Annotated in this window: 93 protein-coding genes and 3 pseudogenes (2 of these 96 running past the window's edge); 46 read left to right on the plus strand and 50 right to left on the minus strand. The window is 64.8% G+C overall.

Annotation, left to right across the window (positions count from 1 at the left end):
• Window positions 1–548: the 3' portion of a phosphotransferase gene (locus EYS21_RS05015; protein ID WP_131132101.1), read on the plus strand. It extends 202 nt beyond the left edge of the window; only the last 548 of its 750 coding nucleotides appear in the window; its start codon lies beyond the left edge, outside the window; the stop codon is at window positions 546–548.
• A gap of 4 nt (window positions 549–552) precedes the next feature.
• On the opposite strand, the gene EYS21_RS05020 is transcribed toward EYS21_RS05015, so the two are convergent.
• Window positions 553–1143 carry a dihydrofolate reductase family protein gene (locus EYS21_RS05020; RefSeq protein WP_131132102.1) on the minus strand — a complete coding sequence of 197 codons (591 nt, stop codon included), beginning with the start codon at window positions 1141–1143 and terminating at the stop codon, window positions 553–555.
• 48 nt (window positions 1144–1191) lie between these two features.
• On the opposite strand from EYS21_RS05020, the gene EYS21_RS05025 reads away from it, so the two are divergent.
• Window positions 1192–1710: a hypothetical protein gene (locus EYS21_RS05025; RefSeq protein ID WP_131132103.1), complete on the plus strand. Its 519-nt coding sequence runs from the start codon at window positions 1192–1194 to the stop codon at window positions 1708–1710.
• A 56-nt stretch (window positions 1711–1766) separates the two neighbouring features.
• On the opposite strand, the gene EYS21_RS05030 is transcribed toward EYS21_RS05025, so the two are convergent.
• Window positions 1767–2666 carry a helix-turn-helix transcriptional regulator gene (locus EYS21_RS05030; RefSeq protein ID WP_165478257.1) on the minus strand — a complete coding sequence of 300 codons (900 nt, stop codon included), beginning with the start codon at window positions 2664–2666 and terminating at the stop codon, window positions 1767–1769.
• Window positions 2667–2854: 188 nt separating this feature from the next.
• On the opposite strand from EYS21_RS05030, the gene EYS21_RS05035 reads away from it, so the two are divergent.
• The gene (locus tag EYS21_RS05035; protein ID WP_242633314.1) at window positions 2855–4006 is read left to right on the plus strand and encodes a multidrug effflux MFS transporter; all 1152 of its coding nucleotides are present in this window, start codon (window positions 2855–2857) and stop codon (window positions 4004–4006) included.
• Between the two features lie 255 nt (window positions 4007–4261).
• Here EYS21_RS05035 and EYS21_RS05040 read toward each other — a convergent pair whose 3' ends face one another.
• From EYS21_RS05040 to EYS21_RS05065, 6 genes are all read right to left on the minus strand, one after another.
• Window positions 4262–4966, minus strand: coding sequence for an alpha/beta hydrolase (locus EYS21_RS05040; RefSeq protein ID WP_131132105.1), 705 nt, complete (start codon window positions 4964–4966; stop codon window positions 4262–4264).
• A gap of 53 nt (window positions 4967–5019) precedes the next feature.
• Entirely contained in the window at window positions 5020–6663 is a 1644-nt protein-coding gene (locus EYS21_RS05045; RefSeq protein ID WP_131132106.1) for an ABC transporter ATP-binding protein, read from the minus strand.
• The gene (locus tag EYS21_RS05050) at window positions 6660–7520 is read right to left on the minus strand and encodes an ABC transporter permease (protein ID WP_131132107.1); all 861 of its coding nucleotides are present in this window, start codon (window positions 7518–7520) and stop codon (window positions 6660–6662) included. The genes EYS21_RS05045 and EYS21_RS05050 overlap by 4 nt, the downstream gene beginning before the upstream one ends.
• Window positions 7513–8454 (minus strand): ABC transporter permease, encoded by a 942-nt coding sequence (locus EYS21_RS05055; protein ID WP_131132108.1) that lies wholly within the window; start codon window positions 8452–8454, stop codon window positions 7513–7515. Before EYS21_RS05055 ends, EYS21_RS05050 begins: the two co-directional genes overlap by 8 nt.
• 15 nt (window positions 8455–8469) lie before the next feature.
• On the minus strand, window positions 8470–10026 hold the full coding sequence (locus EYS21_RS05060; RefSeq protein ID WP_131132109.1) for an ABC transporter substrate-binding protein: 1557 nt from the start codon (window positions 10024–10026) through the stop codon (window positions 8470–8472).
• 171 nt (window positions 10027–10197) lie between these two features.
• Window positions 10198–11670, minus strand: a complete 1473-nt coding sequence (locus EYS21_RS05065) for a glycoside hydrolase family 43 protein (protein WP_131132110.1) — start codon at window positions 11668–11670, stop codon at window positions 10198–10200.
• Window positions 11671–11979: 309 nt separating this feature from the next.
• On the opposite strand from EYS21_RS05065, the gene EYS21_RS05070 reads away from it, so the two are divergent.
• The 7 genes from EYS21_RS05070 (at window position 11980) to EYS21_RS05100 (ending at window position 20017) form a co-directional block, all read left to right on the plus strand.
• The gene (locus tag EYS21_RS05070) at window positions 11980–13311 is read left to right on the plus strand and encodes a sugar ABC transporter substrate-binding protein (RefSeq protein WP_131132111.1); all 1332 of its coding nucleotides are present in this window, start codon (window positions 11980–11982) and stop codon (window positions 13309–13311) included.
• A gap of 113 nt (window positions 13312–13424) precedes the next feature.
• On the plus strand, window positions 13425–14330 hold the full coding sequence (locus tag EYS21_RS05075) for a sugar ABC transporter permease (protein WP_131132112.1): 906 nt from the start codon (window positions 13425–13427) through the stop codon (window positions 14328–14330).
• 11 nt (window positions 14331–14341) lie between these two features.
• Window positions 14342–15289 (plus strand): carbohydrate ABC transporter permease, encoded by a 948-nt coding sequence (locus EYS21_RS05080; protein WP_131132113.1) that lies wholly within the window; start codon window positions 14342–14344, stop codon window positions 15287–15289.
• A gap of 3 nt (window positions 15290–15292) precedes the next feature.
• Window positions 15293–16639: an arabinan endo-1,5-alpha-L-arabinosidase gene (locus tag EYS21_RS05085; protein ID WP_131132114.1), complete on the plus strand. Its 1347-nt coding sequence runs from the start codon at window positions 15293–15295 to the stop codon at window positions 16637–16639.
• Window positions 16636–17322, plus strand: coding sequence for a DUF624 domain-containing protein (locus EYS21_RS05090; RefSeq protein ID WP_131132115.1), 687 nt, complete (start codon window positions 16636–16638; stop codon window positions 17320–17322). The genes EYS21_RS05085 and EYS21_RS05090 overlap by 4 nt, the downstream gene beginning before the upstream one ends.
• 138 nt (window positions 17323–17460) lie before the next feature.
• Entirely contained in the window at window positions 17461–18966 is a 1506-nt protein-coding gene (locus EYS21_RS05095) for an alpha-N-arabinofuranosidase (RefSeq protein ID WP_131132386.1), read from the plus strand.
• Window positions 18967–19024: 58 nt separating this feature from the next.
• Window positions 19025–20017 carry an arabinan endo-1,5-alpha-L-arabinosidase gene (locus EYS21_RS05100; protein WP_242633315.1) on the plus strand — a complete coding sequence of 331 codons (993 nt, stop codon included), beginning with the start codon at window positions 19025–19027 and terminating at the stop codon, window positions 20015–20017.
• A 137-nt stretch (window positions 20018–20154) separates the two neighbouring features.
• Here EYS21_RS05100 and EYS21_RS05105 read toward each other — a convergent pair whose 3' ends face one another.
• From EYS21_RS05105 to EYS21_RS05130, 6 genes are all read right to left on the minus strand, one after another.
• Window positions 20155–21093 carry a gfo/Idh/MocA family oxidoreductase gene (locus tag EYS21_RS05105; RefSeq protein ID WP_131132117.1) on the minus strand — a complete coding sequence of 313 codons (939 nt, stop codon included), beginning with the start codon at window positions 21091–21093 and terminating at the stop codon, window positions 20155–20157.
• Window positions 21090–21950: a carbohydrate ABC transporter permease gene (locus EYS21_RS05110; protein ID WP_242633296.1), complete on the minus strand. Its 861-nt coding sequence runs from the start codon at window positions 21948–21950 to the stop codon at window positions 21090–21092. Before EYS21_RS05110 ends, EYS21_RS05105 begins: the two co-directional genes overlap by 4 nt.
• Window positions 21947–22891, minus strand: a complete 945-nt coding sequence (locus tag EYS21_RS05115; RefSeq protein WP_131132118.1) for a sugar ABC transporter permease — start codon at window positions 22889–22891, stop codon at window positions 21947–21949. Before EYS21_RS05115 ends, EYS21_RS05110 begins: the two co-directional genes overlap by 4 nt.
• Before the next feature lie 73 nt (window positions 22892–22964).
• Window positions 22965–24251, minus strand: a complete 1287-nt coding sequence (locus EYS21_RS05120; RefSeq protein ID WP_131132119.1) for an extracellular solute-binding protein — start codon at window positions 24249–24251, stop codon at window positions 22965–22967.
• Between the two features lie 5 nt (window positions 24252–24256).
• Window positions 24257–25603, minus strand: a complete 1347-nt coding sequence (locus tag EYS21_RS05125; protein ID WP_131132120.1) for a sulfatase — start codon at window positions 25601–25603, stop codon at window positions 24257–24259.
• A 5-nt stretch (window positions 25604–25608) separates the two neighbouring features.
• Window positions 25609–26652 carry a hydroxyacid dehydrogenase gene (locus EYS21_RS05130; protein WP_131132121.1) on the minus strand — a complete coding sequence of 348 codons (1044 nt, stop codon included), beginning with the start codon at window positions 26650–26652 and terminating at the stop codon, window positions 25609–25611.
• 136 nt (window positions 26653–26788) lie between these two features.
• Here EYS21_RS05130 and EYS21_RS05135 point away from each other — a divergent pair, with 136 nt between their 5' ends.
• The 3 genes from EYS21_RS05135 to EYS21_RS05145 all read left to right on the plus strand — a co-directional run bounded on the left by EYS21_RS05135 (window position 26789) and on the right by EYS21_RS05145 (window position 29344).
• Complete coding sequence (locus EYS21_RS05135; RefSeq protein ID WP_131132122.1) at window positions 26789–27958, plus strand: ROK family protein; 1170 nt, start codon at window positions 26789–26791, stop codon at window positions 27956–27958.
• 80 nt (window positions 27959–28038) lie between these two features.
• Window positions 28039–28503 carry a nuclear transport factor 2 family protein gene (locus EYS21_RS05140; RefSeq protein ID WP_131132123.1) on the plus strand — a complete coding sequence of 155 codons (465 nt, stop codon included), beginning with the start codon at window positions 28039–28041 and terminating at the stop codon, window positions 28501–28503.
• A gap of 94 nt (window positions 28504–28597) precedes the next feature.
• On the plus strand, window positions 28598–29344 hold the full coding sequence (locus EYS21_RS05145; protein WP_131132124.1) for a lytic transglycosylase domain-containing protein: 747 nt from the start codon (window positions 28598–28600) through the stop codon (window positions 29342–29344).
• Window positions 29345–29390: 46 nt separating this feature from the next.
• On the opposite strand, the gene EYS21_RS05150 is transcribed toward EYS21_RS05145, so the two are convergent.
• The 3 genes from EYS21_RS05150 to rsgA form a co-directional block, all read right to left on the minus strand.
• A complete protein-coding gene (locus EYS21_RS05150; RefSeq protein ID WP_131132125.1) occupies window positions 29391–30407 on the minus strand; it encodes a LacI family DNA-binding transcriptional regulator in 1017 nt (338 codons plus the stop codon).
• Window positions 30408–30458: 51 nt separating this feature from the next.
• A complete protein-coding gene (locus tag EYS21_RS05155; RefSeq protein ID WP_131132126.1) occupies window positions 30459–32738 on the minus strand; it encodes a glycoside hydrolase family 127 protein in 2280 nt (759 codons plus the stop codon).
• A 193-nt stretch (window positions 32739–32931) separates the two neighbouring features.
• Window positions 32932–34092: a ribosome small subunit-dependent GTPase A gene (gene rsgA, locus EYS21_RS05160; protein ID WP_131132127.1), complete on the minus strand. Its 1161-nt coding sequence runs from the start codon at window positions 34090–34092 to the stop codon at window positions 32932–32934.
• A gap of 298 nt (window positions 34093–34390) precedes the next feature.
• Here rsgA and EYS21_RS05165 point away from each other — a divergent pair, with 298 nt between their 5' ends.
• A complete protein-coding gene (locus EYS21_RS05165) occupies window positions 34391–35437 on the plus strand; it encodes a D-2-hydroxyacid dehydrogenase (protein WP_131132128.1) in 1047 nt (348 codons plus the stop codon).
• Window positions 35438–35440: 3 nt separating this feature from the next.
• On the plus strand, window positions 35441–36451 hold the full coding sequence (locus tag EYS21_RS05170; protein WP_131132129.1) for a LacI family DNA-binding transcriptional regulator: 1011 nt from the start codon (window positions 35441–35443) through the stop codon (window positions 36449–36451).
• A 40-nt stretch (window positions 36452–36491) separates the two neighbouring features.
• Here the strand turns inward: EYS21_RS05170 and EYS21_RS05175 are convergent, their stop codons facing one another.
• Window positions 36492–39125 (minus strand): glycoside hydrolase family 78 protein, encoded by a 2634-nt coding sequence (locus EYS21_RS05175; RefSeq protein WP_131132130.1) that lies wholly within the window; start codon window positions 39123–39125, stop codon window positions 36492–36494.
• Window positions 39126–39329: 204 nt separating this feature from the next.
• On the opposite strand from EYS21_RS05175, the gene EYS21_RS05180 reads away from it, so the two are divergent.
• Window positions 39330–40865 (plus strand): DUF4038 domain-containing protein, encoded by a 1536-nt coding sequence (locus EYS21_RS05180; RefSeq protein WP_131132131.1) that lies wholly within the window; start codon window positions 39330–39332, stop codon window positions 40863–40865.
• Between the two features lie 12 nt (window positions 40866–40877).
• On the plus strand, window positions 40878–43820 hold the full coding sequence (locus EYS21_RS05185) for a glycoside hydrolase family 2 TIM barrel-domain containing protein (RefSeq protein WP_131132132.1): 2943 nt from the start codon (window positions 40878–40880) through the stop codon (window positions 43818–43820).
• Between the two features lie 63 nt (window positions 43821–43883).
• Here the strand turns inward: EYS21_RS05185 and EYS21_RS05190 are convergent, their stop codons facing one another.
• The 3 genes from EYS21_RS05190 to EYS21_RS05200 are packed head-to-tail and all read right to left on the minus strand — an operon-like array spanning window position 43884 to window position 48488.
• Window positions 43884–45185, minus strand: a complete 1302-nt coding sequence (locus tag EYS21_RS05190; protein ID WP_131132133.1) for a four-carbon acid sugar kinase family protein — start codon at window positions 45183–45185, stop codon at window positions 43884–43886.
• On the minus strand, window positions 45178–46494 hold the full coding sequence (locus tag EYS21_RS05195) for a RuBisCO large subunit C-terminal-like domain-containing protein (RefSeq protein WP_131132134.1): 1317 nt from the start codon (window positions 46492–46494) through the stop codon (window positions 45178–45180). The genes EYS21_RS05190 and EYS21_RS05195 overlap by 8 nt, the downstream gene beginning before the upstream one ends.
• A gap of 5 nt (window positions 46495–46499) precedes the next feature.
• Entirely contained in the window at window positions 46500–48488 is a 1989-nt protein-coding gene (locus EYS21_RS05200; protein ID WP_131132135.1) for a beta-L-arabinofuranosidase domain-containing protein, read from the minus strand.
• Between the two features lie 209 nt (window positions 48489–48697).
• Between EYS21_RS05200 and EYS21_RS05205 the strand changes: the two genes are divergently transcribed.
• From EYS21_RS05205 to EYS21_RS05220, 4 genes are all read left to right on the plus strand, one after another.
• Window positions 48698–50020, plus strand: coding sequence for an ABC transporter substrate-binding protein (locus tag EYS21_RS05205; RefSeq protein ID WP_131132136.1), 1323 nt, complete (start codon window positions 48698–48700; stop codon window positions 50018–50020).
• 63 nt (window positions 50021–50083) lie between these two features.
• A complete protein-coding gene (locus EYS21_RS05210) occupies window positions 50084–50965 on the plus strand; it encodes a sugar ABC transporter permease (protein WP_131132137.1) in 882 nt (293 codons plus the stop codon).
• A 1-nt stretch (window position 50966) separates the two neighbouring features.
• Window positions 50967–51878, plus strand: coding sequence for a carbohydrate ABC transporter permease (locus tag EYS21_RS05215; RefSeq protein WP_131132138.1), 912 nt, complete (start codon window positions 50967–50969; stop codon window positions 51876–51878).
• Between the two features lie 8 nt (window positions 51879–51886).
• Window positions 51887–52558 (plus strand): aspartate/glutamate racemase family protein, encoded by a 672-nt coding sequence (locus tag EYS21_RS05220; protein ID WP_131132139.1) that lies wholly within the window; start codon window positions 51887–51889, stop codon window positions 52556–52558.
• Here EYS21_RS05220 and EYS21_RS05225 read toward each other — a convergent pair.
• The gene (locus EYS21_RS05225) at window positions 52548–53501 is read right to left on the minus strand and encodes a sugar-binding transcriptional regulator (protein ID WP_131132140.1); all 954 of its coding nucleotides are present in this window, start codon (window positions 53499–53501) and stop codon (window positions 52548–52550) included. The two genes, EYS21_RS05220 and EYS21_RS05225, sit on opposite strands and share 11 nt — an antisense overlap.
• A 181-nt stretch (window positions 53502–53682) precedes the next feature.
• Here EYS21_RS05225 and EYS21_RS05230 point away from each other — a divergent pair, with 181 nt between their 5' ends.
• The 3 genes from EYS21_RS05230 to EYS21_RS05240 all read left to right on the plus strand — a co-directional run bounded on the left by EYS21_RS05230 (window position 53683) and on the right by EYS21_RS05240 (window position 57985).
• Window positions 53683–56604 carry an FAD-binding and (Fe-S)-binding domain-containing protein gene (locus EYS21_RS05230; RefSeq protein WP_131132141.1) on the plus strand — a complete coding sequence of 974 codons (2922 nt, stop codon included), beginning with the start codon at window positions 53683–53685 and terminating at the stop codon, window positions 56602–56604.
• A 51-nt stretch (window positions 56605–56655) separates the two neighbouring features.
• On the plus strand, window positions 56656–57516 hold the full coding sequence (locus EYS21_RS05235; protein ID WP_131132142.1) for an NAD(P)-dependent oxidoreductase: 861 nt from the start codon (window positions 56656–56658) through the stop codon (window positions 57514–57516).
• A gap of 130 nt (window positions 57517–57646) precedes the next feature.
• Window positions 57647–57985, plus strand: coding sequence for a hypothetical protein (locus EYS21_RS05240; protein ID WP_131132143.1), 339 nt, complete (start codon window positions 57647–57649; stop codon window positions 57983–57985).
• 43 nt (window positions 57986–58028) lie between these two features.
• Here the strand turns inward: EYS21_RS05240 and EYS21_RS05245 are convergent, their stop codons facing one another.
• Window positions 58029–58259, minus strand: coding sequence for a hypothetical protein (locus tag EYS21_RS05245; protein WP_131132144.1), 231 nt, complete (start codon window positions 58257–58259; stop codon window positions 58029–58031).
• A gap of 18 nt (window positions 58260–58277) precedes the next feature.
• Complete coding sequence (locus EYS21_RS05250; RefSeq protein WP_131132145.1) at window positions 58278–58994, minus strand: DUF2306 domain-containing protein; 717 nt, start codon at window positions 58992–58994, stop codon at window positions 58278–58280.
• Between the two features lie 107 nt (window positions 58995–59101).
• On the opposite strand from EYS21_RS05250, the gene EYS21_RS05255 reads away from it, so the two are divergent.
• The gene (locus EYS21_RS05255) at window positions 59102–59824 is read left to right on the plus strand and encodes a TetR/AcrR family transcriptional regulator C-terminal domain-containing protein (RefSeq protein WP_131132146.1); all 723 of its coding nucleotides are present in this window, start codon (window positions 59102–59104) and stop codon (window positions 59822–59824) included.
• A gap of 69 nt (window positions 59825–59893) precedes the next feature.
• On the opposite strand, the gene EYS21_RS05260 is transcribed toward EYS21_RS05255, so the two are convergent.
• Window positions 59894–61222 carry an extracellular solute-binding protein gene (locus EYS21_RS05260; protein ID WP_131132147.1) on the minus strand — a complete coding sequence of 443 codons (1329 nt, stop codon included), beginning with the start codon at window positions 61220–61222 and terminating at the stop codon, window positions 59894–59896.
• Window positions 61223–61472: 250 nt separating this feature from the next.
• Here EYS21_RS05260 and EYS21_RS05265 point away from each other — a divergent pair, with 250 nt between their 5' ends.
• From EYS21_RS05265 to EYS21_RS05275, 3 genes are read left to right on the plus strand one after another with little or no spacing between them, the layout of a single operon-like run.
• The gene (locus EYS21_RS05265) at window positions 61473–62138 is read left to right on the plus strand and encodes a GntR family transcriptional regulator (RefSeq protein WP_242633297.1); all 666 of its coding nucleotides are present in this window, start codon (window positions 61473–61475) and stop codon (window positions 62136–62138) included.
• Window positions 62135–63085: a dihydrodipicolinate synthase family protein gene (locus EYS21_RS05270; RefSeq protein WP_131132148.1), complete on the plus strand. Its 951-nt coding sequence runs from the start codon at window positions 62135–62137 to the stop codon at window positions 63083–63085. The genes EYS21_RS05265 and EYS21_RS05270 overlap by 4 nt, the downstream gene beginning before the upstream one ends.
• Window positions 63082–64218, plus strand: a complete 1137-nt coding sequence (locus EYS21_RS05275) for a mandelate racemase/muconate lactonizing enzyme family protein (RefSeq protein ID WP_131132149.1) — start codon at window positions 63082–63084, stop codon at window positions 64216–64218. Before EYS21_RS05270 ends, EYS21_RS05275 begins: the two co-directional genes overlap by 4 nt.
• A gap of 37 nt (window positions 64219–64255) precedes the next feature.
• On the opposite strand, the gene EYS21_RS05280 is transcribed toward EYS21_RS05275, so the two are convergent.
• The gene (locus tag EYS21_RS05280) at window positions 64256–65248 is read right to left on the minus strand and encodes a bile acid:sodium symporter family protein (protein WP_131132150.1); all 993 of its coding nucleotides are present in this window, start codon (window positions 65246–65248) and stop codon (window positions 64256–64258) included.
• 156 nt (window positions 65249–65404) lie between these two features.
• On the opposite strand from EYS21_RS05280, the gene EYS21_RS05285 reads away from it, so the two are divergent.
• Window positions 65405–66556: a GGDEF domain-containing protein gene (locus EYS21_RS05285; protein ID WP_131132151.1), complete on the plus strand. Its 1152-nt coding sequence runs from the start codon at window positions 65405–65407 to the stop codon at window positions 66554–66556.
• A 22-nt stretch (window positions 66557–66578) separates the two neighbouring features.
• Here EYS21_RS05285 and EYS21_RS05290 read toward each other — a convergent pair whose 3' ends face one another.
• The 4 genes from EYS21_RS05290 to EYS21_RS05305 all read right to left on the minus strand — a co-directional run bounded on the left by EYS21_RS05290 (window position 66579) and on the right by EYS21_RS05305 (window position 71523).
• The gene (locus EYS21_RS05290) at window positions 66579–68072 is read right to left on the minus strand and encodes a SulP family inorganic anion transporter (protein ID WP_131132152.1); all 1494 of its coding nucleotides are present in this window, start codon (window positions 68070–68072) and stop codon (window positions 66579–66581) included.
• A 6-nt stretch (window positions 68073–68078) separates the two neighbouring features.
• On the minus strand, window positions 68079–69185 hold the full coding sequence (locus EYS21_RS05295; RefSeq protein ID WP_131132153.1) for a (p)ppGpp synthetase: 1107 nt from the start codon (window positions 69183–69185) through the stop codon (window positions 68079–68081).
• A 161-nt stretch (window positions 69186–69346) separates the two neighbouring features.
• Window positions 69347–70342 (minus strand): Gfo/Idh/MocA family oxidoreductase, encoded by a 996-nt coding sequence (locus tag EYS21_RS05300; RefSeq protein WP_131132154.1) that lies wholly within the window; start codon window positions 70340–70342, stop codon window positions 69347–69349.
• Window positions 70343–70344: 2 nt separating this feature from the next.
• On the minus strand, window positions 70345–71523 hold the full coding sequence (locus EYS21_RS05305) for a Gfo/Idh/MocA family oxidoreductase (RefSeq protein WP_131132155.1): 1179 nt from the start codon (window positions 71521–71523) through the stop codon (window positions 70345–70347).
• 110 nt (window positions 71524–71633) lie between these two features.
• On the opposite strand from EYS21_RS05305, the gene EYS21_RS05310 reads away from it, so the two are divergent.
• A complete protein-coding gene (locus EYS21_RS05310; RefSeq protein ID WP_131132156.1) occupies window positions 71634–72671 on the plus strand; it encodes a LacI family DNA-binding transcriptional regulator in 1038 nt (345 codons plus the stop codon).
• A gap of 166 nt (window positions 72672–72837) precedes the next feature.
• A complete protein-coding gene (locus EYS21_RS05315) occupies window positions 72838–73641 on the plus strand; it encodes an alpha/beta hydrolase (RefSeq protein WP_131132389.1) in 804 nt (267 codons plus the stop codon).
• Window positions 73642–73655: 14 nt separating this feature from the next.
• Here EYS21_RS05315 and EYS21_RS05320 read toward each other — a convergent pair whose 3' ends face one another.
• The gene (locus EYS21_RS05320) at window positions 73656–74210 is read right to left on the minus strand and encodes a TetR/AcrR family transcriptional regulator C-terminal ligand-binding domain-containing protein (RefSeq protein ID WP_131132157.1); all 555 of its coding nucleotides are present in this window, start codon (window positions 74208–74210) and stop codon (window positions 73656–73658) included.
• A gap of 89 nt (window positions 74211–74299) precedes the next feature.
• On the opposite strand from EYS21_RS05320, the gene EYS21_RS05325 reads away from it, so the two are divergent.
• Both EYS21_RS05325 and EYS21_RS05330 read left to right on the plus strand, forming a co-directional pair.
• Complete coding sequence (locus EYS21_RS05325; RefSeq protein WP_207307684.1) at window positions 74300–75589, plus strand: MFS transporter; 1290 nt, start codon at window positions 74300–74302, stop codon at window positions 75587–75589.
• Window positions 75590–75624: 35 nt separating this feature from the next.
• Window positions 75625–76356, plus strand: a complete 732-nt coding sequence (locus EYS21_RS05330) for an FCD domain-containing protein (RefSeq protein ID WP_131132158.1) — start codon at window positions 75625–75627, stop codon at window positions 76354–76356.
• A 242-nt stretch (window positions 76357–76598) separates the two neighbouring features.
• Here the strand turns inward: EYS21_RS05330 and EYS21_RS05335 are convergent, their stop codons facing one another.
• On the minus strand, window positions 76599–77246 hold the full coding sequence (locus tag EYS21_RS05335) for a TetR/AcrR family transcriptional regulator (RefSeq protein ID WP_131132159.1): 648 nt from the start codon (window positions 77244–77246) through the stop codon (window positions 76599–76601).
• A gap of 422 nt (window positions 77247–77668) precedes the next feature.
• Here EYS21_RS05335 and EYS21_RS05340 point away from each other — a divergent pair, with 422 nt between their 5' ends.
• Window positions 77669–78172: a flavin reductase family protein gene (locus tag EYS21_RS05340; RefSeq protein ID WP_131132160.1), complete on the plus strand. Its 504-nt coding sequence runs from the start codon at window positions 77669–77671 to the stop codon at window positions 78170–78172.
• A 371-nt stretch (window positions 78173–78543) separates the two neighbouring features.
• Here EYS21_RS05340 and EYS21_RS05345 read toward each other — a convergent pair whose 3' ends face one another.
• The 3 genes from EYS21_RS05345 to EYS21_RS05355 all read right to left on the minus strand — a co-directional run bounded on the left by EYS21_RS05345 (window position 78544) and on the right by EYS21_RS05355 (window position 84639).
• The gene (locus EYS21_RS05345; protein ID WP_131132161.1) at window positions 78544–80703 is read right to left on the minus strand and encodes a glycogen debranching N-terminal domain-containing protein; all 2160 of its coding nucleotides are present in this window, start codon (window positions 80701–80703) and stop codon (window positions 78544–78546) included.
• Window positions 80704–81186: 483 nt separating this feature from the next.
• Window positions 81187–82692, minus strand: coding sequence for an NAD-dependent succinate-semialdehyde dehydrogenase (locus EYS21_RS05350; RefSeq protein ID WP_131132162.1), 1506 nt, complete (start codon window positions 82690–82692; stop codon window positions 81187–81189).
• Between the two features lie 621 nt (window positions 82693–83313).
• Complete coding sequence (locus EYS21_RS05355) at window positions 83314–84639, minus strand: MFS transporter (RefSeq protein WP_207307685.1); 1326 nt, start codon at window positions 84637–84639, stop codon at window positions 83314–83316.
• A gap of 391 nt (window positions 84640–85030) precedes the next feature.
• Between EYS21_RS05355 and EYS21_RS05360 the strand changes: the two genes are divergently transcribed.
• The 6 genes from EYS21_RS05360 (at window position 85031) to EYS21_RS23350 (ending at window position 90712) form a co-directional block, all read left to right on the plus strand.
• Entirely contained in the window at window positions 85031–86416 is a 1386-nt protein-coding gene (locus tag EYS21_RS05360; protein ID WP_131132163.1) for an LLM class flavin-dependent oxidoreductase, read from the plus strand.
• A 94-nt stretch (window positions 86417–86510) separates the two neighbouring features.
• Entirely contained in the window at window positions 86511–87776 is a 1266-nt protein-coding gene (locus EYS21_RS05365) for an MFS transporter (protein ID WP_131132164.1), read from the plus strand.
• The gene (locus EYS21_RS05370) at window positions 87767–88402 is read left to right on the plus strand and encodes a TetR/AcrR family transcriptional regulator (protein ID WP_131132165.1); all 636 of its coding nucleotides are present in this window, start codon (window positions 87767–87769) and stop codon (window positions 88400–88402) included. Before EYS21_RS05365 ends, EYS21_RS05370 begins: the two co-directional genes overlap by 10 nt.
• Window positions 88403–88597: 195 nt before the next feature.
• A complete protein-coding gene (locus EYS21_RS05375; protein WP_131132166.1) occupies window positions 88598–89101 on the plus strand; it encodes a flavin reductase family protein in 504 nt (167 codons plus the stop codon).
• Between the two features lie 86 nt (window positions 89102–89187).
• Window positions 89188–89622: a MaoC family dehydratase gene (locus EYS21_RS05380; protein ID WP_131132167.1), complete on the plus strand. Its 435-nt coding sequence runs from the start codon at window positions 89188–89190 to the stop codon at window positions 89620–89622.
• Window positions 89623–90367: 745 nt separating this feature from the next.
• Window positions 90368–90712: a hypothetical protein gene (locus EYS21_RS23350; RefSeq protein ID WP_165478258.1), complete on the plus strand. Its 345-nt coding sequence runs from the start codon at window positions 90368–90370 to the stop codon at window positions 90710–90712.
• A gap of 248 nt (window positions 90713–90960) precedes the next feature.
• Here the strand turns inward: EYS21_RS23350 and EYS21_RS05385 are convergent, their stop codons facing one another.
• The 11 genes and pseudogenes from EYS21_RS05385 to EYS21_RS05440 all read right to left on the minus strand — a co-directional run bounded on the left by EYS21_RS05385 (window position 90961) and on the right by EYS21_RS05440 (window position 105230).
• Window positions 90961–91584 carry a hypothetical protein gene (locus tag EYS21_RS05385; protein ID WP_165478259.1) on the minus strand — a complete coding sequence of 208 codons (624 nt, stop codon included), beginning with the start codon at window positions 91582–91584 and terminating at the stop codon, window positions 90961–90963.
• Window positions 91585–91943: 359 nt separating this feature from the next.
• Window positions 91944–93305, minus strand: coding sequence for an MFS transporter (locus tag EYS21_RS05390; protein ID WP_131132169.1), 1362 nt, complete (start codon window positions 93303–93305; stop codon window positions 91944–91946).
• Window positions 93306–93484: 179 nt separating this feature from the next.
• The gene (locus EYS21_RS05395) at window positions 93485–94837 is read right to left on the minus strand and encodes an amidase family protein (protein WP_131132170.1); all 1353 of its coding nucleotides are present in this window, start codon (window positions 94835–94837) and stop codon (window positions 93485–93487) included.
• A gap of 215 nt (window positions 94838–95052) precedes the next feature.
• Window positions 95053–96501, minus strand: a complete 1449-nt coding sequence (locus EYS21_RS05400) for an ABC transporter substrate-binding protein (RefSeq protein ID WP_131132171.1) — start codon at window positions 96499–96501, stop codon at window positions 95053–95055.
• A gap of 36 nt (window positions 96502–96537) precedes the next feature.
• Window positions 96538–96855, minus strand: a complete 318-nt coding sequence (locus EYS21_RS05405; protein ID WP_131132172.1) for a metalloregulator ArsR/SmtB family transcription factor — start codon at window positions 96853–96855, stop codon at window positions 96538–96540.
• 707 nt (window positions 96856–97562) lie between these two features.
• Window positions 97563–97683 (minus strand): annotated as a pseudogene (locus EYS21_RS05410) (aldehyde dehydrogenase family protein); the annotation flags it as partial.
• Window positions 97684–98259: 576 nt separating this feature from the next.
• Window positions 98260–98538, minus strand: coding sequence for a hypothetical protein (locus EYS21_RS05415; RefSeq protein ID WP_242633298.1), 279 nt, complete (start codon window positions 98536–98538; stop codon window positions 98260–98262).
• A 925-nt stretch (window positions 98539–99463) separates the two neighbouring features.
• Window positions 99464–100732: an MFS transporter gene (locus EYS21_RS05425; RefSeq protein WP_131132174.1), complete on the minus strand. Its 1269-nt coding sequence runs from the start codon at window positions 100730–100732 to the stop codon at window positions 99464–99466.
• An 82-nt stretch (window positions 100733–100814) separates the two neighbouring features.
• Complete coding sequence (locus EYS21_RS05430) at window positions 100815–101444, minus strand: TetR/AcrR family transcriptional regulator (RefSeq protein WP_131132175.1); 630 nt, start codon at window positions 101442–101444, stop codon at window positions 100815–100817.
• Between the two features lie 4 nt (window positions 101445–101448).
• Window positions 101449–103953 (minus strand): glycoside hydrolase family 3 C-terminal domain-containing protein, encoded by a 2505-nt coding sequence (locus EYS21_RS05435; protein WP_207307686.1) that lies wholly within the window; start codon window positions 103951–103953, stop codon window positions 101449–101451.
• Entirely contained in the window at window positions 103950–105230 is a 1281-nt protein-coding gene (locus EYS21_RS05440) for an MFS transporter (RefSeq protein ID WP_131132176.1), read from the minus strand. Before EYS21_RS05440 ends, EYS21_RS05435 begins: the two co-directional genes overlap by 4 nt.
• 187 nt (window positions 105231–105417) lie before the next feature.
• On the opposite strand from EYS21_RS05440, the pseudogene EYS21_RS23675 reads away from it, so the two are divergent.
• Window positions 105418–105604 (plus strand): annotated as a pseudogene (locus EYS21_RS23675) (TSUP family transporter); the annotation flags it as partial.
• Window positions 105578–106044 (plus strand): annotated as a pseudogene (locus EYS21_RS05445) (rhodanese-like domain-containing protein); the annotation flags it as partial. The pseudogenes EYS21_RS23675 and EYS21_RS05445, both read left to right, overlap by 27 nt.
• A gap of 49 nt (window positions 106045–106093) precedes the next feature.
• On the opposite strand, the gene EYS21_RS23550 reads toward EYS21_RS05445, so the two are convergent.
• Window positions 106094–106351, minus strand: coding sequence for a hypothetical protein (locus tag EYS21_RS23550; protein WP_207307687.1), 258 nt, complete (start codon window positions 106349–106351; stop codon window positions 106094–106096).
• Window positions 106352–106830: 479 nt separating this feature from the next.
• Here EYS21_RS23550 and EYS21_RS05455 point away from each other — a divergent pair, with 479 nt between their 5' ends.
• The gene (locus EYS21_RS05455) at window positions 106831–107898 is read left to right on the plus strand and encodes an LLM class flavin-dependent oxidoreductase (protein ID WP_131132177.1); all 1068 of its coding nucleotides are present in this window, start codon (window positions 106831–106833) and stop codon (window positions 107896–107898) included.
• A 124-nt stretch (window positions 107899–108022) separates the two neighbouring features.
• Here the strand turns inward: EYS21_RS05455 and EYS21_RS05460 are convergent, their stop codons facing one another.
• Window positions 108023–108625, minus strand: coding sequence for a CGNR zinc finger domain-containing protein (locus EYS21_RS05460; protein ID WP_165478260.1), 603 nt, complete (start codon window positions 108623–108625; stop codon window positions 108023–108025).
• A 118-nt stretch (window positions 108626–108743) separates the two neighbouring features.
• Between EYS21_RS05460 and EYS21_RS05465 the strand changes: the two genes are divergently transcribed.
• The gene (locus tag EYS21_RS05465) at window positions 108744–109511 is read left to right on the plus strand and encodes an MBL fold metallo-hydrolase (protein WP_131132179.1); all 768 of its coding nucleotides are present in this window, start codon (window positions 108744–108746) and stop codon (window positions 109509–109511) included.
• Window positions 109511–110791: an MFS transporter gene (locus tag EYS21_RS05470; protein WP_131132180.1), complete on the plus strand. Its 1281-nt coding sequence runs from the start codon at window positions 109511–109513 to the stop codon at window positions 110789–110791. Before EYS21_RS05465 ends, EYS21_RS05470 begins: the two co-directional genes overlap by 1 nt.
• Before the next feature lie 516 nt (window positions 110792–111307).
• Here EYS21_RS05470 and EYS21_RS05475 read toward each other — a convergent pair.
• Together EYS21_RS05475 and EYS21_RS05480 are read right to left on the minus strand one after the other, a co-directional pair.
• Window positions 111308–112651, minus strand: coding sequence for an aminotransferase class III-fold pyridoxal phosphate-dependent enzyme (locus tag EYS21_RS05475; protein WP_131132181.1), 1344 nt, complete (start codon window positions 112649–112651; stop codon window positions 111308–111310).
• A gap of 982 nt (window positions 112652–113633) precedes the next feature.
• Window positions 113634–114581, minus strand: coding sequence for a LysR substrate-binding domain-containing protein (locus tag EYS21_RS05480; protein WP_131132182.1), 948 nt, complete (start codon window positions 114579–114581; stop codon window positions 113634–113636).
• A 587-nt stretch (window positions 114582–115168) separates the two neighbouring features.
• Between EYS21_RS05480 and EYS21_RS05485 the strand changes: the two genes are divergently transcribed.
• On the plus strand, window positions 115169–115343 hold the beginning of the coding sequence (locus EYS21_RS05485) for an APC family permease (RefSeq protein ID WP_131132183.1). Its footprint extends 1304 nt past the window's final position; only the first 175 of its 1479 coding nucleotides appear in the window; the start codon lies at window positions 115169–115171; the stop codon falls past the right edge of the window.

Here is a 115343-nt window from a genome sequence, read left to right on the forward strand (position 1 = left end):
GTGCCCTCGCGATGGATCATTTGCCGCTCGGGCACGACGAGCTGCGACGGGTTGGCCGGATGATCCGGCAAATCCATGATGCGAGCGAAACAGTCCCGATTCCCAACCCCGGCGACTGGAAGATGCTGCTGCCAGCTGAGAATCCGGACCTGATGTGCCATAACGACCTCGCCCCGTGGAACCTCATCATGGACGCCCGGTGGGTGTTCATTGATTGGGATGGCGCCGGGCCCAGCACCCGGCTGTGGGATTTGGCGTACGCCGCGCAGTCGTTCGGCCTGCTGGTCGAGGGGCAGCCAGTGGACGACGCCGCCGCGAGATTGCGTTCAGTTGTTGACGGCTACGAAGCTGGTGACGCGCTGCGTGTGGCATTGCCCGCCGCGATGGCGGACCGGACTGCAGCGATGTTCAATCTCCTGAAGTCCTCGAATGAGACCGGATTCCAGCCGTGGGCAGAGATGTACGTCAACGGACACGGCGAGCACTGGCGTGCAGCAGCTGAATACGTCGCGCGGAATCAAACGGCCTGGGAACGAGCCCTCGCGTAGCTCGTCAGCGGATGACCCGGTAGCGCACGTGGGAGACGAGGCTGGTGCCGCTCGCTTCCGTCGGCTCAAGGTTGAGGTTCGCGACGCCGTCGAACAGCCGTTCACCCGCGCCCAGGAGGATGGGCGCGATGTGGAGCCGCAGCTCGTCGATCAGCCCTGCCGACAGGTATTGGCGGGCGGTCTGCGCTCCTCCGGCAATGGCCACGTCCTTGCTGCCGGCGGCTTTCCGCGCCTGGGCCAGCGCCGATTCGATCCCGTCGGCCACGAAGTTGAACGTGGTGCCGCCCGGCATCTGCAAAGGCGGGCGCGGCTGATGGGTGAGAACGAAAACGGGTGCGTGATACGGCGGATCCTCACCCCACCAACCCCGCCATTCCGCATCCCACGCCCCGGGCCCTGCGAACATGTTCCGCCCCATGATGTACGCCCCGGCTGCCAGGATGCCGTCGAGTGCGGCTGCGTTGTCCTCGGGTTCCTCGAACTGCCACCTGTGCAGGAGCTCCCCGCCGGCGCCCAGGGGGTCGGTCGGGGTTTGGTTCGGGCCGGCGACGAATCCGTCGAGGGAGATAGTCAGATCACACGTGACTCGGCTCATGTGCCCCATCATGCCACCACCCCGCGGTTTAGGCCCTAGACTCGGGGCATGTCAGCTCTATGGGGGACGCAGACTCAGCTCAAGCGGGCACTGCTCATTGCGGCCGCGCTTGTCATTCCGCTGTCGGGCTGTGAGTACGGTGGTCCCGGTGCGGGACCGGTCCAAACATCGCCACAGGCATCAACGGAGCCGACCCGGTCCTTCCCGGACAGCCTCCCGAAGCCTTCCGGCTTCGACGACATGCGTGAATGGTCATCGCAGCAGCTGCAACCACGGCTGCCTGGCCAGTTGGCCGGGTCAGCCAGTTCGAATACCACCATCGGATCCGGGCTGTCGGCCAAGCCCGGAAACTACGAACTGCACTTCATCTGCGACGGACCATCCGAGGCTGAGCTGTCTGTGTCCTCCTGGGCAGGCGTCGAAGTTCTGGCACCCGTCCAGGTCCCTTGCGAGGGCAGCGTCTTCAAGGCGCAGGTGCAGCTGGACACCGAGGGAGTTGACCTCTCGATGAATCCCGGCAACGGACCCCAGGGCCGCTACGCTTTCAGGCTCGTGCCTTCCGCCTAGCCCCGTCCAACCTAGCCCGTCCAACCCAACCCGGCCCGGTACAACGTTGGCGGCGTTCACGGGCGGCGGCTGTCCTGCGGCTCGGCTGCACTGGCCACGTCCTGGATCCGTTCGGTGGCCGCCCAGCTCGCGAGCAGGCGCAGCCTTTCATCCGACGGGGATCCGGGCACCGCCGGATAGACGGTGAGGGTAAATCCCGGGTCCTCAGCCAGCTCCATCGCCTCGTAGGCAAGTTCGAGTTCGCCCACCACCGGGTGGTGGAAAACCTTGGTGCCGGCGTAGTGGCGCCGGACATTGTGGGCGGCCCAGCGCGTCCGGAATTCCTCGCTGCGCACGGACAGTTCTCCCACGAGGTCCGCCAGCCGTTTATCAAAGGGATTGCGACCGGTCTGCGTCCGCAGGATGGCGACGTTGGTGTTGGCTGCCAGATCCCAGTTGGGGTAGAAATCCCGGGCTTTGGGGTCCAGGAAGATGAACCGGGAGTGGTTGGCGGGCCGGGTGGGTCCGCGGTACATCTCCGAGTAGAGGGCAAAGCCAAGCTGGTTGGCGGCCACGACGTCCATGTGATGGTTGCCGATGAAAGCCGGCGCCGTGGTGATGGAGTCGAGCATGAACTGGAGGGTCGGCCGGACCGCGCCGCTCTGGAGGGGCCGCCGTCGCGCCCTCCCGGAAGGACTGGACGCGCGGGCAAGATTGTACAGGTGGTCCCGTTCAGCCTCGTCGAGCTTCAGCGCCCTGGCGATCGCGTCAAGGACGCTTTCGGAGGTGCCGGACAGGTTCCCGCGCTCAAGCTTGGTGTAGTAGTCCACGCTGACACCGGCGAGCATCGCCACCTCTTCGCGGCGCAGGCCGGGGACCCGGCGTCGACCGCCAAAGAGCGTCAGCCCCGCCATTTCCGGCGTGATCCGGGCGCGCCGTGAGGCGAGGAACTCGCGCACTTCCATCCTGTTGTCCACCCGTCCACGCTACCCCCGGTCACCCAAGTTAGGGAGGTTCTGCCAGGACCCGGATAAGCGGAGCCCTCGCTAGGAACGGGCGGACCCTGTTGCATTGAAGACAAGACCCATCCCTGAACGGAGCACGCGTGACAGCCCTCGATACCCCGACACCCGCACGTGAGCAAACGGTCGGCCGCCCGCTCGCGGTGGTGCTCGGCCTGCTGACAATCTTCGGTCCGATCTCCATGGACCTCTACCTGCCCGTCCTGCCTGCCCTCACGGCAGAGCTTCAAAGCACGACGTCGGTCGCCCAGTTGACCATCACCGCCTGCCTGCTGGGCCTCGCCATAGGCCAGCTCGTGGCCGGGCCGCTCTCGGACCGCCTGGGCCGGCGGACGCCGCTGCTGATCGGGGTCGTCGCCTACACGCTGACATCCGCCCTCTGCGCGGTGAGCCCCACGGTCGAGACACTCATCCTGGCACGGTTCGTCCAGGGCCTGGCCGGCGCCGTCGGCATAGTGATCGCGCAGGCGGCAGGCCGCGACGTCTACTCGGGCGGCAAACTGCTCCGCTACTACGGCCGGCTCACCGTGCTCGGAGGCCTGGCCGCCATTATCGGACCCGTCATCGGCGGGCAGCTCGCAACGGTCACCGACTGGCGTGGAGTCTTCCTGTTCCTGGCAGCCGTAGGAATCGCCATCCTTGCGGCTTGCCTGGCGGTCTTCCGGGAGACCCTGCCGGCAGAACGGCGCGTCACCGGGGGCTTCTCCCACACCCTCAACGGCTTCCGCAGACTCCTCGCAGACCGCGTGTTCGTCGGAGCCGTGCTGATCACCGGCTTCAGCTACGCCGCAATCTTCGCCTACCTGAGCGGGGCAACGTACATACTCCAGGGCATGTACGGCCTGTCCCCGCAGGGTTACTCATTGGCGTTCGGGCTGAACTCGTTCGGCTTTATGGTCTTCGGATTCGCCGCCGGCCGCCTGTCTGAACGGTGGTCCGAACGCGGAACCCTCACCTTGGGCCTGGTCATGGCAACCTCGGGAGCCCTCGGGCTGCTTGCCACTGCACTCCTGCACCTGCCGCTGGCCGCCATCATCCTGTCCCTGTTCACCATGGTCAGCGGCGTGGCCGTCACCAGCCCGCCAGCCACTTCACTGGCGCTCAAGGACTATCCCGACATCGCCGGGACGGCCTCTTCACTCCTGGGGCTGGCGCGTTTTGCCTTCGGCGGCCTCGCCGCACCCCTCGTAGGCATCGGCGGCGCCAACGATGCGGTTCCGTTCGGCGTCGTGGCATCTGTCTCTGCAGCAGCGGCAGTAGTTTGCCTTGGACTGGTCAGCCGTCGGCGCGGCTGATGCGGTTCGAACCCTGCAGCCGTTCCGACTCCGGACACGTCAGGGGGCCGGCGGTGGCTGGGGAGCGTGGCCTGGTCTCACCCTGAGGCCATCTCACCGCCGGCCCCGGCATGTTTCCCAAACCCCACCTTGGGAGTGAACCGGCAGCCAAACCGCCGGTTCACTAAGTCGCACTACCAATGTATTCCCTCGGCGCCCGAAGCGCACGGACCACTTTCCGGCGGGTCACTTTTGCAGGACGTACGACGGCGGCCCTCAGGCCGTGCGGTCCATCGCCTTCAGGATCGCCTGGCCCAGTTCGGCCGGCCTGGTGAACTGGGGCCAGTGCCCGGTGGGCAGGTCCACGTACTCCACATCCCGGATCCGGGCGAGCTCCGCAACATACGGATGGCCGGCGTCGATCCACTCGGTCAGCAGCGACGACGGGAACTCGCACGCGATCACCGTGGCCGGGACGTCGTACCGGCGCACATCGTGGAGGTGCTGCTTGTCGTAGGCCACGCCCTTGGGCTGCGGGATGGCCCGGGACCGGAACTGGGTGCGGAGCCCGTCCGTCAGGTCCACCAGGTCGGCGTCCTCGAAACCGTCCCACGGCGGAAGCGGAATGTCGTCGCCGTCGGCCGGAAGTTCATCGTTGATGCAGCCGCCCTCACCTAAGGGTCCGCTGTCCACGAAGATGTTCCGCTCAATACGGTCCGGCCGGGCGTCGGCCACGCCGTGGATGATGGCCCCGCCGCCCGAGTGGCCCACCAGGACCACCTTGCCGTCGAGGGAATCCAGCTTCGCCACGACGGCGTCGATGTGGGTCCGCAGCCCGATGCCGGCGCGCGATGCGTCGGCTGATTCGAGGCCGGGGAGGGTGAGCGGGTGCAGGCGGTGGCCGGCGGTGGCCAGGGGAGGAGTGACCTCATCCCATGACGACGCGTCCAGCCAGAATCCGGGTACCAGGATGATGTCCATGACCGAACCCTACCGGCGCCGCCCCGGCCCCTCAAGGGTCAGGGCAAGGGGGATCAGACGGCGGCAGCCCCGCGCATCAGCGACCGGAGGTGGTCTCCCCGGCAGGGGATGGCAGCGTCCACCAGGGCGCGGCTGTGCTCATGGGACGGGCTCGCGAAGAAGGCCTGCGTTTCGGCGACCTCAATCACCCGCCCGTCCAGCAGCACGGCCACCCGGTCGCACATGTACCGGACCACGTCCATGTCATGGGAGATCACGATCAGCGACAGCCGGTGGTCACGCTGCAGCCGCAGCAGCAGGTTGAGGACCGTCCGCTGGGTCAGGGCATCCAGGGCTGACGTGGCCTCGTCGCAGATCAGCACCCGAGGATCGAGCAGCAGGGCCCTGGCAATCGTGGCGCGCTGAAGCTGCCCTCCCGAGCACTGCCCCGGCCGCCGGTCCAGCATCGATTCATCCAGTTCCACCTCGGCCATGGCGTCAGCAATCCGCCGGGCGCGCGCCGCGGCCGTGAGCCCCCGCCGCCGCAGCAGGGGTGCCTCCATGCTGGCGCGCAGCGTCATCCGCGGATCAAAGGAACTGTGCGGCTCCTGGAACACCAGCTGGACGGCGGTGGCCTCGGGGGCGCTGCCCGCTTCTTCCAGGTGACGGCTGATGGCGCCGCGGGTGACCTTTTCCAGCCCGACGACGGCACGGGCCAGGGTGCTTTTCCCTGAGCCGGACTGGCCCAGGATGCCCAGGATTTCCCCGCCCTTCAGCTCCAGGCTCACGTCCTCGAGGACGGTGTGCCGGCGGCGTCGCGGCCCGAAGGTCTTGTGCACGCCGGCGAGGGTGAGGACGTCCCGTTCGGCGGGCGCCGGCCGGCGGCGGGAGTCCGGCGCCAGCTGCGACGCCGCGAGCAGCTCACGGGTGTAGTCCTGCTGCGGTGCGGCCAGGACCCGGGCCGTGGGACCGCTTTCCACAATGCGGCCCGCATCCATCACCAGCACACGGTCGGCGAACGGGGCTACGGACGCAATGTTGTGCGTGATGTAGAGGACGCCGAGTCCGCGTTCCTGCCGCTCGCGGTCCAGCAGCTGGAGCACCTGCCGTTCCAGCATCTTGTCCAGGGCCGACGTCGGCTCGTCCGCCAGCAGCAGCTGGGGACGGCCGGCGAGGGCGACGGCGGTCATCGCCCGCTGTGCCATCCCTCCGGACAGCTGGTGCGGATAGGCGCGGAAACCCCGGACGGGGTCGTCGAAACCGACCTCGTGAAGCATTTCCACCGCGGCATCCCGGGCCCTAACCCCGCGCAGGCCGCCGTGGATCCGCAGCGGCTCCAGCAGGTGCTGGCCGACGGTCCGGTTAGGGTTGAACATCCGCTTGGGCTGCTGGAACAGCATGCCCACCTGGCCGCCGCGGACCCCCGTCAGCTCCTGCTCGCCCGCGGCCGTCACATCAACGGAACCCAGCCGGATGGAGCCGGACGTGATGCCCAGCTGCGGCGGCAGCAGTCGCAGGCAGGACAAGGCGGTGAGGGTCTTTCCTGATCCGGAGCCGCCCACCAGCGCCACGAATTCGCCGGCACCGACGGACAGCGACAGGTCCCGGACCAGGGGAGCCGCGCCACCCGCGGCCGTGCCGCCGTCGTACGTTCCCGCAGACCCAAGGTTCCGGACCTCCAGGCCGCTGATCTCCAGAACGTTGTTCAGGCCGCTCATTTCGCCTCCGCTGCGGGCAGCAGCAGCGGACCGGCGGCCATGTGGGCCGCGCGCTGCCCCAGCAGGGTCACGCACAGGGCAACCACAAAGATGGCGAGCCCCGGCGCGAGGATCCCCAGCGGGGCGCGTTCGGTGTACGGCTGCGCGGCGGCCATCATGGATCCCCAGTCCGACTGCGGCGGCTGGACCCCGAGCCCCAGGTAGGACAGCGCGCCCACGCTGATCAGCAGCTGGCCGAACCGGAGCGTGGCCTGGCCCAGGATGGGTGCGGCCAGGTGCGGGATGACGTGCCGGAAGATGATGAACGACGGCGGGCAGCCCACCACGCGCGCGGCCTCCACGAAGCCGCGGCTGGAGACGTCGTAGGCGAGGGTCCGTGCCAGCCGCGCGAAAGGCGTCCAGCCGGTGACGGTCAGTGCCAGCAGGAGCGGCCCGAATCCGGTGCCGAGCGTGGCCACGATGAAGAGCGCCACCACCATCTCGGGAACCGCGAGCAGCACATCGTTGGTCCGCGTGAGGAATTCGTCCAGCCAGCCGCGCCGTCGCGCGCTGAGTACCCCGGCGGCCACGCCGAGCACGCACGTCAGCACCGTGGCCAGCGCGGACACGGACATGGAGAACCGGCCGCCTTCGAGGAGCCGGCTCAGGGTGTCGCGGCCCAGGTGGTCGGTTCCCAGCCAGTGTTCGGCGGACGCCGGGGCGAGGCGCGCGGCAAGGTTCTGCTCCGAGGGCGGGTACGGGTAGATCCAGGGCGCAATGAGCACCGCCAGGACCACGACGGCGAGCACGGCACCCGCCGCGACGGTTGCTGCCCCGCGCCTCGTCGTCGGTCGGTTCAGCCCAGTTCGCTTACGCATAGCTGCCTTCCACGGCCGGGCTGAGGAGGCGGTGCACGAGGTCCGCGAGGGTGGTCACGGTGACGGCGAGGGCCACAACCACCACCACCCCGCCCTGGGCGAGCGGTATGTCGCTGTTGATGACGGCGTCGAACAGCAGCCGTCCCATGCCCGGTACAGCGAAGATGACCTCCACGATCACCGAGCCGCCCAGCAGCCCGGCAAACCAGACGGCAAAAAGCGTGGACAGCGGGACCAGCCCGTTGGGCACCACATGGTGAAGGATCGCCTGGGCCTGGCTCAGGCCCCTCGCCCGGGCAGCCGGAACGTGTTCCGCGGCGGCGGCTTCGATCATGCCGGAGCGGACGGCGGACGTGAAATAGCTGATCGGGCGCAGCGCCAACGTGACCGCCGGCAGGACCATCGACGCCGGACCCGCCCAGCCCGCGGAGGGCAGGACGGAGAGCTTAAGCGCAAAGACCAGTACCAGCAGCGGCGCCACCCAATACTCCGGCATGGCGATGAAGGACTGCGTGACGGTGGTGATCACGCGGTCCGTGGCCTTCCCCTGCCGCAGTCCGGCCGCGATCCCCAGCGGCAGGGACACCACGACAGCGAGGCCCAGGGACAGGACCACCAGGCTGAGGGTCACGGCCAGTGCCGGCAGGACCTGGTCCGCCACCGGGGTCCGGCTGACGTGGGACAGGCCCATGTCGCCGGTGGCGATCCGGCCCAGCCAGCGGAAATACTGGAGCGCCAGCGGATCCTGCAGGCCCAGGCTGAGGCTCAGCGACTGCACGGCGGCGTCATCCACCACATCCCCGGACACCCGCGACCTGATGATCTTGCGGACGGGGTCCCCGGGGGTGAAATACGGAATCAGGAACACCGCGAAAGAGGACACCACAACGGCCGCCACCAGGGTGGCTGTTCTCTTGGCGATGAAGGGGAGCATGGCGGAGGAAGGGTGCTAGGAACCTGATTTGGCCGTGTTGGCCGTCAGGACGTAGCGGGACAGCGGGTCCTGGACGTAGCCCAGCACGTTGGTGCGGACGGCATCAGTTGCCTGCTCGTTGACCAGCCACACGTTGACGGCCTGTTCGGCAACGATGTTTCCGGCGTCCGCGTACAGCTTGTAGCGCGCGTCGGCGTCCACGGTCTTGGCTGCTTCGGCCACGATCCGGTCGTACTCCGCGTTGCAGAAGTGGCTGAGGTTGTACGCTCCGGTGCAGGTGTAGTCGGCGGTCAGGAAGCCGATGGGATCGGCGATGTCGATCAGGCGGTTCCGCTGGCTGAGCAGCATGTCGTAGTTGCCCGCCAGGACGGCGGGCTCGGCCGCGGCGTATTCCTTGGCCTGGATGCTGACGGGGATCCCCACGGCCTTCAGGTTTTCCTGGATGACCGCTGCCACGTCGGCGAACTCGGCCCGCTCCACGATGGCGATGATCTCCAGCGGCCGGGCCGCCGTGTAGCCGGCGTCGGCGAGCAGTTTCTTGGCCGCGTCCAGGTCCTGTTTCGGGGCTTCCTGCTTGTCGCCGGCCCAGGGTTCGGACGGCGCGAAGACACCCTTGGCCGGGACTGCTGCACCTTCGTACACGCTGGCGGCCAGCGACTCCAGGTCCAGGGCGTCCCGGATCGCGGTCCGGACGTCCACGTTGTTCAGCGGTTCCCTGCCGTTGTTCAGGTAGAGGGTGGCTGTGCGGGGCGAATCGGCCTTGTTGACCTTCACGCCGTCGGCGGTTTCAAGTGAGGACAGGCTGGCCACGGGAATGGAGAGGGAAATGTCGGCCTCGCCGGTCTGGACCTGCGCGGCGCGGGTGGCGCCGTTGGTGATGAAGCGGACTTCGGCGCCGGCGAGCTGCACGTCTCCGCCCCAGTAGTCCCCGTTCCGCTCCAGGGTCAGGGACTGCTGGGACACCTCGGACACGGGGACGAAGGGTCCGGTGCAGGTCCCGAAGGGATCCAGGTTCTCCCCGGTGTAGGCGGCCGGGGCGAGGATGCCGGCGTTGACACTGGCCAGCCGGTAGGGGACCAGCGGGCTCTCGGTGGGGGTAGTGACCCGGACGGTGTCGGCATCCAGCGCGGTCACCGAGCTGACCATCTTGCTGTTGAACGCGCGGGCCGGGACGGTGGCGGCCAGGACGTGGTTCAGGGCGCCGGCTACCGACTCGGCGGTCAGCGCCGTGCCGTCCTGGAACTTCACTCCTTCGCGGACGGTGAAGTCCCAGTCGAGCGGGCCGGACTGCGTCCATTCGGTGGCCAGCATGGGCACCACCTCACCCTTGGCGGCGTCGTAGCTGGTCAGCGTCTCGAGGCAGCCGGAGAGTGACAGGACGTAGGCAGCGTCGGATTCCAGCGCCCAGTTGGCCACCGGTGCGCGGAAGTTGTCCACCACAATCCGCTGGTTCGTGTCGGCCGTGGGGGTCGCAGTGCCTTCCTGGGCCTGCCCGCCGCTGAAGCCGCAGCCGCTCAGTGTCAGGAGGGCGGCAACGCCCAAAGTGATCCGGGATCGGTGGAGTGGACGCACGAAAAACCGCCTAGCAGGACCCGAGGGGGGACATCGGGTGAAGAATGGGGACTACTTAGGTTAGCCTTGCCTGCTGCGAAAGGGCTAATCCCGTGCCGCGGGCCACCGTCACACTCAAGCTGGCAGTATGACGGTGGCCGCATGTGTCGGGCCGGGGCGGATCCCGGGCGTTTACTGCTTCACGGAAAGTCCGACGGCGTCAGTGGTCACCTTGCCGTGGGCGTTCCGGAACACGGCGCGGACAAGCAGTCCGTCCTGTTCTGCGCCCCCCGTGAACTCCAGCGTGGAGCGGTAGGTGCCCTCATCCGTCCGCCGGGTGGCAGGCTGGGTTTCCGCCGGCTGCCAGGAGGTGCCGCCGTCGGACGATTTTTCCCACACGGCAACCGGCCCGGGTGTTCCCGTGGCGGTGGCACTGAAGGTGGCCTTCTTGCCCGGCTTCACGGCCGAGGCCTTGGGTTGATTCTGGACCGCCGGCAGTTCCACGGTCTGATCGAACTCCGGCCAGCCGTCCACCCAGTTGATCTTCTGCAGGCCGAGCGTGGGGAAGTAGGGGATCTCCTCGTTGGAGCCGTCGTAGTAATGGAACGCCAGGTAGTCGCCGAACACCGACTGGCCGCCGGGACCGGTGATGGCCCCGTGCGAATCGAGGACCACCGACCCGCCGCCGCCGAACATGTCGCGGCCGTCCTTGTCCAGATAGGGACCCTTCACCGAGGCGGAGCGTCCCACCGCAACCTTGTACGTCGAGTCGGCGCCGCGGCAGCAGGAGTCGAAGGAGACAAACAGGTAGTAGTAGCCGTCGTGCTCGGTGATGTACGGGGCCTCGACCGGGTTGCCGGGCATAAAGCGGTCCGCGATGTTCACGGTCTGCGACTGCCAGTTCTCCACCGGCTTGCCCGTGGGCCACTCGATGGGCACCAGGAAGATCCCGTACCAGAACGATCCGATCGCCATGTAGGGGGTGCCGTCGGCATCCTCGATGATCCCGGCGTCGATCGCGTTGAACGTCTTGCCGGGGTTGTCCGGATCCAGGCCCGTGGCCGGGGAGGACACCACCAAGCCCTGGTCCACCCACTCATAGTCAGGATCGCTGGGATCCAGGGTGGTGTTGGTGGCCAGCGCTGTGAGGGAGTTGTTCCCGCCAAAGCGCGACGCCGAGTAGTACAGGTAGTAGGTTCCGTCATGCTCGGTGATTTCCGGCGCCCAGAGATTGCCGGGGAGCTCGCCGTCGGAGAAATGCTCATCGATCCAGGCCGGAATCCGGTCCCAGACGGTGCCGGTGTACTCCCACGTGGTTCCTTCGTCATGGGACGAAAAAATCTGGATGGTGCCGCCGTTCTCCCGGTTCAGGAGTCCGGTGGAGTACACGTACCAGGTGCCGTCGTCGGCGATGATCAGGGCGGGATCGTGGATGGGGGAGGTTGCTCCGACCACGGATTTGCCGCCGGGGAGGTCTGCGGGCAGGTTCTGGCTCGCCTTTTGCTGGGCGGCCGGTGCGTTCCAGGCCGTTGCGACTATGGGGTTCGTTGCTGCCTGGGCGGGGGCCGAAGCTGTGGCTGGTGGCAGTGCCAGGGCCGACAGGGCGAGGCCGGTAATGGCCGCCAATCCTGCGGCGCGCACAGCCCAAGAACGTGACTTCGTCATCACGTGGTCCTTCCGAAGAGTTGTCCGGGAAATGTGTTCACGGGCGTCGGGATGCGCCGAGGCCATCAGTTGTTGCAACGTTGTAAAGAAAAATATTGCACGCGGTGCCGCCACCGTCAAGGGGCGGGCTGTGGGGCGGGAAACTAATTTGGCATCACCCCTTGACGGCGTCCGAGCCACTGTGTGATGGTTTCTTACAACGTTGCAAACGAACCGCCCCGGATGCGGGTCCGCCACAGCGGACTGCGGGGCCGGCTCTCCACCAGCCCATAAACTTGATCGCTCAACCCAACCCGGAAGGACTGCGTGATGATGAAGTCACGTCCCATGGCCGCTACCCTGGCGCTCTTTACCGCCGCCGGCCTGATGCTCGGCGGATGCTCCGCCCCCACCGGTGGGGACACCGGCGAAAAGAAGCTGACCTTCATGTTCCGCGGAGGTGAAGACGAAAAGAAGGCCTACGAAAAAGCCGTTCAGCAGTTTGAAACGGAAAACAACGTGGACGTGGACATCATCGTCACCACCGCAGACCAGTACGCCACCAAGCTGAAGGCCGCCATCGCCGGCAAGCAGGTTCCGGACGTGTTCTACATCGGCCCCGGCGACGTCCAGGCCTACGTGCAGAACGGCATCGTCAAGGACATCACCGAATACGTGGAAGGCTCCGACACGATCGACCTGGACAACATCTGGGAATACGGCGTGGACAGCTACCGCTTCGACGGCAAGCGCGTGGGCGAAGGCGCCATCTACGCCCTGCCCAAGGACGTGGGACCGTTCTCCTTCGGCTACAACAAGACCATGCTGGAAAAGGCCGGCATTCCGCTGCCGGACAAGGACAAGCCCTACACCTTCGACGAGTTCGTGGCTGCGGCCAAGAAGCTCACCGCCGACACCAACGGCGACGGCGCCCTGGACCAGTGGGGCACCGGCCTGAACGTCCAGTGGAACCTGCAGCCGTTCGTCTGGTCCAACGGCGGGGACTGGCTCAATGCTGACCGCACCAAGGTCACCGTGGACACCCCGGAATTCGCCGAGTCCCTGCAGTGGTTCGCCGACCTGCAGAACGTCCACGGCGTGACGCCAGCCGCGGCCGAAGCCCAGACCCTGGACACCTACCAGCGCTGGATGAAGGGCGAGATCGGGTTCTTCCCCATCGCCCCCTGGGACCTCTCCACCTACCAGAAGCTGGGCTTTGAGTGGGATGTGATCCCTTACCCGGCAGGCGAATCCGGCAAGACCGCCAGCTGGATCGGCACCCTCGGCATCGCAGTCTCCGAAAGCACCAAGTACCCGGAGGACGCCGTTAAACTGGTCGAATTCCTGACGGCCAACAAGGAAGCCCAGCAGAGCCTGGTTGACGCCGGGATCCAGATCCCCAACCTGAAGGACATGGCGGAAACCTGGGCCGCAGACACCTCCACCAAGCCGGCCAACAAAGCTGAGTTCCTGGAGATCGTCAAGGACTACGGCCGTGCCCTTCCCGGCGGGAACACCTATAACGCCGAGTGGTACGACGAGCTGTTCACCAACATCCAGCCCGTGCTGGACGGCAAGCAGACCGCCGCGGACTACCTGAAGGAAGCGCAGCCCAGGATGCAGGAATTCCTGGACGCCGCCAACCAGCAGGCCGGCAACTAACCCAGCAGACCAGGTGCCGCGGCCCCGCCCGAGCCGGGCCGCGGCACCTATCCACCAGTCTTTTCCTGGTGCCGCAACCGGCGCCACCATCAAGAATCAAAGAGGATCCAGCGATGACAACCATCACGCGCCCGCGACGCTCGCGGCTTCACCGGAAGGAACACCAGGCCGCGCTGCTCTTTGTTGCCATACCGGTGATCGGGTTCCTCCTCTTCACGCTTTTCCCCCTGCTGTTCTCCGTGTACGCGTCCTTCACTAACTGGAACGGCATTTCCGCCCCGGTGTTCAAGGGCCTGGACAACTACACCAAGATGTTCGGCGACCGCTACTTCCTGAAGTCGCTGTGGAACACGCTGTTCATGATGATCGGCATCCCTGTGGGCCTGGTCATCTCGCTGGCGCTGGCGCTGGCCATGAACCGCAAGATGCGCGGCACCACGTTCTTCCGCACCGTTTACTACCTGCCCGTCATCTCCTCGATCGCCGCTGTGGCCATCCTCTGGCAGTGGGCGTTCAACGGGGACTTCGGTCTGATCAACCAGGGCCTGGGCCTGATCGGCATTGAAGGCCCCAACTGGCTGCAGGACACGTCCACCGTGAAGCCCGCGCTGATCATCATGGCCGTCTGGAAGGGGCTGGGATATTCCATGCTGCTGTACCTGGCCGCGCTGCAGTCCGTGCCGCGGTACCTCTACGAGGCGGCTTCGCTGGACGGCGCCACCGCGTGGCAACAGTTCCGCCACATCACCATCCCCATGGTCCGCCCGGTCACGTTCTTCCTCATCGTCACGTCCATCATCGGCGGCTCGCAGATCTTCGTGGAGATCAACATCATGACCCCCACCGGCGGACCGGAGTTCGAGTCGGCTTCCATTGTTTGGTACATCTGGCAGAAAGCCTTCGACAACCTCCAGATGGGCTACGCCTCGGCCATGTCCGTGGTCCTGGGACTGCTGGTGTTCACCATTACCTTCATCCAGTTCCGGCTCAACCGCCGCAACCAGTTTTCGATCGATTGAGGCAGGCAGCCATGTCCGCACAGAACGTCATCACCACCCCGCCGCTGGAACCCGCCGGCGCCATTCCCGCCGCCGCAGGGCGCGGTCCGTCCGGCCCGTCCCGGGGGAGCGGCCAGCGCTCGGCCAAGGCCGGGCTGAAGCTTGGCAACCTCATCACCACGCTCATCCTGTCCGTGGGCGCCGTGATCATGATCGCCCCGCTGGCCTGGACCTTCTCCACGTCGCTGAAGACCAAGGATGGCGTGTTCGAACTGCCGCCGCAGTGGATTCCGGACCCGTTCGTCTGGGAGAACTACGCCAGGATCTGGACGGCCGGCCCGCTCCTGACCGGCATCCAGAACAGCCTGATTGTGGCCTGCTCGGTGACCATCATCGGCTCGCTCACCTCGGCGCTGGCAGCCTTCGCGTTCGCCAAAATGCGGATGCCGTTCAAGAACGTCCTGTTCCTGGGGCTGCTGTCAGGCCTGATGATCCCGTTCCCCACGCTGATGATCCCGCAGTTCACCATCTTTGCCAGCATCGGCTGGGTGGACACCCTGCTGCCCCTGATCGTGCCCGGACTTTTCGGCAACATCATCATGATCTTCTTCCTGCGCCAGTTCCTGAACAGCATCCCGGACTCCATCGTGGAAGCCGCCAGGATCGACGGCGCGTCCTACCTGCAGATCTTCTGGACGCTGATCATGCCCGCCATCCGGCCCGCCCTCGCAGCGCAGTTCATCCTCTGGTTCATGGCGGTGTGGAACGACTACCTCGCGCCCATCATCTACCTGAACTCGCCCGGCACCCAGACCCTGCAGCTGGTCATTGCCAACTTCAACGCCCAGTACGCCATCCAGACCGACTACCCCCTGATCATGGCTGCCTCGTTCATCGCGCTCCTGCCCGTGCTGATCGTCTTCATCGTCTTCCAGCGCCAGATCATCGAATCCATCGCCCTCTCCGGGTCCAAGGGCTGAACCATGACAACCGCAGACATCACCAGCACTGACCCCGGCACGGTTGATTCCACAGCAGACCCGGCCGCCTGGGGTGCCCGGCACGCCCACGACCCCACCGTGGTCCGCGACGACGACGGCACGTACTTCATGTTCTCCACCGATTCCGTGGCCAACTCGGAATATATTCCCACTGGCGTACATGTCCGCACGTCACCAGACCTGGTCGAGTGGACATATGCCGGAACTGCACTGGAAGGTGTCCCGCGCCCTGCCGCTGAATGGTCCGGCGCGAAGGGGCTGTGGGCACCTGAGGTGGTCCGCTGGGAGTCCGGGGACTGGCATATGTATTACTCCGCCTCTACTTTCGGGTCCAACACGTCGGCCATCGGGCTGGCGGTCGCACCGTCGCCGTCGGGCCCCTGGCGGGACCGCGGCCTGGTGGTGGCCACCCGGGCGGGGCAGCACTCCCAGAACGCCATCGACGCCGCAGTGACGGTTGATGCCGACGGTGCCCCCTGGCTGACGTACGGCTCGTTCTTCTCGGGCATCTACATCCTGCCGCTGGACCGGTCCTCCGGGCTGCCGCTGGTGGAGGGGGACCTCGGGGCGGTCATCGCGCGCCGGCCGAAGTCCGTGGAGGGCGCCGTGGAGGGTGCGTTCATCCTCCGTCGTCCCGAAGACGGACGCTATGTCCTCTTCGCCTCCTACGATTCGCTCTTCAGCTCCTATAACGTGCGGGTGGCCGTGGCGGACGCTATAACCGGCCCGTACCGTGACTTCCACGGCCTCGCCATGACGGACCTGGACGCACCGCCGGCGTCGGTAGGCACCAAGGTGCTGGGCAGCCACCGGTTCGACGGCGGCACGGGCTGGCTCGCCCCCGGCCACAACTCGGTCCTCACCCAGGACGGCCCGGACGGGGCTCCGGAGCACTTTATGGTCCACCACGTCCGGTTCGCGACTGACCCCACCGAACATGTGGTGCAGTTGCGGCGTTTGTTCTTCACCTCCGCCGGCTGGCCCGTGGTCTCACCCCAGCCGTTCGCCGGCCGGGAAACCGAAACGTTGCCGTCGCCCGAGCATGTTGACGGCACGTGGCAGGTGCTCCGGTTCGACCCTGAGTCCACGGACTTGGTTGCCGCCGTCGCCGCCGAACTGGCAAGCGAGGTTCCCATGGTTTCCGACGGGACACCCGCCCCTGCCCGGCTGCGTATCGCCGGGGAGCAGGACGGATCCGGGGAGGCCATTGGGCTTGATGCTGTGGTGTTTGGGTCGTGGGACCCGCTACGCGGCCGCTCCGCACTGTCGTTCAGTGGAATCGACCAGCACGGCGTGGCCTGGAGCGGAACGAAGGGAGCCATCTCATGAGCGACGTTCCGCTGGGCTGGGCCGGGCGGGTGATGCAGTGGCTGGGCTTCGGTACCCGGCTGGTGCTGGTCAACGTGCTTTTTGTGGCCGGAACCCTGGGTGGGCTGGTGCTGTTCGGGCTGTTCCCGGCTGCAGTCGCCGCCACCACCGTCCTCGCCCGCCTGCGTCTTGGCGACGCCGGTGATGACAGCGCCGGCGACCACGTGGTGAGGGACTTCATCAAGGTGTACCGCGCGCAGTTTTGGCACGCTAACCGGGTGGGCAGCATTTTCTGGCTTGCCGGCGTCGTGCTCTTCCTCAATGTCCTGACCGTGGCCGGAACAACGGCACCAGCTTCGCCGGTCCATGCCGTGCTTCTGGTGCTCGCTGCGCTGGCCGGCCTGGGCACTCTTGCCGCGGCCGCGGCGGCCGTTGCCCTGAGCAGCCGCTACCGTGACTCGGTTGTCAGCACCTGGCGGACGGCGTTTGTGCTGCCGCTCGTGTCACCGGTGATGAGTTTGTCGCTGCTGGCCACCCTGGTGGCCGCCGTCGTCGTCTTTTCCGCACTGCCTGTGCTGGTGCCGCTGGTGGGGGCGTCCGTTCCGCTGCTGCTGTCCGGCTGGCTGGTGGGACGCCGGCTGGCCGTGCTCGAAACGGCAGAGCCCGCGTCCAACCATCCAGTCATTTCCCTCCAACCCAACTAGGTAGCGCTAACTGTCGTTCTGCCACCTCATAACGACAGTTGGCGCTACCTAGTTGGGTAATTTCTATAACGTTATACAGAACAGGAAAGAACCGTGACCATCACCTCCGCTGCTGCTGAACAGACCGACTTGGCTGTTGTGGCACCCACCGTCATCACCATCGACCGGTCCGCCGTCGTTGCCCCCGTCAGCCGCCGCATTTTCGGCTCCTTCGTGGAGCACCTGGGCCGCTGCGTCTACGACGGCATCTACGAACCCGGCCACCCCACCGCCAACGAGGACGGCTTCCGGCTGGACGTCATCGAACTCGTCAAGGAGCTCGGCTCCAGCACCATCCGCTACCCCGGCGGCAACTTCGTCTCCGGCTACCGCTGGGAGGACGGTGTCGGACCGCGCGACCAGCGTCCCGTCCGGCGCGATCTCGCCTGGCACTCGCTCGAATCCAACCAGGTGGGCCTGGACGAGTTCGCCCGCTGGTGCGAGCTCACCGGCTCCGAAGTGATGATGGCCGTCAACCTGGGCACCCGCGGCATCGAAGCAGCCCTTGACCTGCTCGAATACACCAACCACCCGTCCGGCACCGCGCTCAGCGAGCAGCGCATCGCCAACGGCGCCAAGGACCCGTACAACATCCGCATGTGGTGCCTGGGCAACGAGATGGACGGCCCCTGGCAGATCGGCCACATGTCCGCTGAGGACTATGGCAAGATCGCTGCCCGCACCGCATCGGCCATGAAAACAGCGGACAAGAACCTCGAGCTGGTGGTGTGCGGCTCGTCCGGATCCTCCATGCCCACGTTCGGTGAATGGGAACGCGTGGTCCTGGAGCACAGCTACGACTACGTGGACTACATCTCCTGCCACGCCTACTACCAGGAGCGCAACGGCGACCTCGGCTCGTACCTCGCGTCCTCGCTGGACATGCAGTACTTCATTGAAACCGTGGTGGCCACCGCGGACCACGTCAAGCACAAGCTGAAGAGCAAAAAGACGATCCAGCTCTCCTTCGATGAGTGGAACATCTGGTACCTGGACGAGCACCAGGCCTCGGACGAGGTCAACGAGGAATGGACGCACGCGCCGCGCCAGCTGGAGGACACCTACTCGGTGGCCGACGCCGTGGTGTTCGGCAACCTGCTGATCACGCTCCTGAAGAACCACGACCGGGTCGCCGCAGCCTCCCTCGCGCAGCTGGTCAACGTCATCGCCCCCATCATGACCGAACCGGGCGGCGACACCTGGCGCCAGACCACGTTCTTCCCGTTCTCCGTCACGTCCCGCCTGGCCAAGGGCGAGGTGCTGCGACCGCGCATCGACGCCGGGACCTACTCGACGGCGGTGTACGGCGAGGCGCCGCTGGTGGACGCCGTGGCAACGGCCGACGCCGCCACCGGCGAGTCGGCCCTCTTCCTGGTGAACCGCAGCCAGACCGAGGCAATCGACGTCACCATCAACGTGTCGGACCTCAACGCGAAGGTGATCACCGAGGCCGTGACCCTGCACGACGCGGACGTCTACGCCAAGAACACCCTCGAGGACCAGAACCGGGTGGGCCTGAAGCAGCTCGACGGCGCCGTCCTCGAGGAGGGCATCCTCACGGTGACCCTGCCGCCCGTGTCCTGGTCCGCCGTCGCGCTCGGCTGACGTGCCCTCCCAGCCGAAAAGCCCCGCCGCCAGCCGCCCTGCTGTTCGATTGACTGCGGTGCGGCTGGCCGCGGTGCTGGCCGCCGTCGTCGTCCTTGTCCTGACCGGCTGCGGCACCTCGCCAGGTGCGGCACCGGCGGAGAAGCCCGCCGGGCTCACCGGCGACTACTTCACGCACGACCCCGCAGTGGTTAAGGGTCAGGATGGCGGGCCCTGGTTCATCTACTCCACGGGCAACGGGCAGGTGGCGGACGGCAACATCCAGGTGCGGCGCTCCGACGACGGCGTGGACTGGGAGTACGCCGGCGAGGTCTGGCAGGACAAGCCGGCCTGGCTTACCGCGGCCGTCCCGGGAGTGGACAACCTTTGGGCGCCGGAACTCTACGAACACGACGGCACCTGGTACCTGTACTACTCGGCGTCCACATTCGGCAAGAACCTGTCCGTGATCGCGCTAGCCACCAACACCACGCTGGACCCGGCCGATCCGGCGTATGAATGGGTGGACCGCGGCGAGGTGATCTCCTCGAAGGGGGAGCGGTTCAACGCGATCGATCCGGGCATCGCCGAGGACCAGAACGGGACGCCGTGGATGTCCTTCGGATCGTTCTGGACGGGCCTCCAGCTCGTGCAGCTCGAATGGCCCACCGGGTTGCGGGCCTCTGCAGGGGAGCCGGTGGCGATCGCGGACCGGAAGGCGCCGCCGAACGCCATCGAGGCGCCTTACCTTGTGCCGCATGACGGCAAGTACTACCTGTTCTTCTCCCGCGACTTCTGCTGCCAGGGTCTGGAGAGCACGTATAACATTGCCGTGGGCCGGGCGGACAGCATCACCGGCCCGTATGTGGATGCGGACGGCAAGGAACTGCTCGACGGCGGCGGCACGCCCGTGCTGGCAACCAACGGCGGGCGCGTGGGACCGGGCGGCCAGTCCGTCTCCGGGAACACCCTCGCGTTCCACTACTACGCCGAGGAGTTGGACGGTGCGTTCCGGCTGGGGCTGGCGGAGCTTGAATGGAAGGACGGGTGGCCCACCGCGCGGTGGGAGTAGCAACTGGGCAGGAGCGCGCGGGGCGTCCATCGGAAGGGTGTCGGGTCAGACGCGCTGCCTTGCCCGGCTGGCGGTGTTTCCCGGCACAGCGCATCTGTTCGGGCTGGCCAGCTTTCCTGGACGCTGCGCCGCCGCCATCAGAGGTCCGGCAAGGAAACGGCAAGCCCGGACTCAAGGCTTTGGTTTGCTGCCTCCACGATGGCGACGATGCTGAGGATTTCCGCGCGTGGCACGTTAGGTGAACCGGTCCGGACGGACTCGACGATCCCTTCCAGGAGGCCGGCCAGCATGGGCGGTCCGGCTTCAATGGAGAACTGGGCGGCGCCGGAAGCGGCCTCGATGCGGCCTGTGGTGAACGGGCTCCACTCCGCCTCACCGCCCAACATCGCGACGCGGCCGTCCGCCCAGCTGACCGTGACCGACGCCGGGCGGGAAGCCGAACCCGGCCTCCCGCCGTCGGCCACCACCACACCCGACGCGGCAGCGCCGGCGGAAAGGGGACCGAGCGCTGCCACGGCGAGGTCCACCAGGTGCACGCCATACCAGGCGAATCCCGGATGCCCGGGCTGCGTCGGCAACGGACCGTTCAGCGAGATCCGGCGGGCAACCCGTGGGGCAGCAGCCGTGCGGAATTCCTGGGTGAAGCGCTTGGGGGATCCGGCCAGCACCAGTGTGCCGCACTCGTCCGCCAGCGCCAGCATGTTCGTTGCCTCCGTGAGGGACAGCGCGAACCGCGTGTCCACATAGACAGGCTTGCCAAACCGCACCACACGCTCGAAGTAGCGCGGGTGCGTGCGGGCATCGGAGGACACGATGAGCAGCGCGTCGCATGCCTCGGCCACCGCCTCCGGTGAATCGCACAGGGTGACCCCGAGCCCGGCCACCTCGTCGGCGAAGCTGTCGGTGCGGTCCCGGCTGAGTGGAAAGTCCGACGCCGGTTCCCCCTTCCAGGCGTGCGTCACCACGCCGCCGGGGACGTCGCCGTCGAACCCGTTCCCGAAGAGGCGGGTGAAGGACGGCGCATGCGGGGAATCGACGCCGATCAGACCGAACCGGATCGGGGCAACAGTGGTCATCCTTTAACCCCGCTGTGCGTAATGCTGGCGACGATGTGCTTCTGCAGCACGGCAAAAATCACCAGGCACGGGATAAAGCTGACCAGGGTGGCGGCCATGACGTTGGAGGTCGAGGCCGTCTCTGTGTTCAGCGTTGCCAGGCCCACGGTCAACGTCCTGGCCGCGTCCGACTGCCCCACCACCAGCGGCCAGAGGAGGTCGTTCCAGTGCCACAAGAAGACGAAGATGGCCAGCGTTGCCAGGACCGGACGGATCAGCGGGAGCACAACCTGCCAGAAGGTCCGCCATTCGCCGGCGCCGTCGATCCGGGCGGCGTCGAACAGTTCCTCCGGCATGTCCCGCACGAACTGGCGGATGAGGAAGATTGCCTGGGCGTTGGCCAGTGTGGGCAGGATCAGCCCCCACAGGGTGTTCACGCCGCCCATCTTGGAGATGAGGATGAACGTGGGGATCAAGGTGGCCTGGACGGGCACCATCATGGTGGCGATGATGGCCCACAGCAGGGCGTTCCGTCCCGGGAACCTCTTCCGGGCAAGTGCGTAGGCGGCCATGGAAGCGGTGAGCAGGACCACCACCACGGACACTGCTGAATACAGGAACGAGTTCCACAGCCAGAGCGGGAATTCGCCCACGTTGAAGATGCGGATGATGTTGTCCAGCGTCAGCGACGGCGGAAGCGCGTACGGCAGCGTGGGCGCGTCCTCGGGGGAGAGCGCCAGCACCGCCACCGCAATGAGGGGTGCCACCGTGAACAGGGAAATCACTGCCAGCACCAGGACCAGTGTGCGCTGGCGGCGCTTTTCGTTGCCGGGCCGGTTGCTGCCCCGGCGGAGGCGGGGCACCTGGATGACGGTCACTTGGAGTCCTTACCTTCGAAGAAGCGCTGCTGGATGAGCGAGAGGATGAGCACGATGACGAACAGCACCACGCCAATGGCCGAGGCGTAGCCGAAGTCGAAGAATTTGAAGCCCTCGTCGAACAGGAAGTAGATCAGGCTGTGGCTGGCCCTGGCGGGCCCGCCGCCGGTCATCACATAGATGGTGTCGAAAACCTGGAAACCGACGATCGTCTCGATGACCAGCACGAAAAAGAGCACAGGTTTCAGGAGCGGCAGCGTCACGTACCAGAACGACTTCCACGCGCCGGCGCCGTCGATCCGGGCAGCCTCGTGGACTTCGGCGGGCTGGGCTTTCAGGCCCGCCAGGAAGATGAGCATGGAATAGCCGAATCCCTTCCACACGGACACCACGGCAAGTGAGACCAGAACCATCAGTTGCGGACCCGAGGTGAACGGGACCGGTCCCAGGCCCAGGCCGCCCAATGCTGCGTTGAGCGGCCCGTCCGTGGAGAAGATCCAGGTCCAGATGATCCCCGCCATGACGAAGGAGCTCAGGTAAGGAATGAACAGCAGGGCCCGGAAGGCGCCGGTGAAGCGAACGAGCTTGTCCAGCAGCACGGCTCCGGCCAGCGAAACGGCAATGATGAACGGAACAAAGATCACCACGTACAGGAACGTCACGCGCAGGCTCTGCCAGAAGTTGGGATCGGCGGCGAGCCGGGTGTAGTTGTCCGCACCCAGGAACTCGAAGTCTCCGTTGAGGCTGTACTCCGTCATGCTCATGGCTCCGGCGCCAAGGATGGGGAGGAATTTGAAGAGGCCAAAGATGACCAGGGTGGGCAGGATGAACAGGATGCCGGCGAGGGCTTCACGGCGTCGTGCCTGCCGTGGCTTGGGCGGTGGAACAGCCGCGGCGGGTTTGCGGGCCGGTGCCGTTCTGGGGCTGGTGCTTACGGACATGGGAACCAATCAGGTGGTGGCGGGTAGGGAGGTGCGCGGCCCGGGGCGGAGGTCCCGGGCCGCGCAGTCCGGGTCAGGAAGCTGAGCGCTGCAGGATGCCCCGGGCTTCTTTGGCGGCGGTTTCCAGGGCCTGTTTGGCCGTGACGTCGCCGCGGAGGGCGGCCTGGATGTTCGGGGCGAGGGCACCCATCACCTGGCGTGCGGCAGGGGACGGCTCGCCGGGGTTGGCCGATTCCAGGGCCTCAACCATCGCGAGCGAATCGGCGTCCTGGCCGGGTGCCGCGGCGTCCGTCCGGGTGGGCAGGTTGCCTGCGGCGGCGTTCAGGGCCTTTTGGGACTCGGCCGAGCTGAGGTAGCCCATCACCTTGTAGGCCGCCTCCCGGTTTTCCTTCTTGTTGATGGAGGTCAGTGCCAGCAATCCAGGGTTGCCGTATGTCGCCTGGACCTTGCCTTCCAGGGGAGCGCCGAGTGCTACGTTTTCGGCCCCGAGGGCGGCACGCATCTGCTTCAGTTCCGGCAGTGAGGTGGTGGCGCGCATGGCGGCCTTGCCGGTGGCGATCGGCGCACCTTCCACCTTGGGCCCGTCCGTGGCAGCATCCGCGGGAAGACCGCCCATGTTCTTGAGGTCGATCAGCAGCTGCAGCGCGGAAACGCCGGCGTCCGAGTCGAAGGCGACGTCCTTGGCGTCGTCGGTGAAAACCGTGCCGCCCGCCTGCCACAGCAGCGGATAGAAGGAGAGGTTCAGCGTCTGTTCGGGGCTGCCGGCGTAGTCCATGACGGCGATGCCCTTGCTGGCCAGGACGGGCGCCGCGCTGCGCAGGTCATCCCAGGTTTTGGGCAGGGGCAGGCCGGCGTCCGCGAAAATCCGGGTGTTATAGGCCGTGGTGTTGACGTTCTGGAACAGCGGCACGCCGAACAGCCCGTCATCGAACGTCGCGGCCTCCAGCGTGCCGGGATAGAAGCTGTCCCGGTCCTGTTCAACGGCCTTGTCCACGGGCAGCAGCCCGCGCACGTTGCGGTAGGTGGCGGCCTGGTCGGGCGTAATGAGGACGACGTCGGGTCCTGAGCCGGCGGCCAGCGCCGCGGAGATCTGGGCGTCCCGCTTGTCGAACGTCTGCAGTTCGATGGTCAGGTCGATGCCGGGGTTGGCCTTCTCGAAGCCGGCCTCGGTGTCCTGCCAGAACTTCTTGCTTGCCGTCTCATCCTTGATGACCGGGTACATCCAGAGCGTCACCTTGCCGGCCGCAGTGTCGCCGTCGGACGTCGCGGACCCGGCGGAACCGCATGCGGTGAGGGTCAGTGCGGCGGTGACGACGGTGGCTGTTGCCAAAGCGGTGCGGTGCATCGTGCGTGTGAACATGGTGGCTACTTTCGGGTGAGGGTGGCTTCTTGGAGTGCGCTGAGCGCGAGCTGGTGGCGGCTGGCTGCTACGGGGGCGGTGAGGAGGGGATCGCCGCATTCCCGCATCCAGTCGAAGAGGGCAGCCGAGAGGTCCCGGAGGATTTCCGACTGCTCCGTATGGCCGGCGAGGTTGTCCAGTTCATCGGGATCCGACTGGAGGTCGTAGAGTTCCAGGGCCGGGCTGGTGCCGATGGTGGGTCCGCCGAGGTCGGCCGGCAGGCTGCGGTGGATCCAGGATTGGGTGGGATCCATGGCCCGCGGGGCGTTGGAGAAGTTGACGATCAGCTTGTGCGTGGATGTCCGCACTGACCGTTTGGGGTCGTAGTAGGTGTGGTAGGTCAGCTGGCTGAAGGAATGCGTCCGCGGTGCTTCGCCGGCTTCGACGGCACCCCGCAGGCTTGTCCCTGGGAGGTTTGCCTGGCACGGCAGCCCGGCAAGGTCCAGCAACGTGGGCACAACATCCACGTGGCTGACCATGTCGCTCACGCGTCTCCCGGACCAAGCCATGTTGCCGGGGCGGCGGAGCATCAGCGCAACGCCCAGTCCGGCGTCGTACAGGGTGCATTTGGCGCGGGGCAGGGCGAGGCCGTGGTCCGTTGTGAAGAGCACCAGGGTCCCGTCCCGCAGGCCCAGCGCGTCGAGTTCCGCGAGGATGCTCCCGATCCCGGCGTCCATGTGCTTCACGGCGCCCTGGAGTTCGGCGATTTCCTCGCGCGCGCCGTCGTCGTCCACCAGATGGGCCGGGACGGTGTGCCCCAGCGAAATGTCCGGGCTGACACCGTCGGCCAGGAAACCCATGACGCCGGGACGGTCCCGCGGCGACGGCACACGATGCGGTTCGGTGAAGCCGACCTGCAGGTAGAAGGGCCGGCCGCTTCCGGACATGCGCCGCAACGCATCAGTTGCGCGGCTGACGACGACGTCCCGCGCGCCGCCCGTGCGCGCCCGGTCGAAGCCGAGCCGGGCGGCCACCACGTCGTCGGCCAGAACGCGCGATTCGTGGTGCACGCCGACGAGTTCGGTTTGGTATCCGGCTGATTTCAGCAGCTGGGCGATGTGGGCTTCGGGTTCTTTCAGGTCCCAGCCGAACGGATCGTGGGTGAGGCCGAGCACGCCGTTGGTTTGCGGGTAGGTGCCCGTGAAGAGCGACGCGCGGGCCGGGCTGCAGTGCGGGGCGGTGGCGAAGGCCTGCTCAAAAACGGCGGATTCCTCCGCGAAGGCATCGAGGTGTGGCGTGGTGACTGTGGTGACACCGTATGCCCCCAGAAAGCGGCCGAGGTCATGGCAGTGCAGAAGGAGGATGTTCTTCATTCCGTTCATCCCATCCTTTCGAGGTCGGCGCGGGACAGGGCATGTGCCATCGGCTGGCCGGCAGCGAAGCGCCGCAGCTCGTCCACAACAATCTGGCCGGCCCGGCGCCTGGAGCCCGTGGTGGCTCCGCCCAGGTGGGGTGTGAGGAGGACGTTTGGGAGGGAGCGCCAAGGGTCGCCTGCGGGCAGCGGCTCGGAATCGAAAACGTCCAGGGCGGCATCGATGCGGCCGGAACTGACCTCGCGGTACAGCGCCTCCATGTCCACGATCGTGGAACGGGCGGTGTTCACGAACGCAGCCCCGTCACTCAGCAGCGCAAGCTCCGTGGCGCCGATCAGGCCTTGCGTTTCCCGGGTGGAGGGTGCATGGACGGCTACAACGTCGCTGCTGGCGAACAAGCCGGCCAGGCTGGTGGCGTGTGCGGCGAGCGGGTCATCGTCCGGGAGGTAGGGGTCATAGACGCTCACAGCCGCGCCCAGTGCCCGGCAGGCGTCGATGTAGCGGCGGCCGGTTCGGGACGCCCCCACCACGCCGATCCGGGCGCCGGCAATTTCGCGTGCACGGCGGACGTCCCGGGCCGCTTCCCAGCTGGCTCCGGTGCGGAGGCTGTGGTCCAGCCGTCCGATGCGGCGCAGCAGGCTCAGCGTCAATGCCAGCGAAAGTTCGGCCACGGCGGGCGCCATGGCCGCCCCGGCCTGCGAGATGGGGATGCCGCTGGCCCAGAACTCGTCGCTGACCAGGGCGTGCAGCGATGAGGCGGCGTGGACGACGCACTTGAGGTCCGGGGCCTGCTCAAGGTGTTCGGCGTCCAGCCGTGGGAAACCCCAAGCCGTAACGAAGACGTCCTGGCCCGCGGCGGCCGTGGCGAACGCGTCCAGTGACTGGAGCTCCGCCGGCGCGATTTCCGTGATGTCGCCGAGCCCGTTCAGTGCCGCGAGTGTGGCGGCGGGGAGAAAAGCCGCCCGCTCCGGCTCCGGAATACTCAGCAGGATCCTCAACCGGGGCGGGATGGCCGCCGGTGATGCTGCAACGCCGTTGTTGATGTTCATGGGTTGAGATTGCCAGCCAACATATACTTTTGTCAATGACTAAAGTAAGATTGGTGGTTAGTGGGAAAGCATCCATGCAGCGGGTGCCAGAATGGGTGGGAGCCCATGCGGTGCAGAAAAATAGGAGCCACGAGCAATGAAGCCACGCGCAGGCAGCAAGGCCCTGATCCGGGAGATCAACGAGGCGCTGATCCTTGACATGGTCCGGACACAGTCGCCCATATCCCGTGCACGGATTGCCGCCCAAACCGGCCTGAGCGCCGCCAGCGTCACAGGCATCACGGGCAGGCTCATCCAAGCCGGACTCCTTGTTGAAGCGGAGACCGTGCATGGAACCGGGGGCCGTCCGGCACGCCTGCTGGAGCTTGGCCGGCACGGGGTTTTCGCGGCCGGGGTGCGGCTGTCGCCCACGGCGGCGCACGCCGTCGTCGTTGACCTGCGGGGCGGGGTGGTGGCCACGCACAGCGAGCCGCTGGAATCCGGCGAGCCTGCCGAAGCGGCTGAAGCCGTGGCCCGTGCCGTCCGTGCAGCGGCGGGCGGAAAGTTGCCCAAGATCATCGGAGTTGGCGTGGCCGTCTCCGGCGTCGTTGACCAGGGCAGTGGCTTCGTGCGGCACAGCGGGGCGATGGGCTGGGCCGGCGTCGGGCTCCAGCGGCTCCTGGAAGAAGCGCTGGACGAAGCTGTGGTCATCGACAGTTACGTCAACTCCTACGCCTGCGGCCTGCTTTTCGATGACGCCTACAAGTGCCGCGAGATGCTCATCTTCAGCGTCGGCACCAGCCTGGGGGCCGCCGTCGTGGTTGACGGCCGCATCCAGCGCGGCTTCGACGGCTCCGCCGGCGGGTTTGCGCATTCGCGCGCCATTACCGGACCCGGGCCCGCGAGGGCCTGTCATTGCGGGGCGGAAGACTGTTTTGAAACCCGCGCCAGCCTCTGGGGGATGCAGCGCGAGCTGGAACGGAGCGGCGGGATCCGCGAAATAGACGCCGACGCCGATGCCCACCTGATTGCCGACGCCGCCTCCCACCTGGGCATTGGCATGGCCAACGTTGCCAAGGTCCTTGGGCCCGAACAGGTGGTGGTGGGCTTCGCCCCCGAGGCTGACCTGGGGACGTTCGCGGGCCAGGCCAGGCAGGCGTTCCTTCGCCAGTACGACCACGCGAATACTCCGCCTCCGTTGGTGGACACCGCCGCAGCGGACCATGTTGAACTCGCCAGGGGAGCCGCATGCTCGGTGTTGGCGGGCCTGTTTACGGCCAGGGAATCCCTGCCCAACGAATCCCGGCCCAGCTCCGCGTCTGCCTGAACAGGGCCCGCAGCCGATGCCACCCGTATCCAGCGTGCCAGCCACCACCCGGACACTCCAGGATTTGAACAATTTCGGACATGCCGAAAGCCGTGGCGCAGCATGGCTATCCGGAGGACAATGCGAGGCACCAGTGGAAATCCTCGAGGAGTCAGGTCAACACCGTGGGTGAATCAAGCGCCAATGAAGACGTGGTCAACCGGCTGATCGCGTGTATCAACGACCGCCGGATCGAGATCATGGACGAGCTGTTCCATGAGGATGCGGTGATGCACTGGCCGCAATCCGGGGAAATTGTGCGCGGCGCGGAGAACCGGCGGGGCATCTACAACGCCTTCCCGCAGTTGCCCACCATCACCCCGCGGCGGATGTCCAGCGGCGGGAACCTGGTGATCGCAGAGGCCCTGCTGGATTACGCCGGTCCGCAGTACGAAACGGTGTTCATTTTCGAGTTCCGGGACGGCCGCATCGCCAAGGAAACGGCCTACTGGAGTGAGCCGTTCGCCGCACCGGAGTGGCGCGCCCAATGGGTTGAAAAGGCCTGACCGGACCGCTGCCACGCAATGTCCTGTGCCTGCGCGGCCAAGGGGTGAGCTTCCGGCAGAAATAAGCGACTCACAAGTTTGATAGGAATGAGTCATGCTCCGCCTCAAGCGCATGGCCGTACTGTGCGTCGTCCTCGTATGCGTCATTACCGGCTTTCTGTTCTGGGCGCTCCGCATGGGCGGCCAGCCGGCGGCCGTGACGTTGCCTGCGCCGCCGCAGTCCGCGGCCCGGCTTGAGGTGCTCTCAACCAGCAGCACCCCGGCGCTGAAGGTCACGAGGGTTGTTGACGGGCAGTGGCTGGCCGGCGCGGCCGCCGAAACGGGCATCCCCGCACGGGCGCTGCAGGCCTATGCCACCGCGGCCGCCGCTGCCAGTTCGACCAACCCGGGGTGCGGGATCGGCTGGAACACGGTGGCGGCCATCGGCTTCGTCGAGTCAGCCCACGGGACGTACGGCGGCGGAAGCCTCTCGGCCGCCGGCCAGGCAACCGGGCCGATTGTCGGGCCGAGCCTCGACGGCGACGGGTTCGCCGCCATCGCCGACACGGACGCCGGTGTCCTCGATGGCGACCCCCGTTGGGACCGCGCCGTGGGGCCAATGCAGTTCATCCCTTCCACCTGGCAGTTCGCCGGCCGGGACGGCAACGGGGACGGAAACGCCGACCCCTTCAACATCGACGACGCTGCAGTGAGTGCAGCCACTTACCTGTGTGGCGGCGGGAGGGATCTGGTCACGGATCGGGGCTGGGCTGACGCGGTTTACGCCTACAACCAGTCCGATGCTTACGTGAACCAGGTCCGGGAAACGGCCACCGCGTACGCCGCGCAGGCGGTGGGCTGACGCCAAACCCACGGGCGGCCATAGGCACACTGTGGCCGACGGCGGCCTACGCGCTTGAGCCGACCGTGGATTCGCGCACCACTACCTTGAACTCGGTCTCAATCTCCCGGGGCGGCATTCCGTTCGGATCCTTGATCCGTTCCATCAGCATCCGGATGGCGGTCTCGGCGATTTCTGTCCGCCCAGGATCGACGGTGCTCAGCGTGGGAAGGGTGTACCGGGTTTCGTCCAGGTCGTCGAAGCCGATCACGGCGACGTCGTCCGGGACACGGAAGCCCGCTTCCTGCAGGACGCGCACGGCGCCCTGGGCCAGGGTGTCGTTGAGCCCGAAGACGGCGTCGAAGCTGGCGCCGCGGTCCAGCAGGTCATGCATGGCGGCCGCACCGTTGGACCGGTGCCAGTCCACCACATAGGCGACGATCCCGTCGTCGTACGGAATTCCCCGCGCTTCCAGCGCTTCCCGGTACCCGCGCAGGCGAAGTCCGGCCGAGCCGATCACTTCCCCCTCATGGGCGCCCACGACAGCGATCCGCTTCTTCCCAAGGTCCAGCAGGTGTTCGGTGGCGGCCCGGGCGGCGGTGACGTTCTGCATGGTGACGTGGTCCGAGGCGCTGCCGAAGATGCGTTCGCCCAGCAGGACGATCGGCACGTCAGCCTTGATCAGGTCCGCGTCCTCCTGGCCGAGGGCGAGCGGGCTGAAGATCAGGCCGTCGGACATCTTGAGCCGGGGGCTGGCCATGACCTCCAGCTCGCGCTTCCGGTCGGCGCCGGTCTGTTCTATCAGCACCACCAGGCCGTGTTTCGCGGCGGCTTCGATCACGGCATCGGCCAGCTCGGCGAAGTACGGCAGGCTCAGCTGGGGGAGTGCCAGGGTGATGGCGCCGGTCTGCCCGGAGCGCAGGCTGCGGGCGGTCAGGTTGGGCCGGTAGCCGAGCTCGGCAATGGCCTTTTCCACCTTGGCGCGCGTGGTGTCCCGGACGTGCGGATGGTTGTTGATCACGTTGGAGACGGTCTTGAAGGACACGCCTGCCACGCGGGCCACGTCGTGAAGCGTTGCCGCCATCCTGCCTCCCCCTGGTGCTGTGCCAGGCCCGGGCGGCCTGTCACGGATATTTTACAACGTTGCATCGCCCCGCAGGAGCTGCACGGACAGCAGGTCGCCGGTGGCCATGCCGGGCAGGGCATGGACGGAGAATACGAGCTTTCCCACGGTTCCGGCGGGAACCACGAAATCCTGCACGTCCGCGTCCACGCTACGCCACGCAGTGCCGGGTTCGCCGAGCGGAACGCCGTTGAGGCGCAGCTCGTGTCCAGTCCCCTCGAGACTTCCGGCGCGGAACCTGACGCGCAGCACCGCCGGGGCATCTCCGGGTCCGGCCAGCGCATAGGAGAACCAGCCGGTGGCACTGCGCCAGTGCACCCCTTCGCTGCCGCCGGCCCGGGTGGATTCCCCGGCAAAGTGGTGGTCGGATTCGGGCTGCTGCTCGCCGGCGGTGACGCTGTCGATGACATCAGCGGCGCCGGCTGCCGCGGCGTCCAGGGCGGCCAGTTCGGCGGTGCGCTCCGCAGCTGAAACTCCGGCGGGCCAGTAGACGGTGTAGCGCTCGTCGTGGATGCCGGCGAACGGCTCCAGCCGCACGCTGACCGGGCGGCCGTCGAGCTCCGCGGCCAGTTCCGCCGTGAGCGTCTTGCGGTCCAGGAGTACGACGGCGTCGGCGGGGTTGGGTGCAGTGACCACCGGTGTGCCGGCGAGGGGAGTCTTTGGTCCGGACGCGACGTGGCCCATCCGCTCGTCCGGGGCCTCGCAGCCGGGGACGCCGTCGGCGCCGTTGCGGGCTGCCAGGACCACGGGCCCATACGTGAACGAGACCCAGGGTGAGCCGTCCGGCAGCGCCTCGGCCCGCACTTCGGCCGCCAGGCGGACGGTGACGGTCGTGGTGCCTTCCCAGGTCCGGCGGATGGCGATGTCCCGGCTGCCGGGACCGGCCTCCAGAAGCTGCCCGCCGGCGTCGGCCTCCATTCCCGTGGCCCAGCCGGGACGGCGGAGGCGGAGCGTGAACTCGGTGGGTGCGTCCGCGGTGACGTGCAGCGTGGCGGTGTCGGAGCGGGGGAAGTCGGTCTCCAGCCTGAGGTGCACGCCGTGTTCCGACCAGTCCAGTTCGGACGGAATGTAGAGGTTCACCGAGAGTTCTTCCGGGCCGTGGCTGTAGATGAGTTCGCCGTACCGGGCGTGGTTTTCCAGCCCGGACCCGACGCAGCACCACATGGATTCCTGGGCCTTGGAGTAGACGCGGTAGTGGGCCGGCCGCATGGGTGTGAAGTAGACGAAGCCGCCGTTGTCCGGGTGCTGCGAGGAGAGGATGTGGTTGTAGGTGGCGCGCTCGTAGAAGTCGACCGCCGCGGGGTCGCCGGTGCGTTCGAAGCGGAGCTTGGCGAGTTTGACCATGTTGTAGGTGTTGCAGGTTTCCGGGCCCTGTTCGTCCTGGACCATGGACGCGAAATCACCGGACGGGTGGAAGTGCTCACGCACGCTGTTGCCGCCGATGGAGACGGTGCGGCGCGTGAGCACGGTGTCCCAGAAGAAGTCCGCGGCCCGCGCGGACCCGGCGTCACCGGTGGTGGCGGCGAGCCGGGCGTAGCCCACCACCTTGGGAATCTGGGTGTTGGCGTGCAGCCCGTCGAGCTCATCGCGTCCGGCGGCGAGGGGGTCCAGGATGGCGCGGTGGGCAAACCGGTGCGCCTCGCGGCGGTAATCGTCGCGGCCGGTGATGTCCGCCAGCGAGGCGAAGGTGTCATTGAGCCCGCCGAACTCGGAGTGGAGCATCTCCTCGAAGGCGTCGCCGTCCAGCGTCGCGGAGATTTTCAGCCACCAGTCGGCCAGGGCGGTCAGCATGGCGAGGGCCTGGTTAGATCCCGCGTAGGTGTAGGCGTCGAGCAGGCCGGCGAAGGTTTTGTGCAGGTTGTACAGCGGAACCCAGCGGCCGTTCAGGGTGAACAGATCCGCGTCCACAGTCCCCGCAGCCAGTTCCTCTCCAAGCCGCCGGCCGCCCGGAACCCCGCCCAGGAATCCGTCGCCGGCGGCGGCCTGGCATTCGGCCAGGACCGCCAGGACGTGGTCCAGGCTTTCCCGGACGTGGGGATCGCCGGTGGCGGCGAAAAGCTGTGCGCAGGCGGAAAGGTAGTGGCCGCCGATGTGCCCGTCCAGGCCGTCGGCTTCCCAGCCGCCGTAGCCGGGCGCCGCCGTCGGAAGTCCCGCTTCCCGGCGGAAGGGCGCGAGCAGTCGGTCGGCGTCGAGGCTGAGGACATAGCGGAGGTCCACGTCCTGGGCGTTCTTGAACGCGCTGGGCAGCAGGCGGACGCTGGACAGCGGGAACGACGGCGTGCGGTGGCTCATGGAGGCCCTTTCGGGATGGCGGGGGTTCTGGAAGAGCGGTCGGGAAAGCGCTTTCAGCCTACCGAAAACAGGTCGACTCCTGAAGGCTTTTCCCGCCCCGCGTCTTTGGTGCCCCTTCCCCGACGATGCTCTATCACTCCCGGTTCTTAAAAGGCACGTTTGGCAACCAGGAGTGATAGAGCAACGCCTAGGGTCAGCGCCGCTTCCGTTTGGACCGCTGTTCGTCCCTCCGTTCGGAACTGTCACGCTCCGCGGAGCGCTGCGATTTCCCGGCCACCACCACCTTCTGGTGCCACTCGCGCTGGTAGGCGCGCTGCGCGGCGGCATCGCTGCGCCGGGCCAGGGCGGCGAGCTCGCGCTGCAGCTTTTGGTAGCTGTGCCAGCGGCGCTCGTCGAGCCTTCCGTCAGCCAGAGCCTCCTGCACGGCGCAGCCCGGCTCCTGCTGGTGGGCGCAGTCCGCGAACCGGCACCGGCTGGCCAGATCCTCCACATCGGCGAACATCTCGCCCATGCCTTCGCCGGCGTCGAACAGTCCGAATCCCCGGACGCCCGGGGTGTCCATGAGGACGGCGCCGTTGGGCAGTGGCACGAGTTCGCGGGACGTGGTGGTGTGCTTGCCTTTGAAGTCGCCGGAGCGGACCTCGCCGGTGTGCTGGACCTGGTGGCCCACAAGGGCGTTGATGAGGGTGGATTTGCCGGCGCCCGACGGGCCGAGGAGGACCAGGGTGCACTGCGGCGGAAGGTGCGCCAGCAGTGCATCGATCCCGTCGCCGTTCTCGGCCGAGGTGGTGACCACGTCCACGCCCGCCGCCTGCAGGATGACCTTCCCGACGACGTCGTCCGCCACGTCCGCCAGGTCGGCCTTGGTGATGATCACCAGAGGAACAGCGCCGGAATCCCAGGCGGCCACGAGGGTGCGCTCCAGGCGGTTGTGCGTGAGCGGCCGGTCCACCGGGACCACCACGCCCACCACGTCCACGTTCGCGGCCAGGACCTGCGCTTCCGACGAGTCTTCAAAGGCGCGTTTCCGGCTGAGTTCGGACCTGCGGGGCAGGATCCCGGTGATCTGGCGGTCGCCCGCGCGGTTGGGGCCGATCCAGACCCAGTCGCCCGTGACCGGCGGGCCGGCGTCGAGGGGATAGGGCAGGTGGAGGAGTTCCGTGCCGACGGCGGTCAGGACGAGGTTGCGGTCAACGCGGACCACGCGTCCGGGCTGGTGGTGTTGGTGGTGCTCGGACTGATGGGCGTCGAAGTGATGGGCTACGGCGGGGGAGTAGCCGTACGTTGTGGGCCCTTGCTGGCTGGAAGTGAATGCGGAAATGCTGTCCAGGCTGGTGCCTGACGAATTGTTCAAGGTCAGTCCTCGGGAAAAGTCCCCAGGCACCGCGTGCGCGCAGTCCCGCGGGCAAAACCTGTCGGGTGCGCCTTAGGCGGTGCGGATGCTGGAAACGGGGGTGATTGGTTTGATGGGTGTGGGGCGCTCTGGGCGCGCGGCTGAAACAGTCATCAAAACCACCTCCGTTCTCTCCCGGTGTCCGGCTGCCTGCACGGACTCTCGGTTTCCGAGTGTAGCCGCGGGCGCGCGCGTTGGGTAGGGCTTTTATCCCGGTCATGTAATGAAACGTGTCAAGCTGTTCAATTAGAGTGGACCCATGAAGACCCTCCGCGTTGTTGTGCCAACCCCGCTGCCTGAGGAGCTGTGCGAGCTCATTGAACGGACCGAGCCGCGCGTGGAGGTGGTCCGCGACCAGGCGCTGCTGCCGCCCCAGCGCTATCCCGGCGACCACAGGGGCGACGAAGAATTCACGCGCAGCGCGGAAGAGCAGGCCCGGTTTGAGAAGCTGATCGACTCGGCAGACGCGTTGTACGGTGTTCCGGACCAGTCGTCGTCGCAGCTCAAACGCGCCGTTGAAGCGAACGAACGGCTGCTGTGGGTGCACACCACGCCTGCCGGAGGCGGCGGGCAGGTACGGGCCGCAGGCCTGAGCCAGATGCAGCTGGAGCGCGTTGCCTTCACTACGTCAGGCGGCGTCCACGCCCAGCCGCTCGCAGAGTTCGCGGTATTCGGGGTGTTGGCCGGCGCCAGGGACCTCGGCAGGCTCCTGGCCGATCAGCGGAACCGGACGTGGGGGGAGCGCCGCACGGTGGCACAGCTGTCCGCGCAGACCGTCCTCGTGGTGGGCCTCGGTGGAATCGGCAGAGCTGTTGCAGAAAAGCTGGCAGCCCTCGGCGCACGGGTCATCGGTGCCCACCGCAGGCAGGTGGAGGTGCCGGGGATTGAGCGGATCTACCCCATGGGACAGTTGGCAGAAGCCGTAGCAGGAGCGGACGCCATCGTCGTTTGCCTCCCGGGCACAACGGCCACGCACCGCGTTGTCAGCCGGACGGTCCTGGAGAGCGTCAAGCCAGGAGCCACGATCGTGAATGTCGGCAGAGGGTCGACGGTGGATGAACCTGCCCTGGTGGAGGCACTCGCTGACGGCAGGATCGGCTTCGCCGCCCTCGACGTCTTTGACACCGAGCCGCTCCCCGCGGACAGCCCGCTGTGGGGAATGCCGAACGTCCTGATCAGCCCGCACGCCGCGGCGGTCAACGACGACGAGGAAAGGCTCATTGCCGAGCTGTTCGCCGCGAATGCGACCCGGCTCCTCGACGGAGAGCCGCTCGTAAATCGGGTCAACACCGTCGAGTTCTACTAGGCCATGGCCTCAAGGGTAGGAATCCGGGAAGTCGCAGCGTTGGCGCAGGTGGCGCAGGGCACTGTTTCGCACTTCATCAACCATCCGGACAAGGTGTCCCCCGAGAAGCGCGAGCGGATCCAGCGTGCCATCGACGAACTGGGTTTCGTCCGCAACGACGCCGCCTCGCAGCTGCGCCGCGGCAGCAGCGCAACGATCGCGTACATTGCGCCCGACATCAGCAACCCCTTCTTTGCCACCATTGCCGAGGGGGTCGAGCAACGCGCCGCGGCTGACGGATTGTCCGTTTTCCTGGCCAATTCCAACAGGAGCAGGGAACGGGAAGACGCCTATCTGGAAATGTTCCAGGCGCACCGGGTCCGTGGCCTGCTGGTGGCATCGCATGGCCCCATCGAGGACCGGCTGGCCCACATCCGCAGGCTTGGCACCCCGAGCGTTCTCGTGGGGCAGCGGGCTCTGGCCATCGACCAGCCTTCCGTGTCGGTGGACGACGAAATGGGCGGATACCTGGCAGCGAAGCATCTCATCGAGCAGTCGGCGCGGCGCATCGCCTTTGTTGGAGGTCCCTTGGGGGTACCGCAGATCTCGGACCGGATCGAGGGTGCCAGCCGGGCGGTGCGCGAATGCGTGGATGCCACCCTTGAGGTGATCAATGTGGGCAACCGGACCCTCGCCGTGGGCCGGGAGGTAGCAGCAGAGATCGCCAAACGCTCACCGGAGCGCAGGCCCGAGGCAATTTTCGCCGCCAATGACCTCCTCGCCTTGGGCCTGATGCACGGTCTTGTGGTGGACAGCGGACTGCGCGTCCCTGCCGACATCCTCCTCGTCGGGTACGACGACATCGAATTCGCGGAAGCCTCGGTCATTCCGCTGACGTCGGTCCGGGCACCCCATGAGGAGTTTGGCATCGCAGCCGTGGAACTCCTCCAGGCGGTCATCGCCAATGACACGAAGTCCGCCAAACAGATCGTCTTCCAGCCGAAGCTGATCGTCCGGGCGTCGACTCTCGCCTGAGGTGTCCGGCGGCGGGGAGATGGCCCCGCCGCCGGACACCCTACATCGCGGAGGCTTCGCGGACCGGCACGGGAACGCGGTCGACGGCGGCTGCCGCACTTTCGAAGTGATGCTTACCGCTGTGGATCTCGACTTCGCCGCCCCCGGGAAGCTGCACTGTCGCCGTCGCACCCGTGGGCACGGTAAGGTCCACGCGCAGGGTCCCGCCGTCGATCCGCCAGGCGATGGCCGCCCGTCCGTACGGTGTCTCGTGTTCCGCGGAAGCGTGGGTGAGCCCGCCGCCCGGCTGCGGCCGGAAAACGATGTGCCGGTAGCCGGGCGCTCCGGGCGCCAGGCCTGCCACCACGCGATGCAGCCAGTCGGCCACGGCTCCCAGGGCGTAGTGGTTGAACGAGGTCATTTTGCCCGGGTTCACCGTGCCGTCCGGCAGCATGCTGTCCCAGCGTTCCCAGATCGTGGTGCCGCCCTGCACCACCGCGTACAGCCAGGACGGAGCCTGTTCTTCCAGCAGGAGGCTGTAGGCCGAGTCCGCATGTCCCGTGACCGTGAGGGCATCGGAAACCAGCGGTGTGCCCACAAATCCCGTAGCAATGCGGTGCCCGGCCTCCTCGACAAGTTCGGCGAGGCGGCGCCCGGCAGCGGCCATGTCGGCCTCGGGTACCAGTTCGAACCCGATCGCCAGCGAGTACGCCGTCTGGGCGTCGCTGGTCATGCGTCCGTCGGGGAGCACATACGCGGCGGCAAACGCGCGGCGGACGTCGGCGGCCAGCCGGGCGAAGCGTTCCTCATCGTCGGGCCGGCCCAGGACTCCGGCCATGCGGGCCATCCGGTCCGCGGAGCGGGCGAAGTACGCCGTGGCCACGAGGTACCGGTCCGTGCGGGCGTCGGCCGGATCATGCGGCGGGGCGGACGGATCGAGCCAGTCGCCCAGCTGGAATCCTTCATTCCAGAGCCGGTCGGGGCCGGCGAGGCGCTCCACCAGTTCCACCCAGCGTTTCGCGCTGTCATACTGCGCTTCCAGGATTCCGGGATCGCCGAAGCGCTCGTACAGAGTCCACGGCGTGAACGTTGCGACATCGCCCCACGCCGCCCCCGGGCGGATGGGAGTCCACATCTTGTGCGCGGGAATAACGGGGACATACCAGGGCACCGTTCCGTCGGGAAGCTGCTCCGCCGCCACGTCCTTCAGCCAGCTCGAGAGCATGCCGGAGACGTCATAGAGGTACGAGGCGGTGGGCGCGAAGACCTGGATGTCGCCGGTCCAGCCGACGCGTTCATCCCGCTGCGGGCAGTCGGTGGGGATGTCGAGGAAGTTCCCCCGCATGCTCCAGAGGACGTTCTCGTGGAGCCGGTTGACGCTGGGGTTCGAACTCTCGAACCAGCCCGTGCGCTCAAGGTCGGTGTGATAAACGCGGGCGACGACGTCGCCGCGGGCAACGGCAGCCTCAAGGTCGCCCGGCCAGCCACTGACCTCCGAGTAGCGGAACCCGTGGAACGTGAACCGCGGCTCCCATTCCTCGCCCGGCCGCCCGGCCATGATGTATTCGTCGGTCGACTTCGCGCTGCGCAGCGGACGGGTGTAGATCTCGCCGTCCTGCAGCACCTCCGCGGTGCTGATGAGGACTGAGTTGCCCGCCTCGCCGGAAACCCGGATGCGAAGGCGCCCCACGAGGTTCTGGCCAAAATCAAGGACCTTCCTGCCGCTCGGGGTGGTCAGCACCGCCACAGGCGTCAGCTCCTGGGTGCAGCGGACGGGGGGTCCCTCGGGAGCCACCAGCGTGGCGGGGTCGCGGTGGGCGGCGACAACACGGTGCCAATCGGCGTCGTCGAATCCGGGCCGGGACCAGCCGTCGAGCTCAAGCCGCGCGTCGTACAGTTCGCCGTCGTAGTTGCCGCTGCGGACGATAGGACTCGGCGCCGCCCGCCAGGAGTCATCGGTGGTGATGACCTCCACGGAGCCGTCGCTGTACCGGACTTCAAGCTGGGCGAGCAGCGACAGGTCGGTGCCGTAGAGGTTCTGGAAGCCGCCGTACCAGCCGAGCCGCCCGCGGTACCAGCCGTCCCCGAGCCAGGATCCGATGACGTTCGCGCCGGAAGCGAGGTGGCCGGTGACGTCGTAGGTGTAGTAGCGGAGCCGATGGTTGTAGGTGGTCCAGCCGGGTGACATGGCGTCGTCGCCCACACGCCGGCCATTGATTTCGACTTCGTAGAGCCCGTGGGCTGTGACGTAGAGCCGCGCCGAGGCGACGTCGCTTCGCACGGCAAACTCGCGCCGCAGCAGTGGCGGCCGCCGTTCGTCCGACGCCGGATCCTCCTCCCAGCCTGCGCCGACCGCCATCGCCTGCCAGTCGCTGGGCTCCAGCAGACCCGCCTCGACGGTGCCAGGTTCGCTCCACTCCGAGCGGGTGCCGTCCGCGCCGGTGACCCGGACCCGGACGGTCGCCTGCTCGCGGGAGCCGAGCGGCGCAGCAGGCCAGGGCTGAAGGACCGAGTCCGCGGAGTGCACTGATGGCGGCGAGTCAACGGTGCCGCCGCGGTCCACCTGCACCTCGTAGGCGGCCTGGCTCCAACCCGGCGGTGCCTGGGTCTTCCAGGAGATCCGTGGCGCGGCAACGCCGGTGCCGAGGGCCTGGCGGTGGTGTTCGAACGTTGGTGCACCAACGGTGATGCTCATGAGAACTCCTGGTGGGGCGGGCCTGTCGGCGCAGGCCCGGGAAGTGGACTGTGAAAGCGGTCCTCCCCATCATTGCGTAGTTCTTGACACGTTTCAAGAGTTTCGCCTTTGGAGCCTTGTTTCGTGGGATTAGATATTGATACGGTTCAATAGTTGCCCCTCCAACGTTCCCGAGCGCCAGCGCTCGCCTGAAAGGATCACTCCATGACGCACCCCCGCTACGCGGTGCTCGAAGTCCTACTCACCGGGCCGGACGAACCTGTTCCGGCGGATCGGATTCCGTTCTGGGCCGTGTTCGAACACGAGTCCGGCGACGTCAGGAGGGTGCCTGGATTCTGGGACGGCGGCGACCGCTACCTGGCGCGCTTCGCCCCCGAACGCGAAGGCCGCTGGACCTGGACCACCAGTTCGGAGTCCGCCGAACTGGCCGGGGCCACAGGCAGTGTAAACGTGGTCTCCCCGGCGACTGCGGAGTACGGGCCCGTCAGGGTGGCTGGCACGTTCCACTTCGCCCATGCGGACGGTACGCCGTTCCGGCCGGTCGGAGCCACCGTGTACAACTGGCTGCACCAGCCCGAGGAAAGATTCGCGGCCACCGTGGACCCGCTGGCTGAGGCCGGTTTCAACAAGCTGCGCTTTATGGTCTTCCCGCAGGCGGGCGGCTATGTGGAGCATTTCCCTGAGCTGTTGCCTTTTGAACGCGGCGCCGACGGCCGCTACGACGTGACCCGCCCGGTGGTGACTTTCTTCCGGCGGCTCGACGCCGCCGTCGTGCTCCTGCAGTCCCGGGGGATCCAGGCCGATGTCCTCATCTACAACGCCTATGACAATGGCCGCTTCGGCCTCGACGGTCTGACCGATGCCGAGGACGCCGCGTACCTGCGCTACCTGGTGGCCCGGCTCTCGGCCTACTCCAACGTCTGGTGGTCGCTCTGCAACGAGTTCGATATCCTGGACCGCCCCACCGCCCGGTGGGACGCGGCCGGCGAACTGCTCGCTGCCCTGGATCCCCATGACCACCTGCGCTCCATCCACAACTGGGTTCGCATGTACGACTACAACCAGCCGTGGGTCACGCACGCCTCCCTCCAGCTCGGGCAGGCTACCGAGGACTTCGGCCGCGCGTCGCTGTTCCGCGACGCCTACCTCAAGCCGATCGTGCTCGACGAGATCAAGTACGAAGGCGACGTGCCCGAGCGGTGGGGACACCTCACGGCCCGTGAACTGGTCCATCAGTTCTGGATTGCCACCGTGTCGGGTTGCTACGCCTCGCACGGTGAGAGCTTTGTGCTCGACGGCGGCAGCCTCCACATCGTCGAAGGCGGGCTCCTGCAGGGCGAGAGTCCGGAACGGCTAGGGTTCCTGCGGCAGGTGCTGGACGAGGTGGACGGCGCCGGCCTGGACCCCATCGACAACTGGTGGGACGAAGGTTTCGTCGCCGGCATTCCACGGCAGGTGTACTTCCAGTACCTTGGCCGATCGGCTCCCGCGTCGTGGACGTTCCGGCTGCCGAATACGGGGATGGGGATCCCGCTGGAGGTCGGGGACCGCTTCGAGGTCGACGTGATCGACACCTGGAACATGACCGTCAAGACCGCTGAGCAGGCCTTCGAACTGACTGATGTCCAGCGGAATGATGCCTTCGCGGCAGGGGCCGAACCGGTGCAGCTGCCTGGCGGCGAGGCGCTGGCGCTGCGCATCCGCCGGATCCGGCAATCCGCCGCCATAAACGCACACTGAACAGGACTATCCATGCCAAATTATTGGGACGACTTTGCCCCGGGAGCCGGCCGCCGCGAGCCGCGCGCGGATGCCGTCAGCGACGCCCGCCGGCTCAGCCTCAACGGAAGCTGGCGGTTCCGGCTTTCGCCGACTGCCGCAGGCACCGGCGACGGTTTCAACAAGGTCGGGTTCGATGACTCGGCCTGGGACACCATCCGTGTCCCGTCCCACTGGGTCCTCGAACCCGTCACGCCGCTGGCCGGCGGAACCGCCCGGTCGCTGCGCGGCACGGATGAGGGACCGCTCTACACCAACACGGCACTGCCCATGCCGCTGGACCCGCCGCGGGTCCCCACCGAAAACCCCACCGGGGACTACCGGCTGGTGTTCGACGTCCCCGAGGACTGGGGCCGGGCCGTGTTGCGCTTCCAGGGGGTGGATTCCTGCGCGAAGGTCTGGCTGAACGGGCAGGAACTGGGCTTTTCCACCGGAAGCCGGCTGCCCTTCGAATTCGACGCCCCCGTGCTTCCAGGCGAGAACGTGCTCGCCGTGCGCGTCCACCGCTGGTCCTCGGGCACCTACCTGGAGGACCAGGACATGTGGTGGCTGCCCGGGATCTTCCGCGATGTTGAGCTCATCGAACGGCCGGCCGGTGCCATTGACGATCACTTTGTCCACGCCGGCTTCAACCACCGGACCGGCCAGGGCACCCTCCGGGTGGACGCCTCAACGCCGGCCCGCGTGGAGATCCCGGAGCTGGGGATCAGCATGGCCGCCGGCGAAACCGCCACCGTCCCCGTGCAGCCATGGAGCGCCGAATCGCCGCGGCTGTACCGCGGAACGCTCACGTCAGCGGGCGAAACGGTGGAGCTGAGGATAGGTTTCCGTACCGTGGAGATCTCCGACGGCGTGCTCCGCGTCAACGGCAGGCCGGTGTTCTTCCGCGGGGTGAACCGGCACGAACACCACCCGGACACGGGCCGTACGCTCGACCGGGAAACGATGGTGCGCGACATCGAGCTGATGAAGCAGCACAACATCAACGCAGTACGCACCAGCCACTATCCGCCTCACCCCGAGTTCGTCCGGCTGTGCGACGAATACGGCCTCTGGGTGGTGGAGGAATCCGATCTGGAGACGCACGGCTTTATCTACGCGGGCTGGGAGGGCAACCCGCCGGCGGACCCCCGCTGGCTGCCGGCCATGCTCGACCGCACCCGGCGCATGGTGGAGCGGGACAAGAACAGCCCCAGCGTCGTGGCCTGGTCGCTGGCGAACGAGAGCTGGATTGGCGAGAACTTCGACGCCGTGGAGGCCTGGATCCGGGAGCGTGACCCGTCGCGTCCCCTCCACTACGAACGCGACCCGAGCTACCGCAACTCCGACTTCGCATCGCTGATGTACCCATCGCTCGAGCTGCTGGAGCAGATCGGCCGGCGCGAGGATCCACGGCCTGAGGAAATCAACGACGAAGACGATGCCCGCCGCCGCTCGCTGCCGTTCCTGCTCTGTGAATACGCCCACGCGATGGGCAACGGTCCTGGTTCGCTGCTGGACTACCACCGCATCCTGAAGGCCTACGAAAGGTTCTGCGGCGGCTTTGTGTGGGAGTGGATCGACCACGGCTTCACGCACCGGGATGCCGCCGGCCGCGAGTTCATCATGCACGGCTCGGACGTTGACTACCGCCCGAACGGCGGCCGCTACTGCCTGGACGGGTTGGTCTTTTCGGACCGCACGCCGTCGCCCGGCCTGGCCGAACTGAAGAAAGTGCTCCAGCCGGTGGAGATTTCCGTTGCGGAGACGATCGTGATCCGGAACGACCACGACGCCGTCGGGCTCGAGCACCTGGGTTTCACCTGGCGCCTGGAGCTCGATGGTGTCCCGCGCGGCAACGGCGTCCTTGCCGTCCCGGCCGTCGCCGCCGGGGAGAGCGTCACGGTGCCGTGCCCGGTTGACCCCGGTGATGAGCCGGGCGAATGGTGGCTCACCGTCGAGGCGGAACTCAGGGAGGACACCGCGTGGGCTCCCGCCGGACATCTCGTGGCGTGGTCCCAGGGAGCCCTGGCTGTCCGTCCCAAACAGCGGCGCGCGGAACCTTTGCGGGGGCCTGTGTCCGCGTGGCATCAGGTGTCGTCCGACGGCGGGCTGCGGCTCGGTGACGCTGTCTTCGACCCGGCGTCCGGGAGGCTCCTACGGCTCGGACGGCTGGAACTCGACGGTCCGCAGCTCGACGTGTACCGGGCCCCCACCGAGAACGACCGCGGGCAGGGCGGCAACAATAACCTCGCGGCCGTGTGGTCCGCCGTCGGGCTCGACCGGATGCAGCACCGCACCGACCGCATCGAGGCCGACGGCGACCGCCTGCGGGTGGCGGGGCGATCCGCCGCGGCCACCCACCCGCATGCCATTGAGTACGTGTTCGACTGGACCGCCGACGGCCCGGGACTCCGGCTGGAGGTTTCAGTGGATTTCACCGGCCCGTGGGCGGATACCCCATACCAGCACCGGGACATCGTCCTGCCGCGGCTGGGCTTGCGGCTTGGCTTGCCGGGCGCCTACGAGGAGGCGCGGTGGTTCGGACGTGGACCGGGGGAGTCGTACGCGGATTCGCGGGAGGCCGCCGCCGTCGGGACATATGCGTCCAGTCTCGACGGCCTGCAGGTCGGTTATCCGGTGCCCCAGGAAAACGGCAACCACGTGGAAACGCGCTGGCTTGAGCTTTCAGGCGCCGGGCTGCCCACTCTAAAGGTTGAAGGTGACCCGGTGTTCCACTTCACGGCACGGCGCTGGACCAGCGAGGCCCTGGAACGCGCCCGGCACCCCCACGACCTGGCGGATTCCGGCCGGGTGTGGCTGAACGTGGACCACGCGCAGTCCGGGCTGGGATCGGCGGCGTGCGGGCCGTCCCTGCCGGAGCAGTACCGGCTTCCCCGCGAGGCGACCACCTGGAGTGTCCGCTTCCAGGCCTGATGCCGGAAGCGACGGGGCGGCGTGCGAACTTCGCACGCCGCCCCGGTGACCCGCATGCCGGAATCAGCTGACCGGCGCGACCCGCGGCCTGGCCTGGAGGTTGCGGATCAGCTCGAAAAGGTCCACCGGGCCCACCTGGCCGCCTTTGAGCAGCATTTCGGTGCCGTCCAGCCAACTGTTGGGCGATGCAACCCGGCACAGGACCACATTGCCCGCCGGGTTCGCCGCGATCGACAGGGAACGGGCGCCGAGCTGCCGGAGGACGTGGCTGGACGTGTCCCCGCCGCAGACGATCACCCGGTGGTTGCCGCCCTCCCGGAGGGCAGCTTCGATGACACCCGAAAGGCGGGCCGAAAGCGCCTCCACCAGGCTGCCGCCGTCGCGCGGTTCTGCCGCATCGCCGGTGGTCACCACTACGCTTCGGCCCGCCGAAAGCTCCTGAACGACGCGGTCCTGCAGCGGACCGTCATCGTCTGCGGATAAAGCGAGGACGGTCCAGCCCTGGCTGCGGGCGTCGTCGATCTGCCGCGACGTCTGGGGTGACTGGGAGCCCGAGACCGCAAGGACGGGCCCGTCCGCGTTCAGCCCATCGGCCATGTCCACGTGGGCCGTGGTGCCGTGGGAGAGGGCGGACGCCAGGCCGCGGCTGAACCCGCCGGAGCCCATCACGAAATGCGGTGCATTTGATCGGGAGTTGGCCACCACGGCTTCGGCGACAAGTTCAATGTGCCCGTCCGTCATGGCGTCCAGGACGGTGGCGGCCTCAGTCCGGAGCCCCAAGGCGCGGGCGACGTCCGGTGCATCCGTGTACTCGGTGAGGTGCATGGAGCCGACGGGAAGGCGGGTCTGCAGCGAGAGGTGCCTGGCGAGGTCGGACTCGCGCATCGGGGTGACCGGGTGCTGTGACATCGTCGGCTGGCGGTCAAGGCGGTAGACCTGCCCCGCCTCCGCGGCGAAGTGATGGCCGAACGCGGTGTAGCGGCCGAAATCAGGCTGCGCGAAAAGGGCGGGCACGGTGGCGGGACCGAACACGTCCCTGGCGATCTCAAGAACGCGCCCCAGGCTTCCCACCTCCGGCGACGAGTCAGCCGTTGAACATGCCTTGTACTGCACGATCTGCGGCCGGAGCGCCCTGAGCGCCTCGAGCACCGGCCGTACTTCCTGCTCGATCCGGCCCGTCGGCAAGGAGCGCGCCACGCCTGCCACACCCACGGCGTCCACTTCCGCGGCGGCGGCCTGCAGCTCGGCAGGAACCGGCAGCCCCAGGAAAAGGCGGCTGGTCCAGCCCGCCCGCCGGAGCTGCAGGAGCACGTCGACGCTGCCGGTGAAGTCGTCGCCGTAGAAGGCGAGTCGCAGGTCACCCACGCGGTGCTCCGAAAGTCTCGACGGCACGGCGGAACTCGGCTGAAGCGGCGAGGGCCGTCGCCATCTCTTCGCCGCGCCCGGCGGAATCCCACGCGGCACGCATACTCCTCACGCCGGCGGCCGGCCCGTCCGGGTGGCCGTGGATTCCGCCGCCCGCGAGAACCAGCAGGTCATCCGTGCCGGTGGCCGCATAGGTTGCGTGGGCGAGGCCCGCCCACTGTCCGGACGATAGTACAGGCAGGGTCGGCGTCTGCCCGAGAAGGGGTTCCCGCACCGCCGCGATCGAGTCGAGCACCTCGTCGTCGTTCTCGTAGAACTTGTTGCTGATGCCGTTGGTGTGGAGGTGGTCCACACCCGACAGCCGGGCCAGCTTCTGCCAGGCCCGGAACGAGAACCCCAGCTGGTCTGACCGGCTGATGGCGCCAAACATCGCCCGGTGCCCGTGGATGGGCACGGCAGCGTGGCGGCGCAGGAATTCCACTCCGGACAGGCCGATCATGTTGATGCAGGCCATCACGCACGTGCCGCCGGCCTCGACCACCAGGTCGTGGTTGGCTTCGAGGCGGCCGATGTCGTCGGTGATGTTGAAGGCATACATCGGCATCACGCCGGTGCGGTCGGCATGGCGCTGCAGCACCGGCATGACGGCCCGCACCCGTGCGGCCAGGGGAGCTGAAGGGCCGTTGCCCTGCAGCTCGTCATCCTTCATGAAGTCGACGCCGGCACTGGCCAGCTCGGCGGCCACCTCGGCCAGCTCCCCGGGGGTCAGCCCGATGCTCGGCTTGATGATCGTTCCGATCAGGGCGCCGGAGGGGCGCGACATCAGCCGGCGGGTTCCTTCAACGCCAAAGGCCGGTCCGGGGTAGCGCTCGGCGAAGGCCTCGGGGAGGTCGAGGTCCATGAGCTTGATCGCCGCAAGTTCCTTGATCTCGAACAGGTTGCCGGCGACGGCGGCCTGCAGGTTGGGCAGGGAGGGGCCGAAGTTCGAGAGCGGGAACCGGAGCCGCACCCTGGCGCGGCGGCGTTTGGCCGGATCACCGACGGCGCCTGGCAGCGGCGACGAACCGGTCAGCGGGATTTCCTCCAGGTCCACCACCTGGGCCGCGAACCGGGACCGCAGCTCGTCGGACTCCCGTGCCACCCGGATGAACGTGCCCGTGGACTGCTCGCCGGCCAGAACTTCGGCTGCGTGCCGGAGGTCGAGCGACGTCTCGATGTGATACGTGGCGACAACGTGCTGCGATTTCGCGTCCGCCCGGGCTGTGGCGGACGGATCCGTGGCGAGGCCGGGGGTAACTGTGGGGGTCATTTTCATCACCATGCCAGCGGGAGCCAGACGGACATTTCGGACGCCCCGCGGTTGCCCCACGTGAAGTACGGAATCAGCCGCACACGCGCGGTGGCGAGTTCGGCGTCGCCGACTTCGGCGTACAGCCCCTGGCCTTCCGCGGGCGGCAGGACCACCGCCTCGCAGTCGAGTGCCACGATCCGGCGGCCCTCGATGTCAGTCTCCACGGGGGTGAATGTTGTGCCGCGGCGCAGTGCGATCTGCTCCAGCCGCACTCCTGCCGGCAGGTCCTGGCTTTCCAGGCAGTAGGCGACCGGACCCCGGGTCACGGCAACCTGGTTGGTGATTTCCTCGGCCAGGCGGTGTCCGCGCACCATTTTGACCGGCATCGGCAATGCCAGCGTGATGGTGTCGCCCGCTTGCCACTCGCGGTCGATCGTCGCATACGTTCCGGGTTCGCCGGCTGCCGCAGGTTCACCGTTGACGGTGATGGCCGCGCCTTCGCTCCAGCCGGGGATCCGCAGTTTCAGCGGGATGCCGCCGCCGGTCACGGAGGTGACGGTGAAGTCCACGCGCTCTCCCCAGGGCTGCTCGGAGACTTCCCGAAGTCCGATTCCCCGGCCTTCATGCTCCACGTGGACGTCGGCGCTGCCGTAGAGATGAACCCACAGGCCTTCAGCTGAGGTGGACATGGCGCGCTCATGGAACTGCGCCAGGGTGCGGGCGATATTCGGCGGGCAGCAGAAGCAGCTCATGTATTCCGCGCGGAGGCGTGCGTCAGAGGCCGGCGGTTCCGGCACCGGCCGCAGGGCGGTTTCGCCGGGCATCCGGAGCGGGAACGGCAGCTCGCGGACCTGCCGGAGCGGGTTGGTGTAGAAGTAGCGTGTGCCATCCAGGCTGATGCTGGCCAGCAGGCTGTTGTAGGCGATGCGCTCAATCACGTCGGCGTATGCCGCGTCGCCGGTGAGTGCCAGCATCCGCTCACTCCAGAAGATCATGCCGATGTTCGCGCAGGACTCGTTGTGGGCAGTGGTGTTCGGCAGCTGGAAGGGGCGTCCGTAGGCCTGGTGCACACGGCTGATCTGACCCTGCTCCGGGTTGCCGTCCGGGGACGCCCCGTCGTACAGTGCACCGCAGCCGCCGGTGATGTAGAGCTTGGTGTCGACGACGTCCCGCCACAGGCGTTCAAGCACTTCGGTGAGCTCCGGGTCACCCGTCTCGGCCACCAGGTCCGCCAGTCCGGCATACAGGTAGTTGGCGCGGACAGCGTGTCCGGCCACTGCCTTTTGTTCGCGAACCGGGATGCGGTCCTGGTTGTCGTCGCCGCCCGCAAAGTCGTCCCGCACCGCAACGAAGGTCTCCGCCAGGCGAAGGTAGCGCTCGTTGCCGGTGGCCCGGTAGAGCTCAATGACAGCCATGTAGTGCGACGGGCAGATTGCGCTGCGTGCGAGCTGGTCGGTGTGGTTGGTGGCCAGGTTCTCCAGGAATCCGGCGGCGCGCTCGGCGGCGTCCAGCAGGACCGTTTCGCCTGTCACCCGGTGGTGTCGCACGCCGGCGGTGATGAGGTGGCCGAGGTTGTACGTCTCGAAGTTGAACCGGTCGGCGAGGGCCTGGGCCTGCTCGTGGTTGCGTTCGGCGATGCGCGTTGGAGTGTGGAGGTAACCGTCTTCGCGCTGGACGAAGGCGATCTTGGCCGCGATGTCATTGATGCTGGCCTCAAGGGCCGCGTCGGGCGAGGTCTCCAGCAGGCTGATCGCCGCCTCGAGCCACTTGTAGAGGTCACCGTCGAGGAACGGCGGGCCTTCGTGCTGGCCGTCGGCGTCGCCGGCCGCGATCAGGAAGTTCCGCCAGCCCGGGCTTACTGCCGGGTCGCTGAGTGAGCCCCACATGCCCGGCACCGTCACCGTACGCGTGCGCTCGAGTGCGTCTCCCCAGAAGCCGCCGGCCCAGACGACGTTCGCTGCGTCGAGTGCGGTGAGCGGCGCATGGTGCCGCTTCGCTGTACTGCTTTTCATGGTGTCGTCCTCGTCGTCGATTCCCTCGCCAGGCGGTCGCCTGCAACCCAATATTGATTATTCTCTCAAACTCGAATGAATATTCACAATAGGGGAAGAATGTGATACGCTCAACACGAACGAGGGGTTGAATAATCTCTCACTACTGATTGAAAACGCATCGGTCAGAGGTTCGCTGTCAGGCACTGGCAGCCGTCAAGGAGGACGCAATGAAAGCTTTCCGCAGTCGTCGAGTGATGGTGGCAACGGCCGTCGCACTCGCACTTACTCCGCTCTCTGCGTGCGGCGGTGCACCACAGCAGGCCAGCAGTGCGGCCGCGGGCGGCACCGACCCCAGCAGCTTTACGGTACTTACGGCGAACGAGAACAAGGCCCTCCCGGCCACCCTTGATGCGCTGGCCAAGGGCGCCTGCTCGGCCGAGAACGCGGCCCTCCCGCTCGAGCACCAGAAGGTCGCCCAGGCTGACGTTGTGCAGAAGGTGACCCTCCTTGCCGGCCAGGGCGCGTTGCCGGCGCACTTCATCGCGGGCACGGCCATGGTCCGCCCGGCCGGCGACCTCGGCAAGGGAAAGCTCGTGCTGGATTATAAGGAAGCCCTGGAGAAGCTCGGCGCAGGGGATCAGCTTCTGCCCGCGGCCGCCGCCACTGTGGAGAACGTCTACGGCGGCGTGGTTTCCCTGCCGTACCAGTACAACGTCGAGGGAATCTGGTACAACAAGCAGATCTTCGCCGCCAACGGCATCCAGGAGCCCAAGACCTGGGATGAACTGAAGAAAGCCACCGCCAAGCTCGCCCAGGCCGGCGTTATGCCGATGACCCAGGCCGGCGCCGCCGGCTGGCCGCTCACCCGGCTCATGGGTATGTACATCTTCCGTAACGCAGGGCCGGATGCCATGAAGGACATCAGGGACGGCAAAGCCAAGCTGACAGATCCCAAGTACGTGGCCGGCGCGCAGGCCCTGGCCGATCTCACTGCCTCCGGCGCCCTGGGCGAGGGCTTCTCGACCCGGGATGCCGATACGTCCACGAACCTCTTCCTCACGGGCAAGGCAGCCATGACCTATGACGGCAGCTGGCTGCTCAGCTCCATCAACGACCCCAAGCGGAACACCATCGGCGACACCAACATCGGCTTTATGGCGTTCCCGGCCGTCGAGGGCGGCTCCGGAAGCATTGACCAGTTTGCGGCCAACGCCGGCGCAGTAATGGCCATGTCGCCCAAGCAGTTCGGGCCCAAGGTTGGCGAATGGCTGAAGTGCATTTCAAAGAACTACGGTGCCCAGGCGCTGAAGGATTCCGGGACCATCTCAGGGTTCAAGGTCAACGAGGAGGTCAAGACCCTCCCCGTCATGACCTCCCAGATCCAGGAAAAGATCACCGAACTCAAGGATCCCGTGCTCTGGTTCGAAGCCCTCCTGGACCCCAAGAGCAACTCGCTCGCCTCGACCAACGTCTCCCTGCTCACCACCGGCCAGATGTCGGCCCAGGACTACATGAGCGCCCTTCAGAAGAGTGTTGACGCTGCTCGATGATTCGGCCTGGCCCGGCCACCCTGTCGGTGTGGCCGGGCCTCCTGCCGACGAAAGGTATGAATTATGAACTCGGTGTTCGGAGACCGAAAGACGATTATCATCCTCTTGGCTCCCGCCCTTCTGCTGTACACCCTGCTGAAGATCGGCCCCGTGGCCTGGTCCCTCGGCCTCTCCTTCTTCGAGGGCAACACCCTCCGCGGCTTCGAGTTTGTTGGAGTCGATAACTTCACCAAGTTCTTCACGGACGACGCTGCACTGCAGTCCCTGGGGGTCAGCGTGTTCTTCGCTCTGGCCGCGACGGCAGGCCAGATCACGCTGGGGTACCTGCTTGCCCTCCTCTACGTCTTCGTCCTGCGCAAAGGTTCATCGCTGCTCCGGACGATCGTCTTCTTTCCTGCGATCCTGCCGACTGTGGCCGTCGCCCTGCTTTTCCGCAGCTTTGTTGCCGTCGGGGAAAACCAGGGCCCCGTCAACGACTTCATCAATTTCTTCGGCGGGGACAGCATCGAGTTCCTTGCCACCACGTCCGGGACAATGGTCACCGCGCTCGCCATGACGCTGTGGGGCTCCATGGGCTTCTACGCGATCCTGCTCTATGCGGGACTCCTCGATATCCCCGACGAGATTCTCGAATCGGCCAAGCTGGACGGCGCGAACGGGCTCAAACTGGTACGGCATATCGTTGTGCCGCTCTCCCTGCCCATCCTGCTGTCCTCGATTATCTTCAGCCTGAACGCGACGCTGAAGGTCTTCGACAGCCTGCTCGCACTCAACAACGGCGGTCCCGGCACGTCGACGGCGCCGCTGACCCTCTACATGTACCGGACAGCATTCGAGTATGCGGAGTATGGCTATGGCAGCACCATCGCCCTGGTCCTGACGCTCCTGTGCCTTGTCTTCACCCTCGCGATTTTCCGATCGTCCCAACGCAAGGCGGAGGACTGAGATGACCGTCCAACCCCAGGTTGAAACCCCCCGCACGCCCTCGCCGCCGCGTCCGGTGCAGGCCGCCCGCACGCACCGCACAGCACGCCGCGCGCTTAAGCGTCTTCCCGTCTGGATCATTGTCACCATCGTGGTGGTGGTGGTGCTTTACCCGCAGGTGTGGATGGTCCTTGGCTCGTTCAAGACCCAGACGGAGTTCCTCTCGAACCCGGCGTTGTCCTTGCCGGAGAACTGGATTTTCGACAACTACACCACCGCGCTCAGCAACGGCAACGTGTCGCGGAACTACCTCAACAGCGTCCTTGTCACCCTTCCGTCGGTAGCGCTCATTGTGCTGATCGGTGTGGCCGCAGGGTACGCGCTGGAAGTCCTGATCTGGAAGGGCCGGAAGGCCACGCTGCTCTACATCCTTGCCGGCATTATGGTGCCGGGCCAGATGATCCTGGTGCCCCTGTTCACCGTGTACTTCCAGGCAGGCCTCACGGACTCACTCTGGCCGCTCATCATCACCTATACAGTGATGGGCCTGCCGCTGACCACGTTCCTGATGGCCGCGTACTTCCGGTCCATCCCGCGTGAAATTTTCGAGGCCGCCACCGTGGACGGCTCAAGCCCGCTGCGCTCCTTCTTTGTGATCGGCCTGCCGATGATGCGCAACTCGATCCTGACCATCGGCCTCGTACAGTTCTTCAGCGTGTGGAATGACCTGCTCATCGCACTGACCTTCACCACCCGGCCGGATCTCGCCACCATCCAGGTGGGACTGCTGAGCCTTAGCGACCAGTACGGCTCGACGCAGTACGGACCGCTTTTTGCGGCCGTGAGCATCAACATCGTGGTGTTGTTGATTGTGTTTGTGTTCCTCAACAAAAAGATCATGGCCGGCATGGCCGCCGGTTCAGTGAAGGGATAGTCGACCGAATGAACGAGACCCCGAGGATTGCCCTGCTGCACACGGGAGCAGTGGTGATCGGCCCTGTTATGGAGTTGGTGAAGCGGGAACTGCCCGGCGTCACGGCAATCAACTACCTGGACGACCGCATTGTGGCTGACCTGGGTGATCCTGATGTGTCAGATTCCGTGCCGCGCCGTGTCGCGGGGCTCGCCAGGGCGGCCGCCGACGCCGGTGCCGAGGCGATCATGCTGACGTGCTCCTCCATCTCGGAGCTGGCAGCGACCATCTCGGCGGAGGTGGGCATTCCCATCCTGCGCATCGATGAGGCCATGGCCGATCAGGCGGTGGCCACGGGATCCAGGATCACCGTGCTGGCCACCCTTCCGACCACCTGCGGGCCCACCACCCGGCTCATTGCCGAGCGGGCCCGGGCCGCCGGGCTGGCGCCCACTATCCGGAGCGTGGTGGTGGAGGGAGCCTTTGCCGCCGTGGCCTCGGGTGACCGGCCCGGCCACGACCGCATTGTTGCGGCCGCGATCCGGGCTGCTGCGGAAGATTCGGACGTGGTGGTGCTGGCGCAGGCATCCATGGCAAGTGCCGCCGAGGGCTGCGACGTGGCGGTGCCTGTGCTGACGAGCCTGGAATCGGGCGTCAAGCGCCTGCACCAGCTGCTTGCGTCGCTCCCTGCTAAGCGGTGAGCTCCCGGCTTTCGGTCCCGGCCCCGTCAGTCTCTTCTCCGGCCAGTACTTCGGCGGTGTGGATGTCCGTAATGAGCACATTGACCCACCCGCCAGCCAGGGCTCCACGAATGGGTTCGCGCTTGCGCAGGCCACCGGCGATGCCGATGCGGCGGGGGATGGACAGGAAGTTTTCCACCGGAATTGAAATGGTCCGTGCCGCGAGATCCCCCGTCACGGCCGTTCCGCCGGCGGTGAAAACGTGGTGACAGATATCGCCGACGGCCCCTTCGGCCAGCAGCCGTTCACGGTCCTCCGGGGAGAAGGCGTTCCCACTCTCGGCCAGAAGGTTGGACGGTTCGATGCTGCCAATGCCGACGATGGCCATGGTGAGCTCGTTCCATCGCCTCGCCACCTCGGTCAGGGCTGCTTCCTGGAGGAGGCTGTCCCTGATCGCCCGGTCGGCCACCACGCCGGGGGCGGGAACGTAGACCGGTTCCGCGCCGAGCATCCGGGCAAACTCGCCGACGAGGCGCTGGGCCATGTTCTGCACTTCGGGAGTGCCGATGCCGCCAAGAAGCTGGACAACCTGGGTGGCACCGCCCACGTTGAACGGACGCATGCGGTCCACCAGGGCGAGCAGCGTCTGGCTCCACGAGGAGATGCCGATCCGGTCCCCTCCTCCGAGGGTGGCTTCGAGGTAGCTGCCGGCCGCCGCCCCGAGCGCAGAGTGGACGGCCCGTTCGTCGTCGTCGCTCTCAATATCAACGACCACCGCCTCCAGCAGGCCGAATTTTGCCTCCAGCCGTTCCTCGAGATCGGAGTACACGCCGGGGGAGACCATTACGGTGGTCCGCACGATTCCCTGGGTGACGGCCCGCTTCAGCAGGCGGGAGACCTTGGCCTGGGATATGTTCAGCGCCGTGGCGATGTCCGCCTGCCGGATACCGCGCTCGTGGTACATGCGGGACACCTTGGTCAGAAGGCGGACTTGCCCGTCAACTGGGGCGGCATTTCGGCCATTTGCCACGGGAGGCTCCGATCAGGGATGGCGGTTCTGCAGGATGCGTCCCGTGGATCGCCGGGGCCGGAACCCTCCATGCAGATTTTGTAAATAGTGTATCATAATTCGGAAGTGATAGTTTATGCAAGCGACTCACCTTGAAGGCACGGCAGACCGCGCGGATGTGAAGGCCGGGGACCGCGCCCTGGCCGCCTCGCTTCGTGCGGCACTCGGCGCGGGGAACGGCGCCGTTCCGCCGGCTTCCGGTGAGCGTCCGACGGCGGGTGCGGACGTAAGCGTCGACGTGTTCGACCGCGTGGTTGCCGGCGTCGATGCCTCCCATTTTCTGCTGACTCCCGCGGCCGTGGTGCGCGCACGGTCGCTTGAGGACGTTTCGGCCGCGTTCCGTTACGCACGTTCGCACCACCGCTCCATCACGCTGCGCTCCGGCGGGACCAGCCTGTCCGGCCAGGCGTCGGGCGATGACCTCCTGATCGACGTCAGGGGCGCTTTCCGCGACATCCGGCCCGCACCTGACGGCAGCACCGTCGTCGTCCAGCCTGGCGCCACCATCCGGCAGGTCAACGCCAGGCTCCTACGCCATGGCCGGAAGCTGGGGCCGGATCCGGCCAGCGAGATCGCGGCAACAGTTGGCGGTGTGGTGGCCAACAACTCCAGCGGCATGGCCTGCGGCACGGACTACAACTCCTACCGGACCCTGCGCTCCTTGAAATTTGTCCTGCCCGGCGGAACAGTGGTGGATACCTCCCTGCCGGATGCTGACGCGCGCCTCGCCGGCGCCGAACCGGTGCTGCATGCCGGATTGTCCCAACTCCGCGACGAAATCCGGGCGGACCCCGAACTGACGGCAGAAATCCTGCGCCAGTACCGTGGCAAGAACACCATGGGCTACGGGCTGAACTCGTTCCTCGACTTCGATGCACCGGTGGAGATCCTCGCGCACCTCATGGTGGGCAGCGAAGGTTCCCTCGGGTTCATTGCCGAGATCGAATTCGGCACCGTGCAGATTTCGCCCTGTGCGGCCACCGCGCTGGTGATTTTCGAGGACCTGGAGCAGGCCACGCGGATCCTTCCCGTCCTGGTGGACACGGGCGCGGCCACCATAGAGCTGATGGATGCAGCATCCCTGCGGGTGGTCCAGGGCGATCCCGCCACCGCGGACATCCTCGACCGGATCGCGATCGTCTCCCACGCCGCCCTGCTGATCGAATACCAAGGGCAAACCGAGGACGAACTGGGGCGGCTTCTCGGCGGCGCGCGGGCGGCCCTGGCAGCTGCCGGAGCCCCGTCGTTCGAGCCGACCACGGAGCCAAAGAAGCGGGCGCACCTGTGGCACGCGCGGAAGGGGCTGTACGCCGCAATTGCAGGCGCGCGGCGCCCTGGCACCACGGCGCTGCTGGAGGACATCGCGGTGCCGGTCCCGCTGCTCGCGCCGACCTGCGCCGCACTGCACCGGCTCTTCGCAGAGTACGGCTACGACGACGCCGTGATCTTCGGGCATGCGAAGGACGGCAACATCCACTTCCTCATCACGGAGGATTTCACGGCAGCCGGCGCGATCGGGCGTCAGCGGGCCTTCACCGAAGACCTGGTGGAGCTGGTCCTTGGGGCCGGCGGCACCCTGAAAGCCGAACACGGCACGGGCCGCATCATGGCCCCGTTTGTCGAACGCCAGTTCGGGCCACGGCTTTACCGCGCCATGCTGGACGTCAAGAGGCTCTGTGATCCGGCCGGAATCCTCAACCCCGGTGTGCTGATCGGCAACGACGCGGAATCGCACCTGGCGCACCTGAAGCTCACACCCGTCGTCGAACCCGAAGTGGACCGGTGTGTGGAGTGCGGCTACTGCGAGCCCGTGTGCCCCAGCAGGGACGTGACGATCACGCCGCGCCAGCGCATCGCGGTCCGCCGCGCCCGGGCTGCGGCCACGTCCCGGGGGGATCTGGCGCTCGACGGCGAACTCGCGCGGGCCGAGACGTACAACTCGGTGGAAACGTGCGCAGTTGACGGGATGTGCCAGACCGCGTGTCCGGTCTCCATTAACACCGGGGATCTTGTCCGCCGGCTGCGTGAGCAGGACGCTTCGCGGGCCACGCAGGGCGCCGGCCGTGCCGCTGCCGCACAATGGGCGCCGGTCACGCGGGTAGCCGCCACCGCCCTGACCGTTGCGAAGTGGCTGCCGGCGCCGGTGGTCCGCGGTGCCAGCGACGCGGCACGATTGGTGCTCGGCGCCGATGTGGTGCCCCGCTGGACTGCCGACCTGCCTGCTGGCGGCACGAGGCGGGCCGGAGCGGAGCGTACCGGGGAGTCTGAAATGCCGGCGGAGGCCGTGTTCTTTGCCTCCTGCACAGGTTCGATGTTCGGACCTGCCACAGGCAGCATCGGAGCCGCCGAAGCGTTCCGCCGGCTGTGCGCCCGGGCGGGTGTCGGCGTCGTGATCCCGCCCAGTCCCGACGCCCTGTGCTGCGGCACCCCGTGGAAGTCCAAGGGGCTGACCGAGGGGTTTGCCGCGATGGCCGAGCGGACGGTGGCCAGCCTCGTGGCCGCATCCGACGGCGGACGGTTGCCGATCGTCACCGACAACTCCTCATGCACGGAAGGCCTGCTGCACGCCCTCGATAACGTCCGCGGGTCCGGAGTCGAATCCGCGCGGCTGCGGGTCATTGACTCGGTGGACTTCGCCGCCGCCGAACTGCTCCCGCATCTTCGGGTGCAGGAACAGGTGGCCTCGATAGTCCTCCACCCCACGTGCGCCAGCACCCGTCTGGGCACCAACGAGGGACTCCGCACCCTTGCCGACGCTGTGTCCGGGCAGGCTGTGGTTCCGGATTCCTGGGGATGCTGCGGGTTTGCAGGTGACCGCGGCATGCTGCACCCGGAACTGACGGCCTCGGCCACGCGGGATGAGGCGGCGGAGGTTTCAGCGGGTGGCTTTGAGGCGCATGCGTCCTGCAACCGCACGTGCGAGATCGGAATGAGCCGTGCCACCGGCAAGGAATACCGGCACATCCTCGAAATCCTCGAGGAACGGACCCGGACCTAGGCCGGCGGCGGCCGAATTTTTTGATGAACGAGACAACGAAAAGGACTCTTTATGCGCATCGCAGTCACTGGCAGCTCGGGCAAACTGGGTCGGGCCACCGTGGACCGCCTCCGGAGCGAGGGGCACGAGGTGGCCGGGTTCGACCTCACGGGAACCGCTGGTGTTGGCTTCACCCGGGTGGACCTCGCCGACTACGGACAGACGCTGGACAGCATGATCGGCGTCACCGCCCGGCATGAAGGGCTGGATGCTGTGGTGCACCTGGCGGCCATCCCGGTGAACGGGCTGGTTCCCGATGCGGCGACCTTCCAGAACAACATGACAGTCAGCTTCAACGTGGTTCACGCAGCCATGCGGGCAGGAATCCGCAGGATCGTCACCGCGTCCAGCATTACCGCCATGGGATTCCCGTTCGACGAGCCGCCCGCCGCGCTGCCCATCGACGAGTCCACGACCGCCGCGAACAACACGTATGCGCTGGCCAAGGTTGCGGAGGAGGCGATGTGGGCCCAGCTGGTCCGCTGGGAGCCGGAGATGAGCATCAGCTCGCTCCGGTTCACCAATGTGGTGGCTCCGGATGAGTACGGAACCTTTGTGAATGCGTCGGATCCCGCGTATCGCCGCGACCTGCTCTTCAGCTACGTCGACTCACGGGACGGAGCCGCCGCCGTGGCGCTCGCGCTGGCGCACGCTACGCCCGGGTTCGAAATTTACGACGTCGCGGCCTCCGATACCGGAAGCGCGGTTCCTACCGCCGAGCTCGCCGCACTCCACTTCCCGGGGGTGCCTTTGCGGCCAGGGCTGGGCGAGTTTGAAACGCTCATGTCCATCGACAAGGCCCGCGCCCGGCTCGGGTTCGAACCCGAGCACCTGTGGCGGGACGGATATGCGGCACACCAGCTCCGGGCTTAACAGTCATTTCCCCATGTCTGGCTCCGCCGGGCGGATTTCGCGAACCTGCTTGCGTCATCCGTTCGGTCGCCGGACCGTGTGGCTGCCGGATCTGCTTACAATCGATGTTCAGCCACCTATCAAGGGAATCATGAAGAAACTCACCACGGCCCTGGTCGCCGCCGCGCTCCTTGTCTCTGCTTCCGCTTGTGCCGCCCCGGCAAAACTGTCCACGGAAGCGACCTGCGAGCGGATCAAGATCGTTGCTTCTGACTCCAGCGCCAGCATGGGCAAGACGGGCATGACGATCCTCGCCAACAAGCTCCGCCCGATCGTGGCCGGAGCCTCGGACGAATTGAAGCCCGCCGTCCAGGCAATCCTCGAATTCACCGATGAGTCTGCGAAAGAGAACCCGGACGCGGACAAGCTCGCCGACCTGCAGGACGATTACCAGAAGGCCGGCGCCACGTTCACCGAGCTCTGCCAGTAGAACCGGACTGTTACAGGGCGAGTCAGCGGCGCCTCCGCCGCAGTCAGTCCTTAACGGGCGCTTCGACCGGTGACGACCGCTCGTCCTGGGACCGCATTTCTACAAAGGTGTCGTAGGCGGTCGTGTGCATGGCTTCGTCGTAGGCAGCCATCGCGGCGGCAACAGCCGAAGCGGTGGCGCCCCGGCGGCGGGCTCGGACGGCGATGGCGCCGAGTGCGCCCATGACCCCGAGCAGGCAGCCCACCACGGCGATTCCGGCGAAGACTTCAGCCATGTAGATACCCCGTTTCTGTCAGCTGCGCGTGTGCAATGCCTGTGCATCCAAGACTATGCGCGCGGACGGCCGCGGTGCCCGTACCGGGACCCCGGCCCTCCGGTGAATGACATACTCGGCCACTGCCAGGTTGATCACCCAGGCCAGCCCCATCAGCAATGCCCGGATGAGTTCGCTGGGCGGACCCACCAGCAGCATCCAGGGCAGGATGACCAGCGCCTGGGTGCCGGCGGCCACCGCAATGGCGTAGGCGCGCGTCATCCATACGCTGTGCCGGACGAAGTCCCGCCGGCGGATCGCCATGACGCCCATCAGCAGGCTCAGCAGCATGGCCGAGCCGAAGAGGATCCGCAGCGGGACGTCGGTGATGCCGTCGGGGAGCGGGTAGAAGGCGGACATCCACAGGCCGGTCAGTGCCGTCAGCAGTCCGGCGGGAATCAGGATGAGCCCGGCGATGCGGTGCCAGCTGCGCCTGCCTCTCAGCCCTGGCACGAACTGGAACGCGCCGAGCAGGCTGTAGACCGTCACGCTGACGATGTGGACCACCACGGGAACGGGTGAAGCGAAGAACCTGGCATTCTGCGGTGTGATCGCGCCTCCGCCGGTCAGCTCCGTGAGCCGCGCCGCCCCGGCGATGACCGGGATGAGGCTGAGGAGGATCAGTCCGGCGGGCACCGGCCACTGCGCCCTGCGGCGGATTGCGGGGGTAGGGGCGAGCTTGGTTTCCGTTGGCATTGTCGGTCCCTTTGACTTCAAGGTGTACGGCGTACACCTGATGTGCATCACGTTAGGTGTACGCCGTACACTTGTCAATAGAAAACGGCTAGGGAAAGGTGGGCCGGATGACCCAGCAGCTGGAAACCTCACGCCGCACCCCGCTGAACCGGGCCCGCGTGCTGGAGGCCGCCGTCGCACTCGCCGACGAGGTGGGCCTTGAAGCGCTGAGCATGCGCAGGCTCGCCGAAGCGCTCGGCGTGGTGCCGATGGCGCTCTACAAGCACGTCGCCAACAAGAATGAACTCCTTGACGGCATGGTGGACGTTGTCGTCGGCGAGATCGCCGCCGTCGTCCCCGGCACTGGGTGGAAGGACGCCGTCCGGCTGCGCGTGCTGTCCGCACGGCAGGCGCTGCTGCGCCATCCGTGGGCCCGCCAGGCGCTGGAAACCCGCACCAACCGGACGCCCGCCGTCCTCACGTACACCGACGAAGTCATCGGAATGTTCCTGGCTGGCGGCTTCTCCGTTGACCTCACCCATCACGTGATGCACGCGCTGGGGAGCCGGATGTGGGGCTTCACCCAGGAGCTGTTCGACGCCGCCGCCGGAGGCCCGGAGGCCGTGATGCCGCCGGAGGTGCAGGCTGCGATGCTCCAGGAGATGGCGCGGAGGTATCCCAACATCCTCGAGGTGGCCAGCGTTGCCCGGCACGACGACGGCTCAGTGGTCAGCTATGGCTGCGACGACCAGTTTGAGTTCGAGTTCGCCCTCGACCTGATGCTGGACGGCTTCGAACGCCTGCACAGGCGGGACTGGAGCTCGGCGGCGGCGAAGCGGGAGCCCCGGTAAGGGCAATGGACGTTTCCTGTGGCTGGTGCAGCCGCAGGAAACGTCCGCGTCGGGTTTGCCTTGTGAAACCTAGCTGCTGATGGCCGCCTTCATTTCATCTACAGCCTTGGTTCCGGCCTCATCCGGGGACAGCCTGTTGAAGAGGACCTCCACCGTATAGCGCCGGATGATTTCCTGGATGATGCCTGCGCCCTTCGGCGGCGGCGCCGGAGCCGCGCCGAGCTCGTCCTTGATCTGGTCGATGAACTTGACCACCTTGCTGTCCGCGGATGTCAGCTTGGACTCTGTGGCCGCCCGGAGGTCTGAGTTGGGGTTCACGCCGCGATCGGCGAGGAGGATTTCGCCGGCCTTGACGTCATTGGCAAGGAAGTTGATGAACCTGGCCGTTTCCTGGGGGTGCTTGGTGCGTGAAGATGCCGACCAGAACTGGGACGTTTTGTACCAGAGCTGCGTGTCGGCAGCCTCGCCGGTTTTGGAGGGGAACCGCAGGATCGCCAGGTCGCCGCCTGCAGCCTTTTCCAACGCAGGGAGCTGGTTGGACCACCTGAAGGCGAACCCGTTGGTGCCTGTTGCCACGCCGCTCTGATCCAGCGTGGCGGCCTCGGCCTCCACCACCTCGGATGCTGTGGGCACGGCTTCCTTCTCCCGGAGCTGCTTCAGGAATGCCCACCACTGGGCAATGTCGCCCGGTTCAAACCCGAGCTTGTGCTCCGGAGTGTAGAGGGACTTGCCGTTTTGCCGTAGCCACACGCCCAGGGACGCCTCGTCTCCGCCGTACGCCGCGGAGCCGTACGTGCCTTTCGGGGATTTAGCCGTGATCTCGGCTGCGATGCGCGCGAAGTCTTCCCAGGTCCAGGTTGAGTCATCCGGCAGTTCCACTCCGGCGGCCTTGAACACTTCGGGGTTCGCCAGCATGACCGGGGCGTTGATGCCGGCGGCGAGACCGGTCAGCCCGTCTTCGCTGGTGCCGGACTTGAGCGCCGCCTCATCAAACTTTGACGTGTCGATGTCGTATTTGGAAAGGTCCAGCAGGGCGCCGCGGCTGGAGTACTCGGTGATGTACTTCTCGTCCATCTGGATGATGTCTGGGGCATCGTTCGCGGCGACCTGGGTGGCCAGCCTGTCCCAGTAGGGGCCTGAATCGCCGAATTCCGGCTTGATCTTGATGTTCGGATTCTCTGCCTCGAAGGCCGCGATCACGGCCTGCGTCAGCTGCGCCCGTTTGTCGCCGCCCCACCACGCAAACCGGAGCTCCACAGGACCACCGTCGCTCTTCGGGTCTGTCCCGGCGCCGCAGGCGCTGAGGGCAATGACGACGGCGGCCGCTGCGGCCACCGCGCGGACCTTTCGGAACCGGCGTCGGGCGACTGCGGGCGGCGGCTCTGCCTCGCGATGCATTGCGGCGGAATCAGAATAGGGAAAAAGCGGCACTGGGTACTCCGATCTTCTTTGATCTTGCAAGGGAGCAGGGTGGGCGTTCGTGCCCTGCAGGGTCGAGGTGGGGTCTTGCGGCGGGCCGATGTCGACGGGACCGGTGGGGAGGGCTGCCATGCCGACAACGGGATCACCCGCCGGCCTGACGCTCTCATACATCATATACTAGACACCATACACCTGATATGATGAGTTGCATGGAAAGGAATTTATTGTGATCACGGAATCCATGCCCAGCGGTCTGCTGCCAGCGTCGTCCCGGACCGGTCTTGTGGTGGAGGCGCTTCGGCGGTCAATCCTCACGGGTGAGCTGCCTGCCGGGCAGCCGTTGGTTGAGACCGAACTCGCCCGCCGGTACGGCATCTCGAAGACCCCCGTGCGGGAGGCGCTCAAGACCCTGGTAGGGGCCGGACTGGTCACGATGAGCGAATACAAGGGCGCCACCGTACGGGTGGTGGATGAGGAGATGGCGCGCAGCGTCTTCGACGTCCGATCACTCCTGGAGCCGGTCGCCGTCGCCCGCACAGTGGAACGCGGACTGGACCTCGACCTTGCGCAGGACGCGCTGGACCGTGCCTCATCCGCCAAGGACGAAGCCGAACGGAGCCTGGCTAACAGGGATTTCCATCAGCTGCTCTATTCCAACTGCGGCAATCCTGTCCTTGTTGACATGCTGGACGGGCTGCGCGAGCAGACGGCGCTGATTTCAGTCAACGCGTGGACCCAGCAACCGTCGTGGGACGAAGAGGCGGCCGAGCACGCCGAAATCCTGGCGGCGGCACGCGAGGGCGATGCCGGCCGTGCGGCCGAGCTGGTCCTCAACCACATTCGCAGTTTCGAGGTCCGCGCCGTCGGACAGATCGCCGGCAGGAAAAGATGACATTCCCCGAGCTCCGCACAGCCCTGGCCGACGTGGTTGCGATTCCCGTGACCCCCTACCGGGACGGCGCCGTCGATGTCGCCGCGTTCAAGCAGCTGCTTCGGCGGCTGGTGGACAACGGCGTCACCACGATTACTCCCAACGGCAACACCAGCGAGTTCTACGCACTGACTGCCCGGGAGCGCCATCAGCTGATCGAGGCTTCGGCACAGGAGGTCGGCCCGGAAGCCTTCCTTCTTCTGGGAGTCGGCCACGACGTGGAGTCTGCCATCGCCGACGTCCGGGCCGGAGCGGCGGTTGGCATCCGCATGGCCATGATCCACCAGCCGTCGCATCCGCATGTCTCTGCTGCCGGCTGGGTGGAATACCATGCCCGGATTGCGTCGGCCACGCCGGAAGTCGCCGTTGTGCTGTACATCCGCAACGAGTGGGTGACGGCGGCAATGCTGGTTGAGCTGGCCGGCCGCTGCCCCAATGTCATTGGTATCAAATATGCGGTGCCGGACCCCACCCAGTTCGCAAGGATCCGGGAATTGGCCGGCGCCGACAGGTTCGTCTGGATCGCCGGACTTGCCGAACCATATGCCTTGTCCTATGCCGCCCACGGCGCCACAGGGTTTACCTCAGGGCTGGTCAACGTGAATCCGCAGCTGTCGCTCTCCCTGCGGGACGCCCTGCGTATCGGGGACTACCGGCTGGCATGCACGCTGCTGTCCCGGATCTCCAGGTTCGAGGAGCTGCGGGCGGAGGACAGGTCGGCCAACAACGTCAGCGTCGTCAAGGAAGCGCTGTCCCAGCTGGGCCTTTGCGAACGGACCATCAGGCCGCCCAGCTACGAGCTCAATGACGACGCCCGTGCGGAGATCGCCGGGATCCTGGCGGACTGGAGCACCGTGAATGACCTCTTTCCGGCGGGCACCCACGCCGGGACGGTAGTCAGCGCATGAAGATCACCGGATTCAAGACGTTCATGCAGCGCGTCGGCAACCGGCCGCGGCTGCTCTTGCGGGTGGACACGGATGAAGGCATCTCAGGCTGGGGCGAGGCGTACAACCACGGCCCGGATTGGGCCCTGGTGCCGGTGCTCGACTACCTGTTTGAGCAGGTCAAAGGCGACGATCCGCGCCGCGTTGAGTACGTGACCCAAAAACTGATCCGCAAGGCGCGCTTCCCCCAAGGCGCGATTGGCCTGGCCGCGATCTCCGCAATTGACCACGCGCTGTGGGACATTGCCGCCAAGGCACTCGACGTGCCGGTGTACAGCCTCCTGGGCGGGACCGTGCGCGACAGGGTTTCCGTCTACGCCGGCGTCTACTCGGCACCGGACCCGGCAGAATGCCGGGCGGTGACCGAGGAGCTGAACGAACGCTACGGCTTCACGGCGTTCAAGCTGAGCCCCTTTCGGGGCGACATCCACAACCGGCGGTGGGGACTTGTCGTGTCCGAGACCGCAGAGTATTTCGGTGCTGTCAGGGAAGCCTGCCCCGATGCCTGGGACTTCGCCTTCGATGCCCACGCCAAGATTTTCGAGCCCTTCCAGGCCGTCCAGCTGGGCAACGCACTCGCCCCGTACCAGCCGCTCTTCTTCGAAGAACCCATCCGGCCTGAGTACTTCCCCGCCTGGCACCGGCTGCGCGCTGAACTCAAGGTGCCGCTCGCCACCGGCGAAAGCCTGTACTCGGCGAACGAGTTCCTGAGCCTGCTTTCCGGCGGCGGGGCAGATATCGTCCAGCCGGACATCTGCGTGGTGGGCGGAATTTCCCAGATGCGCAGGATCGCAACCATCGCCGAGGCGCATTTCACCACGGTGGCGCCGCACAACCCGATGGGTCCGCTGGCGGTTGCGCACAACTTGCACTTCGCGGCGGCCTGCAGCAACTTCTCCATCCTCGAGTACAAGCTCGAGGAGACCACCTGGTGCCCCGACCCGTACCTTCCCGTGGACGGCCACCTCGAACTGCGGCCTGACCGCCCGGGCTGGGGCATCGAGGTCGACGAGGCCGCCCTGACCGAGGACGACTACATCCATTGGGAGCGCCAGTTGCCCACGAGACCAGACGGCTCCCTCGCGTTCTGCTGACCTACGGGCCGGGCCGGGCCGTCCCGCTTCAGGCGCTCTATGCGTCCTGGAGCGGGCGCCGGGCCAGCCACGCGGCAACAATCGCGCCGGAAATGTTGTGCCACAGCGAGAACACGGCGGACGGCAGCGCCGCCAGGGGTGAGAAGTGGGCGGTGGCCAGCGTGGCCGCCAGTCCCGAATTCTGCATGCCCACCTCGAACGCGAGGGCGCGGCGTGCCTTGTCGTCCAGCCGGCCCACCTTCCCCGCCAGGTAGCCAAGGCCCAGGCCAAAGCCGTTGTGCAGCACCACAGCCAGGAACACGATGCCGCCGGCGGCCACGATCTTGCTGGAACTGCCGGCCACCACGATGGCCACGATCAGGGAAATCACGACGGCGGACGCCCAGGGAAGTGCCGGGAGCACCTTCGCGACGAGCTTCTTGAGGAAGAGCCGGGCGAGGAGGCCGGCCACCACGGGCAGCAGCACGGTCTTGACGATGTCGCCCACCATGGCACCGGCGTCGATCTGCAGGTACGAACCGGCCAGGAACAGCACCAGCAGCGGCGTGACAATCGGCGCGATGAGCGTGGAGACCGAGGCCACTGCCACGGACAGCGCCACATCGCCCTTGGCCAGGAAGGCCATCACGTTGGAGGCGGTGCCGGACGGTGCGCAGCCCACCAGGATCAGGCCCACGGCCAGTTCAGGTTCCAGGTTCAGTGCAACGGCGATCAGCCAGCCGGCCCCGGGCATGATTACGTAGTGGGCCACGATGCCCAGCACCACGGCCCACGGGCGTTTGGCCACTGCGGCGAAGTCCGGCGGGGTCAGCGTCAGGCCCATACAGAACATGATGATTCCCAGCAGGTACGGCACGCTGGGACCCAGGGGCTTGAACGCTCCGGGGATGAAGAATCCCAGGACACCCGCCACGACCACCAGGAGCGGGAAGACAGTGACCGCGATCCGGGCGATCTTCGCCTCCGCGGCCAGCGCAGGGTTGGTGGGGGCCTCAACAGGGGGATTCTGGGATTTTGTTGCCTCAAGCATCCAATCATGCTGGCACTGCAGGGCGCCCGGCAGCCAGTTCGTGACCCCGCACGGTAACAAGCCAGGACGCCCTTCGAGGGTTTCTGCCCGGTACCGCGGGCCGCGGTGCGATACTGAGATTTGCATCACTTCGGCAGTCGAGGGGAACTTCGGAAAATGGTCCTGGATACAGCGACGCTCAGAATCGCGTTCGCGCTGATGGCCATGGTGCTGGGGTTGCTCTTCTATTTTTCGGCCTACCGCTTCACGCGCTCACCCTACAGCGGCTGGTGGTGCCTGGCCCTGGTGTTTTTCCTGACCGGATCGGCCGCCTTCCTCTTCAACGGAACCGCCCATCAGTGGTGGGCCAATCCGCTGGGAAACGTCCTGGTAGTCCACGGCGGAGTGGCAGTCTGGGCCGGTGCGCGGTCCCTGCGGACGGTGCCGCCGCGGCGGTGGCTGTTCACGGCGATACCCCTGGCCACCCTGTTTGCCTCCGCCGTCGACAATCCCGGCACCAACACCTGGGCCGGCGGCGCGGTGTTCCTGGCCGCCATGAGCCTGACAGTAGGGCTTGCCTCGAGGGAACTCTGGCGGCTTGAGCCGGGATATTCGCGCGTCAGGATCCCGATGGCTGCCGCGGCCGCGGGGTTGTCCGCGTTCTATCTCGGCCGGCTGGTGGTCTTCCTGCTGGAGGGCCCGAACGGGCCAACCTTCGCCACATACTTCGGCTCAGCCGTGACCACCCTGGTCACCATGGTGCTGCTGGTGGTGGTGTCCTTCAGCATGGCCGCGCTGAGCAGCGAACAGCAGACCCGCGCCCTCCGGATGGTGGCCACCCGGGATGACCTCACAGGGCTGCTCAACCGCAAGGCGTTCTTTGACCTCGCGGCGGAACACCTGGCGGACCCTGCGGTGACCCGCGCGTCCGGGGCGCTTATCCTGGCGGACCTGGACCATTTCAAGGCGGTCAACGACACCTACGGCCACGCCGCCGGCGACCTCGCACTGCAGGCCTTCGCGCACGCGTGCCAGGAAACGGTGCGGACAACCGACCTTACGGGACGGTACGGCGGGGAAGAGTTCATCCTGCTCATCCCCGGGTCCACTGCGGACCGCGCCGAAAGCATCGCGGATGCGATCAGCCGGCGGCTCGCCGCCGCCGGCGGTCCGGACGAGCCGAGGATGCCCACCGTCAGCTACGGCATCGCCACGTACGACGCCGGGACGCCGGGCCTGGATGCCCTGATCGCCTCTGCGGACGCGGCACTGTATGCGGCGAAGTCGCAGGGGCGGAACCGGACCGCCCGCAGCGACACCGCGCACTGACCGCAGGCTCCGCAACCAGGGATCAGTTGAGCTTTCCCGCCAGCCGTTCCCGCATCTGGATGCTGGCCGAGTTCAGCCCGATCAGTTCCACTTCCCGGCCATGCCTGCGGTACTTCTCGGTGACGGCGTCCAGCACCGCGATGGTGGAGGCGTCCCACAGGTGTGAGGCGTGCAGGTCAATCACGACCCGGCTGATGTCCGGCTCGGCATCCAGGGCGTACTCGAACTGGGTGTAGAGATCGTTCGAGGAGGCGAAGAACAACTCGCCGTCCACGGTGTAGGTGGCCACGTCCTCGCCGTTGAGTTTCACCACGGTGCGCTCGACGGTGACAAAGTGGGCCACCCGGCGGGCGAACATGGCCATCGCGGCCAGGACGCCTGCGCCGACGCCGATAGCCAGGTTGTGCGTCACCGACACCACGGCCACGGTGATGACCATAACGGCGGTCTCGGATCTGGGCATCCGGCGCAGGGTCCGCGGGGCGACGGAGTGCCAGTCGAACGTGATGGCGGAAACGAAGATCATCACGGCCACCAGCGCGGCCATCGGGATGAGGCCCACAACATCGCCCAGCAGGACCACCAGGACCAGCAGGAAGACGCCGGAAAGGAACGTGGACAGCCGGCTTCGGGCGCCGGATCCCTTGACGTTGATCATGGTCTGGCCGATCACGGCGCAGCCTCCCATGCCGCCCAGGAAGCCGGTGACGATGTTCGCCACGCCCTGGCCCCATGATTCCCGGGTCTTGTTGGAGCGGGTGTCCGTGATGTCGTCCACCAGCTTGGCGGTCATCAGGGATTCGAGCAGGCCCACCAGGGCCATGGACAGCGAGAACGGGGCGACGACCTGGAACGTTTCCCAGTTCAGCGGCACGTTAGGAATGAAGAGCGAGGGCAGGCTCTCCGGCAGCTGGCCCTTGTCCTGGACGGCCGGCACGTCCACTCCGGCCACCACCACAAACGCGGTGAGCAGAACGATGGCCACCAGCGGTGAGGGCACCGCCGTCGTGATCCTGGGCAGGAGCACCACAATGGCCAGGCCGATGGCCACCAGCGGGTAGACCATCCACGGCACGCCGATCAGCTCCGGGATCTGGGCCATAAACACCAGGATGGCCAGCGCGTTCACGAACCCCACCATCACTGACCGCGGGATGAAGCGCATCAGTCGGGTGACGCCCAGGACCGCCAGCAGGATCTGGAAAACCCCGGCCAGGATCACGGCGGCGATGAGGTGGTCGAGGCCGTGGCTGCGCATCAGCGGGGCGATCACCAGCGCCACCGCGCCCGTGGCTGCGGAGATCATGGCGGGCCGGCCGCCCACAAACGAGATGGTGACGGCCATGGTGAAGGAGGCAAACAGCCCGATCCGGGGATCGACGCCGGCAATCACCGAGAATGCGATGGCTTCGGGGATGAGGGCGAGGGCCACCACCAGTCCGGCCAGTGCCTCGGTCTTGAGGCGGCGAGGTGAACGGAGGGTGGCCCTGACGGACTGGAGCTGCAGGGGCTGCATGGATCCCTATTTCTTGGTCTGGCGGTAACGCTCGATCTGTTTCAGCCGCCGCAGGAGGCTGTCGCGCCGCGGGTGCGGAACGGCGTCGGGCGCCTCGGCGGTGAGGTCAATGTGCTTGGTTCCGTACTGCCACAGCAGGAGGTCATCCAGCAGGCGGTCCGGGCCAGGGGAGTAGCGGTGGTCCAGGGCCTTGCGGACCTCGGTGATCCGGTTGGCGCTGAGCAGCCCGGCGAGCTGCACGGTCTGGTTGAGGCCGTGCGCCGCCATGAGTTCGGCGGCCCAGCCCCAGTCATCATCAACTTTACGGTCCACGTGCGGCAGCAGCGTACGCCAGACGTCCCGGATGCGGTTGGGAGTGAGCTGGGCGCCGCCCTCACCATCAACGTCCCAAAAACTGCGGACTTCCTCATACCGCTCGTGCAGGTCCGCGAAGGCGCTCTCCACCGTCTCCAGCATGGCGGCCGTGGCCGTGAACTGCCGGTCGAAGTGCGGCGTCCAGGCGCGGGGGTCCTCGGCCTTGAACCGGATGTCGTGCTCGATCTCGCTCCAGGCGTGCGCAAAAACCGTGCGGATCTGGCATTCGAAGAAGTAGCTGCCGTTGGGCTGGATGTCCGGATTGAAGGCCTGCTGGTACTCCTTGACGGCCTCGTTCTGGATGGTTCTCAGGATCAGGTGGCGGCTGGAGTAGCCGTAGGTGCCGGACTCGATGGAACCGATGTCCTTTTCGCGGTCGCCGCGGCAGTCGAACACGTTCCGCTGGCGTTTGATCAGGTTGGCCACGAGGGCGTTTTCCGCCGGCAGTTTGGTGATGACGCGGACCCCCACCATGTCGTTCAGGGTCCGGAACGGGTCCGGGAACTTCAGGACCGGCGGCCCGCCCGGTTCCAGGGGTTCCTCGATGCGGGAGATCTTTTCCTTGAAGGACTCCACGGATTTGGTGCGGCCGGTGACAAACAGCGGGGTTACCTCGGTGTCCTTGAGCATGTCGCGGAGGATGTGCAGGACGTCCTTGGTGACCAGCTTCAGGGCAGGGCGGACGCGCTCGTAGATCTCCACGTTCTCCTGCACGGATTCGCGGAGGCTGACATCGAGGCTGTCCCAGTTACTCGGCATGGCTCCAGCTTACGGCGGGGGTCCGATAGTGGGATCCGCTGACACCGCGGGCCACCCGGCGACGCTCTCACTTGATGCATGAAAATACCGATCCCTCTATCACCGGGTGAGAGAGGGATCGGGAAAAGGCCACATTAGGTGATAGAGCGTCGGATGAGGCGTCAGTACTTGATCAGCTCGCTCTTCCCTGTGGCGAGGGAACGCGTGGCCGCTTCCGCGATGGCTTGCGCCTTGAGGCCGTCCTCCAGCGAGGGGCTGATGGCCGAACCGTTCTCCAGCGCGTCCACAAAGGAAGCCAGGGCGGCAGCGTAGGTCGGTTTGACGCGTTCAAACCAGCCCTCGTGAAGACCGTCGTCCACCACCCGGCCGGCACCATACCGGGACACGTTGCCGTCGCGCTGGCGGCGGGCCTCGGCCATTCCCGTGGAGCCCAGGACCTCGATCCGTTCGTCGTAGCCGTAGCCGGTGCGTCGGGTGCAGTCGATCTGCACCAGCGCCCCGGAGGACAGCCGGAGTGTTGCCGCGGACGTGTCCACGTCGCCGATTTCCGCCAGCCGCGGCTCGGCAAGGACAGAGCCCGTGGCGAAGACCTCCACCGGTTCCAGGCCGGAGATCCAGCGGGCGAGGTCGAAGAAGTGGACGGCCTGGTCCCGCATCTGGCCACCCGATGTCGCGAGATATTCCAGCGGAGGCATGGAAGGGCCCCTGCTGGAGAGCTGGATGAGTTCCACATTGCCGATTTCGCCGGAGTCCACAATGCGCTTGAGCTCGGCGTAATCGCGGTCGAACCGGCGGTTGAAGTCCACCATGGCGCGGGAAGAACGCTCCAGGGCATACGCCACAATGCCGCTGGCCTGCGACAGGTCGAGGTCGATGGGCTTCTCGCAGAGCACGGCCAGGCCGGCGTCGACGGCGCGGCGAAGGTGGGCCGCGTGGGTGTCCGTCGAGGAAGCGGTGAAGACGGCGTCCACCTCACCGGCGTCGAATATGTCCTCCAGGGAATGTGCGACGGCGGCGCCGAACTTCCTGGCGACGGCCCCTGCCCGGGCCGTGTCGACGTCGTACACCAGCCGGAAGTCGACGTCGGGGTTTGCGGCCAGGCTGGCCGCGTGGACGGTGCCGATGAATCCGGCGCCAATCAGGGCGAAGCGCTGCATCGTCAGACCTCCTGGAGGGATGCGCTGGCGGGGACCGTCCAGGCGCCGTTGTTGGCGTGGGACGCGGCGACGGCTTCGACGAACTGCACGCCGACGAGGCCGTCAATTCCGGTGGGGAAGGACAGCTCGCGGATGGTGCTCGGGGTGCCGTCGCGCCGTGCGGTGAGTTCGTCGGCGAGGTCGCGGTAGAAGTTTCCGAACGCTTCAAGGAAGCCCTCGGGGTGTCCGAGGCCCACGCGGGTGAGGCGGGCGGCGTCGTCGGACAGCGTGCTGAGGCCGTGGGTCAGGATGGTGGTGGTTCCCGCCAGGTCCTGCACGGAGAGGTGGTGCGGGTCTTCGTGCTGCCATTCCAGGCTGCCCTTGTCCCCGAAGACCCGGATCCGCAGCCCGTGGTTATGGCCGGTGGCGGCCATGCTGGCCCAGATCCTGCCGGTGACACCGCCGGTGAGGCGCAGCGAAACCGTGGCGTGGTCGAAGACTTCCCGGCCGGGCACCAGTGTCTGCAGCTGGCCCGTGAGCTCGTCTGTTTCCAATCCCGTGATGTAGCGCGCCAGCTGGTAGGCGTGGGTGCCCAGGTCAGCAACAACGCTGGGGAATCCGGCCACCTCAGGGGTGGTGCGCCACTGTGCCTGCTTGTGTCCGGTGAGCTCCAGCGGGGTTGATGCCCAGCCGGAGGCGTGTTCGACGTCGACGAACGTGATGCGTCCCAGGGCGCCGTCGCGGACCATTCGCGCAGCCTGGCGGACCATGGCGTACGCGGAGTAGCAGTGCGGGACCGCCAGGATGGTGCCGTTCTCTTCGGCGAGGCGCACCAGCTCGGCGGACGTGGCGGAGTCACCCGTCAGCGGCTTTTCGCACACCACCGCGATGCCGCGTTCGAGGAACGCCTTCGCGATGGCGAAGTGGCTGTCGTTGGGGGTGGCCACCACCGCGACGTCGATCCCGTCGGGCCGGGCGGCTTCCGCCGCGGCCATCTGGCGGAAGCCCGCGTAAGCCCGGCCTTCCGGGATGTGGAGTTCCGTGGCCACGCGGGACGCCTGGCTGGCGTCGCGGCCGAACACGCCGGCCACGAGTTCGTACCGGTCATCTAGGCGCATTCCGTACCGGTGCGTCTTGCCGATGTCAGCACCTGCACCGCCTCCCACCATTCCGGCCCGAAGGCGCCGTCCTGCTTCCGTCATCGTTGACTCCTTGTGTGGACACATCTGTTTGGACAAATATAGACCGTTCCATATTGGGGCAGCCCATCGACTTGCGCAAGCCCTAGACTGGATCCGACCCGAGGAGTTGCATGCCTGAATCCGATGCCGGTGCCCGCCCGGTCCGGCAGCCCACCATCCGTGACGTTGCCGAGCGCGCAGGTGTCTCCAAATCGCTGGTTTCGCTCGTGCTCCGCGATGCCCCGCACGTCAGCGACTCCCGCCGTCGGGTGGTCCTCGAGGCCATCGCCGAGCTCGGCTACCGTCCCAACGCACACGCACGCGGGCTCTCGCGGACCAGGAGCGGCACCGTCGGCGTGCTGCTCCACGACCTGCGCAACCCCTGGTTCGTTGAGCTGCTCGAGGGGCTTTCCGCCACACTGCACACGGCCGGGCTCTCGCCCCTGCTGGCTGACAGCTATACGGACCGGCGGATCGGGCGGCGCTCGGTGGAAGCGCTGGTGCACCAGGGGATCGACGGGCTGGTCGTCGTCGGGACAACCCCCGAGTCCGAGGCAATCCAGGCGGCCGCCGAATCCATTCCCGTGGTGCTCGCCGGCACGCGCGACCCCAACCTTCCCGGCGTGGACATTGTGGTGGACGACGACGACGCCGGCGCCCGCAGTGCCACCCGGCACCTCATAGAGCTGGGCCACCGCCACATTGCCCACCTGCGCGGGCCGGGCGAGATCGGCACCCTCCGCCTGGCGGGGTTCCGTGCGGCGATGGCCGAGGCCGGCCTGGACCCGGATGAGTACTCGGAGAACGGCGGCATGAGTGAGGAAAGCGGCTATGCGGCCACCCGCCGGCTGCTGGCCGGGGGCAACCGTCCCACCGGCATCTTCGCCTTCAACGACCTCGCCGCGATCGGCGCCCTCTCGGCTGCCGCGGACCAGGGGCTCAGCGTGCCCGCGGACCTGTCAGTGGTGGGCTACGACAACACCTACCTTGCCCGGATCCGGCACATCTCGCTGACCTCGGTGGACAACGGCAACCTGGCGGTGGGAGTGCAGGCCGGTAAGTACCTCATCGAGCGGCTGGAGGCTTCCGTGCAGCGGCAGCGGATCCACCTCGTGCCCACGTCGCTCGAGGTCCGGGGTTCCACGGCCCCGCCCGGCACCGCACGGTAGGCTCGGGCACATGGCTGGGCTGCGGCGTCGGACGTTTGTCTCAACGGCGCTGGCCGGCGCCGCCGCGGCAGGCGTCGGCGTTCTGGGCGCCGCATGTTCGCCAGGCTCTGAGGGGACCGTCCCCGCGGGGGAAGGGTCTCTTTCGGGAGGGCCGGGGGAGGGCGCAGTGCAGCGGCATAAGTATCAGTACGGTGAGGATCCGAGCCAGTTCGGGGAGCTGTACCTTCCGGAACTGCCCGACGGCGGCGCGCGCCGGGGCGTGGTGGTGGTCATCCACGGCGGCTACTGGCGGTCGCAGTACGGCGCCGAGCTCGGCGAACCGCTGGCCAAGGATTTGGCTGCCCACGGAATGGCCGCCTGGAACCTGGAGTACCGCCGGGCCGGAAACGGCGGCGGCTGGCCCAACACTTTCGCGGACGTGCTGGCTGGAATCGACAAGCTGGCCGACCTCGCCGCGGACCACTCGCTGGACCTGGACCGCGTGGTGGCCCTGGGCCATTCGGCCGGCGGCCACCTGGCTGTGTGGGCGGCGGGCCGCGCCCGGCTGGCGCAGCTGGGACTGCCCGACGCCGACCGCCAGGTCCTGCGGATAAGCGGCAGCGGCGCGGTCCGGCTGGCAGGTGTGGTCAGCCAGTCCGGGCTGCTCAACCTGGCCGAGGCACAGAAGCTGGACCTCAGCAACGGTGCCGTGAGCAACCTGCTGGGCGGGTCGTCGTCGAAGTTTCCGCTGCGCCTCAGGTACGCCGACCCGATGACGGCTATCCCGCTGGACGTGCCCGTCCACGTGGTCCACGGGGCCGCCGACACCACGGTGCCGCTGAGCCAGTCCGAGTCCTACGCTGCTGCCGCCGTCGCCGCCGGCATGACGGTGCGGCTGACCAAGGTGCCGGGGGACCACTACGACCTGATCGACCCCAAGTCCGCCGCCTACCGGGAGTGCCGGGAGCTGGTGCGGCAGCTCCTGGGCTGACGCACCGGCGCGGGTCAGTCTTCCGGCGGAAGGAGCCGGTCAACCAGCGCATCGACGTCGGCTGCGCTGAGCCGGTTCCCGGCGAAAACGATCCCGTACATCAGGGGTGCCACGAGGTGGTCCATGATCTCCGGCACGCTGGGTTCCTTGGCCTGCGGCCAGCGCTGCGCGATCTGCTCGACCTGTGCCAGGGCATAGCCGGCACAGGCACCGGAATGGCCCCCCTGATCGCCCACGAGGACGTCGCGGATGTACTGGACGCCCGTGGGGGATGACATTTCCTCATGGAACTGGTGCCCCCAGGCGCGCAGGTCCGAGTCGAAGGCGCCGGTTTCCTGCGGCACTTCGTCGGTCTCAAAATACTGGGCGGCCACATCGGCCAGGAGGGCGGGAAGATCGCCCCAGCGCCGGTAAATGGTGGACGGTGTGACCCCGGCGCGTGCCGCGATGAGGGGAACGGTCAGGTCTTCCCGGTTGCCGCCGTCCAGCAGTTCGTTGACGGCCAGATGCACGCTCTGCTGGATCCGGGCGCTCCGCCCGCCCGGCCGTACTGGGGTCTTAGTTGCCATGCCACCATACTAAAGCAAAGATATTGCTTTTAGCTCACCATCTCCGCTAGGCTCCTAAAAGCTAACCAATTGCTTTAGGAGAACCGCCAGTGAAAACCATCAATCAGGGGCCAGGCCGGCCGGTCCCGCCCGCAGAATCACGCCGGCGGGCGGCATTCGCGGTCTACGCCCTGGCGGCCATGTGCTTTATGGCAGCCTCGAGCGCACCCACGCCGCTGTACCGCGTTTACCAGGCCGAGTGGGAGCTGACGCCCGCGCTGATGACGTCCGTCTTCGCCGTTTATGCAGTCAGCCTCCTCGCCGCCCTGCTGACAGTGGGTTCGCTCTCGGACTACCTGGGGCGAAAGAGCGTGGTCCTGTCATCCCTGGCGCTAGAGATCGTGTCGATCGTACTGTTCCTCGCCGCCGCCGACGTCTGGATGCTCATTGCGGCCCGGCTGGTGCAGGGGCTTGCCACCGGTGCGGCAACGGCGGCGCTCGCGGCCGGCCTGGCGGACCTGAACCCGCGCCGCGCGCCCCTCATCAACAGCGTCGCGCCCATAGTGGGGCTCGCCGCCGGGGCCTTGGGCTCGGCGGCGCTGGTTGAGTACGGCCCCAACCCGCTGCATCTGGTGTACCTGGTTCTGCTCGCGCTCCTGGTCCTGCTGTTTGTTGCTGCCGCCCTGATGGCGCCTGCCGGAACGGCTTCGCCGGGTGTCCTAGCGTCGCTGCGGCCCACGCTGAGCGTCCCCGGGCCTGCACGGATTCCGCTTCTCGCCGTAGCGCCGGCGCTGGTTGCGGTCTGGGCGCTGGGCGGGTTCTTCCTCTCGCTGGGGCCGACCCTGGCCGCGGACGTCACGGGTTCCCGGTCGGCCCTCATCGGCGGGTGGACGGCCTTCGCGCTCACCATGAGCGGAGCGGTGGCGGTCCTCGTGCTGCGTACGACGGCGGCGGCCGCCGTCCTGCGGATCGGTTCCGTTGCGCTGGTGGCGGGGGTCGCCGTCGCCCTGGTGGGAACGAACACCGGAAGTGCGTGGCTCTTCTTCGCGGGCACCGCGGTTGCCGGCATCGGATTCGGCGCCGGCTTCCAAGGCGCGATGCGCAGTGTCATGCCGCTGGCCGAAAGCCATCAGCGCGCCGGACTGCTCGCGGCGTTCTACGTGGTCAGCTACCTGGCTATGGGCGTGCCGTCCGTCGCGGCCGGCGTCGCGGTTCCGTTCGCCGGGATCCGGACGACGGCGACGGCGTACGGCGCCCTGGTGATCGCGCTGGGCCTGACGGCCCTGATCGGGACGTGGACAGTACGCCCACGGAACCGGGAATCACAGGTGCCGCCCGTTACATTACAAACATGCGGGGCGCCACTAGACATTGGACATCCCATCTCCGGTAAGCTGTAGCAAGAGAGTCGCCTAGGCGACAAGGAGGAGATCACGTGGCCCTTGCATCGCGAGAAGTATCGCCAGCCCGTTTCAGCGCCCAGATCAGGTCCAACGCGCTGCAGACGCGGATCATGGAGCTCATCCTGGAGCAGGGCCTGGACGTGGGGGACGCGCTTCCCACCGAAAGTGAGCTGTCAGCCGAGCTGGGCGTGGGCCGCAACACGGTCCGGGAATCCCTGAAGGTGCTGCAGGCGCTGGGCGTGATTGAGATCCGGCATGGCTTCGGCATGTTCGTGGCCCCCAATAACTTCAGCGCCCTGGTATCGGGGCTGACGTTCCGCGGCCGCCTGTCGCTGCGGCACAAGGGCGAAGAGGCCATGGAGCTGATCGACGTCCGGCAGGCCCTGGAATCAGGCCTTATCGGTTCGGCGATCGAGCTCATGACCGCCGAGCACCTCGCGGACCTGCGGGCCACCATGGAAGCCATGGAGGCGGCAGCGGCCAAGGGTGAGGCGCTGGCCGAGCACGACGCCGAATTCCACCGCCGGCTCTACGCGCCGCTGAACAATGAGCTGCTCATCAACCTGATGGATGTGTTCTGGCAGGTCTACCGGCAGATCCACCAGGCGCTCGGCTCCGGCCCGGTCAACCTCGAGGAACAGGCCCGCGTCCACTGGGACATCTACGAGGCCGTGGAGAAGAAGGACAAGGCGCTGGCGTCCGAACGGCTGCAGCGCCATTTTGACGGCATCCGGCTCAAGCTTAAGGATGTTGCTTCGCGGTAGGGCCGACCGTCCGGCCACGTGCCAATTCGCGTTGCCCGCGGTGGCGAGGGTGTCGGCAGGACCGCCTGTCAGGTTGGAGTCTAAGAGTGTCGGCCGGAGGCGTACGGGAAACAGCCATCAGACCCTAATCTGACAGTGTTTGAGTGGCAGCCTGACGTCAGGTTGGGGTGTGCCCCAACTGGACAACCTCGCCAGTAAGAGCGCCGAGTTCTCTGGTTTCTAACGAGCCTGCCCGGTGGTTCCTACTGCCCTGCAGTTAATTTCATGGGTTCAAGCAGGGCTGCTAAGCGGTTGGTCAACCTGACGTCTATTGTTTTGGGGTCGCGGCGGCGGGCGTGTGTGGCCAGCACTTCGTGAACATAGATCGCGTGGACGTTCTGTGCCATGAGACGCGGCGGCGACGGACGGAGTACCCCGGCGTCCTGGCCTCTGCGGATGACCCGTTCGACAAGGTCGTGCCAACGGTCGCCCTGTTCCAAACCGCGCTGGCCGAAGTCTTCCGGGCTGAAAGAGTCCCGCACGTACACGTAGCCGCTGTCAGGGTCCCGCTTGTAGAGCCCGGCAAGGGATGTGTACATCGTTGTGATCCTGCCGATGTAGTATTCGGCGGTGCCATTCTCGGTGGTGTCTTTGGCATCCTCGTCCAGGCAGGCTTGCAGCACGTCGTTGAAGAACTCCTCGTAGATGAGGAGAAAGAGGTTCTTTTTGTTGACCACGTAGCGGAAGAGCGTTGCCTCGCCGATGCCGGCCCTGGCGGCCACTTCCTTCGTCGTAATGCTGTCGTACTCCTTTTCGGAGAGCATCTCACGAGCGACAGCCAAAACGCTTTCCATGGTCTGGCGCTTCTTCCGCTCACGCAGAGTCAGGGGGCCGTCAGATATAAGGGACACAACTGCAATTTACCAGCCCATGATGAATAGCGGCGATAGCCACGGTGGGTGACTGCAGGCCCGACAGCCTCCCGTTTAGCCTAGCGTCCTCGTAGTCACCACCCGATGCAAGACACGAGCTTCTTGGCACCTAGGGCAACCTCCTAAATTTGAGTTCGCTGTTCTTAGTGCAAGACCAGCTGAAGATCACCCGCTCCGGCCCGGGCAGGCCATGCACCCGCCGCCCCACCGTGCTGGCAGCGACAAAGGCATACTCATCAAGGGCAATCCGGACCCATTTCGCGACGGCGAACGAAACTTCAATACCTTCAAACAGTGGCAGGCACTTTAACCCTTGTGCCCTCCCTCACTAAGTGATGTAATGAAAGTGCACTCCGAAAGGATGACACTTTCAAATTAGCTCGACTTGCGGAAGGAAAGCCATGACTACGCTCGCTGTCACTGAATCACTTGACCTCAAAGAGGTTTTCTCAAAGTTTCCGACTGGGGTAGCTGCGATCAGCTCGATGGTACAAGGGGTTCCTAAGGGACTTGTGGCCTCGTCGTTCACGGTAGGAGTCTCCATGGATCCACCTCTCGTTTCCTTTTCGGTTCAACACACGTCCTCTACTTGGCCTGTTCTCCGTAACGCCGAAAGGATTGGTGTCTCCATCTTGGGATCGGAGCAGCAGGAAACATGCCTTCGGATGGCATCGCGCAGGGCTGACAAGTTCGATGACATCCTTTACCGCGTCAACGATAACGGAGCGATCATTGTCCCTGGCTGTTCCCTGTGGCTGGAGTGCTCCATCTTCGCGGAACTTCCCGCCGGAGATCATTCGGTGATACTCCTCAAAGTGGAATCTGCGCAAGCCTATTCGGACAAGAGTCCCATCATCCTCCACGAGTCCCTGTTCAAGTTTCTAGAGGCCCCGCTAGCAATCTAAGCCGCCAGGCCCTTTGTGAAATTGCTGGCATCGAAGGTCGTCATGGCGGACAGGGGCAGAAGCGGATTTCCCCACTCATGGAGACGTTTCCGCATCATTCGATCCGGCCGGCCTTGCTGAACTCATGATGCCGTCCAGAAATAGGGGGACAACTGGACGGCTGTGAGACCCGCTAGTTACTCCTAGCCGATGTTGCACCGACGTCCGGCGAAAAGGGGGAGCCGGTGCTGTTTACCAGCCGCCCTCAGCGACGCGGTGCGGCTGAGAATTCCGTCGACGTTGCTGCGGGAGGCCTTGGCTACGACATTGACATTCAGGTTGGTCCACGACTGGGATTGGGAGCCGTTGGGGTAGCCCCCTTGGCAGCAGTACTAAGGAGTTGGGCTTCGCCTTGCTTGCTCTACCAGTTCCGTCAACCAGGGGCGGTGGCCGCGATGAAATGTCATCCCGCTGGGCAGCCCCTGGATGGACGGCAGCCCGTTGACGATGTCGATGGTGAGGCGGCTGTCGCTCATGGGGGCATTACTGATGTGGAGGTCGCCATAGGATTCCGGGAGGACGGGATCCATCCATAGACCTCCGCGTGAAACGTGGGTGTCGTACTGCATCAAGCTTGTAATAAGCAGGATCGGAGCCGTCGCGGACCAAGCCTGCGGCGAGCAGGCAGTAGGGTAAGGAATCGGTTCCCTAAACCTTTCCCGTTCGAAACCGCAGAAGAGTTCCGGAAGACGACCATCGCAATAATCGGCCGCCTCGAGCAGTGCCGTTGCAACTCGTTGAGCTTCGGAGATGAAACCATAACGAACCAGGCCCGCCACGATAATGGCATTATCGTGTGGCCAAACCGAGCCGTTGTGGTAGCTTGCAGGGTTGTAGGCGCCCATATCGCTCGCGAGTGTCCGAATGCCCCATCCGCTGAACATCTCCGAAGACATCAGCCGTTCAACCACGATTGGTGCCTTGTCTTCATCGATTAGACCAAGCCACAGGCAGTGGCCCATGTTGGACGCGCACGCGTCTACCTGCCGCTTACTGCCATCAAGGGCGATGGCATAGTAGCCCCGTTCGGGTATCCAGAATTTTTCGTTGAAGCGCTTTTTCAAGTCAGCTGCGCGGGCAGCACAGGCATCTCCCAGATTTGTGTCTCCGGCGTCATATGCCATCCAAGCGCGCGCGAGGTAGGCGATGTAGACGTACGCCTGAACTTCACAGAGCGCAATTGGAGGTTCAGCTAGGGTACCGTCTGCAAAATTAATCCCATCCCAAGAGTCTTTCCAGCCTTGATTGATGAGTCCTTGGTCATTCAGCCGCTCATACTCGACAAACCCGTCTCCATCCCTATCTCCATGCCTACGGATCCATTCCAGTGCGCGGTCGGCGTGCGGAAGGAGGTTGGTGATGGTATCTGCAGAGAATCCCCAGCGACTGACTGATCCTAGGAGCATGACGAACAGCGGTGTTGCATCTACGCTGCCGTAGTAGATGGACTTGCCCCCTAGGGAAAGACCACTGGAGATGTCCAGTCTGACTTCGTGGAGGATCTTGCCCGGTTCTTCTTCGCTGATCGGGTCGACTTGGGTACCTTGCCGGTCAGCCAATGTCTGAAGCGTCCCCAAAGCTAAGGATGGATCTACGGGAAGTGCCATAAGCGAGGCCCAGAGCGAGTCTCTGCCGAACAGGGTCATGAACCACGGCGCGCCAGCGGCCACGACGACGCGGTTTTGATGGTGAGGATCCTCTATGCGGAGAGCGCCGAGGTCGTCGTAGCTGCGGCGTAGTGTTCGTTCTATGGAAGGGCTGCCGATTTGCAGCACCGGAATCTTATCGACCCATTCCTGTCGACGGCGGTCGCTCGGTGACACTCCTCGGGTGTCTTCCAGGCTCCCCGAAGGCTTGGATGACGAGGGCCCATCCAGGAGTGGAACGATCCTGACTGTCGTCTTCCAACAGGCATGTGGTGCGATCTCGAACCGGAATGACAAGCCTTCCGGTTCGATCTTTGCGCCCGGAGCTTTGACGATCACACCCTTCCGCGCGTCACGCCATGCAGCTCGGATGACGAGCGACCCATCTTCAGGCTGGCGGATCTCGTCCCATCTTCGAGGAGTGCGTGCCTCCTTCACCTCAAAGAGGTCTGCAAAATCGCAGGCAATGCTTAACGAAACCTCGCATACCGCCGGCTTGAGGGAGTAGTTCCACACCGTAATTCGCTCCGTTACCCCGGCCTCTACTTCCCGCAGTCTTTCAACGATCAGTGGGCTGTCAGCATACTCGTCGACTCGAGTGACCCGTCCGACGAAGAGTGCCCTGTATGGCTCCTGCGTTTCGGACGCTAAGGCCTCCAGTGATTGGCCGTTAATCGTCAGATTCCACCCCGAAACCATACGTGTGTCCTGAAGGAAGACTCCGTGAGCGGATCCTTCATGGATGTCGCCATTCGACAAGGAGATACAGAACGAGGTTCCCTCCACCAAGGTCACAGTTCCGGCACCCAGTGGCCCGGCTGCTGTGTCATTGTTCCATCCAGCCATCCTTGTTTCCTCCAAACAAGTGCCAATGAACGCCTAGGTCGGACTGGAGCCTTTGCAAGTCCTGCTGGTATTTCTCTGTTTCAAGTTACGCCCGTCACTGGGACCCACGCTATAGACGGCAGGTTGAACATCCGGCGGCTTGCGGGCAGCAAGTTCGTCCAGAGTGAATCCGAAACGTTTGCCGTTCGGCTTTGACCCTTGCGCCATTTCAAGGGCGATGTGACGTCGGCGTGTGCCGGCGGGAGCTTCTTCCTCACTCGTCAGGGCCCCTACCCAGTCGCCTCCGGGTTCGGCCCTTATTCCGATCTGGGCGACAGGACGTAGCCTGACAATGAAGGGCCTCGATCCGGCCCGGTTGGGCCCACGCGCCGGTGCATTAGGGGCTGATGGGCCCTCCAAGAAGGGAACGAGGTCCACGTTTCTTGGAGGGCCCACCGCATTGCCGACCGTTCCAGTTGCGGGAGCGGTGGGAAGGTATGAACGTCAGTCGGCGTAAGGGTCCGCGATACCTACATATTGGGTGTAGAGGTACTCTTCGATGCCTTCGATGCCGCCTTCACGTCCCAGGCCGGACTGCTTGACGCCGCCGAAGGGGGCGGCAGCGTTGGAGATGACGCCTGCGTTCAGACCGAGCATGCCGGTCTCCAAGCGTTCGCTCATGCGCAGGCCTCGGTTAAGGTCCTTAGTGAAGACGTAAGCTACCAGACCGTATTCGGTATTGTTCGCCAAGCGGATGGCGTCGTCCTCGCTGGAGAATGTAACGATTGGTGCGACGGGGCCGAAGATCTCTTCCTGCAGTATGCGGGCGCCGGCAGGAACATTTTTCAGTATCGTGGGCTGGTAGAAGTATCCGGGACCTTCGACGGCTGCTCCACCGGTGAGGGCCATCGCTCCTCCGTCCACCGCCTCCGTGACGAGAGCGTGGACGCCGTCGCGGGCCTTTGCGTCAATAAGTGGTCCCACCTGGGACTCCGGCTCGGTACCGCGTGCGGTGGTGAGGTTGCTGATCTTGGCGGCGAACTTCTCCGCGAAGGCATCGGCGATGGCTTCGTGCACAATGAAGCGGTTGGCCGCGGTGCAGGCCTCGCCCATGTTGCGCATCTTCGCCGCCATAGCGGCCTCTACTGCCTTGTCGAGGTCTGCGTCTTCGAAAACCACGAACGGGGCGTTGCCGCCTAGTTCCATGGAGGTGCGTAGGACCTTGCCAGCGGCTTCGCGGATGATGGCCTTGCCCACCGGGGTGGAGCCGGTAAAGGAGATTTTTCGGAGACGGTCATCCTTGATCAGGGGTCCTGTGACTGCACCGGCGGTGGAGGTTTGAATCACGTTCAGGACACCGGCGGGAAGTCCGGCTTCCTGCATAACCTGGGCGAAGAGCAGGCTTGTCAGCGGGGTGAGGTTCGCTGGCTTGAGAACCATGGTGCAACCAGCGGCGACGGCGGGGGCCACTTTGCGGGTGGCCATGGCCAGCGGGAAGTTCCAGGGGGTGATCAGCAGGCACGGGCCTACCGGCTTCTTCTGCACGAGCAGGCGGTTCTTGCCGTCAGGGGCCTGGGAGTAGCGCCCGCTGATGCGTACAGCTTCTTCGGAGAACCAGCGCAAAAACTCGGCCGCGTAGGTGACCTCGCCGCGGGCTTCGGTCAGAGGCTTGCCCATTTCCAAAGTCATCAGCAGGGCGAAGTCCTCGGCGCTTGCGGTTACCAATTCGAAAGCGCGGCGCAGGATCTCACTGCGTTCCCGTGGTGCCGTGCGTGCCCAATCTGCCTGGGCGGCAGTAGCGGCCTCGAGGGCGGCCGCACCGTCTTCAGGACCGGCGTCGGCAATGCTCAGCAGGATCTTGCCTGTTGCTGGGTCCTCGACGTCGAAGGTCTTCCGGGATTGCGCCGGGAGCCACTGACCGTTGATCAGCAAACCCGTGGGTATGGAAGCCAACAGTTCACCTTCGCGTGCTTGGCTACTGAGGGGTGGGGTGGTCAGTGATGACACCATAGGGGATGTTCCAATCATGTGAATAGTTGTTGGGGCTTCTACTGTGGTGGGCAATTGCCGTTCAGGTATTCCAGGGCGACGGGGTCAATAGTGAGGCTGACGTTGAGGCCATGCCGGATGTGTGGTCCGTTGAAGCTCGGGGTCAGGCAGCCCGAAGATATTGAGTGCTCAGGTCTTAGGGGTTTGTTGCCCGGCCAGCGGAGTTTACTGGGGATGTGATGGATTCGATGAGGCAGCGCCGAATGAGGCGTTTACTTAGCCCCGTCCGACGCGCGAGGACTTGATGGGTTGGACGACGGCCGGAGCTGATCTCCTCAGCCAACACCGTGTTGACTCGTTGAATGGCCCATGCTGGCATCTTGTGATTAGGCAATGCTGTTCCTAAATTCCTAGTGGTGCTGTCCGGGGAATTCATTCGCCGTACATGAGGTTGGACAGAAAATTCTCCAGGTCAGTTCCGCTGCGACGACTGCCGCCCACGGCAGCGCCGGCTTCGTCGAGCCCCTGTGTCTCCTTCTCCATCTCTGTCTCGAAGTCGGTTCTGTCGCACTTAGTCGTGACGGTATGAGTCCCAGCTTCGCGTTGCATGGGGTGAGTCCCTTCAATCCTGTCGAGGCTTGCTCAGCTTGAAGCCGCTCCGGATGGCTGGGACTGCTTTGAGGGCAGGGCTGAGTGCATGTCCTCATTCAGGTCCATTCCGCGGGTTTCTTTCATTTTGAAGCCGACGATGATGGTCAGTAGGGCAAGTGCAGCCAGGTAGACGTAGAAGACAGAGGCCAGGCCGATGCTGGTCAGCCAGGTGTACAGATAGGGTGCCGTGCCCCCGAAGACGCCTGCCGCCAGTGACGTCATCACACCTACCACCCGTGCCCGGGCAAATGTCGGTGCCAGTTCGGCCATCAGTGCCGGATAGAAGCCAACGGCGAGGGCCCAGGCCGTGAGGCCCAGCCCCTGGGCGACGAAGAGGGTCCAGGGCTGGTCGGTGAGAATCATCTGGATCGGCACGATCAGCAGGATCACCGCGATACCGAGCGCCATGACCATGGGGCGGCGTCCCACCTTGTCAGACAGGTGGCCGAACAGGACGAGGAAGAACAGCACCATGAGCTGGGCCAGCAGACTCGCGATGTAGGCGCCGCCCGGGTCCATGCCCTTCAAGGTGATCGCGTTCACCGGGGCAAAAGTTACCCAAGTGTAGTAGACGACGTTGGTGCAGGAGGAGAGAAGGAAAATGTAAATGCATGCCTTGTATACCCTTGCACGGTCCGCCGGTGACATTTTGCTTCCGGTTGGCTTCTGATGCTGGTCGGATTTCTGCTCGGTGAACACATCGGTTTCCTTGGCAAAACGCCGGAGGACGAGTACGTACAGGGCGAGCAGACTTCCGAGTCCGAAGCCGATCCGCCAGCCCCATTCATTCATTACCGCGCTGCCCAACAGGTTGCTCAACAGGGCGGCCGTGGCTGTGGCGCCCATAACGCCGATCATCACGCTGACGTAGACGACACTGGTCCAGAGGCCCCGGCGTTCCTTAGGGGCAATTTCAGCAACATAGGTGTACGAGACGCCGGCTTCGCCGCCGTGGGCCAGGCCTTGAAGCATGCGCAGCACCAACAGGATGACCGAGGCCCACGCCCCGATTTGGTCGTAAGTTGGGACCAGGGCAATGGCAAGTGTGGTGAACGAAAGAGTCATCATCGTGACCAGCAAGGTAAGCCGTCGTCCAACTCGGTCCCCGAGCCGGCCAAAAAAGAAGCCGCCAACTGGACGGGCAATAAAGCCGCCGGCGAAGACGGCCATGGTGGACAGCAGCGCGGACGTGGGGTTGCTGTTGTCGAAGAAGTTGGCGGCCAGATAGGTGGAGAAGATCCCGTAAAGGGTCCAGTCGAACCATTCCAGCATGTTTCCCGCAGCTGCGGCCCGTACAGACCGGAGTCGGTCCTTCATGGATAAGGCTGCGGCCCCACTCGTATGCAAACTACTCATGATTTATCCCAAAGCTATGGCGACAACGGGAAGCGTCATCGCAACTGTTATCAGACCTGGAGAGGCAGAGCGTTCACCTATCGTCGACACGTTCGCGGAGCGCGACCTGCACGAGATAAGACAATTATCTACCTGTAGGATCCCGGCCGCATGGACGGCCGAATGAAATACCGGAGTGCACTTCGTTAGGAGCGCACTCCCAGTAGAGCATGATCGTGACGTACGGCACAAGATGCACTTCGTAGAATTCTTTCGCCCATCTCGGCGCTTCACAGTGAGACCCATTCGTGCTTTACTGAGTGCGTACTTCGATCGGAGTGTCCGATCACTTTTAGGACTCTAGGAGCCGATGATGAGTAAGCGCATCAGTCTCAATGCATTCAATATGGCGACTCCCGGGCACCAGAGCCCTGGGTTGTGGCGGCATCCCCGAAGCAAGACCGAAAATTACACTCAGCTGGACTATTGGACACACTTGGCGAAACTCCTCGAAAAGGGCCGGTTTGACGCTCTATTCCTGGCGGATGTCCTTGGCCCCTACGACGTTTTCGAGGGTTCTGCTGCTCCCAGCCTGCGCGACGGCGTGCAGATTCCAGCTAACGATCCCATGATGTATGTGTCTGCGATGGCGGCTGCGACCCGGAATCTGGGATTTGCCGTCACGGCGGCGGTGACATTCGAAAACCCTTACGCCCTCGCACGCAGGCTCTCTACTCTCGATCACGTAACATCGGGCCGCATCGGCTGGAACGTGGTGTCCTCTTACCTTAATAGCGCCGCTCTTAACCATGGAATGTCCGGGCAGATGGCCCACGACCAACGGTATGAGCTGGGCGAAGAATTCATGGAAGTCGTTTACAAGCTCTGGGAAGGCTCGTGGGAAGACGATGCTGTGGTCTTTGACCGTGAAAGGGGCGTCTACGTTGATCCTGAGAAGGTCCACCCCATTGGTCATGCCGGGGAATATTTCAATGTGCCGGGCTTCCACATGTGCGAACCGTCTCCGCAGCGGTCTCCTGTCATCTATCAGGCCGGCGGTTCACCGCGCGGTCGCGCCTTCGCTGCTAAACATGGCGAAGGGCTCTTCGTTAACGTTCTGAACCCCACGCTCAGCCGTCAGATAACAGGCGACATCCGGGCAACGGCGGAGGCGGAGGGCCGTAACGGCGACGAACTGAAGATTTTTTCCCTGCTGACGGCTGTCGTGGCCGATTCGGACGCGGCCGCTGAACGAAAGCTTGCTGAGTATCGCAAGCATGCATCCCATGCGGGCGCGATGGCCCTCTTTGGCGGGTGGTCAGGCGTTGATTTGAGCAAGTTCCCGCTGCACGAGCCGCTGAAGAACCTGGAATCAAATTCGATCCAGACCGTGGTGAACCTCTTTACCAAGGCCGACCCCTCGCGCGAGTGGACTCCGGCCGCTATTGCGGAATATCTCAGCATCGGCGGGATGGAACCCGTCATCGCCGGCAGCCCTGAAACGATTGCCGATGAAATTGAACGCTGGGTCGACGAAGGCGACCTTGACGGCATCAATCTTTCGTACGCTGTCTCACCGGGGGACTATGAAGACTTCGTGGAACTGGTGGTGCCGGAGCTGCAGAAGCGGGGCCGGGTCTGGAAGGACTACGAGGGCTCCACGCTGCGCGAGTACGTCCGTGGGGAAGGCAACCCCCACGTCTCGTCAACTCACCCCGCTGCCAGCCACTCCATCTCCAGCCGGTTTGCCCCCAGCTAAAACAGCACGAACCGAGGTGCGGCTGCTACGTGCAGCCGCACCTCGGTTCCGTGACCGTCCTCATCAAGCGCGTCGACGCCCCGGAAAGGCCACCATGGCAGGCACAGCAACGGTTGCTGCAGTCAGCACCAGACCTCACACCAAGAGTGCAGTCCTGATTATCTGCGTCGCGACACTGCTCAGCATCAGCGTGTGGTTCTCTGCCTCATTTGTCATCAAAGGCATTTCCGCTCAATGGCAGGTTCCGGACAGTCAGCTCTTCTGGGTGACGTTTGGTGTCCAGGCGGGCTTCATTCTCGGGGCCATCGCGTCCGCGCTTCTGCGCCTACCAGACCGACTCAGCGCTCGGGTACTCTACAGTTCCTGCGCCGCTGGCGCCGCCACAGCCAATCTCCTGCTTCTAATGTTTCCTACCTTCGAGGCCGCACTGGCGCTGAGGCTGGCCACAGGAGTCTTTCTGGCGGGAATCTATCCTGTTGCCGTCCGAGAAACTTTGGCGTGGGTAAGCCCCGGACGGCGAGGTTTTGCCTCCAGCACACTGCTCGCCGCCCTGACCATCGGCTCCGCAGCTCCGCACCTAATCAACGGTGTGGGAAGCGCGGATTGGCGGGTTGTCATTATTGCCACGAGTATCTGCTCAGTTGTCGGCGGCCTAATGTTCCTTCTTGTACCGGGGACCGCCCCGTACAGGGACACCGGAACCCGCGTCAGCCTGCGTCAGGGACTTGCCGTGCTCAGGAACCGCAAAGTCCTGCTGGTAAACTTGGCATACTTCAGCCACATGTGGGAGCTCTATGCCATGTGGACGTTTGTGGGGGCCCTGTTCGCCCACCGTATTTCCGGCGGTGCGGCGCCTACTGGCCTGGTTGCGGTGGCTTCTTTCATCATCATCGCTTCGGGTGCTTTGGGATGTATCGCTGCCGGGCTCCTAGCCGACCGCTTTGGCAAAATCATCATTTCGCAGATGTTTATGCTGCTTTCAGGTGCGGCAGCGACCTTGGTGGCGATAAGCGCCACCTGGGGACCAGCGGTTTTGCTGTCCTTGTGCATCCTCTGGGGAATGACCGTTATCGGAGAGTCGGCTCTTCTTTCTGCCCTGCTCCGCGACCATTGCCCTGAAGCCCATGTTGGCAGCGCGCTCTCGGTGCAAATGGCTGGAGGCTATGCAATCAGCGCCGGCAGCATCGCCCTGTTCCCGCTCCTTGCCGGGGCCCTGAGCTGGGAGCTGGCAGTGCTTGCGCTCGTCCTTGGCCCGGTGGTCGGAATCACCCTCCTCCAGTTGCTAAAGTCGGGGCCGCGTCCGCAACGTGGTAATCGCACTGAATCAGCCACAAGTGGCAAGTTTGCATCGTGTCCCTGACAGCAGACGGCTCCATGACCCTGCGCGAGCGGAAGAAACGCCAGACCATGGAAAGCATTTTGGCTGCCGCTCGCGAAATGCTCTCCGAAAATGAATACTGCAGCATTACGACGAAGGAAGTGGCCGCCAGGGCCGACGTCGGCGAGGCAACGCTCTTCCGCTACGTGGTCAACAAAAAGAACCTCTTTCTCCTCATCTACGAGGAGTTCTTCAACGACGTGCTGCAAGCCTGCCTGGACGAGGACGCCAAAGACACCACCGAAAATGGCACGGCAAATTACTACATCGGCAGGATCACAACGATGTACACATCCCTTGCAGGGCTTTACAAGCGGGACCCCGACAGCGGCTACGTGTACGTCCGAGACTCTTTCAGCCCGGAAGACTTCGGCCAGCGCGGCTTGGAGCAGGGCGACCGTTGGCACGACCTTGTCGAACGGGTCATCCGCAGAGGCCAGGACGCCGGAGTCTTCCGTCCATCACCGCCGCGTCTCATGGCACAGAACGTCCACGCGATCTATGTTCACGAAGTGCTGGCCACACACGCCCGCCGCCGCGACCCCAAAACAATAGACCAGCGATTAGCGACGCGCATCTCCGCACTGGCTGAAACACTGACGAGCTGAAGCACCGCGGTCGAACTGACTTTATCTGCAGCTTCCATTGCTCCTAGGACATGGACGGCCCTTGTATTGGCCGCCAAAATTGCCCTCCCACCTCTTGTGAAACTTCATCTGCAAACGCATAATGAAAGTGCACTCCGAAGAGAGCTTACTTTCACAATCACTTTGGATGTCTCAGCCACAGTCGAAAGGAACGAAATGTCTGTCATCAATGTCTCTGAATCCCTGGATGTCCGCAAAGCCTTCTCCAACTTTCCCTCCGGCGTTGCAGGCATTTGCGCAATAGTGGACGGAGTACCCAAAGGCCTGGCTGCATCGTCGTTCACAGTTGGAGTCTCCCTTGAACCGCCGCTGGTCTCTGTCGCCGTGCAGAATAGCTCAACTACCTGGCCCTTCCTCCGCGAGGCTGAACGAATCGGGGTGTCCATCCTTGGCGCCGGTCAAGAGTTAATCTGCCGTCAACTGGCCTCAAAAAATCCGGACAAGTTTGACGACATTTCCTACATTTCGACAGACGGGGGAGCCATACTAATCCCCGGCTGCTCGCTCTGGCTTGACTGCTCCCTGTTCGCCGAGTACCCCGCCGGTGACCATGCCGTGGCGCTCCTGGAAGTACACGGTGCCGATGTTCACCTCCAGGAAAGCCCAATCATCTTCCACGATTCCAAGTTCAAGTCCCTTGACCTAGCCGGCTCCCGCTGAGCCGAAGGTAGAGAGACAAGCACAACTACCTTCATTCGATGAGGGCCGGTTCACTCACCTGCTTGGCTTCCAGCAAAGGAGCAGACATGACCTCCAACTGGCTGCGCGATCGACCCCGTATTGGCCAGACCGCACAACTGTCGCGAACCATCACTGAAAAAGACATTTCGCTGTTCACTGAAATCAGTGGAGACCGAAACCCGCTGCACTACGACCTAAACGTGGCAAAGGCATCCCGGTTCGGAGAGATCGTCGTCCAGGGAGGTGTAACCAGCGCCATCCTCAACGCCGTTGTCGCCGAGGAACTGCCAGGACCGGGCACGGTCTTCCTTAACGTTAACTGGAACTTCAAGGCGCCTGTACGGCCAGGTGACGTCATCACCGGACAGGTAGAAGTAACCCAGGTGCGAGAGGATAAGCCCATTACCAACCTCAACACCACAGTGGTACGAGGAGATGGCACCGTCGTACTCGAAGGAACAGCCATCTGCTACACCATGCAGACAAATGAGGTCCGTTGATGCCGACCTGTGAGTGGTGTTCAAACGCCTGACGTCACCTCGACTTGCCCGTAACGGCTGTAAGGCTAAACACCCACGGCGTCGTGCACCTCACTTCTGCCGGATGATCGGAATTTAGGCAACGCCAAGACGGACAAAGTTCGTTTAGCATGCCGGCACCGCACCCTTCCACGAATACCTTCCTATGGGGCCGCTTGGCCTCTTGCTTCCATCGACGTTGCGCGTAGTTGCGCGTCGCCCACATCGGCCCCTGACCTTGGCTGCCGTCGAAAAGCAGGCAGCTGGAGCCGATGTATTCCCGGGCACCCAGGCGGCTCGAATTGCGGTAATTCGGGCTAAGCGTGAGCACCTCAACGGGGTTTTTGCCATGACCTACCGATCGGCCAGCCTCACAAGAGGGGTGGCGTGCAGGCTGCCATGTCCTGATGGGAGTCTGACAAGCGCCCCCATAGTGAACTGACGCCGCGCCGCCGGCGCACACGCCCACGCTGAACGGGAAAGGTGCGGCGGACCATTGTGCATCGGACCCGCTGAGTAAATCCCTGCCATCACTGAGCTCCGGCGACAGTGGTTACCGCGGTCCTGACCAAAGGTGTGGAACCGCGAGGCCGGCGGAATCATTCCGCTGCGAGGTCAGCGCCGGACGCCTCTCGGATCCTGGCGTGCGATCGTGCCGAGGCTGTGGGACCTGGAGAGCCGGTGACAGGGGCACAGATCCAGGCGGCCCGGGCCTTCGACCGCCGCTGTGAACGCGACGCCGCCGGGATATGATCCGCACCGACCGTTCAAAAAACTCGGCAGGATTCCGACGGTGGCGGCTGGCGAGCCGACCCTGTCCAAAGCCCGGCAAGCCACCGCACATCACTACCAGAAACTGGTTTTCGACTACGTCCACGTCGCCGTAGGTGACTACACCCGCTTCGCCTACGCCGAGGTATGCCCGATGCGAAAGGCCCTGCACGGGGTTCCTCACCAAGGCTGCAGCCGCCATGGCAGCCCACGAGGCACCGGTCAAACGCGTCCCCGGGCGCCAAGCACCGTCCTGATCAAGTACCGCCACCCCTGGCAAAACGGCAAAGCAGAACTTTAACGCAACCTTCAGGAAGGCTGCGCCCAGCGGCAACCCCTCAACCTCAAACAGGCACACACCCACGCCCTGCAACCATCCCTAAGTTCTCTACAGCACCCCCCGGCCTCAGAGCAGCCTCTGAGGCAAGCCGCCCAATCAGCACGCGCAATCAACCTACTGGCTGAGTACTAGGCGAGGATCCGCAGATCCTCCCCTGTAGCGGCGTGTTGGGGAGCGCCAACGTAAGTTGCGAGGTTGCTCATTGCTGACTAACGCCATTGCCTTAGCCGAGCTATTTCAGCGGCTACCTCGGGCAGGTGCTTTCGCTCGTTGAGGCCCCGGGCCGGATTTAGCCTGGTGCTACTTGACCAAGCCGCAATTTCTGGCTGTGCTTCACGCCGCGAAGCGCTGTTGAGGCTGGCGCTGGTTAAGGAGAGCAGATCATCAACGTGTCCGGTGTAAATCACCGGCAGCGAAAGATAATTCTTCTCTTCGTCATCACCTCGGGTCGCTTCTACGACGGCTAATGTCGCAGCGCTCCAGCAGGCGTATCCAAGAGTGACATATTGCAACGACATCCGCCCTGTTTCAAAAACAGGTTTTGGCGCAATCGTCCCAAGCCCTGTTGCTGTGCAATCAACGTAAATTTCACCTAGCGGTCGGGCTTCGTGGCCCCGAAAAAAGTCAATGCCGCCGCTCCTAATGCGTTGGACGCGGCCGCTGCGGGACACGCGTTCGATGGAGGCCAAGCGATGGAACTCCGACTTGCTGATTGTTGCACCGCGAAACTGTGTCGGCTCAACAGTTCGGTCAAGCCGAAGGAAGAGGCCGGCGTCTTCCAGTTGGTGTGCGAGGTCTCGACCAGTCGTTACCTCTGCTGCTGCCTGGGCCAAGGTGCTCTGATACCGGAGCCGGGTGTGTACGAGATCGAGAGGCTGAGTCCACGAGCGATCAATGTACCAACCATCGCGCGAGCGGACCCACGAGATAGAGTTAGACAATGGTCGCTAACGCCGGTGCATTGGATGCCGCCCCCGTGGCACCTGCAAACTAACCTCGAACGAGAAGCCTTCCAGCGACAAGAGGCCGGGGCTGGTGCCGTCACTGGTTATGCCCACGTCACCTTGGATGACGTGGGCATAACCATCGACGCTCAGACCTGCATGACACGGGGCGTAAGGTCCCGGTGCACGCGGCGTGAGGGTTCGGCTCCAACATGTCCAAGGCTTTAGGCCTTGGTGGTGCACCCTTCTTAGATGGCTGTGTGGGTTGCTACGGCCCGGACAGCGGCTGTTCCCTTGAAGCTGTTGTCGGGAAAGCCCTGGAAGTACGAGTCCCGGAGCAGGAAGAGGCAGGCAATCGAGATCGCGACGAAACCCATCAGGTACACCGCGATGGACAACGACGTTCCAGTGGACGCCAGCAACCATTCCGAGATGGCAGGGGCAAATCCTCCGCCGATGATTCCTCCGACCGCGTAGGGAAGGGATGCAGCGGTGTACCGGATGCGGGGTGGAAACAGTTCCGCGAACATAGCGCTTTGGGGACCGTAGGACACCCCCAGGGAAACAGCCAGAACGAAGACTGCGAAAGCGAAGGCGAGGATCGAGCCTGTATCGACCAGAAGGAACATCGGCACGGCCCACAGGCCCATAAGGGCGTAGCCGATAATCATCGTCTTCTTCCGCCCGAAGCGGTCCGACCATTGGCCTCCCAGGACTGTGGAAATGATCCAAACGACGGCCGCCAGCATCAAGACGAACAGGACGGGCTGCGGATCCATGCTCAGGGCGTTGGATGCGTAGGAAAGGAGGTAGCCAATCATCAGGTACCCGGCGAGAATGTTGGCGACGAAGGAGCCCCCGGCCAGGAACATATGTTTGGAGTAGTGCTGCAGTGCTTCCTTCAGGGGCACCCGGACTTCGGTATGGGACTCCCGGACCTCGGCGAAGACCGGGCTTTCGGAAACTGAGGTGCGGATCTTCAAGCCAATCAAGACCAGGACCACACTTATAAAGAACGGAATCCGCCAGCCCCACGACTGGAACTGCTCAGGGGAAGTGAGGAACTGTATAAGGAAAAACACCCCGGTTGACAGGACAAGCCCGGCTGGCACTCCTATCTGAACGAACACACCGTAGGCGCCCCGTTTCGTTGAAGGGGCGTGCTCCACGGACATCAAGGCAGCGCCTGCCCATTCACCACCGGTGCTGAGGCCTTGCATGAAGCGGAAGATAACCAGAAGTACCGGGGCGAGGACCCCGATCTGATCGTAGGTTGGCAGCAGTCCCATTCCCAAGCTGGCGGCGCCCATAACGGCAAGGGTTCCCACGAGGGTGGCTTTGCGTCCGTAGCGGTCTCCGAAGTGACCGGCGATGACGCCGCCAACGGGACTGGCGATGAAGCTGGCGGCTACCGAGCCGAGGGACACGATGAGCGCGTTGGGACCCAACGCACCGAAGTACTGGGTGCTGAAGATCAAACCGGCGGCGGAGATGTAAGCGAACGATAAATACCATTCGATGGTCGAGCCGATTCCGCTGGCAAGGCGGACCTTGAACAGTTGCCGTGGGTCGAGCCCTTGACCTTTAGGTGAGGCGAGTGGTGATGACATGAATTTCCTCAATCGATAAGTGCTTGCTTGTGAAACTGAGGGCAGGCAGGTTCGCTGGATGCGTGAGCTTTTGGTCGCGTGCAGTGAACTGCCGTCCCGGCGGGGACTGTCACCCGCCGGGGCGTCTAGGAGGAGTGCAAAATGCTGCTGAACCCGTCCTGCCAGGGGACAGGTTGCGGTCAGGAAACCAGGACGGATTCCACGGTTTCAGCCAGGGCCAGCAGCGCAGGGTCGGTCAAGAAGCCGCCTTCGAGAGTCATCCCGACGGGAAGACCTTCGGCCGAGCCTGCGGGGAGGGTGACCATAGGAACGCCCATGACGGTTCCGGGTGCAGTGTGGCGAGTAACGGTAGGGAAGATCGGCAGATCCCGGCCGTTCAGCGTCAGGGTTTTGTCGAGCCCCAGATCCGGGGGTAACACCGGTGAAGTAGGGAAAATCATTGCGTTCACACCCGCCTCGGAGAGAACTGAGGCGTATGCGTGTCGCAACTGCCATCTGGCTTTCATTGCCTCGCGGTACTCCTCGAGCAGGACAGGATCATCCCGCAGGTGCCGAAGAAGGTTTGCCACATCCGGAGACGACGTGCCGGCGATGACATCCTCAAACGTCAGCCCGCAGTAGGGCGCGTCCAGCCCGCGGAGGTAGGCGAGAATTGAGCGGGGCGCCTCCCACCCGACCACTGTTCTGCCGATCTCTTCAGCGTGCTTGAGCTGACGGGGTAGATCCACGTGTTTGAGGCGGACGCCCGAACGGGTGAGTGCATCCAAGGCCTGCTCGGCAACTTTTCCGACTGCGGGATCCAGGTCCTGGTAGAAGTAGTTTGCTATGCCGACTACCAGTTCCGACGGCACCGGCCGTGCAGGAACCCGGGGCTGTTCAGAGATATGTTCATCTGCAAGGCGGAGATCGGCCACTGTGTTCGCATGTGTCCCGATAGTGTCGCGTGTCCAGCTCAAGTGGAGAACCCCGTCGCCCTGGTAGCGGCCAAGGCTGGGCCGGAAACCGACAACACCGCAGAACGCTGCCGGGATTGAGATAGAACCTCCCGTGTCGGTTCCAAGGGACAGGGGAACTGTGCCGTCGGCTACGGTCGCAGCACTGCCACCCGATGAGCCTCCTGCCGACAGGAAGGGATTGACGGGGTTGCGCACAGGACCGAAAGCGCCATTGTTGCTCGTGATGCCGAACGCCAGTTCGTGCAGGTTTGTTTTGCCCACAACCACCGTCCCGAGTTGACGCATCCGGCCTACAACGCCGGCATCAATTTGCGGGATGGAGTTGGCGAGAAAGCTTGCGCCTCCTGTTGTGGGAAAGCCCGCCACGTCGATGTTGTCCTTGACCGCTATCGGGATGCCGGACCAGGACGCTTTCCCGGCTGCCTTCACTTCCGCATCGATGTCGCTCTCATCGGCAACAAAAATATAGGTTCCGTGGCTGACTGCACTCTTCGCGGCTGCGGCCCGGGACTCACATGCAGCATCCCTACGGGCGTTTGGGTCGAGGGTAAGCCACGCTGCCAAGGTCATGGTCATCAGTGGGAAGTCCTTTGCGCTGAACAAGAGGGGCCGGAAGAGCCGAAAACCACTTACGGGTAGGTAAGTATGTAAGAAAATCTTTACCCATTAACGCATTGTGAGGCGGACCACGTCAACCTCCGGTGCAATAAATGTCCTGAGCAGGAAGTACAAGCGAAAGTCCGGATGGGAGTCCGCAAGCTGCCTGGAAGGCCCTCACGGCGCCCGCACGTTCAGTTCCCGCCAACAGAAGTCCGCACGACTCCTGGCAACTCGATGGGACGGAAGCCGCTTGCTGTCACCTCGGCCACCCCGGTGGGCAGATGCTCACCGCCGTGACGCTTCAGAAGGCGTTGACCCCCGGCTCCTCCTGCCCGGATGACGGCACCTACAGCGTCCGGGTCTACAGTCTTTGCGACCTGCACCCCTTGGGCATAAAGGGTTATGGTGTCGAAGACCGCTTTGGCCATGCTGCTTAGCCGCGGTGCAATGTCCCCGAACCTCGCCCTGTAACGTCGTGCTGTCTCGTCCATCTCATCGGATAACGCGGGCATGAAGTAGTCCTGAGTAGACCAGATGCCTTCCGCTTCATCCCGCCCAGTATGATCGAGAATCGATTCATCGAAGTTTGTAGCGAGTGTACGGAACCGGGACCGCAGGCCTGCTTCGTGAAAGGCCCGCTGGAACATCACAGCGTCGAGGCCAACAAGAGACGAGAGGATCAAATCGGCGTCGCTTGCCGCTAACCGCGCGATAACATCGCTGAAATTGTCACTTCCCAGCGCTTGATAATGTATGCCCGCGACCGTTCCCCGATGATACTTAATGAGCTCCTGCGCCACCGTGCCAATGGAGCGGGGCCACACATAGTCGGAGCCCAGAATGAACCAGTTGCTGGCCGCGGACGAGTGCATTATGCCAGGCACAGAAGTCGTGAGTTGATCCAACGGTGTTTCACCAAATTGAAAGACGTTGCGTCCGACGTCGTTGTGCTCACTGAGCGCAGCAGATAGAAGCAATGTTCCCCGGCGTAGCGCTGCTGGCCTGATTAACGCCATCGAAGCGGACGGCACGCTGGCCACCACGACGTCACAGCGTTCGGACTGAACCAGTCGTTCAAAGAGCTGCAGAGATGTAGTCGCATTCGTGCGTTCGTCAGCAACAACCAACTCGGCATTGCCGAAACCGAAGGCGCCCGCGTCATTCAGTTCATCGATAGCCATCCTCGCGGCGTTTACGATGGCACGCCCCACTATGCCGGCGGCCCCTGAGAGGGGAACAAGAAGGCCAATGCGCGGTCCTGTTCTCTCCCCATCTGCTGGAGTCAGGGTGATGCCGCCGGATAGGAACCAAGGCAGGCAGTCAGAGCCGAGCTGAACGTGGACAGTGACAATACTTCCAGCCTCTTTGGCCTGCAGTGAAAACTGGATTCGCCCGGTCCAAGGCGTCTCCTGATAAACGGTTATACGACGTCCGGGTTGGATACGGGCAATTCGTCCGGACGATCTCACCGCGGAGCCATCGGGGTGAGGAAGGCTGAAAATTACTGTTTCGCCAACGCGCAGGCGTCCGCAGTGTTCAAGTACCGGCCAGGCGCTTGCACTTCCCTCGGCGAGGTTTGCCCATAGATGCTCAGGAGGCAGCGTGGAGGACGCCCGGACAAAGAACGAAAGATCGTTCATCGCTTTGACCTAACGTTCAGTCAGGATGGCCATTGCTCAGGTCGTGCCATCCTCGGCGCGCTGGACAAAAGCATCCAGGTCTCGCTGGTAAACGGAGTGCAGGAACTGAACGACGTCATCAGCGCGGTTGGGCCCCAAACTATAGAAGCGAAACTGCCCCCGGCGCCTTTCGGACACCATTTCCGCACTGCGCAGTACCCTCAGATGCGAGGAAACGGCGGCCCGTGTCATTTCGGGAAAGTGCTGGGCTATTCCCGTCACCGGGAGCTCTTCCTCTTCACTCAGCAATCGAAGGATCGAACGGCGAGTCGGATCGGCCATAACCGAGAAGGCCAAAGCGGCATAGTCGGGCACCGTTCTCCTCCTCGATGATCACGCAGGTTGCAGCTCTACTGCAGAAACTCTTCTCATCCACTGTAGCCCAGCCGGTAAACAGCTGCCTACGTATTTACGTACCGGGCACAACACTGGTGGTCGCCCACGGCATAGTTTGTCGAACGTGCCAGGTCAGCAGTCCGGGGAATTCGCATAGAACGACCCGGTCGATACCAGCGTCATCGCCAAAAGCAACCTACGGGCAAGCAACCGCCAAGGCCGGTTCACGACCGGCGTTTTTCCCGGCTGGCTGGGACCTTCCAAACAACCAGTCCTTCGGAACGCAAAAACAATTTGCGCCCTTCCCCAGCTGCCAAATGAAGCCAGAGAATTGTGCCTTCCTCTGTGACTGCATCGACGCGACCAGACACTTCAGGTCCATCCTCAGGGAGGATACAGACGTCGTCTCCTAGTGCCAGCGTTGCCCAGTCCCCTACGTACTCAGCATCCGTTGGAGGTAGAAATTTCGGCTTGTGGTCATGCACTTTCGACGCTCCCTGGAACCTTGACAGTGATCGTCTGCGAGCCACTGTGCCCCCAGACCCTACGCAGTCCGACGCGGACGTGCCGCACAGGCTGGTTCAGTTGCCCTGAAACTGGCACCCTTGCGGGCCAGGACCAGACGGATAAGCCACGTTTTTCTGCCTTTAGTGGCAGAAAGAACGTCCAAAACGGTATCCATTAATCTAGTCCCTGTAGGGGTCGGCGATGCCGATGTATTGGAGTGGTGGTGTATTCGGCGATGCCTTCTGATCCGCCTTCGCGGCCCAGGCCGGATTGTTTTACCCCGCCGAAGGGCGCTGCGGCACCGCAAGGGAAGCCTTTGGGGATCGAGGGTTGAGTCAGTGGCGCCTTGTCTGGCGGGGACCGGGATGAATGGACTGCTGGCGGTGGTGCCGATGTTGTGCCGGCACTGGCAGTGGCCTCGATAAGCCCCTTTTCTGCCCTCTCCCCTCGCCACTTTGGCAACGCCGATAACGGATATTCCGTCAACCTGATTAAGCTCGACAAGCTGACGCGGTTATTCCATTCCGTCCACAGTTGGAGTCAATTCGGGTTATCCACGGCTGAGAGTCGGGAGCCGTTGGCTAACTCCCATAGCAGCAGTAGCTGTGGATAACCCATAGGAATTGTCCGCGGCTTTGGGCGGGCGGTGCGACCGAACCTCTCACTCGACCAGGTCTAAGTCCCGTATTTTGCTGCCCAGCCGAGACGCCTCTGTCAGGTTTGTGTGTAGCTCATGGATAGGCGGGACCATGCTTGCACCGAAGGCGGTTCGTGCGCTCATTCATAAAGCCTGCCTGCATCCAAGTCGACTCTTTGCTCTCGAGTCTTCGATTGCGCAACCAGGGTGGGCGCATTCTTTTGTTCATCTTTCACGATCTAAATGCGGGACTCGAGAATTGTGCCGCATGGCACATTGGAATCGACTCGAAGGGTGTATTTGCCGTAATCGCGTTGTATTACGAGGATCCCCTGCCTGCGGTCCAAAGCCGCGGGTATCAAGTTGTTTACGGCGTCGTGTAGCTTTTCGTCCCTGCTCTGGGGCTCCTCCACAGTGACGACTTCAACTGAAAGAGACATTTCCGGATGTTGGAAAAGGTCTCCACCCATTGCCGGGAAGGCAGCGTAGGCTAGCGATAGATGCGGATCGTGGGACACAAGTCCTCCTTACTAATTCGATCGGCATGTGCGATCGAATTACTGTTGGTTGCTGCCGGCCGGGAGGCCTGACGCGTATGCTGGTCAGCTCTGTCAGATAGGGCGGTAGCCACAACTCACCCATGTGTTCGGGGCTGCTCTTACGCAGATTCAAGATCTGGTCGTTGTTGTTGGCTTGGGTGTGCCTGTACCAGACGGACTCCTCACCTGTGAGCGAGGTTCAGTGGATTTAACGAGATCGGCTGGAAACCCGGTACTGTTCGCCCAGCCTTGGGCTTCTCGTCCTGCAGCTTGTCGCGCATGCATGACTGGTTCGAACCATTTTGTACGCCGGTAGGCAGCCTGATCGCACTTTTCGACCTCCTCGCCGGCTTTCCGACAGTGGCCTGCTTCTCTCTCAACTTGGGCAAAGCCCAAGACGTTGAATTCCATCATTACTGTCAGCTCCAGGGCGCTCAGTCCTCGAACGGAAAACGGAACAGGTGCTCCGACCATCTCCAGACGTGAGGCCCGGTAACCAAGCTGCCGCTGAAGGTGCCAAGGCGTACACTCCGGGCCCATCTCCGTTGTCCAGCACTGGTAGGTGCCGGTGTATTCGATGTCGGGCCCGTTGTACACAAGCGTGAGATTACTTGTAGTGAGGATTACGTGCCGCCCCTCTGGGGCAAGCCGGCTGAGAACCTCGCCCGTGACATGAGTCGGCGCCCGCCGTCGTGTTCTTCCGCGACAAGGCGGGCGCCCCTGAGGAGGGCCACCAGCCCCTTCAGGATCTCCGGCGGCGGCCATGGCGGAGAAACCGGCAAGCAAGTTTTCCAGGTGGTGACGCCCCACGGCAAGGCGTGAGTGGAACTCCATATCCTGCTGGGCTGCTGCGAGTGTGCCGGCGATTTTTTCAGTCTGCGGCGCGCAACTGACGATGGTCATGTCAGCTGGCTGGAGCCCGGCGGCGCGTGAGCAACTGCCAAAGAGTCCACACGGTGACGATTCCGACCAGTGCCATGGCTCCGGTGCCTAGCCCGGAATAGCCGACGGCGGCGAGGACGGGTCCTGCCAAGGCTCCGCAAGTTGCTCCGGTGAGGTTCATGAGGAGGTCTGAAACGCCCTGGAGGGGACCCCGTTCGACTGCTGATACCGAGTCGCCAACCAATGCCGAACCGGAAACGATTGATGCGGACCATCCCAGGCCCAGGAGGATCAGGCTTGGAGTCACCATGGTGTGCGGGGCGAGCCAGGCGAGCACTAAGGAAGCAAGCAGCATTGCCTGACCCAGCAGCAGCACGGGAATCCGGCCGAGGCGGTCTGAGAGCCATCCGAACAGCGGCGAAAGACCGAACATGCCTGCAATGTGGAGGCTTATGGTCATGCCGACTACGGTAAGGCTTGCCCCGTTGTTGTGCAGATGCACCGGGGTCATTGCCATGAGTGCCACCATGGTGCCGTGGCTGAGCGCCACCACGGTAACGGCGTAGCGGGCGCCGGGTTTGCGGCGAAGGATCTTGAAGCCGGAATCAGGTTTGGTTCTGGTGCCGCTGTCTTTTCCCGGTTTGGGCCCCCGAACCGGAGGCTTAAGCCGGAGGCCTGCATAAAAGACGAGGGCGGCAAGTAACTGGGCTGCCACTGTGAACGCGAACGCGCCCGTTAGGGGCGGCAAGTGGAGCAGTGTGCCGACGGCCTCTCCGGGTTCGAAGAGGTTGGGGCCCGACACTGCCCCTATGGTGGTTGACCATACGACGATGGAAAGGTCGCGGCCACGGGTGTTTGGTGTTGACAGATCCGTGGCGGCGAAGCGGGCCTGGAAGCTCACAGCGGTTCCCGCGCCAAGCAGGATGAGCCCAATCAGCAAGGCCGGGAAGGAGGACAGTGCCGCCGAGGCGATGGCGATGGCTGCACCGAATCCGGACGTCAGCGATCCGGCCGCGAGCGAAACTCCCCGTCCCCGTTTCACGGCGGCGCGGGCCAGGGGGATGGCAAAGGCGGCGGCGCCGAGTGTGTTCATCGTGGCGGCCATGCCTGACCAGGCCGTGGAACCGGAAACCTGGACGGCAAGGAGGGAACCGAGCGAGAGCGAGGCGCCCATTCCTAGTCCGCCGAGGATCTGTCCTGCGATAAGAACGCCGATGGTGCGCCGCTGTCGTGCGTGCCGGTCAGGGGCGTCATTTTCAGCGGCTACTTGATGTGTGGCAGGAGTTTCCATGTCTTTTGACTTTCTCCGGTGACGGGGCACGGCAACAGAGGGGAACGTCCGCGGATCAAGCGGAACTCCCCGGTGCCGGACCTTAGCCCCAGGTGGTCTTGATGCTTTCGATGAAGGTTCTGAACTGCGACACCATGGAGAAACTCCCTGGAGCGCAGAGCCATTGCTGCTGCATGCCGTCGAGGACGGCGATGGTGTTGTTGACGATTGCCTCCACGGGCGCGTCCTGTGCGACGTCCCCGTGGACCTTCCCGTCTTCCAACGCTTCGCCAAGCCACCGGCGCAGGCTCGAGTAGTGGTCCAGAAGCCATTGATGCGCGGGGTGTCCCGGTTCGGTGGCTTCGGCCGAGAGCCTCACGAAAAGCCCCACCCAGTCGGGCCGGGTGGAGTTCCTCGCAACCAGGGACACCAGGGCATCGAAGGCTGCCCAGCCCAGCGGAGCCTGCTCGCCGTCGAAAAGGAAGTTTGCGTCTTCCTTGGAGCGGTGCTCGAGCACCGCCGCCAGCAAGACCGTTTTGGACGGAAAATGATGGAGCAGGCCGGATTGCGAGAGTCCGGTCTTCGCCGCGACATCGGCGATGGAGGTTCCACCGTAACCGCCCACTGCGAAGAGTTCAATCGCGGCCTGGATTGCCTTCAGCCTTGCTGTTTCGCCGCTCTGACGGCGTCTGGGGTGCTCCCGCTCGATCCGGTATCCGGCTGGGTACGACATGGGTTTACTCCTTGCTTGTTCCGGCCGTCATGGCCTCGCGCCCTGTGGGAGCCAGTTCCAGTCTGACATCGCCAAGTCCACGCGCGATGACGATCCGGCCTCCGACGATGTCGTCCCAGCGATGGACAGTGCTGTTCCACAGCCGTTGCGCGCGGGGATCGCAGCTGACGTCGATGCTTGCCTGTTCGCCGGGTTCCAGGTGAAGCTGCGCCCAGCCGATGAGCCGTGGAGGGATGGAGGGGTCATCGGGGAAGCGGTAGACCTGCACGGTTTCTGTTCCTGCGCGGTTCCCGGCGTTGCCGAGCGTCACGCGTACGGACTTCACGGTTTCCCGCTCCATGGACGTGATCTCGGCGGCCTTGTAGTCCCATTCGGTGTAGCCGAGGCCATGTCCGAACCAGAACAGGGGCTGCTCGGTGGAGGTGCTCCATCCGCGGTATCCCACTCCTGTTCCCTCTGAGTAGGAAAGCTTGCCGTTACCTGGTGTCACTGACCATGCCGGGCCTTGGCCGTCCCGGGCGGGGAAGGTGGTTACCAAGCGTCCTGCAGGTTCGACGTCGCCGGTCAGTGCCGCGGCGATGGCGTCGCCCGCTTCCTGTCCCGGCAGGCCGGCAAAGAGCACGGCGTCCACGTCCGCGATCCAGGGCATGAGAACGGGTGTGGCGGCGTTCAGGACCACGACCGTCCGTTTCGCCACGGCTGCCACGGCCGCCACGAGGGCGTCCTGGTCCCCGGGGAGGGCGAGGGTGCTCTTGTCCTGGCCTTCGGTTTCCTGTTCCTGCGTGTAACCGACGACGATGACGGCCACGTCGGCGTCCGCGGCGGCCGCCACAGCGTCCCGGATGGCGGCGGCGCTGTTTTTCAGTGCGGGTTCCGCGACCAGGCCGATGAGGCGGTTCTCGTTCTCAGCTTCAGTGGTCGCGGTGATCCGTGCGCCCGGAGCGACGTCCAGTGGTACGGCATGGCTCTTGGGACGGAAGAAGCCACCGCCTGGACCGTCGTGGAAGGGCGTCCGTATGGACTCCCGGTATCCAGGCGCGGATACGTCCCAATTGCCGGCCCCGCGGGTGCCGATCATCATCCTGGCGGGCTGGTCGATTGCCAGCTCGGCTGAGAGTTCGATGGACGCCGCTCCGGAGGCCCAGCTTTCTCCGCTGACTTCAAGCTCCGGGATTTCGAGATGGCGGGTGACGAGCAGCTTTCCTTCCTTGTCGAAGGTCCGTGCGCGCGCGCCGCGGGTCCCGGTTTCCGGGTCCCGGAGGAGTTCGGGATTCGCTGCGAGCCATTGGGTGCGGGTCCGGACCCCATCGACGATGGTTACGCGGTCCTCGCCGAGGGCCCGCGTTATTCCCGTGGCAGCGCTGACGACGTGGGGCGGGCGCACGATGGCGGAGCCGCCGCCTTGCGCCACGGTATCGATGGCGTGACGGCCGATGACCACCACGCTTTCGGTGGAGTCCTTGCGGAGTGGAAGAGTGTTGTCGCGGTTGACCAGGACGGCCATGCTGCGGGCGGCGAGTCGGCGCAGCTGTTCGCGGCGTTCCGGGCTGTCAGGGCGGGGCAGGTTCTTTGTCCAGGTGCCGCCGCCGGCGAAGGCGCCCACCCGCGATGCGAGCCTGAGAAGTCTGCGGAGGTGGTCATCGATGGTGTCTTCGGACACGTCACCTTTTTGGACGGAATCCACCAGGGACCGGTTCCAGGGAGTGTCCGGTCCGGGCATGACGAGGTCGAGTCCGCCGTTGGCGCTTTCCACGGCTGTTTTGGTGGCGAGCCAGTCGGACATCACCAGCCCGTCAAAGCCCCATTCCTCTTTGAGGATCTTGTTCAGGAGTTCGTCGTGCTCGGTGGCCGTGGTTCCGTTGATCTTGTTGTAGGAGGCCATGATCGCCCAGGGTCGGGCGTCTTCCACCATGATCTGGAAGGGCAGCAGATACAACTCCCGGAGAACGTCTTCTGGAACCACCGAGTCCACGGTGGTGCGCTCGGTTTCGGCTTCGTTGGCCAGGAAGTGTTTGGGTGTCGCCGCGATTCCCCGTTTCTGCAGGGATTGTACGTAGGCCGCTCCTAGGTGGCCGGTGAGGACGGGGTCTTCGCTGAAGCATTCAAACAGGCGTCCGCCCAGAGGGGTCCGGTGAAGGTTCACCGTGGGTCCCAGGACAACATGGGTCTCTTGGTCCTCTGCTTCGTCTGCAAGGATTTGTCCGACCTCGCGCATCACGTCCAGGTCCCAGCTTTGGGCGATGAGCGCTGCGTTGGGCAGCAGGCAAGCGACCCGTCCTCCGACCACCAGTGGCCCGCGTACCCCTGAGGGGCCATCGGACATGATGATTTCCTGGAGGCCGATCGCGGGTTCATCGGACAAGCTGAACATCCTTGCGCCCGAGAGGAGCTTCACCTTCGAAGGAAGGTCCAAAGCGGCAATTGCCTGTTCGATGGCGCTGCCAAGGTCCTGGCCCATTGCTGCAGTCTCTTCACTGTCTGTGCAGGTGGGGACTTGATTTTCGCTCATCGGACCTTCTTTACCGGGAGGATGGTCAGCGCACCGAGCAGGGCAATCACGGCCGCTACGGTCAGCAGGAGGTCGTAGCTGCCGCCACCCAATGTGAGCAGTGCAGCTGATACTGCCGGTGCAAGTGTCTGGGGACCGGCCATGGCGATGTTGAAGACGCCCAGGTCCTTCGCTGTGTCATCCGGGTTGGGGAGGACATCGATGACGAGGGCGAGGTCAACAGCGATGTAGATGCCGAAGCCGATGCCGATGACCAGTTCCGCCCAATAGAACCCGGTGGTGGAGTCAGCCAGGGTCAGCATCCACGTGCCTATGCCGAAGATGATGGCTGAGATCCAGATGAAGACCTTTCGACGCCCAAGCCTGTCCGATACCCATCCGGCTATTTGGCCTGCCGTAACGAGGGCGAGGGTGTAAATGAGGACACCGGTCGCCAAAGCACCTGCTGCGTCCTCTTTGGAAAGGCCCAGGTCCTGCTGCAGGTACAAGAGGCGGAACGTGACGAACATGAACAGTGCCAGGACGACGAGAAAGCGTGAGATCCAGGCGAATGCGAAGTCCGGGTGCTTGACCGGGTTTACCCAGAATGTCTTGAATGCGGTGCGCAGGCCGCCTTCGGATGCAGGCCGGCGTTCCATGGGCTGGTCCGGCAGCACGAATGCAAAGACGAGGACAAGGATCAGGCCGAGGACTCCGGGAACCAGGAAGAGAAGGAGCATGTTCTGCCCGAGAAGACTTGCCGAGTACGCCGCCCCCAAGCCTGCGGCCTGGGAGGCGATGCCAATCATGCCGCTGACTTTGCCGCGCTGCCACTGAGGTATCTGGTCTGCCAGCGATGCTGTATGGGCAGCGACCGCAGCATTGCCAAATGCCTGAGCCAAGAACCAGCCAATGCCAAGAACCACGACATTTGGTGCCAGCGCGATCACGGCCAGGCTCACCAGGAGTCCCACGGCGCCAGCGACCAGCCACGGGCGACGGCGGCCGAAACGGCCAATGGTGCGGTCGCTGAGCCGGCCAAAGATGGGGTCGAAGAGGAGGGCGGCGAAGGCGCCCATGGAGATCACGAGACCGAGTGTAGGGGCAACTGCAGCCTCGGACACCAAGGACTGCACCTTGAGCGTCATCCCGGCCACTATGGGCACGGAAAGGGCCGTCATAAGCCCGAGCCGGGCCAGCACCATCGTGGCGATCACGTTTGCTTTGGCTTTTTCCTTGGGAGCAAAGGCGGTGGGCGACGGCAACGACGCCCCTGCAGCCGGATCAGACACAACCATGGGTCTCATCACTTTCTATGGATCGGGAGCGGGGAACATCAGGCAGCAATGCCAAATGTGATAAATACCACGATAGCACTAACCGACCGAGTACTCGGTCTGTTAACCGTATTGTTATATAGGGAATTTTTGAAGGAAACCGGCCCGGGAACTGGCCAGGCTGCGGCCTTCGAGGGAACCGTTTAGAACAGTGATCAGCCACGCCCGCGGCGGCAGGGTAATGTGGCGGCCTGGCCTGATCTTCGGCCCAGTGGGCATGGCCGGCGGCATTCGTCGGGCGCCTGCTGGGCGGGCACATCCCTGGCCAGATTCTGCTGATGGCCTTCGCCGTCATGATGGTGGCCACCTCCGTGGCCATGCTCCGCGGCCGGAAATCAGTGGCCAGCTACGGCGCTTGGGTAGTGGACGCGGAACGGACAAGAACCCGCTGGTGCTTTTGGCCAGGACCAAGAAGCCGCGCAGGATATGTGGGACCACCCGGTACGGGTCGGCATCGACAACGTCACCAGCATCGAAGGACTCCCCATGTCCACGCCGACGCTGATCCAGCCCGAGGAACTCGACGGATTCGACGCCGCCATGGTCCTGGACGTCCGCAACAAGACCGAGCACACGTCCGGGCACATCCCCGGCTCGTAGCCAGTTCAGCGGCGGCCGACTGATGTGGCACCTCGACAAGCTTCCGGCCGACGGCACCATCGTCACCTACTGCCAGTCCGGCGTTCGGAACTCGGTCGCTGCCAGCGCCCTGCGCCGTGCCGGGTACGACGTCGTCGAACTCGACGGCAGCTACGCCGGCGGGGATGCACGCTGAACTCTTTTCCCGCAGCCTAACCAGGCATCTCCTGAGACGCCCGGGCTGGTCACTCCTCCGGCTCGGGCAGCCCTGCCTGTCCGGGATTTGGCCCTGCAATTGGTTTAGTCACTCGACGAAGTCTTGTCGTGCTTGCGGACATAGGCGCGACTGGCGCGTTGTCTGGCACCGCATCGTTCGGAGCGCCACTGGCGCCTTGAGTGGGTTCGAAGCAGGAATCGATCGCATGGCTTGGACGCGCACTGCCGAGGCGATGCGCATCCAGGCCGGTTAACAATGAAGCGGCATCCTCGGTGATCTTCGCCATGTCGTGATCCAAGAGCTGGGTAACTGGGTGGCTCAGGACTCGGGACAGACCTTGAGCAGGGTCGTAACGCAGCGGCGCCGCGCTTGGCACTGCTGTCAGGGCGCGATTGATGGCCTCCAGGGATGCGGCAGCCGGCGCGCGACGCCCTTGGTGTGCGATTCCGGGACCTCCCGGAGGTGCCCTCTCAGGTCCGTGAGTTGCAGCTGGCAATAGGCCAACAGTCCGGTTCCTTCGGGCGCGAGTTCGTGCGTTACCAGCCATGCAGTGGCATTTTCCGGGCTGTTCAGTTCATTGACCCGATGCCCGCCGGGAAGGCTAACGATAGTGACCAGCGTCGGGCAGGGATGCTCGACGATCCCCGAGCGGCAGGCTGTGGGTTCTTCATGCTTATCACGGTGCCGACTGGCTTTTAACATGAGGCAGCCCTAGAGTAATTATCACGTTAAAACCGATATTTTTCCGTTATGTGAGGTATTTTCATGAGTAGTTCGCGCTCTTGCGGCACGGCCCCGTTCGTCTTGTCGGTACTGGACAACGCCTTTACGGGGGTCGGCCACTCTGTGCAGGAAACCTACGATGAGATCATCGCGCTTGCGCAGTTGGCGGACCGGCGCGGTTTCCAGCGGTTTTGGATGTCCGAGCATCATGCGATGCCCGGCGCTTCCATACCTTCCCCGCAGTTGATGATGGCTCGGCTGACCGGCGAGACTGAGCGCATCCGGCTCGGCGCGGGCGGAATCATGTTGCCTAACCACGTGCCCCTGGTCGTCGCTGAGCAAATCGGCATGCTCGACGCGCTGGCCCCTGGCCGGATCGATCTGGGGCTGGGGCGGGCTCCCGGTACGGACGGGGCAACTGCTTCAGCCCTGCGCCGTCACCACACGGCGAATGACGAATTTCCCGAGCAAATCGCAGAACTGCTGGGCTTTCTGGACAAGGACTTCCCAGAAGATCATCCCTACCGGCATGTGCACGCCGTGCCGGGCCCCTGGCAGGCAGAGCAGAACCGCATCCCGCTGCCGGAGACGAGTGCTGATATCTGGATTCTGGGGTCCTCCATCTACTCGGCGCAGGTCGCCGCACGGCTTGGTCGGCCCTATGCCTTCGCCCTACAGTTCGGCAGCGCCGACATTGTCAACGCCATGCGGATCTACCGCCAAAGATTCCGCCCATCTCCCTTCCTTGAGGAACCGTACAGCCTGGTCAGCATTGGGGCGATCGCGGATGAAGATCCCGCCGAGGCCCGCCGTCAATCAACTTCCACCGCGATGGCGATGTTACGAATGTTCCAGCGCAAGCCCTTCTCACTGCTTCCTCCCGAGGAAGTGGAGGCCTTCAACGGCAACGCCCAGGAGAGACTGGTCATTGAGGAATATACCGATCGGGCCCTTCATGGAACCCCTGCCCAGGTGGCAGCGGGCTTGGAGGAGCTTCACGGCCAAACAGGTGCCGACGAGGTGATGTTGGTTGTTCAGGGCTATTCGCGCCGCGCTCAAGCACGCACGTTGGAACTGATTGCAGATCACTACGGCATGCCCACTGGCTAACGGTCACATCCCCACAATCGGAAATCCTTCTGTGCCGAATATTCCCTCACTGGGGCAGGGGGGTGACGTGTTGCGGTCGTGGCGGCCAGGGGAGGAGAGAGGACGTAGCGGCGGCGGGGGTTGGTCAGGTAAGAGTGCGGGAGTTTTTCTTGGCGTAGGCGCGCGCTGCCCTGACCCGGTCGCCGCAGCGTGTTGAGCACCATTGACGGCGGGCGTGGGTGCGGAGCATGAAGCGTCCGCATGATGGTGCTGCGCATTGCGTGAGCATGGCGGCAGCCTCGCCGGTGACCAGGTTGAGTACGTCGGCGGCAATGGTTGACAGGGCTTGCTCGACGGCCTGGGTTTCTGCGTATTTCTGCCGGGCGTGGAAGCCGCGCTGCCCGTCCCAGGCGAGCAGGGTGACGGAGGGGATCTGCATCATCGCGTCATTGATGGCCGCTATCGCCTGCTCGTCCGGTGAGGCACCGGTCGCGGCTACGCCGAGCACACCGCGAACTGCGCGGCGGAATTCCCGCAGGCGGTTACTGCAGTAGTCATACAGTTCCACATCAGGCGCGGCCAAGTTCCGCTCGATCATCCACTGCGTCGCCCGCTCGGGAGTGCGCAGGAGGTCTCCTTCCTTGGGGTCGTCCTGCCGGCCCGCGCTGTTGGCCAGCGCCAGGGACGGATGAACGTCTTCCCCGGGGGCAGGGGGCATCAATTCCGCGTGTGAGAGCAGCAAGGACATGTTCTCATGGTACCTGTTTGCGGAATCCGTGAGAACTAGTCTAGTGTTCCTCATGGAACATCTAGTGCCTTTCCGTGAGATCTATCCGGGAGGTCATCCAAAATCCGGAAGGGACCCCATGCAAATCACCCATGTCCGTAACGCCACCATGCTCATCGAAGTCGCTGGACTGCGCATCCTCGTCGACCCCATGCTTGGAGCCAAGGGCTCGGGCGGGGCAGCACCCACCACCGCGGAGAACAAGAACCGCAACCCGCTGGTTGACCTGAAGACACCCTTGGCGGAGCTCCTGAACGTCGACGCCGTGATCGTGACGCACTCCCATCCCGATCACTGGGACCAGGCTGCAGCGTCGCTGCTGCCCCGCGAGGTGCCCATCGTTGTTCAGAACGGCAGCGACGCGCGCTTGCTCGGCGACATCGGCTTCACCAACGCCCTCGTCATGGATTCCCCCGTCACTCTCGGCCAGGCGACGGTCACCCGGACCGAAGGCCAGCACGGCTCGGATGAATTCATGGCCGCAACCCCCGAAATGGGCCCGGTCTCTGGCTTCGTCCTGAACGTACCCGGAGAACCTTCGGTTTACGTCGCCGGTGACACGGTATGGCACCAGGGCGTCGTCACGGCACTGAACGACCACAAGCCAGACCTCGTGGTCCTGAACACCGGCGAGGCTACTTGGGTCGGGGGAGATGCCATCATCATGGGTGCCAAGGATGTGCTGCGTGTCCACGAAACCCTTCCCAGCGCGCAGATCATCGCCGTGCACATGGAGGCCCTGAACCACTGTGTTGTGACCCGTGAGCAGGTGCGCGGTCTTGCAGCCGAGCACGGTATCGCAGGCCTCGTCCACGTTCCTGCGGACGGCGAGAAGATGGTTTTCTGATGGCCCAACCGACACTTGCCCCCTACGCCGGGGGCAAGGGAATCGATCTGCGGCGGCTTCAGCGGCGGGTTGTGACCGCCTTGTCCATCGGGCAGATCGTCGGTGGCATCGGCACCGGGGCGACCCTTAGTCTGGGCGCGCTGTTGATCGTCCAGGTCTCCGGATCCACGGAATGGTCCGGGATGGCAGCGACAGCTGGCACGCTTGGCGCCGCGCTGTTCGCCATCCCGCTGGCCCGCCTGGCTCGCGCGAGGGGCCGGCGGTTCTCCCTCTCCACCGGGGCCGTGGTGGCCACACTTGGCGGTCTGCTGGTCATCGCCGCGGCACCCCTCGTGAACTTCCCGCTCCTGCTCGCGGGGCTGACGCTGATGGGCGCGGCTGCCGCGCTGAACCTTCAGGCCCGTTTCGCAGCGACCGACCTGGCAGCGGATGCCAACCGGGGCCGGGACCTCTCCCTCGTGGTCTGGTCCACCACCTTCGGCGTGGTCCTCGGCCCGAACCTGTTCGAGCCCGGCGAAGCGCTGGGCGCCTGGGCCGGGCTTCCTCCCCTCACCGGCGGCTTCGCCATCGGCGTGCTGGCCCAGTTAGTGGGCCTCGGCGTATATCTGACCAGCTTGCGTCCGGACCCGCTGCTGCTCGCGTCCGCCGATGCACCTCCTGCACCAACGGGAGGGGCAGAACCGGTCGGGCAGCCCTCACGCGGCCTCTCGACCCTCTGCACCAATCCAGTAGCGCGGCGCTCCACCCTCACAATTGCCCTCTCGCACGCAGTGATGGTGGCGCTCATGGGCATGACCCCGGTCCATATGACCGGGCACGGCTCGACCCTGACCATCATCGGCGTCACGATCAGCCTGCACCTCGCGGGCATGTACGCGCTGGCACCATTGTTCGGGTGGCTCACCGACCGGTGGGGCGGACGGGTCGTCGCCCTGCTGGGCCAAGGTCTGCTCGCTACAGCCCTGATCGTCGGCATTTTTGCCGCGGACTCCATGGCCGGCATCACCGCCAGCCTGATCTTCCTCGGCGTCGGCTGGTCTGCGTCCACCGTCGCGGGATCCACCCTCCTCACCCAATCCGTGCCCGCCAGGAACCGCCCACAGGTCCAAGGCCTATCGGACGCCCTGATGAACGTCGCCGGTGCCGCAGGAGGCGCCCTCGCCGGCCCGATCCTGGCCCTGATCGCATTCCAAGGACTATCCGCGGCACTGCTCACCCTTGTGCTCGCCGCCGTCATCACCCAACTCAGGACCAACAAGGGTGCGAACCGAGTCCGCTGACCAGCCAGCGGGGGTCTCCCACCTCAACCCATCCGGTTGTTCAGGACACTTCGAAGAAGAAATCAAGGCAGAAGTTCGCCGGTTCGTCAGCTTGAGGTGTAATCCAGCACCACAACAGCCTCCTTCCGGGATGCTGAACCACATGGAGCGCGTCATCAGCATCGACCCCTAGTGAGTCTTCGGTGATAACGGCTGACAATGCTTGTAGGTGAAAGATTATCCGGCTCGCTGTAGCCCGCCGGCACGGTCAGGGGGTTGATCGAGGGCGCGCCGGTTGGCTCCGGCGGAACCTAGGGACCAGGCTTCCGGCAGAAGAAGGGGCCGGGCCCTGGAATGCCACAGAACGGCGGCGGTTGACCTCCGACCGTCCGAGTATCGTGGCTTCAACATCTTCCAGAGACTGCCGGATCCAGGCTAGGGCAGCCAGGTCCTCAGGGTTTCGGAGATTGCAGACTTTAGGATTCTGCATTGTGTAAGCGCCTTGATACGACGGCGTGGATGCCGAGGAAGTCTCGCCTAAGCCTCCAAGTCTTTGACTATCTCTTGGAGAGCCTCGATGAAGGATGAGATATCGTCGTCAGTCATCGGGAGAGACAAGGAGAATTCACCTCGGTGGACGGGGAAGAAGCCGCGGTTAGCGAGCTCGAGGGAAAGAATTTGTGTCTTCTCGCCATCGACGTTGCGCCAGTAGTCGCGATGCGTCCGAACCGACAGTTCGGGGGAGTTCATGTACGCGTAGGCCATGTGGGAAAAACCCTTGCCGTAGACCTTGAGCGGGCTGTTCCTTGCAGCACTCCACTCGTTCATCTCAGACATGATGCGCTTCGCGTGGGTGTTCAGCTTTTCGAAAGCCGTCCGGTCCATCGTGCGCATACAGGCAGCACCCGCAATTAGGGAAAGCTTGTGGCCGTGGTGCGTTCCCGAGATTGTCACTTTTCCGTTCTCCAGTGAGCTCATGACCTCGGCCGATCCACCCAGGGCACCCAATGGCAGGCCGCCACCGATGATCTTGCCCATAACGGTCAGGTCGGGGGTGACCCCGTACACGCCCTGGAGACCGTGGTAACTTGCGCGAAGGCTGATCGTTTCATCGAAAATCAGAACGATGCCGAGTTCCTTCGTCAGGGCACGGAGCTCTTCCACGAACTCCTGCTCGAGTGTGACCAGGCCCCCGGCTCCGCTCTGGAGTTCCAGGATGAGACATGAGGTTGAATCGGCGTTCGCCCGTAGAATTCGTTCGCAGCCCTGCCTGTCGTTCTGGGAAAGCACGATGATGTTCTCAACCTCGTCGGAAGGGATGCCGCCGCTGTCCGGCACAGCCTTCGGGTCAGATTCCGTGCCGCTGTCTTCGGGGCGAGGGTGTGCTGAGATGTGGAGGAGATCGCTGAACCCGTGATAGCCGCCCTCAAACTTCGCGATCTTGGTTTTACCCGTGTAGGCCCGTGCCACACGGATGGCGCTCATGCACGATTCGGTGGCTGAGCATGAGAACTGGATCTTCTCGACTGAGGGGATGCGTTCGATGAGGATCTGGGCCAGCTCCGCTTCGGCGGTGCTGGGATTACCGAATGAAATGCCCTGAGGTATGGCTTCCAGCAGTGCAGAAGTGATGGCTGGATGATTGTGTCCCAGAACGTTGACCGTGAAGTTGTTATTGAGGTCGAGCATTCGCTGGCCATCGACGGTCTCGAGGTAGGCGCCGTTTCCCTTGTCTACGAAGACGGCATGGGGCCCGAAGTTGAAGGAGTTTCTGCTGTACCCCCCGGGGATGAGCTCCCGTCCCTTCCGCGTCAGTTCGGCAGACTCTGCAAACTTACTGCTGAACGCCTTAACGCTCGTTTCGATACTCAACGTGCCCATTCGTACTACTCCATCTCGTTACTGCCTATGTTGTGCTCCGGAAGCACTCGGCGCTGGATATCCGGCTACCTTGTCGTTGGGTAGATTTGCCGGTACTTTCATCGTGAATCTCCCGCGTTCAGGCGGCAATGGCCGATCTGTGATCACCCAATCGCCGAATGCGATGGCTAGCTCCGCTGGCGTGACGGTGGTGGACAGCACGCCGGATGTTTGGGCGTATTTCCAGGACGGCCACAGAAGAACTAACACCCGTGACGGGGAGAGCTTTAGAAAAGTTTCTCCTGTCACGCGCCCGAAGCTGCCGCCCTGGGTTCGCATCCATTCAGGGGGCGTGTGGTGAGTTGTGACTTAGCCAGTGGATTTGAGCGGCAACGTTGCCTGCGCAGCTGTACTGGGCAGGGGAGCGCATTCTTGCGCGGCCTTGAAACGGCAACGGTCAGGCGGATGTGAGGCAGTACTCCATTGGACGTCGAGGCTTCGGTCCTCCTGCCTGTGCAAAATGACGCTTCCCGTGATCAGGCACTGCTTCCACGACGCCCCTGCCTATGGTTCCGTCATAATCGTGTGCCTCGAGGTATTGAATCGGCGCAGGGAGCATTGGTGGTGGGCGCCGTTGGTCATCCGGTTCACTTCTCTCCCCGCGTTTCCGAACGGGGCTTCCGTCTCGTTGCTTTTCCTAAACAGCCCTTCCGGGAGTACGGCAGGGGCTTCTCACACAGGCTTACGCCTACAGGAATGCCAGCGTTTGAAGGTCCACGCCTTCGGGATTATTGACGCAACGAACGGGGAGAAAACGCAGGTATGCTCTCTGAGCTGGCCAATCGCGGCTTCTTCCCTCTACATATGGAGAGTTTTCGCTGTCACTGCCGGTGGCCGGGTTTTCGGGCTGGAAGTACATCCACAAGTGTTTTCTAGCGCAGCCGGGACTAATCATCTCGCGCGGCTGCTGGGCAGTACGTTATATCGGATCGTCCGGTCTGCCTCAAGCGGTACGGGGCGTCCCTGGTGGCGCCTCCACTACAGGGACGGCCTCGGGTACAACCTTTAGAGAGGTTATCGCCAGTTGCTTTCCGACTTGACGAAAGGCTTCCACGTGAAGGCGCCGCTCACCAGCTCGAGTGGCTACAGCGCTGGGTGAGTAGGTTCCGTCAGCAATCCTCCTGTACACCACTCCAGGCGGTCGCTGCAGGCGGGCTGCCGATCCGGGGAAGGTGTCCACCGCTCCCTGGAATGCGATTGCGTTCAGGCTTTGAGGGACGCTATCGACTGCGGTGGCGACCCGGCCAGGTCCGCCTCGCAGGTCATCAAATGACCAGTATCCGCGCCACAGGGGTGGGGCCATTGGTGAGGCGACCACAAAGGCCTGGTCCACCAAGTCTTCGGTGAGCACCTCTTTACGGTCAGCCAATTCATGATCCTTCGCAAGTCCGACGTAGCGGGGTTCTGCGAAGAGTTCGAGGAGCTGCACACGCGAGTCCGCTATGGGGGCGCGAACGAAGGCCACATCTATTTCACCACTGGCGAGGGCCTCGACCTGATCGCTCATCGTGAGTTCGCGGAATGAGAGCTCGACATGGGGCATGGCCTGACGGAATGCGTTGATGATAAGTGGTGTCAGTTCGCCCGCGGATTCGTAGAAGAGTCCTACTTTGAGCTGATTCTGCCCCATGCTGTGAAGAATTTTAGCTTCCTGGCTTGCATCAGCCATCTGGGCGAGAATCTCCTGCGCACGGCGGACAAAAGCTTCGCCGGCGACCGTAATGGTGACCCGATTCGCCGAGCGATCGAACAACTGGGCCCCGATCTGCCGCTCAAGACGGGCGATCTGCGTGCTGAACGCTGACTGGGCTATGTGCAGCGATTCGGCAGCTCGGCCAAAATGCAGCGTTTCGGCTAGCCTTACCACGTACTGCAGCTGGCGAATGTCCACGTATTCCTCCTTGTGGACCTCCTGATCTGCAGTGAAGATCGGGCGATCGCTGTTTGTCCATTGTTCACTGTTGTGACGGCAATCATGCTTGTTTTATCCCCACTCATAAGGATAAGCGCTAGCGGAAAGGCGCGTACATAACGATGATGACGATCCAGTCCCACAAGGCCACGTATTCAGGTCATCCTGTTGCATGTGCTATCGGGCTGCAGAGACAGGACATCATCGAGACTGAAGATCTCCTGCAGGCATCCCGGGCAGGAGATTGCCCTCCTGATTTGGCTTCCCCCAAAGACGGGTTAAGCGTTGCAGGCAAGGCATACCACGCCGGCACTTGGCGCTGGAGCTGGTTCCCGGGAAAGAACCCCTTGCGCCAACGCCTCATCCGAGCCACTCCGTCACTGACATTGATGGTACAAAAGCGGCCGGATGATGCCCTCGAACCGCCCATCCAGCCAAGTGCTTTCGTCCCAGTTCCTTATGACCGAAGACAAAGCAGTCACCATCGTCCGGTTGGCACCAGCGGCGTTGGCCGCGTCCGCTCTGTCAGGACCTTCGCCTTATCCTTGCCTTGAAAGGTTAACTTCATGTCCAACTCCTCCACTGTGACGGCTGAGACAGCGGGTGCGCTGAAGCGCAACGCTGTTGGAGTGCCCGGTATCGTCTTCTTCGTCGTTTCCGCCGCAGCACCTCTGGCAGCAGCCCTTGGCGCTTCTCCTGTTGCGTTCGCTTCCCTCGGAGCCGGCGCCCCTGGCGCCTACA

The organism is Arthrobacter sp. S39 (assembly GCF_004320525.1).
Taxonomy (GTDB): Bacteria; Actinomycetota; Actinomycetes; order Actinomycetales; family Micrococcaceae; genus Arthrobacter.

Excerpts from the sequence above, each read along its gene's own strand:
- EYS21_RS05020 (WP_131132102.1), bottom strand. The coding sequence starts at position 1,143 with ATGAGCCGAGTCACGTGTGATCTGACTATCTCCCTCGACGGATTCGTC.
- EYS21_RS05025 (WP_131132103.1), top strand. The coding sequence starts at position 1,192 with ATGTCAGCTCTATGGGGGACGCAGACTCAGCTCAAGCGGGCACTGCTC.
- EYS21_RS05040 (WP_131132105.1), bottom strand. The coding sequence starts at position 4,966 with ATGGACATCATCCTGGTACCCGGATTCTGGCTGGACGCGTCGTCATGG.
- EYS21_RS05045 (WP_131132106.1), bottom strand. The coding sequence starts at position 6,663 with ATGAGCGGCCTGAACAACGTTCTGGAGATCAGCGGCCTGGAGGTCCGG.
- EYS21_RS05050 (WP_131132107.1), bottom strand. The coding sequence starts at position 7,520 with ATGCGTAAGCGAACTGGGCTGAACCGACCGACGACGAGGCGCGGGGCA.
- EYS21_RS05055 (WP_131132108.1), bottom strand. The coding sequence starts at position 8,454 with ATGCTCCCCTTCATCGCCAAGAGAACAGCCACCCTGGTGGCGGCCGTT.
- EYS21_RS05065 (WP_131132110.1), bottom strand. The coding sequence starts at position 11,670 with ATGACGAAGTCACGTTCTTGGGCTGTGCGCGCCGCAGGATTGGCGGCC.
- EYS21_RS05070 (WP_131132111.1), top strand. The coding sequence starts at position 11,980 with ATGATGAAGTCACGTCCCATGGCCGCTACCCTGGCGCTCTTTACCGCC.
- EYS21_RS05075 (WP_131132112.1), top strand. The coding sequence starts at position 13,425 with ATGACAACCATCACGCGCCCGCGACGCTCGCGGCTTCACCGGAAGGAA.
- EYS21_RS05080 (WP_131132113.1), top strand. The coding sequence starts at position 14,342 with ATGTCCGCACAGAACGTCATCACCACCCCGCCGCTGGAACCCGCCGGC.
- EYS21_RS05085 (WP_131132114.1), top strand. The coding sequence starts at position 15,293 with ATGACAACCGCAGACATCACCAGCACTGACCCCGGCACGGTTGATTCC.
- EYS21_RS05090 (WP_131132115.1), top strand. The coding sequence starts at position 16,636 with ATGAGCGACGTTCCGCTGGGCTGGGCCGGGCGGGTGATGCAGTGGCTG.
- EYS21_RS05105 (WP_131132117.1), bottom strand. The coding sequence starts at position 21,093 with ATGACCACTGTTGCCCCGATCCGGTTCGGTCTGATCGGCGTCGATTCC.
- EYS21_RS05115 (WP_131132118.1), bottom strand. The coding sequence starts at position 22,891 with ATGTCCGTAAGCACCAGCCCCAGAACGGCACCGGCCCGCAAACCCGCC.
- EYS21_RS05120 (WP_131132119.1), bottom strand. The coding sequence starts at position 24,251 with ATGTTCACACGCACGATGCACCGCACCGCTTTGGCAACAGCCACCGTC.
- EYS21_RS05125 (WP_131132120.1), bottom strand. The coding sequence starts at position 25,603 with ATGAAGAACATCCTCCTTCTGCACTGCCATGACCTCGGCCGCTTTCTG.
- EYS21_RS05130 (WP_131132121.1), bottom strand. The coding sequence starts at position 26,652 with ATGAACATCAACAACGGCGTTGCAGCATCACCGGCGGCCATCCCGCCC.
- EYS21_RS05135 (WP_131132122.1), top strand. The coding sequence starts at position 26,789 with ATGAAGCCACGCGCAGGCAGCAAGGCCCTGATCCGGGAGATCAACGAG.
- EYS21_RS05140 (WP_131132123.1), top strand. The coding sequence starts at position 28,039 with ATGCCGAAAGCCGTGGCGCAGCATGGCTATCCGGAGGACAATGCGAGG.
- EYS21_RS05145 (WP_131132124.1), top strand. The coding sequence starts at position 28,598 with ATGCTCCGCCTCAAGCGCATGGCCGTACTGTGCGTCGTCCTCGTATGC.
- EYS21_RS05150 (WP_131132125.1), bottom strand. The coding sequence starts at position 30,407 with ATGGCGGCAACGCTTCACGACGTGGCCCGCGTGGCAGGCGTGTCCTTC.
- EYS21_RS05155 (WP_131132126.1), bottom strand. The coding sequence starts at position 32,738 with ATGAGCCACCGCACGCCGTCGTTCCCGCTGTCCAGCGTCCGCCTGCTG.
- EYS21_RS05165 (WP_131132128.1), top strand. The coding sequence starts at position 34,391 with ATGAAGACCCTCCGCGTTGTTGTGCCAACCCCGCTGCCTGAGGAGCTG.
- EYS21_RS05170 (WP_131132129.1), top strand. The coding sequence starts at position 35,441 with ATGGCCTCAAGGGTAGGAATCCGGGAAGTCGCAGCGTTGGCGCAGGTG.
- EYS21_RS05175 (WP_131132130.1), bottom strand. The coding sequence starts at position 39,125 with ATGAGCATCACCGTTGGTGCACCAACGTTCGAACACCACCGCCAGGCC.
- EYS21_RS05180 (WP_131132131.1), top strand. The coding sequence starts at position 39,330 with ATGACGCACCCCCGCTACGCGGTGCTCGAAGTCCTACTCACCGGGCCG.
- EYS21_RS05185 (WP_131132132.1), top strand. The coding sequence starts at position 40,878 with ATGCCAAATTATTGGGACGACTTTGCCCCGGGAGCCGGCCGCCGCGAG.
- EYS21_RS05195 (WP_131132134.1), bottom strand. The coding sequence starts at position 46,494 with ATGACCCCCACAGTTACCCCCGGCCTCGCCACGGATCCGTCCGCCACA.
- EYS21_RS05200 (WP_131132135.1), bottom strand. The coding sequence starts at position 48,488 with ATGAAAAGCAGTACAGCGAAGCGGCACCATGCGCCGCTCACCGCACTC.
- EYS21_RS05205 (WP_131132136.1), top strand. The coding sequence starts at position 48,698 with ATGAAAGCTTTCCGCAGTCGTCGAGTGATGGTGGCAACGGCCGTCGCA.
- EYS21_RS05210 (WP_131132137.1), top strand. The coding sequence starts at position 50,084 with ATGAACTCGGTGTTCGGAGACCGAAAGACGATTATCATCCTCTTGGCT.
- EYS21_RS05215 (WP_131132138.1), top strand. The coding sequence starts at position 50,967 with ATGACCGTCCAACCCCAGGTTGAAACCCCCCGCACGCCCTCGCCGCCG.
- EYS21_RS05220 (WP_131132139.1), top strand. The coding sequence starts at position 51,887 with ATGAACGAGACCCCGAGGATTGCCCTGCTGCACACGGGAGCAGTGGTG.
- EYS21_RS05225 (WP_131132140.1), bottom strand. The coding sequence starts at position 53,501 with ATGTACCACGAGCGCGGTATCCGGCAGGCGGACATCGCCACGGCGCTG.
- EYS21_RS05230 (WP_131132141.1), top strand. The coding sequence starts at position 53,683 with ATGCAAGCGACTCACCTTGAAGGCACGGCAGACCGCGCGGATGTGAAG.
- EYS21_RS05235 (WP_131132142.1), top strand. The coding sequence starts at position 56,656 with ATGCGCATCGCAGTCACTGGCAGCTCGGGCAAACTGGGTCGGGCCACC.
- EYS21_RS05240 (WP_131132143.1), top strand. The coding sequence starts at position 57,647 with ATGAAGAAACTCACCACGGCCCTGGTCGCCGCCGCGCTCCTTGTCTCT.
- EYS21_RS05245 (WP_131132144.1), bottom strand. The coding sequence starts at position 58,259 with ATGGCTGAAGTCTTCGCCGGAATCGCCGTGGTGGGCTGCCTGCTCGGG.
- EYS21_RS05250 (WP_131132145.1), bottom strand. The coding sequence starts at position 58,994 with ATGCCAACGGAAACCAAGCTCGCCCCTACCCCCGCAATCCGCCGCAGG.
- EYS21_RS05255 (WP_131132146.1), top strand. The coding sequence starts at position 59,102 with ATGACCCAGCAGCTGGAAACCTCACGCCGCACCCCGCTGAACCGGGCC.
- EYS21_RS05260 (WP_131132147.1), bottom strand. The coding sequence starts at position 61,222 with ATGCATCGCGAGGCAGAGCCGCCGCCCGCAGTCGCCCGACGCCGGTTC.
- EYS21_RS05270 (WP_131132148.1), top strand. The coding sequence starts at position 62,135 with ATGACATTCCCCGAGCTCCGCACAGCCCTGGCCGACGTGGTTGCGATT.
- EYS21_RS05275 (WP_131132149.1), top strand. The coding sequence starts at position 63,082 with ATGAAGATCACCGGATTCAAGACGTTCATGCAGCGCGTCGGCAACCGG.
- EYS21_RS05280 (WP_131132150.1), bottom strand. The coding sequence starts at position 65,248 with ATGCTTGAGGCAACAAAATCCCAGAATCCCCCTGTTGAGGCCCCCACC.
- EYS21_RS05285 (WP_131132151.1), top strand. The coding sequence starts at position 65,405 with ATGGTCCTGGATACAGCGACGCTCAGAATCGCGTTCGCGCTGATGGCC.
- EYS21_RS05290 (WP_131132152.1), bottom strand. The coding sequence starts at position 68,072 with ATGCAGCCCCTGCAGCTCCAGTCCGTCAGGGCCACCCTCCGTTCACCT.
- EYS21_RS05295 (WP_131132153.1), bottom strand. The coding sequence starts at position 69,185 with ATGCCGAGTAACTGGGACAGCCTCGATGTCAGCCTCCGCGAATCCGTG.
- EYS21_RS05300 (WP_131132154.1), bottom strand. The coding sequence starts at position 70,342 with ATGCAGCGCTTCGCCCTGATTGGCGCCGGATTCATCGGCACCGTCCAC.
- EYS21_RS05305 (WP_131132155.1), bottom strand. The coding sequence starts at position 71,523 with ATGACGGAAGCAGGACGGCGCCTTCGGGCCGGAATGGTGGGAGGCGGT.
- EYS21_RS05310 (WP_131132156.1), top strand. The coding sequence starts at position 71,634 with ATGCCTGAATCCGATGCCGGTGCCCGCCCGGTCCGGCAGCCCACCATC.
- EYS21_RS05320 (WP_131132157.1), bottom strand. The coding sequence starts at position 74,210 with ATGGCAACTAAGACCCCAGTACGGCCGGGCGGGCGGAGCGCCCGGATC.
- EYS21_RS05340 (WP_131132160.1), top strand. The coding sequence starts at position 77,669 with ATGACTACGCTCGCTGTCACTGAATCACTTGACCTCAAAGAGGTTTTC.
- EYS21_RS05345 (WP_131132161.1), bottom strand. The coding sequence starts at position 80,703 with ATGGCTGGATGGAACAATGACACAGCAGCCGGGCCACTGGGTGCCGGA.
- EYS21_RS05350 (WP_131132162.1), bottom strand. The coding sequence starts at position 82,692 with ATGGTGTCATCACTGACCACCCCACCCCTCAGTAGCCAAGCACGCGAA.
- EYS21_RS05355 (WP_207307685.1), bottom strand. The coding sequence starts at position 84,639 with ATGAAGGACCGACTCCGGTCTGTACGGGCCGCAGCTGCGGGAAACATG.
- EYS21_RS05360 (WP_131132163.1), top strand. The coding sequence starts at position 85,031 with ATGAGTAAGCGCATCAGTCTCAATGCATTCAATATGGCGACTCCCGGG.
- EYS21_RS05365 (WP_131132164.1), top strand. The coding sequence starts at position 86,511 with ATGGCAGGCACAGCAACGGTTGCTGCAGTCAGCACCAGACCTCACACC.
- EYS21_RS05375 (WP_131132166.1), top strand. The coding sequence starts at position 88,598 with ATGTCTGTCATCAATGTCTCTGAATCCCTGGATGTCCGCAAAGCCTTC.
- EYS21_RS05380 (WP_131132167.1), top strand. The coding sequence starts at position 89,188 with ATGACCTCCAACTGGCTGCGCGATCGACCCCGTATTGGCCAGACCGCA.
- EYS21_RS05390 (WP_131132169.1), bottom strand. The coding sequence starts at position 93,305 with ATGTCATCACCACTCGCCTCACCTAAAGGTCAAGGGCTCGACCCACGG.
- EYS21_RS05395 (WP_131132170.1), bottom strand. The coding sequence starts at position 94,837 with ATGACCATGACCTTGGCAGCGTGGCTTACCCTCGACCCAAACGCCCGT.
- EYS21_RS05400 (WP_131132171.1), bottom strand. The coding sequence starts at position 96,501 with ATGAACGATCTTTCGTTCTTTGTCCGGGCGTCCTCCACGCTGCCTCCT.
- EYS21_RS05425 (WP_131132174.1), bottom strand. The coding sequence starts at position 100,732 with ATGGAAACTCCTGCCACACATCAAGTAGCCGCTGAAAATGACGCCCCT.
- EYS21_RS05430 (WP_131132175.1), bottom strand. The coding sequence starts at position 101,444 with ATGTCGTACCCAGCCGGATACCGGATCGAGCGGGAGCACCCCAGACGC.
- EYS21_RS05435 (WP_207307686.1), bottom strand. The coding sequence starts at position 103,953 with ATGAGCGAAAATCAAGTCCCCACCTGCACAGACAGTGAAGAGACTGCA.
- EYS21_RS05440 (WP_131132176.1), bottom strand. The coding sequence starts at position 105,230 with ATGGTTGTGTCTGATCCGGCTGCAGGGGCGTCGTTGCCGTCGCCCACC.
- EYS21_RS23550 (WP_207307687.1), bottom strand. The coding sequence starts at position 106,351 with ATGGCGAAGATCACCGAGGATGCCGCTTCATTGTTAACCGGCCTGGAT.
- EYS21_RS05455 (WP_131132177.1), top strand. The coding sequence starts at position 106,831 with ATGAGTAGTTCGCGCTCTTGCGGCACGGCCCCGTTCGTCTTGTCGGTA.
- EYS21_RS05460 (WP_165478260.1), bottom strand. The coding sequence starts at position 108,625 with ATGTCCTTGCTGCTCTCACACGCGGAATTGATGCCCCCTGCCCCCGGG.
- EYS21_RS05465 (WP_131132179.1), top strand. The coding sequence starts at position 108,744 with ATGCAAATCACCCATGTCCGTAACGCCACCATGCTCATCGAAGTCGCT.
- EYS21_RS05470 (WP_131132180.1), top strand. The coding sequence starts at position 109,511 with ATGGCCCAACCGACACTTGCCCCCTACGCCGGGGGCAAGGGAATCGAT.
- EYS21_RS05475 (WP_131132181.1), bottom strand. The coding sequence starts at position 112,651 with ATGGGCACGTTGAGTATCGAAACGAGCGTTAAGGCGTTCAGCAGTAAG.